Origin of the sequence: Williamsia sp. DF01-3 (assembly GCF_023051145.1) — a bacterium.
Classification (GTDB): Bacteria; Actinomycetota; Actinomycetes; order Mycobacteriales; family Mycobacteriaceae; genus Williamsia.
This window is the reverse complement of record NZ_JALKFS010000005.1, coordinates 4,999,356-5,114,698: the sequence shown is the minus strand read 5'-3', so window position 1 is coordinate 5,114,698 and position 115,343 is coordinate 4,999,356. Positions and strand designations below refer to the sequence as shown.

The following is a 115,343-nucleotide window of genomic DNA, read 5'->3' as shown; positions in this document are numbered from 1 at the left end:
TCCGTCACAGCGGCGCGTGTGGCGGCGACCACGGCCGGGTCGTCGGCACCAATGGACCCGGAGCGGATCGCCAGGGCCAACTCGGCCTCGGTGTCGAAGCCGAGGTCGGAGAGGCGACTTCGCCGGCGTTGCTGCTGGACGCCCCCGTAGGTCAATTCACGCTCGACGATGTCGAGCACATTGGCGGCGACGCGGGCCTGGAATGCGAGAGCCGGGTCGGAGGCGGTCATCACGGACGCGCGGAGGAACTCGGTGACCGCACCGAGGAGTTCCGGGGTGGTCGGTCTGCCGTGTAACTCGGTCCACGGCAGTTCGGTCAACTCGGTCGGAGCGGGGTCGGCCGGGTGACCGAGGGCGAGCAACAGGTCGTGCTCCTGCTCGCAGACCCGCCGACCGATGGCAGCGAGTTCCACCGACCGGACCTCGCCCGACAGGTGTCGCTGCGCCATCTGGGCGCAACCGATTCCCCACCATGCCGTGCGGTAGATCTGCCACCAGCGAACCGCGTCGGTGTCGGGCCGCGACCCGCTGATCTCGGCATAACCGTCCAGCAGCTCGTCGATCGAACCGAAACCACCGACCTCGGGTTCGGTACCGAAGCGCCAGCACTTGACCAGAAGCCAGCCCAGGTCTTCCCTGGGATCGCCGATGTGGGTGAGTTCCCAGTCCAGGACGGCGGCCAGCCCTCCTTCGTCGACGATCAGGTTGCCGTTGCGGAAGTCGCCGTGCACCACCGCTTCCCCGACCGGTTCGGGTTGGTGAGCGGCCAGCCACGCCAACGCGATCTCGGTGACGGCCGACGGTGTGTCCAGGTCGAGGTAGAGGGTGCGCAGATGGTCGAGATCCGCAGTCGGGGCACTGCGCAAGGCCGGCACCGAGCCAAGCGGGATGGAATGGATCCCGGCCAGCGTCCGACCGAGCTCCGATGCCATCGAGGTGCGGGCGTCGGCATAGCGGTTGTCGCGCAGGATCTTCCGCGGAATGGTCTCGCCGTCGATGTGGTCGGCGATCAGGTACGGTGCGCCCAGTGCTTCACCGTCATCGGCGTAGTCCACCACCCGAGGTACCGGGACGCCGGCAGCGTGCGCGGCTGCGATGGCCTCGGCCTCCCTCGTCATACCCATCGGGCCGTGGCCACCACCGGGTTGACGACGCAGCACCATTCGCTCCACATCCGCGCCGCGGTGTGCCTCGAACGACCACGTCTCACTGTTCGCCCCGGCTGTCAGCCGCTGCAGCTGCTCGATCCGGACCGGTTGGCCGAGAACAGTTGTCAGTCGTTCGGTGAGGCGTAACCCGATGTCGTCGGTGCCGGGTTCCATCGGATTCACGCCTGCTTGTCGGTCTTGATCTTGTCGGGTCCGGCGAATCCGAACAGGTAGCCGGCCACCTTGCGGATCTGAACCTCTTCGGAGCCTTCGGTGATCCGGTACCGACGGTGGTGCCGATAGATGTGTTCGAACGGCATGTGGCGGGTGTATCCCATTCCGCCGTGCACCTGGATGGCGCGATCGGCGGCGTCGCAGACCAGCCTGTTGGCCCGGTAATTGCACATCGACACCTTGTCGCTGATCTGCATGTGCGGCAATCGGTCCAACTCCCAGGCAGTCTTGCGGACGAGGCCGCGAACCATCTCGGCCTCGGTGTGCAGTTCGACGAGTGGGAACTGGATGGCCTGCCTGCTCGACAGCGGAGCGCCGAACGTGATCCGCTTGCGCGCGTACTCTACGCTGCGGTCGATGCAGTACTGAGCCGCACCGACTCCGGAGGCGGCCTGCCGGATCCGATTCTCGTGGACAAACGTCTGCGCGACCGCAAGGCCTTCGCCTTCGGCACCGAAGATCGCCGAATTCGGCACCCGCACATCACTGATGGTGACCTCGGCGTGGTCTGTGGGCATGTTGAACGTCCACCACTGGAAATCGACGGAGAAGCCGGGCAGGTCGGTGGGAACGAAGAATGCCGTGATGCCGCGGGCATCCCCGTCCTTGCCCGAGGTGCGCGCGAACACCACATCGTGGGTGGCGTTGTGCATGCCGGAGTTGAATCGCTTGCCGCCGTTGATTACCCAGTCGTCACCATCGCGCCGGGCGGTGGTCTCCATCCACGTGGCGTCGCTCCCGTGGTCGGGTTCGGTGAGACCGAAGCCGATGCGGGCCTCCCCGCGGATCATGGGTTCGAGGAACTCCTCACGCTGCTCAGGGGTGCCGAACTGCATCAACATGTGGGCGAACGGGAAGTTCCCGACGATGGACGACTCGTTCTGCAGGTCGTTGTGCAGACCCAAACCCTTGTGTGCCAGATGTTCCCGGATGACGGCCATGTCGAAGTTCGAGCCGTCACGACCACCGACCTCGGCGGGCAGCGCATACCGCAGCCAGCCGGCGTCATCGGCGAGCCGATGCATCTGGCCGAGGAGCTCTTCCCACTCCCGGCGCGGCACCCCACCGCCCTCGAAATCCGTGCGTGCGTACTCGCGCCGATGGTCGAAGAACCTCATGTTGTCTTCGGCCTCTTGCAGAGGCTTGAGCTCCGCCTCGATGAACTCGTCGATCTCCCTGAGTGTCTGCGTGATCGATTCGGGCAGGTCGAAATCCACTGAATTGTCCTTGCTGATCGGTGAGTGGGCGGTTACAGGATCGCGATGGGGTTCAACGGCGAGCCGACGGCATTGGTGACGTTCAGCGGCGGGGCGGACAAGAAGAACTCGTAGCGGCCCTCGGCTGCACATACCTCGGCGAGGTCGTCGAGCCACCACACCTCACCCAAGGTGAGTCCGAGGTCGCGGATCAACCGGATGTGCAGTGGATACAGTCGGTCGCTCGGGTCCTCGGCGGGCTCGACCTCGGTGGCGATGTTGTCCAGTGCCACGGCGGCGATCTCCTTGCGGTGGATCCACTCCACGCAGTCGCGTCCGAGCCCGGGCGATCCGGCCGTCCAGAACTCGGATTTGTCTGCAAGCGAATAGAACCAGGGAACATGCCCGGTGCGTAGCAGCAAGATGTCGCCGGTGCCCACCGTGACCCCTTGCTCGGCGGCACAGGCGTCGAGGTCGCGGGGGGTGATCGCGACCCCGGGTTCCAGCCGGTCGGCGCCCTGCCACCGGGCGAGGTCGAGCAGGACACCGCGGCCGGCGAGGGAGGTCTTCAGCTGATGGATGGAGTTGCGGCCCGCACCGCCGCCGGACTCGGTGTTCCCGATCCAGTAGCCGTTGTACATGACGTCGTCAGAACAGATGTGCGCCAGGCTGTCCCACTGCGTGCTGCCCTGCAGTGGCATGAAGATGTAGTCGTCGGCACCCTGGATGCGGGGCGCGATCAGCTGGAGCTGTGAGCCGACCGTGAAGTCGGCGCCGGTGTAGCCGAACAGGTGCACCACCCCAGGCCGACTCGGGTGGACCGGGCCGGAAGCGTCCAGCGGAATCGCGCAACTGACCGTCTGTCCCGTACGAACCAGCGCCGCAGCGGCTTTGACCATGTCCGGGGTGATGAAGTTGGCGGTTCCGCGCTGATCGTCCTCGCCCCAGCGGCCCCAGTTGTTGGGCTGTGAGGTGTTGACGTAACCAACGCGCTTGCCCTTCTCGTCGACGGTGTAGTCCGGCGGGGTCCAGGCCAGTGACCAGTTGCCGCCGTCTTGTGTGCGTCCCATGGTTCTCCTGTCGGGTCGTGAAATGTCTAGGGTTGCGCCAGCTGATCGCGCAGTTTGAACTTCTGCACCTTGCCCACGGCGTTGCGGGGCAGGGCATCGACCACCAGGATCTCCGTCGGCTTCTTGTACGACGCGATCAGCGACTTGCAGTGCTCGGAGATCTCTTCCAGGGTGGGCGGGTCTGCGGGGTCCGAGGGAACGATGACTGCCACAGGGGTCTCGACCCATCGGGGGTGAGGTTTGGCCACCACAGCGACCTCGGAGACCTTGCTGTGCGAGTCGATGGCGTCCTCGACCTCGGCGCAGTAGATGTTCTCCCCGCCGGAATTGACCATGTCCTTGGTCCGGTCGACCACCTTGATGTAGCCCTCGTCATCCATCACGCACAGGTCACCGGAATGAAACCAGCCGCCCCGCATGGCATCTGCGGTGGCATCGGGGTTACGCCAGTATTCCTTCATGACGGTGGGGCCGCGGTAGACGATCTCACCGACCTGGCCGACCGGCACGTCGTTCATATCGGGGTCCACCAGACGTACTTCGACATTCATCAGGGGCTTACCCACCGAGCCGTTCTTCCGGAGTGCATCCTCTCCGCGCAGAATACAAGTGGCAGAACTCATCTCGGTCTGGCCGAAGACGTTGAAGACCGGCACGTCGCCGAACGCGTCGGACATGGCCTTCAACACCGACGGAGGAGCGGCCGAGGCACCCCAGGCGATGCGTTCGAGCGAGTAGTCGAGCTTTCTGGCCAGTGCGGCCTCGCAGATGGCTTTCCACTGTGTGGGGACGAAGTACCCGGCGACCACCCCTCGCTCCGACATGGTCTCGAGCGCCTTGACGGGGTCGAAGTTCAGGACATCGATGAGAATCGATGTGCCACCGACGAAGACGTAGGCGAGCATCCCCGACAATCCGCCGATGTGGAACAACGGCAAGCCGGACAACCCGACTTCGCCGTCACCGCTCACCCCCTGCTCGAGGCAGACGTTGATGGTGTTCATCAGCAGGTTCATGTGGGTGAGTACCGCGCCCTTGGGCTTCCCGGTTGTTCCCGAGGTGTACATGATGAAAGCGGGCTCGTTCTCGTCGACGTCGATGTCGAGCGAGCCGTCATCGGTCTCCAGGAGGGTGTCGTAATCGATTGCCTGCTCGACATCCTCGTGGTCACCGCCGCTGACGACAAGGGTGCGCGATCCTGTTGCCTGCGCGGCCCTGGGCGCCAGCAGATGGTCGGCGAACAACACCGTGGCGTCCGAATCGTCGAGAACATAGACGATCTCGGCCACCGACAGCCTGAAATTGACCGGCACGACGATCGCACCGAGCTTCAGTACGGCGAAGTAGGTCTCGATCAGCTCGAGCCGGTTGAGCATCAGCACGGCGACCCGGTCGCCGCGTTCGACTCCGAGGGACTGCAATCCCCGGGCCAGCCGGTTGGTGCGGGCATCGAGTTCGCGGTAGCTCAGAGAATGGCCGTTGTACTCGAAGGCTACGCGGTCGGGAACTTTCCTTGCGTTGCGAGCGAGCTGATCTCCGTGGGACATACGCCGTCCGGGTGCCGCCGCCACCGTCGTGGTCTCGAAAGTGCTCATGCTGCTCCTCGACGTCAAGCTGGTGAACAAGTGTTCAGCGGCACCGTAGCCGATGTCGGGACGGGCGCGCAGCGCTTTGCCGGTCTGGCGCTGATCTGCTGCTTCGAGGGCTTTTTCGCACGTGATGGTTGCTAGTCTTGCGTTTGCCGGGTTGTTGTCGCCGCCAACTGGGCACTGACTGACCGTTCACCGGCGGCCGTGTTGTCATCGGTGCCCGGCCCGGGGCGGTGTACGAGAGATCGCCTGTGAAGGGAGCCTGATGACCGAGCGTCCGAGGGGAACCGACCCGCAATTCACCACTGCTGCGGTCCGGCAGGGTGATGATCCCACTGCGCAGGCGATCCTCAGCGCCGCGGTGCAGATGATCGCTGCGCGCGGCTACCACGGGACGTCGGTCCGGGACATCGCAGGATTCGCCGGTCTCAGCGCAGGGAGCATCTACAACCATTTCGGATCGAAACACGATCTGCTGGTCACCATTTTGGTCCGCGGTGGTGAGGCGCTGGTGGAGAGCACCGAGAAGGCACTGCTCGATGCCCCCGCGAATCCGGCGGACCGGCTCGATGCGATCGTCCGCACGCATGTGGGCGTGCATGCCGAGAATCCACTCGAGAGTTACATCGGAAATTCCGAGCTGCGCAGCCTCGACGCCGTGGCACTGGAGCGTGTCATCGCCAATCGCGATGCGCAGCAACGGATTTTCGACAGAGTGGTGGCGGACGGCGTGAAGCGCGGAGTCTTCCTCACCACCAACCCGATCGAGGCGTCCCGGTTTGTCGTCACCGCCTGCACGGCGGTCGCGATGTGGTTCCGGCCCACGGGGCCGGCAAGCGAGGAGCAGGTCATCAAGCGGTACCAAGCGGTGGCCCGCGATGCGGTGGCCTACCGCCCGCCCACCGAGAACTGAAGGCCGCCTGGTTCAGCTGTACTTGGCCGTCAGGTACTGGGAGAACGTTTCGAGCCCGAAAGGTGTTCCGGGAACCAGGTTCTCGCCATTCCGAAATGCCGTGAAGGTCTTGCCCGGAAGCCGCACCGGGAGGTCGGGGCGGCGGCGACCCGTCACTTGTTTCCACTCGGCCAGCAGGTCGCGCACCGCCCGCTGCTCCGGCCCGCCGATGTCGTCGACGCGTCCCATCGGATCGCCGGCCGCCAGGTCGACCAGCCGGGCGGCGACCTCATCGGTTGCGATGGGCTGAAAACTGATCGACGGGGACAGTAGAACCGGCGAGAAACGCTGGGCCAGGAACATCTGCTCGACGAACGGATGGAACTGGGTGGCCCGCTGGATTGTCAGTGGGACCGGACCGGCGGCGGCGATCGCCTCGATCTCGAGTCGCTGACGGTAGAAGCCGAAGGGGATCTTGTCGATGCCGACGATCGACAGCAGGACGATGTGTTCGACGTGGGCCTCGGCCGCCGCACTCACGAGATTCCGCGCGACCTCGATGTCGCCGGCCCCGTTGGTGGTGGCCAGGTGGATGACGGTGTCGACCCCGCCCATGGCCTCGGCGATGCCGACGCCGGTCCTGAGATCTCCGGTGACCATGCCGTCGCCCGCGCGCCTGCTGAGCGCTTTCACGTCGTGCCCCGCTTGCCGCAGGCGGTTGGTGGTGGGGACACCGATCCGGCCGGTTGCTCCGGTGACCAGATAAGTCGTCATGCTCAAGCCCTTCGTCGTGGTGATCCTCTCGCAGTCAAAGACCGGCAGCCACGGGCGAATGTGACAAGCTCAAGCGGGCAGATGTACCTCGAGCGTTCACCAGCCGAGGAACGGCCTGGCACGAAAGGGTGACGTCATATGGCGCAGGAAGCGGGACTGGCCGAGTTCGAGCAGGTCAGACCTCGTTTGTTCGGGATCGCCTACCGGATGATGGGTACAGCATCGGACGCCGATGATGTGGTGCAAGACACATGGCTGCGGTGGTCTCGAACCGATCGATCGGCCGTTCGCGATCCGGGGGCATTCCTGACGACCACAGCGACCCGATTGGCCATCAACGCGCTGACGTCCGCGAGGGCGACCCGGGAGACCTACATCGGACCGTGGTTGCCCGAACCCGTATCGACCACCGACGATCCGGCACTGGGCGCCGAACGAGCGGAGGCGCTCGAGTTGGCCGTGGTGCGGTTACTCGAACGTCTGGCTCCCAAGGAGCGCGCGGCGTACGTCCTGCGTGAAGCCTTCGACTACCCGTACCGCGACATCGCCGAGCTGCTGGTCACCAGCGAGGCCAACGCCCGACAACTCGTGCGCCGGGCCCGGGACCACATCGCTGTCGAGAGGGCGATACCGGCGGACCCGGACCAGCAGGCGCAGATCCTGGGCGCGTTCCTCACCGCCGCGCAGTCGGGGGATCTGGCCGCACTCGAGTCGGTGCTCACCGCGCAGGTGACGGCGGTCAGCGACGGCGGCGGTGTGGTCAGCGCCGCGCGGGTGCCCATCATCGGTCGCGCCAAGGTGGCGAGGTTCGTTCTCGGGACACTCGAGAAGTTCGCCGCCGGCGCCTATTCGACGCTGGTGGAGGTCAACGGATCACCGGCTGTGATCACCATTCGGGATGGCGGCCCGACACCGTGTTGTCGTTCGACATCGGGGCCGACGGGATCAACACGCTGCTGTTCGTCAGGAACCCCGACAAGCTGCACGCGGTCGCTGCGTTGTCGTCGTCGATATCCCCTGACGAGGCCGTCAGGTGGTGACCGTCTGGCGACGTCGGGAGAGCACCATGCGTGCCGCGCGCCAGCCGAGCAGGAAGACACCGAGCACGATGGTTGCCACGATGATGAAGCTGAGCGCCACACCCTGATGAAATTGCTGGCGCAGGATCATGCCGATGGCCACGGCGCCGATCCACACCAGGACTCCGTCAGGGAACACGCGCTCGGGGTGGAACGGGTAATCGAAGCCGTGATCGGCGCGCATGTGCGCGTACAGGTAGGCGAGCGACCATCCGATCGCTGCGCCCAGGGCAAAGGGCCAGGTGGTGCTGAACAGTCCGTGAAGCGACAGGCCTTCGGCATGGTTCATCCGGCCGATGAAAGCGAAGACCAGCACCGCGAAGAAGTCTGCTGAGGCGGTGAACAATCGGCGCATAGAGGCCACCGTAGCGTTTTGCCGAGCGGCTCAGCGAACCGAATCGGGGGAATCGGGCTTGTCGTCGGACGGATGGACGACAGGCGGGTCGGGGTCAGAAGTGCCCAGGTTGTGGTCCGTTGACGTGCTGTCCTGGAGCTGGGCGTCGACCTCTTTCTCCATGAAGTCGACGTTCTCTTCGTCGCGATAGGTGCCCCGGAACATAACGAAGATCACCACCCAGCCGATCAGTGCGACCAGCAGGTAGCTGACCATCCGGTAGACCAGCACGGCGGTCACCGACTCAGCGGCGCCCATGCCGGCGGAGGTCAGCGCCGGAACCAGCACGCCGTCCACCACCCCGAGCCCACCCGGGAGAAGGGGGATGGCGGTCCCGACCGCCTTGCTCGCCGCGTAGGCGACCATCAGACCGGCGATGCTCGGCTGTCCGCCGACGGCGTAACAGGCGAATGCCAGACACGCGACGTCGGCGACCCAGTTGAACAGCGACCAGCCGAAGGCGATGGACGTGTCCCTGGGTTTGAGTTGCACCGCGCGCAGCTGCACCAGGATTTCGCGCCACCGGACCACTCCGTGGTCTGCGGCTTTGTCGCGCAGATGATTGATCCACCGCAGGATCGAGACACCGATTCCCTCGATCGACTCCGGATGCCGGGCGATGTACTGGGCCACGAGAGCGAACGCGATGAAACCGCTGATCGAGAAGATGATGGAGAACGGGCTCGTCTTGGCGCCGGCAAGCAGGGCGCCGCCCAGCCCGAGAACCGCCAGGCCGACCCCCATGAGCAGTCCCGACATCACAACCTGCCAGGAGGCCACGACAGGCGTGGCGCCCCACTTGCGGGTCTGGCGGTACGTGAAGGCCGGCGCCATCACCTGGCCGCCGGGCATGGTCTGACTCAACGAGTTGGCGGCAAGGATCACTGAAAGCGATTGCCACTGCTTGATCTTGAGGCCTGCGGACCGCAGGAGTGCACGTTGGACCTGCGCGAAGCTGTCCATCGACAACATGGAGGCAAGGATGCAGAGCACCACCCATTCCCACTCGATGTCATCGATGTGGACCCAGGTTTCCTTCAGTTTCGGCCACACCAGGTAGGCCTCAACGGCCAGTACCACCAGGACGAGGGCGAGAACCACCCAACGCACCCACCAGAACCGGCGGCGGGCCCCGCGCGTCGCCGTCATGTCCAGCACCTTATCGGGCGGGTGCGCCACGGTTCGGAAATGGTCGGCCAGACGGTGTACTGCCGACGACTTCAGTTGCCCGCGTAGACGGTGTTTCGGGTCTAGTGTTGCCCGGGTGAGCGATGGAAAGACCCAGGACAGCGGTGTAGTCGATCGACTTCAGGTACATCCGGTCGTGCGGGCTGCCGCGGAATGGGCATGGCGCCTGTTGGTCATCGGTGCCGCCCTCTACGCCTTGATGCGGGTGATCCAGTCTTTCGAAGAGGTCGTCGTCCCGATCGGGCTCGCGGTCCTGGGTACCGCGCTGCTTGTTCCGGTGGTGGACTGGCTCAACCGGCGGGGGATACCGCGGTCCCTGGCGGTGGTGGGAACTCTCATCGTCGGGATCGGCGCCATCGCCGGGATTCTGACCTTTGTCGTGCAGCAGTTCATCGACGGTGTGCCCCAATTGACCGACGAGGTCACCAAAACGATTGACGACAGCCGGGGTTGGCTCGTCGACGGGCCACTGAACCTCAGTCAGGACCAGATCGACCACCTCGGCGACGACGCGATCAAGGTGCTGCAGGACAACGAGGACAAGGTCACCTCAGGCGCGCTGGCCACCGCCACCACGGTGAGCGAGATCGTCACCGGCGCATTGCTGATGCTGTTCCTGATCATCTTCTTCCTCTACGGCGGCGGCCAGATATGGCGGTTTCTCACCCTCGCCATTCCGCAGGCATCACGGGAAAAGGTCTGGGAGGCAGGGCAACGCGGGTTCGGCTCACTGGTCGGTTATGTGCGGGCGACCGTGGTGGTGGCGGCGGTCGACGCGATCGGGATCGGCGTCGGTCTGGCTATCCTGCAGGTCCCCTTGGCATTACCGCTGGCGTCGTTGGTCTTCATCGGTGCGTTCATTCCCATCGTCGGCGCGCTCGTGACCGGCAGTCTGGCGGTGCTGGTCGCGCTGGTCACCCAGGGCTGGGTCGCCGCTGCGATCTCGCTCGCGATCGTCGTTGCGGTCATGCAGGTGGAAAGTCATGTGCTGCAACCGTTCCTGCTCGGACGATCGGTTCGCCTGCACCCCGTCGCCGTGGTGCTCGGTATCGCGGCCGGGCTGGTGACGGCAGGGATCATCGGCGGGCTCCTCGCCGTGCCGATCATCGCCTTCCTCAACACGGCGGTACGGACGTTGCAGGAGCGGACGGCAGAGGCGCATGGTGTTGCTGCGGCGCGGGAGGCCGCCTTGCGAAAACACGGCGATGCCGAGCGCATGTACGAGGCCGAGCCCGATGGCCCACTGTGGGACCAGAAGGATGCTCCCGGTGTCCGCGGCGATGTGGTCGACGAGTCGCCGGTGCCCGGCACGTCCGGTGCTCGTGGCGAGCCCGAAACCGGTGGGACAGCGGGCAGTACCGCCGATTCGAGCTGAGTTCGGTGATGACGTACCGTCCTGGGCGGCTCGGGTCCCTCACCCGGCGTGACGCCACCACCGACGACGCCGACCCGGTGGCGCCGATGTGGCGGGCGGCGCAGGTCTTTCGCCTCCTGAGCTACATCTACGCCTTGGGTTTCCAGCTCGCCGTTTTCGGCGACTACGACCGCGTTGCCTGGAGCTGGTTCCTCTTCGCGATCCTGACCTTCTGGACCGGTGTGAGCACCATCCTCTATCTCAAGGGCACCGGCCGCCGATGGCTCTGGGTGGGGATCGAGCTGGTGGTGGTGTGTGCGCTGATCGTCGCCACCAGGTTCATCGCCTCTCCCGACTGGGCTGCGTCGAACCAGTCGTTTCCGACCACGCTGTGGGCGACCAACGCGGTGGTGTCCGCGGCCATCCTCGGCGGCCCGTTGATCGGTGCAGCTTTCGGGCTGGCGGTGCGGGTCGCCAGCGCGGTGGCCAAAGGGGGCTACGACCTCAACGTCGGGCGGGACGCGACCGTGGTCGTCTTGCTGGCCGTGGGAGTGGGGGTGGGTCTGGCCTCGGTGACCGCTCGCCGCAATCACGTCCGGATCGAACAGGCCATGCGCGTGGCAGCCGCCGCCGACGAGCGCGCCAGGCTGAGCCGCCAGGTACACGACGGCGTACTCCAGGTGCTCGCGCTGATCAGTCGGCGCGGGTCCGAGATCGGCGGCGAGACAGCTCAATTGGCTGAGCTCGCCGGCCAGCAGGAGCGATCGCTGCGCCGCCTGATCGCCGACATCGAACCGGCCTTGGTTCCCGGTGAGCCTGCGGAGATCGATCTACGTATGCTGCTCCGGCCCCACGCGGGCGACCTCGTCACCATCAGCGAGCCGGGTGAGCCGGTACCGGTGGATCACCGGCTTGCCGTGGAGTTGGAGGCCGCCGTGGTCAACGCCCTCGAGAATGTTCGCCTGCACGCAGGCCCCGGTGTGCGCGCCTACGTGCTCATCGAAGATCTCGGTGAACAGGTGGTGGTGAGTATCCGCGACGACGGACGAGGCATCGCCGAGGGCCGGCTGTCACAGGCTGTGGCGGAGGGGCGGATGGGTGTGTCGGAGTCGATCGTGGCGCGGATCGAGGCGCTCGGGGGCACGGCCCGGCTCGACACAGCACCGGGGGAGGGAACCGAATGGGAGCTCGAGGTGTCCAAACGGATGGCAGGCGGGAACGCGAGCCGGTCCGCAGACGATCAACGGAGGGGTTCTGCTCATGCCTGATGTGTTGCGGGTGATGGTGGTCGACGACCACCCGATGTGGCGAGACGGGGTGGCGCGTGACCTCTCCGACGCGGGGTTCGAGGTGGTCGCCACCGCGGACAGCGTGGATTCGGCTGCCCGGCGCGGGGAGGCCGTTCGCCCGGATGTGGTGCTGATGGACATGCAGCTGCCCGACGGCAACGGCGCTCAGGCGACGGTGCGTCTCCTCGAGGCGTCACCTGCCACGCGGGTTCTTGTGCTGTCGGCGTCCGATGAACGCGACGATGTTCTCGAAGCGGTCAAGGCCGGGGCCAGCGGATATCTGGTCAAGAGCGCGTCGAAAGAAGAGCTGTTGTCGGCCGTTCGGGCGACAGCTGCCGGCCAGGCAGTCTTCACCCCTGGGCTGGCCGGCCTGGTCCTGGGCGAGTACCGGCGAATTGCACGAGACCCAGACCGCGGCGTTGACGCACCTGCTCTCACCGACCGTGAGACAGAGGTGCTCCGATACGTCGCGAAGGGTCTCAGCGCCAAGCAGATTGCGTCGAAACTGTCGCTCAGCCACCGCACGGTGGAGAACCATGTGCAGGCGACGCTACGCAAACTGCAGTTGGGCAACCGGGTCGAGCTCACGCGCTACGCCATCGAGAACGGTCTGGACACAGAACCCGGCTGACCTCAGTGTTGATGTGTCCGAGCTGTCACCGTTTGACCCGGTAGCGCAGGTGGGCCACTCCGGGAGCCTCCAGGACCCGCTCGAGTTCGAGCTGTGGGGTCCCGGCGTCGAAACCGTCGAACAGCCGCTCACCCGAACCCAGGATGACGGGGCTCACCTGTAGGTCGATCTCGTCGACGAGGCCCGCCTGAATCGCCTGCCGGGCGCACGAAGCACCGCCCGCGATGCTGATGGGGCGTCCATCGGCGACCGCCACCGCCTGCTCGTACGCGGACTCGATGCCGTCGGTGACAAAGTGGAACGTTGTGCCCTCGAGGGCGATCGGCTCATGGGCATGGTGGGTGAGGACGAAGACCGGGCAGTGGTAGGGCGGCTCATCGCCCCACCATCCGGTCCAGTCCGAGCCGCCCCAGTCGCCTCGAACCGGCCCAAACATGTTGCGTCCCATGATGGTGGCGCCCATCCCGTCCATCATCTCGGAAACCACCTGCTTGTTCACGGGATGGTCGCTGGCGGGCCCGATGTGCCAGCCGTGCAGCAGCTGACCGCCGACACCCAACGGATGTTCTTCGCTCTGATCCGGGCCGGCGACATAGCCGTCCGCCGACATGGACATGGAGAGGTTGGTGCGCGGCATGAGTGTCCTTCTGGTTCAGTGGGCTGACGTGAAGTCAGACTCGTGTGGGCGACAGAACTCATCGGCAAGGTACCGCGACACCCTCGCAGGCCGGTACCTTCTCGGGCCGCGACTTCTGGGTCGGGGTGGGTCGCCGGTCGTGGTAAGTCCCTATGAGTAATGAGTAGAGTTACTCATCCGCCGCGGCGGCGCGTTCGCGACCATCGGTACATGACCGAACCGAATCAGGCCGTCATCAGCCGGCTCTCCGCTGACTTCAACTCGTTGTCGAGTCAATTCGCGAAGGTATCAAGCGAATTACTCGAGCTGGGCACCGTTCTGGCCCGTTCGTCGCAGGCCGAGTCCACTCACCGTCCAGCCGCAGAGGCCGCTGCTGCACCTGAGGCCGTTGCCTCGGAGGCTGCTGCACCTGAGGCAGCTGCCCAGTCGCAACCCCAGCCCTCACCCAACCCGCAACCACCCCTTGGCGCCCAGGCGCCTCGACCACCCCAGTACCCACGGCCGGGCATGCCGGCCGGCTCATACGTACCCGGCCGGGCACAGCAGGTTCCGCCACAGCAGGTTCCGCCGCAGTATCCGTCTTGGATGATGCCGCAACCCCCGACAACCCTGGTGCAGCCCACCGCGCAGTTCCAGAATCCCGGAGGACCTCGCCCGGCAGCGCAAGGTCCGGCGCCCCAAGGTCCCGCAGCCCAAGGTCCCGCAGCCCAGCATCCCGGAGGCCAGAACCTCGCGGCTGCGACGGCCGCGCACTATCGAAGCGCGCTACAGAGCCCCGCCGGTCCGCCTCCGCCGGCGACGCCGTCGCTCTGGCAACGCATGACCGCTGACCCGGGCGGGGGGCTGATCGGGAAGATCCTTGCCGTTGCCGGTGTCGCGGTCACGTTGATCGGTGTGGTGATGATGCTGGTGCTCGCCGCTCAGGCGGGAATCCTGCGTCCGGAGATCCGGGTGGGTGCCGGTGCCGGGCTCGCTGTCGCTCTGGTGGTCATCGCGATGAGGATGTCTTCCCGGCCCGGCGGCCGTGTCGGTGCCATCGCGTTGTCGGCAACAGGTATCGCGGCGGCCTACCTCAACGTGGTGGCGGTGACACGTTTCTACGACTGGCTCCCGGACTACGGGGGACTGTTGCTGGCCGCCGCGGTCACATTCGGTGGGCTGCTGCTGGCCCGGCGCTGGGATTCGCAACATCTGGGACTGCTGGTGCTCATCCCGGTGTTCATCCTCGCCCCGGTGCTCACCGATGGCGCATCACTTCTGCTCATCGGTTTCATGCTCGCCATGTCGATCGCTGCCTTCCCCATCCAGCTCGGCAAGGACTGGCCGTTGCTGCACGCGGTACGGGTTGTCGCGAGCACATCGGTTCTCACCCTTTGGATCTGCACGATCGCCTGGGATGGTGGAAGTCATCTGGCCCTCACCGCCGTGGCGATCGCCGTGAACGCGGTGTTCGGCGTCGCGTCATCAGCAGTGTTGTTGCGCACCGCTGCCCTTCCCCATCTGGGTGCTCTCCTGGGCTGCGTCACGGTGATCCCCGTGCTGCTGTCCCCGGTTGCCTTGAGCAGGCCCCTTTCTGCGGGTCTCATCGCCGGGGCGTCGTTGGCGCTGCTGGCCCTGGCGGCGCTCGACCGTTCGTTGCCTGCGGTGTCGCGGCACATCTACGCAAGCACGTCGGCTGCCGCAGCGGTCATCGCCGTCGTGGTCGCGTTCGAGGGGGCGGTGGTTGCCCCTGTGCTGCTGGCGATGTCGACGGTCGTTGCCGTCGGCGCACGCCGAGACCCCGTGGCGCGGTTGATCGCTGTGGTGATCGGGTTGATCGGCGGTATGGCCTTCCTCGTGATCTGCTCACCGGCCGATGTGGTGGAGGCGCCGACAATTGATGGTGGACAGGCCATCTCGGTGATCGTGGGCAGCGTGCTCCTGATCGCCGCCGTGTGGACCAACTTCTGGGCCTGGTACCGGTCGAGCAGTGCCCGCCCGTCTGCGGACAACGTTCAGGCCTTCGGCATTCTGTCGGCGCTCATCTCCCTGTATGCGCTCACTGCGCTGACCGTCACCGCAGGCGTCGCGCTCGGCGGACCCGACGGCGGGTTCCTCGGTGGCCACGTCGCCGCGACGATCTGCTGGATGGTGGTTGCGGCCACCTTGTTGATCGTCTCGATCTCGATTGCCCGGGGACACAAGAGTTTCGGTGGACTCAGCCGGAACATGGCCGTCGGCGCGGGGCTCGGCTTGACCGCCGCCGCCGTGGCGAAGCTGTTCCTGTTCGATCTGGCAACCCTGGACGGGATCTTCCGGGTGACCGTGTTCATCGTGGTCGGATTGATCCTGCTCGCAGTGGGTGCCGGCTATGCCCGGGCGCTGGGGCAGGGAGCCGCTGAACCCGGCCGCCCCAACGGCGAACCCGCGCCCGCCCGGCACTGATCAGAAGCCGGGCGCAGCAACGCGCACAAAAGGTGACCGCCACCGAATCGGTGGCGGTCACCTTCGTACGGGCAGGTCAGTTGTCGGACTCGGACCCGGGGCCATCGGTGCGGCGGCGCAACAGATCTCGCACGCTGATCTGGCCGTCGCCGGCACCGCGGACGCGTCGGCGCCCGCTCGACGAGTCGTCCTCATCCGGCGCCGGCGCCGGTTCCGGTGCCGGTGGCGTCGGCCGTGGCGACGGAGGTGTCGGTGCCGGCCCGGAATTCTGCGGGCGCTGCGGCGACTGCTCTGGGTTGAGCGAGGCGATCAACGGCTGGCCTGCCGGGGTTGCCGGACCCAGGTCGGGCCGTCGGCGCAGTGGGCTGCTCGGGTCGCCGTCGGATCGGCCCGCGCCGTCCTGCCGGCCCGCGGGCACGCCGCGCGGACTCGACACCGGTGGACCACTGGGCCGCGGTTCGGCCGGGCGAGGGTCCTGCTGCGGTCCGATGCGATCGGAACGGATCGGCTGAGGACGCGGTGGTCGGCCGGGTTGGCGATGCTGCTCAGAGCCGTTCTCGGACGGCCCGGGGGTGCCGTTCGCCGGAACGGGGTCACCCAGGCGGATCCCGCCGGCGCCGAGACTCCAACCGCCGGTGTCCGGACGGTTGCGGCGGGCGTTCTCGCGATTGGGTGTGCGCGGCGCAACCGGGTCCGAATCAGGGGCGGGCCTGCTCGGTGCCCGGCGGACGACGCCGCCCACCGGAGGTTCGCTGGGTCGACCGGCCTGTTGGGACTGCCCTGGTCGGGTCGGGTCGGGCCTGCGGACCTGGCCGATCCGTCCGTTGGTGTCGGCCGGCCGGGAACCGGCATCGGACGTGCTGTCGGTCCACGACGACGGCTTGCGGACGCCACCCATCGCGGGAACCGGTGTGGCGCGTGGCTGCGGTTCGGAATTCTGCTGTGGCACAGCCCGATTCGGCGTCGGACGGGAGATGGGGCCGGAAGGCCTCGGAGCCGGGGGCCGTCCGATCGGACCGGAGGGACGCGCTGCGGGGGCACCAGCCGGAACCGGTCGACGACCGTCCGTGGCAGGTTGCATCCGCATCGCCGACGTGGGTGCCTCGGCGACCACGGTGCCGGCGCTGCGGGCCCCGCGTACAGCTCGCGCCGCACGACCCGGGTCGTTCTCGTCGTCGAGGATGGTCTCGCCCAGACCGATCTTCTCCTGGATCGCCTTCATCCACTGCGGGGCCCACCAGCAGTCGTCGCCGAGCAGCTTCATGATGGCCGGCACCAGCAGCATGCGGATGATGGTGGCGTCGAGGATCAGCGCGGCGATCATGCCGTACGCGATGTACTTCATCATCACGATCTCGGACAGCCCGAACGCGCCGGTGACCACCACCAGGATGGCCGCGGCCGCGGTGATGATCCGGCCGGTGTGCGCGGTGCCGCGACGGATTGCGTCGGTGGTGCTCGCGCCCTTCTGCCGTTCCTCGACCATCCGGGAGAGAAGGAACACCTCGTAGTCGGTGGACAGGCCGTAGATGATGGCGATGATCAGGACCAGGACCGCAGACATCAGCGGGCCCGGCGTGAAGTTGGCGATCGACGACCCGTGACCGTCGATGAAGATCCAGGTCAAGATGCCCAGGGTCGACCCGAGTCCCAGCGCCGAGACGAGTGCCGCCTTGATGGGCAACACCACAGAGCCGAACGCCAGGAACATGAGCAGGCTCGTCACCAGGATCAGCAGCGCGACCATCAGGGGTAGGTCGTCGAGGAGCGCGTTGATCGAATCCTGCGTCAGGGCAGGGGTTCCCGCGACGTACATGTTGAGGCCCTGCGTGTCTATGTCACGCAATTCCTTGACCGCTTCACCTGCGGTGTTCTGGTCGATGAGACCGGCAGCCAACTCGACGACGTTGCCCTCGGCCTGTGCGCCGTCGAGGGTGAATTCCTTGGTGAAACCGGGGATCTTGTTGGCCTCGTCGGCGATGGTCTGCAGCTTGGCCGCGTCGTCGCTGCTCTCCGGGTTGTACTCGATGACGAGCTTGATCTCTTCGGTGCGCTCGGTCGGGAAGAACTTGTCGAAGTTCTGCTGCGCGATGCGGTTGTCGTTGTTCGGCGGCAGGTACTTCTCGGTGATGCCACCGAACTGGATGTTGGCGAACGGGATGACCAACGCGAGAAGCAAGAGCACGACCGGGATCGCTGTCTTGAGCGGGTGGCGCATCACCCATCCGGCAAGGCGGCCCCAGAAACTGTCCTCGACCTCTTTCTTGGTCTTGGTGCGGCGCAGGAACGAGAAGCCCCACATGTCGATGCGTGGGCCGAGGATGGCCAGGATCGCCGCGAGCACGGTGATCGAGCAGATGGCCGCGAGACTGACCGACGCGATCGCGCCGTAAGCCACCGATTTGAGGAAGCCCTGCGGGAACAGCAGCAGGCACGCAAGCGCGGCGACGATGATGGTCGCGGAGAACACCACGGTCTGACCGGCCGTCATGACGGTCCGGCGCACCGCGTCCTTGGTGGTGTATCCCTCGGCCAGCTCCTCGCGGAACCGGCTGACGATGAACAATCCGTAGTCGATGGCGATACCCAGCCCGATGAGTGTCACCACCGATTGGGCGAAGATGTTGAGTTCGGTGACGTGGGTGAGCAGCTTCATGATGCCCAGCGAGCCTGCGATGGTCAGGCCACCGATCACCACGGGCAGACAGGCGGCGATGACACCGCCGAAGATGAAGAACAACATGACGGCGACCAGCGGCAGCGCGATGATCTCGGCGCGCTTGATGTCTTCGTCCATCCCCGCCGACATCGCGCCGGCCACGGGCTGCAGCCCGGCCATCTCGATGGTGGTGCCGGGTAGGTCGTACTTCTCGGGGAGGTCGTCGAAGAAGGACTCGATCTTCTTGTAGTTGTTCAAGATGGTGGTGTCGTCGTCACCTCGGACACCGATGCTAACGAACCCGTGTTCGCGGGAGGCATCGAAGAGTCGTGCCTGCACCTGCGCCTGGGTGGCCTTGTCGAAGTCGTTCGCGGCCGGTTTGAACGGGTCCACGATGCCGGGGTCGGTGCGGTCCACGACGTCACCGTGCTGTGCGATCAGGTCTTCGACGATTCGCTCGACCTTGGTGGCGAACGCGGGGTCGTCGACCTTGGTGCCCGCCGGCGGCGTCACCAGCATGATGACGTCCGACTTGTGGTCGCGGCCGAGTACCTCGTCGCGCAGCTGCGAGCCCTCGACCGAGGGGGAGCCCGGGTCGAACCATCCGGACTGACTCAGATGCTTGTTGAGGTCGAGCCCGTAGAGGCCGAGCCCGGCCATCAGGGCAACCATGACCGCGATGACCACAAAGCGCAGCCGGTACACGAAGTTGCCTATGGCACCAAACACCGCAGGTTCCTTTCCGTACTTGCTAGTTCGTCACTCGCTGGTTGAGAGTGGTCGCGCGGGGGACGTCCGTGACGTCGCCGACCGTGCGTCGATGTCACAGCTCGCTCGTCACTCTCAGGTGGGGCGGCCGGACAGCAGTGCCGACAACGGCCGGAACGGAGCCAGCCACGCGCCTTCTTCGGGCAACGAGTCCAGACTGATCCGGGGCAGAGGCTCCCGGAACACACCTGGAATGTCTTCTAGATCTACAAACTCCAAACTCTCCGACGTCAGTGCCCACGCTGCGTGCTCGCGGAATCCGAGCACCTGCACCGGAACCCCATCGGCGGCGACGTCCTCGAGAAGCTCGCGGAAGGCCTGCCCGTCCGCCGAGGCGACGATCAGACCCGCCAGCCCCACAGTGTGCCTGCGCATCTCGATGTGGTCGAGCATGTCCGAATCCACGTCACTGTCTTCGTCCACTTTGGGCTTGGCGAAAACAGCGAAACCAACATTACGCAACGCCTCGACCCAGGGGCGCACGACTTCGGCCGTACCAGGGGCGATGTTGGTGAAGACGGTTGCCTCGGGGACCGCGGCGAAGCTCCTGCGGCCACCTGCGGCGCCGTCGGCCGACGGCGTGGTGGACGCGGAGATGTCGGCTGTACGACCCAGCAGCCAGCGTCCCAGGGCGTCGAACCTGGGCCGGTGAGCTGCGGTGGGCCTGCCACCGAGGATCGACCCGAGACCCATGTCGAGGTTCGGCGCGTCCCAGATCAGCAGCACCCGGGCTTCCTGGCTGGCCCCCGAAATGGTGTGGGCGACCGAGTTGTCGGGTGTGCCGGCGGGCTCGTCCGAATAGGATGCAGGACTCATCGTGGGATCCTTGTGAGAACGAACTCAGTGACCGGGCGGCCTTCGCGTTCGGCGCGGCCCTCGAACTTCGTGACCGGCCGGGCCGTGGAGAAGGGCACGGCGGTCTCGGCCGGCACCAGCAGGGACTGACTGCCGAGTACCTCCGCGATCGAGTGGGCGTAGTCGGCATGGTCGGTGGCGATGTGCAGCGCACCGTTGTCACGCAGCACCTCGGCGATCAGCTCGATGGTGCCCGGCTGCAGCAGACGCCGCTTGTGATGCCGCGCTTTGGGCCACGGATCGGGGAAGAACACCCGGACGCCGGTCAGCGAGGCGGGCGCGATCATGTGCCCCAGCACGATCACGGCGTCACCTCGGATGACCCGGATGTTGGTGAGGTTCTCCCGGCCGATCATCCCGAGGAGTTGTGCGATCCCTGGCCGGTAAACGTCGACGGCGATCACGTTGATGTCGGGCTCTTCGGCCGCCATCGCGGCGGTCGAGGTGCCCGTTCCGCAGCCGATCTCGAGGATCAGGGGTGCTTTACGCCCGAACCAGGCCTCGGCATCGATTCGGTCGTTCTCGCTGACCTCTCGACCCACCGAAGGCCACAGCCGCTCCCAGTTGTCCTGCTGAGCGGGCGTGAGACTGCCGCGGCGCGACCGGAAGCTGGTCACCCGAGGGTAGAGACGCGCGCGTTCACGGCGGGCCGCGTCGATCTCGGCCTTGTCGTCCGGAGCCGACCGCTCGTCCGGCGCCGGCAACACACTGCGTTGGGCCTTCGGGTTTGGGCTAGTCACCCGGCCATAGTCCCGCATTACTCACCGATGTGACAGCAGGGGTTTACCAAACCGCGATCAAGCCGTGTCGCGCCGAGGCGGAACCGGGCACGGCGAATGCGCGTCCGACCAGGTGGCAAGGCTCTTCGGGGGAGGAATCGCATGTATCGGCACGAAGATGGGGTCGCGGAATCTCGGATCGGCGAATTGATGGACCGGCTGCACGCTCTATGCGACCACTTGCCGGGGGCTGTCGCGTTGCGCCGCGCGGTCGACGATCTCCAGGGTCCGCTGCGGGTGGCCGTGGTGGGCCGATTCGGTACCGGCCGCGACACCGTGGCCCGTGCGCTGAGGCAGTCCTACGATGTCAGCCCGATCGGACCCGGCGACGACGCGGACGATGCCGACGCATGGCTTCACGTGCTCTCGGGCTGGCCCCGGCCGGACGACGTCGCCGCGATCGCCGACCTCGATCCCCGTCGAAGCCTGGTGGTTCTCGGAAAAGCGGACTCGCTGGGGTCGTGGCCGGCGGCTCGTGACCGCGCAGCGCAATGCACTGCATCGTTGGGCCGGGCGGTGGTGCCGGTGATGCCGTTGCTGGCGGTACCGGATCTGCGGATGGACGACATCGACTTCATGGCCGCCATGGCCGCGGCAGGTGAGCAGGTGCCGCCGATGCAGGCCGAGTTCCTCGACGCGGGCGGGCCGCACCAGCGCCTGCAACGGCTGTCGTTGCTGCGCAGGCTCGATGCGTACGGCATCGCCAGTGCGCTGGCCCTGCTGAGAGGCGGGCCCCTGACCGCAGAGGAACTCGCCGCCCGGCTCCACCAGCGCAGTGGACTCGACGCCCTGGCCGATCCGTTGACGGAGTTCGCGTCCCTTGCCGAGCAAAGACGTGTCGGACGGGTGGTCGATGAACTCGAGATCATCGCGGCCCAGGGAATCCTGCGGGACGAGATCGAACACATCCTGTCCGGGTCCATGCTGTCCGGAGCGCTCACATGACCACGACCGCGGACTTGCGTGAGATGCGGGCCGTGGTGGCCGGTGTCTCGGAGCTGACCGTTCGTCTATCGGCCAGGTCGATTCCGATGTGGTGATGGTCGCAGGGCTCGGCCGCGTCGGGGTCACCTCGATCGCCGCGGCGTTGGATGCCGCAGGCATCAAGGCCTCCGAGTGGTCCGGGCCGGATCAGGTGGATCGGCTGGACGGTGATGTCCACAGAAAAGGCGGCGCGGCCATCGCCCTGCTGATCGTGGATCCCTCTTCAGGGGTGGGGGAACCGGAGGTCAAGCTGCTGCGAGCCCTGACCGCCACCGCACCGATCGTCGCGCTGGTCTGCAACAAGATCGATGCCTTCTGGGATTGGCCCACGTTGCTCAAGGCCAATCGACAGCTACTCGACCCGCACGGACGACTGCCGATCTTCGCCGTGTCGGCCGCGGCCGCGGTGGCCGGTCATCACACCGGCTCAGGGTTCGAGGCGCTGACGGGCTGGCTGCACGAGCAACTTCACCCCACTGATCGCCGCGAACGGTTGGCGACTGTGGCCGCTGATCGCACTCTCGAAGCGTTTGTCGACGACCTGGCCACTGTCGACCATGGCTCGGACCCGGCCGCCGCATTGTTGGACGAACGGGCAGTGCTCGCCGGGACCCGCGACCGCGGCCGGATGGACCGGTTGGCTGCTTTGCGCGCCGGTGCCGGCCAGATCCGCGGTGACGTGACGAGCGCACTCAATTCGACGACGCGAGCCGTCGACGCGGGGGCGACAGCAGCTGCCGCGCGCCTCAACCGTTCCGGGGAAACGTCGTTCGTGCAGTGGCTCGAGGCAGAGCTGACAGAGGTCCGCACCGGCATCCTCCACCGGCTCGACGACGAGATCGACGGCTTGCAGGCGCGCACGATGCTCGGGCTGGAGGACGCGGCCCCCGCCGCGCCGGCCCGTTCCTACGAGACGGTGACCGTTCCCGCCCTGCCGGTGCCGCGCCGGGGAGCCGAAGAGGCGTTGCTCGTGGTGTTCGGGGCCTCGGCAGGTCTGGGTCTCGGCCGTCTGGTGGTCACCCCGATGGCGTCGGTCGACACCTTGCAGTGGATCTCGATGCCGCTGACGCTTGTCCTCGGGGTCGTGATCGCGGTGGGGATGGTCCGCATACGCCGGCTGTCGACCCGACGGGCGGCGATGGCGACATGGGCGCACGACGCGGTGGGTGATGTGCGGTCACAGATCGAGCAGGAGATCATGCGGCAGGTCTCGAGTGCCGAGTCGGTCATCGGCGGCAGACTCACCCGCCACTACGAGAGGCGGTCGCAGGCAGCGGTCTCCCGGATCGCCGAAGTTGACCGCGAGATCAGGCGGGTGCGGCAGGCGGCGGTCGGCCGTCGCAACGGCGACCTCGCGAAACTTGCAGCTGCGGCCGACGCCCGGGACCGACTCGACCCCCTCCTCGAGGCGATCGGACACTGATCTGACTCGACCTCTCGCTCGACCCTCGGTGGGCGGGAACCGTGCCGACGTGTTCCGCGTCCAACCCACCGGGACACTTCTTCTTCGACGGGCGGGTGGGTGCACGGTATGGACAACGACTTCCTTGCCGGATGCGGCGACGACCAGAATGAGCCGGTGTTTGTTCATCCGGCCTCGGCGCCGCCCATCGACGGTATCTACGACAACCTCTGGATCGTCGAGAACGACAGGGTCTGGGATCTCGGGCCCGCCGACATCGACACCGACGCCGACGGGATCGCGGATTCGCTCACGAGGCCAGGACCAGCTGGTTTGACCGTGTACACCGATAGTGATCGTGACGGTCAGGTGGATCTGATCACAGAGGTGCGTGGCGACGGCGGTTACAGCTCGCATCGGCTGGACCCCGCGACGGGGGAATGGACGGCCACCGACGTCGGTCGTCTCAGATAGTTCGGCTGGTCAGCGCGTTGTGGGGCCGACTACAATGTTCGTCACTCACACGGTGAGATGTGCCCTGATACACGCCCCGATTGATGCCAGCGGGTACGCCCGAAGTAATCTGAATAAAAGGCCGCCACGGAGGGGCTGACCGGCGCAGACGATGAGCCCATGCGGTTCCTGCGCCCGTCGGTCACCGGTAGGAGAGATGACACATGACTTCAGCAACCATTCCCGGTTTGGATCCCGACAGCGCGCCGACGTCGCACGCCGAACTGTTGGCCTGGGTGCGAGAAGTCGCAGAACTCACCGAACCGGAGCGGGTTGTCTGGTCTGACGGCTCTGACGACGAGTGGGATCGCCTCACCACCCAGCTCGTCGCCGCCGGGACCATGACCAAGCTGGACGAGAAGAGGAAGCCCAACTCGTTCCTGGCCAACTCCGACCCCGCTGATGTCGCACGCGTGGAATCACGCACCTACATCTGCTCGAAGAACGAGATCGACGCCGGTCCCACGAACAACTGGGTCGATCCGACCGAGATGCGCGCGACGATGACCGAGCTCTACCGCGGCAGCATGCGCGGCCGCACCATGTATGTCATCCCGTTCTGCATGGGACCGATCGGCTCCGACGACCCCAAGCTGGGCGTCGAGATCACCGACTCCGAATACGTCGTGCTGTCGATGCGTGTGATGACCCGGGTCGGCCCCGAGGTCGTCGCGGCGCTGGGCGAGGACCGCTTCTTCGTCAAGGCGTTGCACTCACTGGGCGCCCCACTCGAGGCCGGCCAGGAAGACGTGCCGTGGCCGTGCAACGAGACCAAGTACATTACCCACTTCCCGGAAGACCGCGAGATCTGGTCGTACGGTTCGGGTTACGGCGGTAACGCGCTCCTGGGCAAGAAGTGCTACTCGCTGCGCATCGCGTCGGCCATGGCCCACGACGAGGGCTGGCTCGCAGAGCACATGCTCATCCTCAAGCTGATCAGCCCGGAGGACAAGGCGTACTACATCGCCGCGGCGTTCCCGAGCGCCTGTGGCAAGACCAACCTCGCGATGATCCAGCCCACCATCCCCGGGTGGCGTGCCGAGACCCTCGGTGACGACATCGCCTGGATGCGGTTCGGCGAAGACGGCCGTCTGTACGCGGTCAACCCGGAGTTCGGCTTCTTCGGTGTCGCGCCCGGTACCAACTACAGCTCCAACCCCAACGCCATGAAGACCATGGAGGCGGGTAACACCATCTACACCAACGTCGCGCTCACCGACGACAAGGATGTCTGGTGGGAGGGCCTCGAAGGCGACCCCCAGCACCTCATCGACTGGCGCGGGAACGACTGGACCCCGGACTCGGATACACAGGCAGCGCACCCGAACTCGCGGTACTGCACCCCGATGAGCCAGTGCCCGATCATGGCGCCCGAGTGGGATGACCCGCAGGGTGTGCCGATCTCGGCGATCCTGTTCGGCGGCCGGCGCAAGACCACCATCCCGTTGGTGACCGAGGCCCGCAGCTGGCAGCACGGCGTGTTCATGGGCGCCACCGTCGGCTCGGAGCAGACCGCAGCAGCCGAGGGCACCGTCGGTGCCATCCGCCGCGACCCCATGGCGATGCTGCCGTTCCTCGGCTACAACGTCGGCGACTACCTCAACCACTGGATCGACCTCGGCAAGAACGCCGACGAGTCCAAGTTGCCGAAGGTGTTCTACGTCAACTGGTTCCGTCGCGGCGACGACAAGCGCTTCCTGTGGCCAGGATTCGGTGAGAACAGCCGCGTGCTGAAGTGGATCGTCGAACGCATCGAGGGCAAGACCAGCGGTGTCGAGACCCCCATCGGAATCGTGGCGACGCCCGAAGCGCTGGACCTCGACGGCTTGGACGTCTCCGAAGCCGACGTCGCCGAAGCGCTCGCGGTGAACCCCGATGAGTGGCGCGGTGAAATCCCGTCCATCGAGGAATGGTTCGACTTCGTCGGCGAGAAGCTGCCGTCGGGCATCCGGGACGAGTTCGAGGCGCTCAAGCACCGGCTCGGCGCCGATTCTTGATCCTTCAAGTCACTTCTGAACGCGCGCAGGCGAGGCCGCACCGGTAGCGTCCCGCTCATGAGGCGAGCGAAGCTGCGCGGTGTATTGGCAACGGCCACAGGAGTTGTCGCGGCCACGCTGGCAGCGGGTCTGATTGCACCCGTGAACGCTGCGGCAGCACCTGTGGTGTCCGCGAAGTTCCTGTCGACGACAAACCTGCCGTTCGACTGGATCCCGGCGCCCGCCCGCTTCGGGGGCATCTCCGGCATCGACGGTGACGGTCGTGGCAACTACTCGGTGATCACCGACGACACCGGCGCCAATGGACCCACCCGTTACTACGACGTCAGCGTTCCACTCAACCGCGACGGCATGTCGGTCGGCGCCCCCGCGCTGGTCGGCGGTGGTGTGGTGCTGGGGCCGAACAACATCCCGATGCTGCCCGGCTCCGGCTACGAGTTCGAGGCCATCAGGCACTACGGCGACTCGTTGATCGTCGCCAGTGATGGGCCCGAGCCGTTCATCCGGATGGTCTCGGCCCCAGGGCTCCATCAGCGGGACTTCGCGCTCCCCGCCGCGTATGTCCCCAAGAAGGGCAGTGGGCTGCGGGGGCACCTGGGTCTGGAATCCCTGGCGGTGAGCGAGGGCGGCCTCATCAGCACCATCACCGAGAACTCACTCGCCCAGGACGGCCCACGGCCCAGCCTGTCCGCAGGCACCAGCTCGCGGCTGCTGCAACTACGTGGCAACGGCAGTGTGAGCGGCGAGTTCGTCTATCGCACCGACCCGCTTGCCCCGGGTTCGTCGGGCCGGGCGTTCAAGGGTGTCTCGGAGGTGTTGGCCGTCAACAAGACCGACTTCCTGGTGCTCGAACGCGGTTACGATCCCGCTCGCAACTCCTACGACATCAAGATCTTCTGGACGACCACCAACGGCGCCGACCGGGTCACGGGTAAAGCCGCCCTGGCGGGGAGCGAGAAGGCAATGCCGAAGCACTTGGTCTACAACCTGAGCAGCTTGACGAATCTGAGGCCGGGCAACGTCGAAGGTCTGGCGTGGGGGCCGAGACTGTCGAACAATCGGCGCGCTCTTCTCGCCGTGTCCGACAACGGCTTCAACTCGCCTGCCGTACCCAACAAGCTGCACGTGATGGCCGTGCAATTCCCTCGCTGACCTGTATTCGCTGGACCGCGACCTCACTCTGCGGTACTACTGCGAGGGGGCCAAATCATCCTCACGGCCGATTCGTCGGCGGGATGTAGGGGAAAGATCAGGGTGGTCCCCGATGATTCGGCGATGGCATGGCAGTCAGTATTTGTACTGCCGGTAGCCAGGCATCGTGCATTAACTGACCGAGAATGAGAAAGGCCAGACATGACCGCCCCACCCACCGCAGTTGCGGCCCGCGCGACCGATCTGAAGAAGATCTACGGATCCGGAGACACCCAGGTGCATGCATTGGCGGGTGTCACCGCGGAGTTCGTCCGAGGTGAGTTCACGGCCATCATGGGCCCGTCCGGGTCCGGCAAGTCCACGTTGATGCACTGCCTCGCCGGACTCGACACCGCGACCAGCGGAACGGTGAGCATCGGCGACACCAATCTGACCGATCTCTCCGACAAGCAGATGACGCTCCTGCGCCGTGACCGGATCGGCTTCGTGTTCCAGTCCTTCAACCTGGTGCCGACCCTGACGGCTCGGGAGAACATCACGCTGCCGCTCGACATCGCCGGCCGCAAACCCGATCAGCAATGGTTCGACACCGTGATCGGGCGTCTCGGTATCGCCGATCGCCTGGGCCATCGTCCCAGCGAGCTGTCCGGTGGCCAGCAGCAGCGAGTGGCGTGTGCGCGGGCGCTGGTCGGGCAACCCGAGATCATCTTCGGTGACGAGCCGACCGGCAACCTCGACTCCCGGTCTTCGGGCGAGGTGCTCAGCATTCTTCGCGCCGCGGTCGACGAGTTCGGCCAGACCGTTGTGATCGTCACCCACGACCCCCGTGCGGCGAGCTATGCCGACCGGGTGGTCTTCCTCGCCGACGGTCAGATCGTGCAGGAACTCCGCAATCCCGATGCAGACGAGATCTTCGAGTACATGAAGAACCTCGACGAGACCCCGTCGACCGGAGGCTTCTCGCGCGCTCCCAAGGAACTGTGATGGCGTCGAATGCGATGCGCAGGGTCTCACTGAGAAACCTTGGCGCGCATAAGCTTCGCCTTGTCCTGACTGTTCTGTCGGTCGTGTTGGGTACCGCTTTTGTCGCCGGTTCGATGATCTTCACCGCGACCGTGTCCAGCGCCTTCGACGGGATCTTCGACAAGGTCGCACTCGGTGTGGACACCCAGATCTCACCGGAGGACTCCAATTCGTCGGGTGTGCCCGATTCGGTCCTCACCCAGATCGAGGACAACAAGGCCGAGCTCGGAGTGGCGAAGGTGTTGCCGCAGTACAGCGGTCCGGCCACCATCGCCAAGGCCGACGGCAAGGCGTTGCAGACGGGCGGCGCGCCCAGTGTGGGCAGTGCCTTCCAGTCGCCGGACCAACGGCTGTCCGACACCGAGAGCAATCTCATCGACGGCCGTGCTCCGGCTGCCCCCAACGAGATCGCTCTCAACGATTCGTCCGCCGACGAGGCCGACCTGAAGCTCGGGTCGACCACCAAGGTGGCGGTGGGCCGTGGCAGCGGGGCGCCGATGGAGGTGACGGTGGTCGGCATCCTCGACGTGCCGGGCGCCACCAGCGGATTCACCAGTATCCAGTTCCAGGAGGAGACTGCCAAAGACCTGTTCACCGACGGCTCGCATTCGCAGGCGATCGACCTGCAGGCGGTGCCGGGTGTCAGTCCCGAGCAGTTGAAGGAACGTGTCGCAGGTCTGATCGGCGACGACTACAAGCTGCGCACCGGCGACCAGGTGCGTCAGGACGAGAAGGACTCGATCAACCAGTTCCTCGACGTCTTCAACTACATCCTGCTGGCGTTCGCCGCGATCGGGCTCATCGTCGGCACGTTCATCATCTACAACACCTTCTCGATGATCGTGGCCCAGCGGGTGCGAGAGTTGGCCCTGCTCAGGGCGATCGGGGCCAGTCGCAAACAGGTCACCCGTTCGGTGCTCCTCGAGGCGTTTGTCGTCGGCCTGATCGGCGCGCTGGTCGGACTGGTCACCGGCATCGGGATCGCGGCGGTGCTACGCGCCGTGACGTCCTCGACGGGACTGCCCACCGCGTCGCTCCAGGTCGGTCCGTCGGCGATCATCGCCTGTCTGTTGGTGGGCATCGTGGTGACGATGGTCAGTGCGTATGCGCCGCCAGGCGGGCGTCGAAGGTGTCGCCCGTGGAGGCGATGCGCGAGAGCCTCACCGATGGTCAGGCGTCACTCAAGGTGCGCACCATCGCAGGCATCGTGCTGGCGGTCATCGCATTGGCGCTGCTGGCGATCGGTACCTCCGGTGAGGGGTCCGGAGCTGCGAGCATCGTCGGACTCGGTGCCCTGGTGATGATCTTCGCGGTGGTGTTCGCCGCGCCTGCGTTGTCGCGTCCGGCGGTCACCGCGCTCGGCGCGGTGCTGGCTAGGCCCTTCGGCAAGATCGGTCAGCTTGCGCGTACCAACGCTGTCCGCAATCCGAGGCGTACTGCCGCAACAGCTTTCGCGTTGACACTCGGTTTGATGCTGGTTGCGGTGATCGGCACTCTCGGTTCGACATTCAAGGGCACGATCGACGATGCGATCGACACCGGACTGACGGCGAATCTGCTGGTGTCCGGCGATCAGGGCAGCGGGTTCTCGCCCCTGGTGGTGGAGGCCATCGCCGAGATCGACGGTGTCGAATCGGTTGTCGGCTTCGGGGGCATCCAGGCCGAGGTCGATGGTCAGGGTGTCTTCGGGTACTCGCCCGACGGTGACATGTACTCGGTCACCCCGTACGAGATGGTCGAAGGACCGCGAACGATCGAACCGGACGGCATGATCGTCGGCGAACGCACGTCGAAGGAGAAGGGCTGGGACGTCGGCGAGACGATCGAGTTCACGAACTACGACGGCACGGTGGTCCCGGTGAGGGTGACCGGCATCTTCAAGGACAACCCGCTGATCGATCCGTGGGCGATGGGCTCGGATGCCTACGAGAAGCTGATCCCGTCACCGCTGCGGCAAGAGGTCTTCGCCGCCATCAAGACGGTGCCGGGCGCCAACGTCGACGAGGTGAGCGACCGGGTCGAAGATGTCACCGCCGACTACCTGACGGTGAAGATCCGCACGCCTGCCGAGTTCAAGGGCGAGCAGTCATCGCAAATCGACCAGATGCTGAGCGTCCTCTACGGAATGCTCGGACTGGCGTTGGTGATCGCAGTCCTGGGCATCGTCAACACGCTCGCCCTGTCGGTGATCGAACGTAAACGTGAGATCGGGATGTTGCGGGCGATCGGGATGGCCCGCGCTCAACTACGGCGGACAATCTACGTCGAGTCGCTGTTGATCGCGATCTTCGGTGCGCTGCTCGGTGTGGTGCTGGGCGTGGCATTCGGCTGGGCTTTGGTACGCACCCTGAAGTACTGGGGTCTGGGTGCTCCGGTGTTGCCGTGGAGTCTGATCGTCGTCACGCTGGTCGGTGCGGCCGTTGTCGGAGTGCTGGCGGCCCTATGGCCGGCCTCACGGGCGGCGAAGACCAAACCGCTGGATGCGATCGACAACTAGTCCGCGACACCGCATACGCAAAACCCCCGCGCCGATCACGGCGCGGGGGTTTTGTCCGTTTTCCGGTCGGCGCGAGCGGGTAAGCGGGGCGCGAGGAGGACATCATGAGTACACATGGTCTGGTTTTCGCCCCGACACCTTTGCTGACGGTCACCATCGAGGCCGACGCCAGCGACGCTGCGGAGCTGCACGTCCACGCCGGAGGGCAGGGCTTCTGGATCGCCCGGATGATGGAGACGCTCGGCCTGAACACCACGCTGTGTGGGGTGTTCGGCGGCGAGGCCGGAAAGATACTGCGCCCGCTCATCGAAGGTGAGGGCGTCGCGGTGCGAGGCGTCGCGATGGGCGGCGAGAACGGCTCGTACGTCCACGACCGGCGCAGCGGCAACCGCCTCGAAGTGGTGAGTGTGCGTCCGCAAGTGCTCACCCGGCACGAGGTGGACGACCTCTTCAGCAACTGCCTTGCCGAGGGTCTCACCTCGGGCGTCGCGGCACTCGGCGGCCCCCATGAGGACGGAGTGATCCCGGACGAGACCTACGGACGCCTGGCTGCAGATCTGACGGCCAACGGGATCCCGGTGGTGGCCGACCTGTCCGGCCCGACCTTGCAGAGCGCGCTCGAAGGTGGCCTCGACATCCTCAAGGTGAGTCACGAAGATCTCGTCGAGGACGGGTTCGCGAAGTCGGAGAAGCCTGCGGATCTCGCCACCGCGATGGAGGAACTCGGAGAAAAGGGCGCCAGGGTGGTGGTGATCTCCCGAGGTGAGGAATCCACGTTGGCCTGGGAGGACGGCCAGTTCTGGGAGGCCATCGCGCCGCCCGCCCAATCGGTCGATCATCGGGGTGCCGGCGACTCGATGACCGCTGCGCTGGCCGTGTCGACCGCGCAGGGTGAGTCCCTCGAGTCGGGACTGCGGCTGGCGGTCGCGGCGGGTGCGGCAACGGTGACCCGGCGAGGGCTGGCGACGGGCCACGGCGAGGTGGTCCGGAAGTTGGCCGAACGAGCCGAGGTCCGCAAGGTGGACCGCCCCGGAAAGGGCACCTCGTGAAGGTGCTGATCACCAACGACGACGGTATCGACCGCGCCGGGATTCACGTGCTCGCGCGGGTTGCGACTGACCTGGGTCTCGACGTGGTGGTCGCCGCGCCCGACCGGGAACGCAGCGGCGCGAGCGCGTCGCTCAGTGCCATCGAAGACGGCGGTCGCTTGCGGATGCGAGCCACCGACCTGACCGAGTTGCCCGACGTGACGGCTTACGCCGTGGACGCGTCGCCTGCCCTCATCGCTTTTGTCGCGTGCGATGGAGCTTTCGGGTCACCTCCGGATCTGGTGTTCTCCGGGATCAATCACGGGCCCAACACCGGACACGCGATCTTGCACTCGGGGACGGTCGGTGCGGCGTTCACCGCTGCCGCCCACGGCGCTGCGACGTTGGCGGTGTCGGTGGACGCCACCGAGCCCCGCGATTGGGACTGCGCGGCCGAGGTCGCGCGTGTCGCAGCAGCGTGGGTGGTCGACAAGGCCCAGCCCGGTTCGGTGCTCAACGTCAACATCCCCGATCTGGCCAGAGCGGATCTGAAGGGGCTGCGGCGGGCATCGCTTGCACCGTTCGGGGCCGTGCAGGCCCGGATCGGGGAACGAGATGAGGAGTCGGTGGCGGTGACCTTCGATGAGATCCGTGCCCAGGAGCAGGACGACAGCCCGCCGGGTTCAGATGCCGCCCTCATCGCGGACGGGTGGGCGACGGTGACCGCCCTCCGGGTCCCGCCGATCGAGGCCCCGGACACCGACCTCGACGGGCTTGTCCTATAGCGGATTGGTCGGGTCGGCCTTACGGAGCAGGAGCACCAAGTTGGTGCCCAGTACTTCCCGGATCAGTGGCACCTTCATCACCCACCACAGCCGCCCCGGGAGATATCGCGGAAAGGCGGCCACCAGTGTCGCCTCGCTCGGCGGCACCGAACGTGCCCACCGCAGCCCGTCGGCGGCGGTGACCTTGAACAACGATGTGCCGTAGAGGTTCTTGGGCCGGTGGCCGTGCTTTCTGGTGTACCAGCGGGCCGCCCGGGCACCGCCGAAGTAATGGGTCAGACCCATCTCGTGGCCGCCGAACGGTCCGTACCAGAGGGTGTAGCTGAGCAGGACGAGGCCGCCGGGGCGAGTGACCCGCAGCATCTCGCGGGCCATGGACCAGGGCTCGGCGACGTGTTCGGCGACGTTGGACGAGTAGCAGATGTCCACCACGGCGTCGGCGATCGGCAGTGCAGTCCCCGACCCGCGGACACCGGCCTGCTGGGGGAGACCGGCGGCATGCATCTCGTCGGGGTCAGGTTCGACCGACACGTAGTGGGCTCCGCGACGCCGGAACACCTCGGCGAAGTAGCCGGGACCGCCTCCCACATCAAGGACAACCTTGCGGTCGAGGCCGGCCGGGCCGCCGGGGTCGAGGCCAGTGACGCCGCGGTGCAGCGCCTCGATCAACTCCACCGAGTCATCGGCAAGGGCGCCGTAGAAGCGGTCGGGGTCGGACTGCTCGTACCGGAAGTGGTTCAGCAAGGTGGCCGAACGGACCACCGTGGCGCGCTGACGGGCACGGCGGGTGGTGTCTTTCACCAGCGAAACGATACGGGTCGGACGTCGGTGGTGATCCGGCCGCTACCCTGGCCAGCAGTGAAAAACGAACAACCTGACAACGTCGCCCACGGTGAGTCCACCGCGCCCGTCCGCGAGGTGCTGTTGCTGTGCTGGCGCGACTCCGACCACCCGCAGGGTGGCGGCAGCGAACGCTACCTCGAGCGCATCGGGGCCGAACTCGTCCGCGACGGGGTGCGCGTGACCCTGCGGACGGCCGGCTACCCGGGGGCGGCGCGCACGGAGATCCGTGATGGCATCCGGGTCTCGCGCGGCGGTGGCCGGCTCAGCGTGTACCCGCGGGCGCTTGCGGCGATCGTTGCCGGCCGGCTCGGCCGTGGACCGATGGCCGGGCTTGATCCCGACGTGGTGATCGACACCCAGAACGGCATTCCCTTCTTTGCCCGCTGGGTGATGCGCGCGCCGGTGGTGGTTCTGGTGCATCACTGCCATCGCCGCCAATGGCCGGTCGCAGGCGCCGCGATGGGCCGGATCGGATGGTTCATCGAATCCCGCCTGTCACCGTGGGTGCATCGAGATTCGCAGTATCTGACCGTGTCGTTGCCGTCGGCCGAAGATCTCGTCTCGCTCGGTGTGGACGCCGGGCGGGTGTCGGTGGTGCGCGCAGGCACCGACCCGTCACCTCACGTCGATGTCGAACCGGATCCTCGCCGGCTGGTGGTGCTCTCGCGGCTGGTGCCGCACAAACAGATCGAACACGCGCTCGAGGTGATGGCCCAGCTCGCGACCACCCATCCGGACGTGACGTTGGACGTGGTGGGCGACGGCTGGTGGTCGACCCGTCTTCGTGAACGCGCGACCGAACTCGGTGTCGACCGGCGCGTGAGTTTTCACGGGCATGTCAGCGAGTCCGACAAGCACCGCATCCTTGCCGGGTCGGCGCTACATCTGATGCCGTCGCAGACCGAGGGGTGGGGACTTGCCGTTGTCGAGGCCGCGGGCCATGGTGTGCCGACCATCGGGTATCGATCTTCTCGAGGTCTCACCGACTCCGTGGTCGACGGCGTGACCGGACTGCTCGTCGACGACCTCGACGAGTTGGTCTCGGCCACAGCGGAATTGCTTGATGAGCCGGCGCGGTGCCGGGAACTCGGCGACAAGGCGCGTGAACGGGCCGGGGACTATTCGTGGTCGGCGGCGGCCGCCCGGGTGAAATATGTTCTGGCCGAAACGGTCTCAGGGCGACGTGTGTCGGGGCTCGTCAGAGATCGAGTGCCGCACCGGGTTTCACCTTGAAGCTCGGCATGTCTTCGAGTGACACCGTGGCCTCGTAGGTGCGGTCGTAGCCGGTCGCGCTGATCTTCCATCCGTCTGCCGTCCGGATGTAGCGGTCGTTGTAGAACGCCGCCCCGAAGAGCATGAAGTTGAAGTCCGCGACGATGACCCGGTCCTGCAGGTACCACCGGCCCGTGGCCTCGTTGCCGTCGACGGTGATCTCTGGGTGGTCGACTCGATGCTCGGTCAACACCGCGGCCCCGAGCGACGACTTCATGAAGTCGACGAGCTGGGCGCGGGTGGTGAACGACAGGCTGTCGCCGTAGTCGCCGGTGACGTCTTCGGCCAGGGTGGTCTCGAACTCCTCCCACGCCTTGGTGTCCAAGGCACGGAGATATCGGTATTTGAGCTGTTTGATCGCTTCGATCTGTGTGAATGTTTCGAGCTCGTCCACTGCCTAGAGCCTCTTTCGGTGCGCCGTTCGGTGGGGCCATTTCAGCACAGCTGCGAGTAATCCATTGGCGATCAGCACAATCCACACCAGATGGGCAACCCACAGCGAGCCCCGCTCGACTGTTGAGGGCTCGCCGATTGCACTGTGCAAACGATCGACGTCCACCCGATAGACGCGCAGATCGGCACCGTCGAAGACGAGGTCGAGCTGGGCCAGGGTGCGCGGGGCCGCGTCGATGGCGGAATCGCCCTCGACGAGAACCCATCCGACGCCCAGTGCTGCGAGCGCCTGCGGTGACGATCCGGCGAGGAGTGCTTCCTCGGCTCGGGTGGCCCGTGAATCGGGTCGGTCGACACTGAGGCCATCGACGATCAGCTCACCCGATTGCAGGACGTCGGCGCGCAGGAGTCTCGGGGCAGGATCCAGGGACACCGAATCGGCGAAGGCGTACTGGCGGTTGGTCCCCACCGGGAGCACCAGCACATCGCCATGCCCGGACGTGATGGTGTCGGCAACTGCGTGCCAGTCGCCGGGGTAGCGGATCGGGGTGAGCGAGTTGCCCACACCCCACGCGAGGTCGGGCAGTGGGGCGACGATCAGGGCGGAGGCGACGACGGCGGCAAACCCCTTGGGCACGTGTCGGCCGGCCGATTGGACGGCTGACGCGGCAGCCAGCGCGTATGCCGGAACCGCGAGGGCGATCCATTTCTGGGTGTCGCGCAGCAGGCCGGTGCCGGGCACCGTATCGACCAGCCATTCCAGGATCGCCATGCCGAACGGCGTGGCCGCGAGGGCGACCAGGACAACCGAACCGGCCGCAAGGCCGCCCGCTGCCCTGATCACCGGGTTGCGACGGCGGTGCCACAGTCCCGGGAGCCCGGCGAGGACAACAACCAGGAGGGCGGCGGTGGCCACCAGCGCCCACGGCGAGGTCCGGCTCTCGGGTACGGCGTCGGCGTTCCACACGCCACCGAGGCCCAGCAGCGAACCGGCCGTTCCGAGCCACGGCTCCGCGCGGGCCGCGAACAGCGCGACGGATCCTGGATCAGCCGTGCCGGTGCCCGCACCCAGGAACGATGCGGTCAGCCACGGGAGGGACGCCGCCGCCCAGAGCACGGACGCGGTCAGCGCCATCCGCCAGTCGCGCCGGGCAAGCGCCGGGATGACCAGACCGGCGAGCAGCACAAGTCCGGCGAGTAGCGAACCGGTCGGCGTGATCCCGGCGACGGCGAGCCAGCCCGTCAGCACCGACCAGCGAGCCCAGCCGCCACCGCGGCGGACGTCGACCGCGGCGACCAGGATCCATCCGAGCGCTGCGTAGCCGACGAGAAGACTCCACTGGCCCTGCAGAAGGCGTTCGGCCACATAGGGATTCCAGACGGCGGTGACCGTGGCCGCCAGCATGCCGGGTGTCCCCGCCGCGGGCAGGACGCGCCGAGCCAATCGGCCGTACCCGACGCCGGCCAGCACGATGGCCGCGAAAGTCAGTGCCTTGACCACGATTCCACCGTCGATCACGCCGGAGGCGACGGCGATCAGCCAGTCCTGCGGCACGGCCCGCGGCGCAGAATCGGACAAGCCGAGTGCCGAGTCGGTGACGAACGAGCGGGGAGTACTGACCATGTCACGGATCAGCAGGTATCCCGGACCGAAGACGGGCCCGAGGATCGCCATCGACAGGGCGATGCTGGTCAGCCACAGGCTGAGCCAATGCCTGCGGGTCATGCATGGACCCTAACAAGCGCTAACGGAACACCTTCGCCAGTCGGGAGACGGCCTCACCGATGACGGGCACCGGCGTCTCCCCGAACGTCAGGCGCAGGTGAGAGTGGTCGGATTCGGCGGGAAACCACGGCGTTCCCTCGCCGACCATGACGCCTTCGGCGTGAGCGGCCGCCGCCACGTCCCGATCGTCGAGCCCGTCCGGGAGTCGCACCCACAGATGCATGCCGCCACGGGGCACCGCGGCGACCTCGATCTGTGGGATCAACCGCCCCAGGGATCCCAGGAGGGCATCCCTGCGCTCTCCGAGTGCCCGGCGCACCTGCCGGTTGTGCCGGGGCCACGCGGGGGAGTTGAGGAACTCGACGGCGGCCTCCTGGACGGGGCCGGCCACGTAGAAGTCGTCGAGCATCTTGGCCGCCCGCAGCCGCGCCAGTGCGGGTCCCCGAGCGCACAGGGCGGCGACCCGCATCCCGGGCCCGACGGGCTTGGTGAGCGAACGGATGTGCACCACATGGCCATTGGGATCCTGTGCCGTCAACGGCGGGGGTGGGTCACCGTCGATGCCGAGGTACCGCGCGTAATCGTCTTCGATCACGAACAGTGAATGCTGTTCGGCCAGTTCGATGATCTGCCTGCGGCGATGTCCGGCCAGCGTCACCCCGCTCGGATTGGCGAACGCCGGCTGCACCACGAGCAGCCGGCTGCCGGTGCGGGCGATCGCGTCGGCCAGCAGGTCGGTCCGGATACCTTCGGAGTCCATGGGCACGGGAATGACCTCGGCGCCATGACTGCGGACGATCGCGATGAGCCCCGTGTACGTGGGGCTCTCGACGATCACGGACTCTCCTGGCCGGATCAGCGCGCGGACCGCCACCGACAGCGCGGTCTGTCCGCCGGCGGTCACGATCACCTCCGACGCGTGGATGGCGTCGATCTCGGATGCGAACCAGCGGCGCAGTTCCGGACTGCCCTCGATGGGGTAGCGGCCCCAGCTCCGGGAACGTTTGATCGCCCGGGTCATGGCGGCGTCGAGTGCGGCGTGAGGCAGCAGTTCGTCGTCGAGATACCCGCCTTTGAGCCGGACGACCTCGGACCCGGGGACACGCCACAGGTCGAGCGTGCGGGAGAGCTCGGGCGGCATCCGGGCGCCCAGTACCGATTCCTGCCACGAGGTGTCGGCCGGCGAGCGCGGTGGCGCCGCGGCTGCGACAAAGGATCCGGCACCCGGTCTGACGTCGACGAGACCTTCGGTGGCGAGATCGCGCAGAACCCGCTGCACGGAGTTGGGCGAGACGCGATGCTGCTCCTGCAGCGACCGTACCGACGGGAGCCGGGTACCCGGCGTGCTCTGAGTGATCAGGGCACGCAGACTTTCGGTCAGGACCGATACTCCGCTATCGTTGTACATGAAGATCAACGATAACAGTTCGCGGTTTTCGGCGATAGCAGATAACGGACGTCGAAAGTCGTCCGCTCATGCCGGCGTGCTGCTGGGTGGTCTCGGTGTTCTGGCTTTCAGTTTCTCGCTGCCCGCCAACAAACTCGCCGTCGCCGGAATCGATGCGGTGGGGGTCACGGTCTGGCGGGCGGCGCTGGCCGGGCTGCTCGCGCTGGCGTATGTGCGGATCGTCGGGGCGCAGCGTCCGGCCCCGCACGACCTCGCCGCCTTGCTGTGTTCCGGTCTGGGTGTGGTCGTCGGTTTCCCGCTGTTCTCCTCGCTGGCGCTGGAGAGGATCGACTCGGCGACCGGTGCGGTGATCCTGGGACTGCTGCCGGCCATGACCGCCACATTCGCGGCGTTGCTGGGCGGAGAGCGACTGCCATGGCTCTTCTGGGTCGCGACCGGCGCCGGCGTGCTCGTCCTCTGTGCGTTCCTGGTCTCGACGAGTCCTGATGCGCTGTCCGGGTTCGCGCTGAGCTGGGGTCACCTGTGGATGGTGCTCGCGACGGTCAGTGCCGGGTTCGGATACGCGGTCGGCGGAACCCAGGCAAAACGGATCGGCGGAGCGCAGAGCATCTCGTGGTCGCTGGTGCTGCTGCTGCCGATATCGGTTCCGTTGTGCGCGCTCACCGCCGCGACGGGCTCGTTCTCGCTGACCGGCCCGGTGGTGATCGGGATGTTCTACATCACCGTCATCTCCCAGTTCCTCGGGTTCTTCGCCTGGTACGGAGGGCTGGCACGCGGTGGTATCGCCCGCGTGGGGCAGATCCAGCAGGTGCAGCCGCTGCTCACCATCGCGTGGTCGGCGCTGCTGCTGGGCGAACACCTCGACCGGTGGATCTACCCGGTGGGTGTGGTGCTGGGCCTGCTCGTGTGGATCGCGCAGCGTGCGCGGTTCCGCGAAGCCGCACGCACCGCCCCACCTGTGCCGGCGCCCGCCGCATCTGTTGCGAACGAGCCTGTCTCCCTGCGCCGCTGATCGCTCCTGCGAGACTGAACCCATGGCGATGGGTGCGATGGCGGGAGTGGGTGGCGTGGCCGCCGGCACGATGGTCGCCAACATCTGCGCCTACCTCATCCACCTACCGGCCACCCGGTGGTTGTCGCCCGCAGAGTACGGCGAGTTCGCAGTGCTGCTGCAGGCGATGCTGGTGCTGGGTGTCCCGGCGCTGGCTCTGCAGGTCGTGATCGCCCGGGAGGTGGTGCGAAGGCGTGCTGTTGCCGACCTGATCTCGATCACCCTGCGGACCACTGCGGCGGTGCTGGTGGCCGCGGCCGTCGCCGTACCGGTGGTGATGGCGGTGGCCGATACCGGCCTGGCGGCCACGATCGCAGCTTTCTCAACCGCACCCCTGCTGGTTCTGATCGCTGCCGGTCAGGGCATATTGCAGGGCGGACAACGGTTTTCGGTGCTGTCGTGGGTGCTGGCGGGTGTGGGTGTGGCCCGCACCGTGCCCGGTGTGGTCGCGTTGGCGGTCGGCGCGGGCGCGGCCGGTGCCCTCACCGCAACCGCGGTCGGCGCAGCCATCGCCGCTGCCGTCATCTGGCTGATCGTGTTGGCGGACAAGCCTGCCGACAGCGCGATGTCCGACGGTTTGGCGCTGCGGCTCGTGCTGCACGCCTCGCAGGTCCAGCTTGTGTTGATCGCACTGTCGTCAGTGGATCTGCTCGCCGCCCGGCCGATCCTCGGCGAATACGACGCGGGGGTGTACGCACTCGGGACCATCGCCACCAAGGCGGCGTTCTGGTTGCCGCAGGCGATCGGCGTGGTGCTGTACCCACAACTCGCAGACGTCGCGAAGACGGCCGGCGCCCTGCGTACCGCGGTCGGGTGGCTCACGGCCATCGCCGCGACCGTGGTGGTCGGTGCGGCGATCTGTGGGCCACTGGTTCCGGTGATCGCCGGTGAGGACTACCGGCCTGTCGCCCCGATCCTCTGGTTGTTCGCTCTCACCGGGAGCGCGCTGTCGGTGCTGCAGGTGGGCCTTCTGGCGGCCATCGCGCGCGACCGCACCTGGATCGGCCTGCTGAGCTGGACGGTGCTCGCCATCGAGGTGGTGCTGGTGGTCACCGTCGCACACAGCATCGTCACGCTCGCCGTGATCGCTGCGAGCTGCGCGGTGGTCGGAACGGTGTCGACGCTGGTTGCGCTGAGCGCCACCCGGACGCAAGACCGCGGTCGTACTGTGGATGCATGAGCATCCGCCTCGGCTATCAGATCCCCAATTTCTCCTACCCCGGCACCACCGCAGAGCTGTTCCCCACAGTCATCGCGCAAGCGCAAGAAGCCGAAAGATCCGGTTTCGACACCGTTTTGGTGATGGATCACTTCTATCAACTGCCCGGCATCGGAGCCCCCGACGAGCCGATGCTCGAGGCCTACACCGCTCTGGGTGCCCTCGCCACGGCCACCTCGACGATCAACCTGTCGACGCTGGTCACCGGCAACACCTACCGCAATCCCGCGATGCTGGCCAAGACCATCACCACGCTCGATGTGGTCAGCGGGGGCCGGGCGATCCTCGGACTCGGTGCCGGATGGTTCGAACTCGAACACCACGAGATGGGTTACGAGTTCGGCACATTCACCGAACGCTTCGAACGACTCGAGGAAGCGTTGCAGATCATCGAACCGATGCTGCGCGGAGGCAAACCCGAGCTGGATGGCAAGTGGTACCAGGCGCACGGCACCCGCACCTCACCGCTGTTGCGCACCGACATCCCGATCATGCTCGGCGGAGGCGGCGAGAAGAAGACGTTCGGCCTCGCCGCCCGGTACGCCCAGCACCTCAACATCATCGCGGGAGTCGACGAGTTGCCTCGCAAGCTCGAGGCACTCGCGAAGCGATGCGAGGAAGCCGGCCGCGACCGCTCGACGATCCAGACCAGTTTCCTGGCGTTTGTCATCCTCGACCCCGATGGCGACAAGGCCCGCGCTCAGGCGGCAGATCTGCTGAAGGCCAGGGGAATCGACCGCGCCACCGCGACGGACGAGGAATGGGCGCAGGCAAACAGCAGGTTCTTCGTCGGTGCGCCCGACGAGGTCGCGGCACAGATCAAAGAACGCGTGATCGATGCCGGAGTGGACGGCGTCACCATCAACATGGTCACGAACGGTCACGTCCCCGGGATGGTGGAACTCGCCGGAAAAGCGTTGTCCCCGTTGTTCGCCTAGGCGGTGAGGCCGGCCCGCCGGACTATTCGCCGGGCCGGCGCCAGGGCTCGTCGCGATTGCGGCGCAGCGGATCATCCTGGGACTGGGGCACATCGGACTGGGGCACATCGGACTGGGGCACATCGGACTGGGGCACGTCGGATTGCTGCGGCGTGACCCAGCCCGGGTCGCCTGTCTGCGGTTGCTGCGCCGAACCGCCATCACCGATCCGTTGCTGATCCATGTACGGATAGTGGTCGCCGACCTCGGCGAAACCGTCCCCGCGGTCGTCGCGCACAGCGGGGATCTGACGGGTCTGATCGGGATCGTAGGGCTGTTGCTCGTGCGAACCCATCGGTGCGCCGGCGGGATAGACGTTGCCACGGTCGTCGCCCCGATACTGCCCGATCAGATCGGTGCGCTGCTGCTCGTTCGGGTCGTACGGCGAATCCGAAGCCGGTGCAGGGGTTTTCGGTCCTCCGCGCAGGAGCAACCACACGCCCGCAGCCAGCAGCAGGAGGCCGAGGATTCCGATCACGATGGGGATCCAGCGACCCCAGAGCTTGATCGGATCGTCGAGACTCTTGGCGTCACTGGCCAATTGCTCCTGGGTGCTCTGGTTGTACGAGAAGACGACGTCCAGTGCGGTCAATTTGTAATCGAGCATCTCCTGCGGGGAGTCCTCGCTGACGTTCAGCTTGAAGTACTGCTGGACGTGCTCACGTTCGTTGATGATCGTTCCGCTGACCGGATCGACGTACAGGTCGCGAGTGGTCTTCTGGATCAGCGAGGCAGGCAGCCGGTCGTTGTTCCGGGATCCCGGGAATCCGCCGTACCAGCCGGCAGGCTGGTCGATCGAGGTTCCGGCGAGCTGCTGATCGTTGGCATCGGTCAGGGTGCTCAGATCCATCTCGGGGACCTCTTGGGTGAAGTGATAGGTCTTCACGCCCTGGATTTCCTGCTCGTCGACAAAGGTCAACGGGTTGGTGGTGCGAGTCGGCAGATCGAAATAGAGGTAGCTGTCGTTCTTCTCGACGCCGAACGGGAACCGGTACTGCAGGCCCTTGCGGTCGGGGAGGCTGACGCTGTTCTCACCGGCGTCGACCTGCACCTCGCTCTGTCCGCCCCCACTGATCTGCGGTTCGGCAGTCTTGCGGTTGGTGGTGATGCGGTCACGGGTGGCGGTGAGCAGCGAGCTCATGCAACCGGAGTCGGCCCCGTCGGCGGGCGGGGTGACGGTCTCGTCGCCATCGGTGTACGAGTCGATGCGGACGGAGTTACCTGCTTGGAAGGTGACCTTGTCGGCATCGGCCGGGTCCACCACGAGCACGCGTTGCTGGTCGGTCAGGTGTGCGTCGGACACCTCGGCGCGGGGGCCTTCCAATGAGCAGCGGTTGAAGATCTTCGCCGGCAGCGCATCGCTGTTCGAGACACCCTGTTGCGCTTGACTGTCCGACACGCTGGTGATGTCGAGGTCCATCGGCGTCTTCTTCAACGTACCCACGTAGTAAAGGGGTAGCGCGATGGCGGCCACCAGCAGCAGAGCCCCCAGGAAGATCGCGACTGGTCCGGCAAGGTCTCTGGCAGACATCCGAGGCCCTGTAGCCATACGTCGGTTCTCCTTCAGGTCTTCGATCGGTGCAGCTGGAGGTTTCTTGCGAGACTAACAGCCGAGGTCGGCTGGAACGGGCACGTCAGGACAGGCGCAACGCGATCGGCCACCGGTACATTGGCTGATCATGCGTCCGGATCAGCAGGCCAAGGGCTTCGTCCCCGCGCTCGAGGGAATGCGGGCGCTGGCGGCCATCGGTGTGCTGACCACTCACGTCGCCTTCCAGACGGGTTCGGTGGGCGACGACGTACTCGGCTCGGTCTGGGGTCGCTTCGACATGGCGGTGGCCCTGTTCTTCGCGCTCTCCGGCTTCCTGCTGTGGCGGCCGCATGCCGCGGCAGCCCATGATCCGACCGCCAGGGTGCCCGGCCTGGCGCGGTACCTGCGTCACCGGGTTCTCCGGATCTGGCCTGCATACGTGGTGGTCGTGGTGGTGGTGCTCAGCCTGCTGCCGGACGCGCGCCCCGCAAGCGCGACGGTGTGGCTGGCCAATCTCACCCTCACCCAGGTCTACGTCCCGCTGACGCTGACGGCCGGATTGACGCAGATGTGGAGTCTGTCGGTCGAGGTCAGTTTCTATCTGCTGCTGCCGTTGTTCGCGTGGCTTCTGGTGTGGTTGCGTGGTCCGCGGGCACGGTGGCGGGTACCCGTCCTGCTGTCGGTCGCGGTGATCTGTCTGGCCTGGGCGTGGGTGGCCGAACAGCTCCCGCTGGCACAGGGCGTCGAGGCCAAGAACTGGCTTCCGGGTCACATGCCGTGGTTCATCGCCGGACTGGTGCTCGCCGAACTGGTGGTCGCACCGGCAGGCGGGGTGCTGAGCCGGGTCGGGTCGCGCCCGGTCGTCATGGCCGTGGTCGCAGCCGGGGCCTTTGCGCTCTCGTGCACCGAGCTCGCCGGGCCCACCGGTCTGGCCCCCCTTGCCCCGTGGCAGTTCGCCGTCAAGATCGTCCTCGGCGCGGTGCTGGGGTTCGCGCTGCTCGGCCCGTTGGTGCTCGGTGAGCCGCGACCGCACCGCATCCTCGATTCCGGGCCGATGCAGGCCCTCGGACGGTGGTCCTACTCGATCTTCATCTGGCATCTGGTGGTGCTGTCGGCGGTGTTCCCTCTGGCAGGTGTCCTCCCGTTCTCCGGATCGATGCCTGCCGTGTGGGCCCTGACCGTCCTCCTCACGATCGGCATCTCGGCCGCCAGCTACGCGTGGGTCGAAGATCCCGCGCGGCGGTGGCTGCGTCGGTGGGAAGCCAGATCAGGTAGGACGGCGGCGGCGCACTCGGAGCCGAATCAGCCACCGCGGCACGGCGATGGCGTTCCACGCCAGGATCACCAAGGCCAGCAAAGCCGGTAGCTGAACCCACCAGTCCCAGCCGTTGTACCCCAGCGACGACCGCCAAGGTCCTGCGGCGAGGCCGAACGTCGCGGCCATCATCAGCGCGGCCACCCATGCCGGTGCACTCCACCGTATGCGCAGCCGTGGGCGGGTGATGAGCACCGCGGTCTGTGCGGTCGCGACCGCGGCGGCGATCACGAACCCGATCGGCCCGGTCAGCAGGAACACAGCGGCGCCCAAGAACAACGGGCCAGCCAGAGTTGCCCGCAAGGGGCGTGAAACCGGAAGCGAGAGAGGTGTTGTGGTTCGGCGGGGCCAGAACGTCATCGCGAACAACAGCACGACCAGGCCGAGTCCGACACCGATCGACCACCGGTACGGACGATCGAGAGGAAAGGTGAGGTCGATCGTGCCGGCGTACCCGGCGGGGATGATCCAGCCCTGCTGCCAACCACCCACGACGACGGGCGTCAGTTCGCGTCCGTCCGCATGTGCCTGCCTGCCGACGTTCTCACTCTCGGGCACGATGAGCACCCGTTCCTCGGCTGACGATTCGACGGTGACGCTGCGATCGATCGCCTCCCACTCCTCGACGGAAACCGGTGTCGGGATCGCGCGTGGTGTGGGACCGGCGGTGAGGCTCACACCGGTGACTCTGAACGCATCGCCGGGGTTGACCATCAGTTCCTGCTCGCCCGCAGGTAGCGCGATCCGGTCAGAGCCGCACGGGGTGGCCCGAATGGGCTCGCCGGAACGCAGCTGCTGAACCGTTGCCGACAGCGAGAAGCGCTGCGCCACACCGGCGATCGTGAGGCCCGGACCCTGGTCACAACTCACGTCGATCCGTCGGTCCGGGTCGGCCACCGGTGGCGCATCCCCGAGGACGCCGATCTCCGAGATGCCGGTGGGCGACACCTCGGCGAACCCGAGACTGTTCACGTCGAGCACCTCGTCCTTCTCCAGCACGGTGATCGTGATCGTGGAGGTGACATGGGGATCGAGTTCAATGGTGCCATCGGCGGGGATGTCACGGACCTGCCTGCCGTTGCCCAGGTCGATGGCCAGTCGTTGCGGGCGTGCCGGGAACTGGCCCGGTGGCACAGTGATCCGCAACCCATCGACCTCGCGTGGGGTCGGGAGGGTGAGTCGCAGGGTGGGGCGCTCGGCCGTCGGGCCGTTGTCCCTGGCGATCCAGGTGGTCGTCGGGTCACCGTCGACCGCGGCCGTGGCGTTGCCCCGCGGATCGGTCACGGCCGATTCCGCGGAGGCGCCGATCGAGCCGAGCCCGGACAGCAAGGCGTTGAGTGCGTCCGACGGATTGGCGGTGACCGTGACCGAGGTGTCCACCGACGTCGTGGTCGGTACCGAGAGCACCCGGCCGAACACCCCTGGTTCCTCGGCGGCCAGACCCATCCCCGCCGAGCAGCGGGTGGCGTCGGGTCCGGGAACACAGGCCGCGCGAGCGGGCAATTCCGGTCCGAGAACCCAGCCCGAGACCTGTTGTCCGGCGACCAACTGCGGCAACACAACCCGGTGCCGGATGGGGAGATCGCGGGCAGCAGCCGCGTCGCGCAGCGTCACCTCGGAGATCGCGAACTGATTGCCGCCGGTGTTGTCCTGGGTCGCGATGGCCCGGATCTGAACCCACCGGGTGGGTCCGCTCGGCGGCACCACCGTGGCAGGTGTGCCGGCCTTGACCCCGGTGGCGACCGTACTGCCGGCCTCGGTGGTGATGAGCAGGGTGTCCACCTCGGGGCCGAGTGCCTTGCCGACGGTGATGTCGAGGGCCAGGCGCTCGCGGGGGCGGGTGAAGTCGAGCTGCAGATACTGCCCCACCGCTGAGTCGAGACCACGGCTGACCCAGGCGGTGTTGGTGTCGCCGTCGAATGCCGCGGCAGGAGAGCTGCCCGGAGCGCTCTGTCCCAGTTGCGTTGCATCCGAAGCTGATCCGGACGCGCTGACGTTGAGTTCGCCAGGCTGCCCGTCGAGTAGCCACTCGCCCTGCACCAAGGGTTGGCCGGGGACCGGGTAATCGGGGACGGCGTTCTGGGTCAGACGCCGGTCCTGTGGGGTCCGGATAGCCGAGCTGTGGTTGTCCACGCGCCCGAAGTCGACTTCGCGATCGGTGGGGGTGTCGGTGACCACCACGGGTCCTTCGGCGAGCCCCGCTCGGCGGGCATCGGATTCGAGCAGGGCCGGACCGAGAGGCGGTTGCCCGGCGAGCGCGGCGTTGTCCTGCAGTGTTGCAAGGGCTTCGGGACCGCCGGCCACCCGAGGCATCGACGACAGTGGAACCGTCGCGGGTCGGGTTCCCGGAAAAGACACCGTCGATTCGACCGCAAAGATCTGCACCGCAGGCATTTTCGGACGCAGACCGTCGTCTGCGACCACATCCTCGATGGTGTTCGGTCCGACGTCCGGCCCGAACCGGGCAACCGGCACCATTCCCGGCGATGCCGCGACAGCGTGTTGTGCGAGCAGCGGCCGTGCCGAACGGGAGGTGGACGGATCGAGGTCGGCCCGCACCACCACGTAGGCGATGCCCTGCCCGGCAAGGGTCGCGGCCAGTCCGGGCGACGGCCTGCCGTCGGCGATGGCCCGCTGCACCGAGTCCAGGGCGCGGATGGCGCCGGGAGGGGTGAGCGGGATGGCATCACGAACGGCCCACGGTTGTTCAGTGAGTACCTGTAGAGGTTCGTCACGCGTCAGGCCCCAGGTCTGATTCGCAAACGGCGACCCCGGAACCACCAGTGCGCGCCGATCCTCATCGGCGCCGTGGTCATCGAGCCACGTCGCCGCATCTTTCCAGTACGACGGGATCGCGCGATAGCTCGCGGGCGCCGCCAGCCCAGCGGTCCACACCATCGATCCCGCGGCCAGCAAGGCAACCGCCACGACCACTGCGGCCGCCACCGGTCGCGACCGTTCCGGGTGGGCGAACACCCGACCGGTCTCGCGCCAGCCGACGACGTCCGGCGTCGGCACCCGGGCCAGCAGATGGGCGATACCCAGGGCCAGCGGGATACGGATCAGCGGGTCCCACTTGTGCACGTTGCGCAGTGGCGCGCCGGCACCGTCGAGGAACACCCTCACCGACTCGGAGATCGGTGAACCGAGCTGTCCGGGATAGCCGAGGCAGATGGCGAGCAGGCCGACGAATGCGATGGTGATCAACCGACCGCGACCCGGCATCGACCGCATCGCGAGCCCGGCCAATCCGGCGGCGGCGAGCAGGCCGGTGGCGAGGACCGCGTACGGCTGCGTCGCCAGGCCGGCGCCCGCGACCCGCTCCGGCGAGACAAATGGTGTCCATGCGCTGGTGCCCCGGAGGACTTCGGTGAGCGACACCCATTCGGTTGTCACCCTTGATGATTCGATGAAGTCGAGGAACGGGGGGCTGACGCGCGACAGGATCAGCAGTGGCACCAGCCACCACAGGCAGGCAAGGACGGAACCCAGCAGCCACCAGCCGCCGAACCGGAGCCAACGGGCAGCCGGACCACGCAGGGGTGCGTGCAGTAGCCACCACAACACGGCGACGGATGCCGCGGCCAGCGTGGCGACGGCGTTCACCGCACCCATCAATGCCAGTGCGCATGCCGATTGAAAGGCGAGGCGCCGCAAGGAGTTCGTCGGCTGTGCTCGGTTCAATGCGATGACCACCGGCGCGAGCACCCAGGGTGCCAACATCACCGGCAGTGTCTCCGACGAGATGGATCCGATGGTGGTCATCACCCGTGGGCTCAGGACGAACACCAGGGCCGCGCAGATGCGCGACCACCGCGATCCCACCCCGAGGGCGTCGGCGAGACGCATGAAGCCGACGAACCCGACCCACAAGAGCAGCGCCCACCAGAGGCGCTGGATCACCCAGGGCGGTATCGCGAGGAGATCGCCCAGCGCGAAGAATGCACCGTGCGGGAAGAAGTACCCGTACGCCTGGTTCTGCACCTGGCCGAGCGGGGCGATCGACGACCACAGGTGGGCCGCGCGCGCGAGAAAGGCGAGGGGGTCGCCGGTCAGGTCGAGCTTGGTGTCGGCAGCGATCAGGCCGGGAGATTGAACGAATGACGCCAGCAGCGCCCACAGAGCTGCAAAAAGCAGTCCCCGTTTGGTCAGTTTGTGACTCCGGCGTTGTCCCTGGTGCCGTAGTCCACCGAGCCCTTCACGAATCCGCTGTCGGCGTTGAAGCTGTTGACGTCGGTGGCGGGCTTGTCATCGGACGTCAGTACTCCACCCAGAAATACCGCCGCGATGGCCACGACCACGCCCAGGAGTCCAGCAACGGCGCCGGCGATCAGGCGGTTGTTCATCATGGCAGCGAAGTTACCACCCGTGCTCTGGTGCGCAGGTCGGCGCGGGTATCCACGCGGCGCTTGGCGCACCCCGCCGGCACCACCAGCACGGGTCGGTGGCAGTGCTTGAGGACGTGCTCGGACACGCTGCTGTGGAGCAGCGCACGCAGGCCGGACGACCCGCGGGTGCCTGTCACCAGTATGTCGACGTCGAGGGTGTCCGCGGCGTCCACCAGCGCACCCCAGACGGTGGAATCGACCTCGGCGAGTCGTCCTTCGGCGCGCAGGCCGGCGGCGATCGCGCGTTCGACTCCCCGGGCGTTGCGGGTGCGGGCATCCTCGTGGAGGGCATCGTCGATGTCCTGGTCCACCACCGAGTGCAGCACGGGCTGCATGCCTCCGGAGAGTGCGGACAGGCGTGCGCTCTGGTGCACACCCGATTCCCATGCGGTGACCACAAACGCTCGGTGGGCGGCGAGGAAACGTCCGGCGTAGTCGATGGCGCGGTCGGCGTTCTCGGTGCCGTCGTAGGCGATCATGATGGTGTCTTGCTTGCCGGTGCCGGACTGATTGGACATGGCGTTTTCCTCCCGTACGGGCTTGTAAGCCTCAGAATAGCGCTCAATGTAACCCACGTCACACCATGGCGGCGTGCAACACTCGTGCCATGTTCGCTCGCCCCCGGCCCAGCCCGACCCGACCTCGCGCAAGGCTTGAAATAGCCGATCGACCTGCGTCGACGCGCCGCGGACGGCATCGCCCCGGCCGCACTCTCGCGGTACTTGCGGTCAGCGTGTCGATGCTCGCCGCATGCAGTGGCAGCGACGGGGGCAGCGGCCTCAGTTCCACGACGGCGTACGCCCCGTCCTCGTCCACGGTGGCTCCTTCGTCGTCGGCGTCCGCCGCGCCGCGTGTGGAGCCGGCAGCGTGCGGTGCACAGGAATTGGCGGAGATGTCGCCTCGGCGCAAGCTGGCCCAGCTGCTGGTCGTCGGGGTGACCGGCACCGAGGATGCAGTGGACATCGTGCGCCGGGAACAGATCGGTGGCGTCTTCATCGGCAGTTGGACCGATCTCGGGATGCTGTCCGACGGCGGGGTGGCTTCTGTGCAGAAGGTGGCCGAGACGCCGGTCATGGTGACGGTCGATCAGGAAGGTGGCCGCGTATCGCGGTTGTCCGGCCTCGGTATCGACAGTCCGTCGGCGCGCGAACTGGCCGCGACGATGACGGTGGAGCAGGTGCGTGCCCTGGCCAAAGAGCAGGGCCTGCAGATGAAAGAGCTCGGCATCACCGTCGACTACGCGCCCGTTGCCGATGTGAGCGACGAATCCGACGACGAGGTGATCGGGGACCGTTCGTTCAGCGACGACCCCGCCGTGGTGACCCGTTACGCCAACGCCTACGCGCACGGTCTGCAGGACGCGGGGATCATGCCGGTGTTCAAGCACTTCCCCGGTCACGGACACGGGTCCGGTGACTCCCACACGGGAACCGTGGCCACCCCGGATCTCGACGAACTGCAGAACAGTGACCTGGTTCCTTACCGGACGTTGATCCAGCCCGGGGTGGCGGTGATGGTCGGGCATCTGATCGTGCCGGGCCTGACCGGTCCGGACACCCCCGCCAGCATCAGCGAACCCGCGATGTCCCTGCTGCGCGACGGCACGGGATATGGCGGCAAGCCCTTCGATGGTCCGATCTTCACCGACGATCTGTCAGGCATGGCAGCCATCAGTGCCAAGTACGGCATCGAGAAGGCGGCCACCCTGGCGATCAGCGCCGGCGCCGACATCGCCCTGTGGCTCTCGACCGACAAGGTGCCCGCGGTGCTCGACGCACTGACTGCGGCGATGGGTTCCGGCACTCTGCCGGCCCAGCAGGTCGATGAATCTGTGGTCCGGGTGCTGCGTGCCAAGGGTGAGCTCGACTGCTGACCAGAACTCGACTGCTGATCAGGCGCCGTAGCCACTTGACGGGCCGCGGCGAACTTACCGGCTGGTAAGGTGACATTCGTCTGAATTCAAAGGGGGTGTGGTCGTCGTGGCCGGAGGAACGAAGCGTTTGCCACGCGCCGTACGAGAGCAGCAGATGCTCGACGCCGCTGTGCAAGTGTTCGCCGCCAACGGTTTTCGGGAGACGTCGATGGACGCGATCGCTGCGCAGGCCAGTATCAGCAAGCCGATGCTCTACCTCTATTACGGCTCCAAGGACGAACTCTTCGGCGCGTGCATCAGCCGTGAAGGCGCTCGGTTCATCGAGGCGATGAGCGCAGGATTCGACCCCAATCTGCGCCAGCACGACCAGGCCCGCACGGTGATCTTCAGCTTTCTGCGTTATGTGCACGACAACCGCGAATCATGGCGAGTGCTCTACCGCCTCGCCAGCGGTCAGGCCAAGTTCGCCGGCCTGGTGGCCGCGAGCCGTGCCCGGCTGATCGAGATGGTCGCCGATCTGCTGCGTCGGGGCACCACCGTTCCGCATCCCAGCGACACCGACTTCGAATTGATGGCCGTAGCGCTCGTCGGGGCCGGAGAGGCTGTGGCCGACCGGATCTCGGAGGGCGACATCGACCTCGACGTCGCCGCCGACCTCATGGTCTCGATGGGTTGGAAAGGCCTGGCGGGCGACCGCCCCTGAACCGACTGCCCCTGACCAAAGATGGTGGGTTCGGGCGAGCCCCACCAGGGGAAATGCTCGCCCGAACCCACCAATTCGGGGTCAGCGGATGGTCGCCGTGAGGTGCGGGTATCCCTTCTTGGGATGCAGCGCCGAGAGGTCGAATCCGTCGCCGGTGCGGGTGGTGTAGAGATTCACCTTGGCGGGCAACACGATCGGCTTGCCGAACCGCACGTTGTAGGTGACCTTGTCGTCCAGCTGTCCTTCGACATTCGCCACCACGCGCGCAGCGGTCCACATCCCGTGGGCGATCGCCCGCGGGAACCCGAATGCCTTGGCGCCCAGATCACTCATGTGGATCGGGTTGCGGTCGCCGCTCGCGGATGCGTACTTACGAATCAGTCCGAGGTTGGCGACCAGCGTTGCGTCCGGGGGCGCGGGGCGACGGTCCTTGGGGGCTTCGCCGCGTTCACCACCGGACAAACTGGTGCGCTGCTGACTGAGGAACGTCGCGGTCTGACGGGTGACCAGCTCGTTGCCCACCGAGAACTCAGAGATCGCATCGACGAGCATCCCCTTGCGGTGTTCGCGCAGATTCTCCGTGTGTGTACGGATGCTCAGCGGCTCGGTCACCGCGACCGGGCGGATACGTTCGATGGTGTTCTCCACGTGCACCGAACCCACCGCCGAGAACGGGAAGTCGCGGGCGACAAGCAGTTCCATCACGAGCGGGAACTGCATCACGAACGGGAAGGTCAGCGGCAGGGTGTCGCCGAACCGCTGACCGGTGCTGGCGCAGTACGCGCGTAGCTGGTCGAGGTCGACCTTGACGTCGGACAGGGCGAGTTCGGTGTCTGGGAGGTGCGCGTCGGCCTTGATGGGACCGGACTTGCCGATACCGGGCAACATTCCGACCACCGCGCGACGATAGATGTCGGAGGTGGCCGGAAACCCTTTCAGCTCAATGGTTTTTGGCACGTCACGCTCCCAGCATGCTCTGACCGCACACGCGCACCACGTTGCCGGTCACCGAGCTCGAGGCCGGATTCGCAAAGTATGCAACGGTTTCGGCGACATCGACGGTCTGGCCGCCCTGCTGCAGTGAGCTGATCCGACGGCCGACCTCGCGGGTGGCCAGTGGGATGGCCGCCGTCATCGCGGTCTCGATGAAGCCGGGCGCAACAGCGTTGATGGTGATCTTCTTCTCGGCCAGAACCGGCGCGTAGGCGTCGACGAGCCCGATCACGCCGGCCTTCGACGTCCCGTAGTTGGTCTGGCCGCGGTTGCCCGCGATACCGGCGATGGACGACACGTCGATCACGGCGCCACCTTCGCGCAGTGCGCCGGCCTCGAGCAGGTCGTCGACCAGCTGTTGCGGGGCGATCAGGTTCACGCCGATGACCGCGTTCCAGCGGGCGTCGTCCATGTTGGCGAGCAGCTTGTCGCGGGTGATGCCGGCGTTGTTGACGATGATGTCGATGCCACCGTGGCGCTCGAGTGCGTGCTCGGCGAGCTTGGCGCCGGCATCGGGAGCGGTGACGTCGATCGGCAACGCGGTGCCGCCGACCTTGTTGGCGGTGGCCGACAGCGCTTCACCGGCCGCTGGGATGTCAGCGGCGATGACGTGGGCGCCGTCGCGCGCGAGTACCTCGGCAATGGTGGCGCCGATACCGCGGGCGGCACCGGTGACCACGGCAACCTTGCCGGTCAGTGGCTTGTCCCAGCTGGCAGGGGCGACCGCATCTTTCTCGTCGACGCGGATGACCTGGGCGTCCACGAACGCCGACTTAGCCGACAGCAGGAATCGCAGGGTCGACTCCAGTCCGCTCAAACCGGTCTTGGCATCGGGGGAGACGTAGACGAGCTGGGCGGTTGCGCCGTTGCGCAGTTCCTTGCCCAGCGAGCGGGTGAAGCCCTCGAGCGCGCGCTGTGCGACATGCTCGCTCGGGTTCTTGATCAGCTCCGGCGTGGTGCCGATGACCACGAACCGCGCACTGTTGCCTGCCGACCGGATGGTGGGGGCGAAGAACTCGAACAGCTGCGACAGCTCGGACGACTTGGTGATGCCGGTGGCATCGAGCACCGCGGCGCCCAGCTTGTCTGCCCCACGACCACTCGTGTTGTTCACGATCAGCTCATAGTCCTCTCCGAGGACCTCGCGAAGGGGTTCGATCAGCCGACCGTTGCCGCCGATCAGGACGGGGCCTGCCAACGGGGGCTCGCCGGCCTTGTAGCGGCGCAGCGTGGGCGGCTGCGGCAAGCCGACCTTGCTCGCGATGAACGCGCCCGGTCCTGAGCTGACGATGGTCGAGTAAAGGTCGGTGGTTCCTGTGGCAGACACGTGCACTCCCTTTTCTTTGCTTTTGAACGCCTCGCGTACGGCATGTGTGTTGTGTGCACCACCCGAGTCGGGCATATCCCGGGGGCGGCTCGACAACGAACTTACTCGGGAGTAAGAATACGCCATAAGAGCCATCCACAACTTGGGAGATCCACAGTGGTATCGAATAACCAGACCCGTACCGTGCGACCTGTCGCGATCGTCGGCGGCAACCGGATCCCGTTCGCCAAGCAAGACGGGGCCTACGCCAAGGCCAGCAACCAGGACATGTTCACCGCCACCCTTGACGGCCTGATCAGCAGGTTCAGCCTTCAGGGCGAGCGGCTGGGGATGGTGGCCGGTGGCGCCGTGCTCAAGCACGCGCGTGACTTCAACCTCATCCGCGAGTCGGTCCTCGGCTCGGCGTTGTCGCCCTACACCCCCGCCTTCGACCTCCAGCAGGCCTGCGGCACAGGTCTCCAGGCGATCTCGGCTGTGGCCGACGGCATCGCGACGGGCAAGTTCGACGCAGGCATCGGCGGCGGCGTCGACACCACCTCCGATGCCCCGATCGCGGTGTCCGAGGACCTGCGGCAGTCGCTGCTGGCGGTGAACCGGGCCCGTAGCACTGTCGACCGCCTCAAGGCCATCGCCAAACTCCCGACGTCGCTGGGCATCGAGATCCCACGCAACGGGGAGCCCCGCACCGGTATGTCCATGGGTGAGCACGCCGCGATCACCGCCAAAGAGTTCGGTATCAAGCGGTCCGATCAGGACGAACTCGCCGCAGCCAGCCACAAGAACATGGCGGCCGCCTACGACCGCGGCTTCTTCGACGACCTGATCACCCCGTTCCTCGGGCTCACCCGCGACCAGAACCTGCGGCCGGGAAGCACTGTCGAGAAGTTGTCGACCCTCAAGCCGGTCTTCGGGGCGTCCCTCGGCGACGCCACCATGACTGCGGGCAACTCGACTCCGCTGACCGACGGCGCTTCCGCTGTGTTGCTGAGCACCGACGAGTGGGCTGCGGAGAAGAAGCTGCCGGTGCTCGCACACCTCGTGGATGTCGAGACCGCCGCGGTCGATTACGTCAACGGGCCCGACGGCCTGCTCATGGCCCCCACCTACGCGATTCCGCGTCTACTCGAGCGCAATGGCCTGACGTTGCAGGACTTCGACTACTACGAGATCCACGAGGCCTTCGCCTCGGTTGTCCTGTGCACGCTGGCGGCGTTCGAGTCCGATGCGTACTGCAAGGAGCGGTTGGGCCTCGATTCGGCACTGGGCAGCATCGACCGCAGCAAGCTCAACGTGAACGGGTCCTCACTGGCGGCCGGCCACCCGTTTGCTGCCACCGGCGGCCGGATCGTCGCCCAGACGGCCAAGCAGATCAAGGAGAACGGCGGCGGACGTGCGCTGATCTCCATCTGCGCTGCCGGCGGACAGGGCGTCACCGCGATCGTCGAGGCGTGATCGGACGCCGGGTATTGCACATCTGAAAAAACTTTTGAAGGTGTGTAACGCCCGGCGCCCCTACGGCGAAGTACTTGATAACTCCGGTTGAGCTGCACGACCCCCGACCCTGTAGCTCAACCGGAGCCCTATTTTCCCCGGTGTGACACTCCGCCGGTTCCTCTGGTCGCTCGTCGACCCGGCCCGTACCGCTCTCGAAGCGAGGCTCGCGGCCTCCCGATGTGGTGTCGACTACATCCGTCCGCTGGACGCAATAAACAGCTGTCTCTTGACGTTTGGAATCTCGCTGTGTGAGTCAGCCGCCCCTGTCGGGCGGCAGATATCAGGAGGTGGATCATGAGTTCCTACTCGCCGCCGGCGACATGGACGTCACCGACGTTCCGTGCCCACACTCGTCCGATCGGCGACGAACCCGGGCCGGGCTGGTCGGGTTATCTGGTGGTCGCGGCAGTGCTCGGACTGCTGGCGTTGATGTTGATCGGCGCCACCCCGAGCTGAGGTTCGCATTACGGTCTGGCCCGTCGCGGGTGCCGGCGGGCTCGGCCGTACCGCTTTCCACCAGCGCTGACCGTTGGTCTGGGCCTGCGTGCGACGTGGTGGCCGAACTCCCACTGGTGATGGGCTCAAACCCGATCGGCGGGGTTTGAAGTGGTCCCGTTGTGGGCATACATCGCCGAGCGCGACGCGCTGTGTGCCCGCATTCCCGCGGGCGCGCCGGGGTGACTTATCGAGGTGGACTGTCTGATGCGTGGGGATTCGACATCGATCCTGTGCCTGTGGTGCGGCTTCGAGCTCGCGGCATCAAGATTTGCTGGTCGGGCTGCCGCTGCTGCCGTGGCGACCATGAACGGCTGGTCGGTGAGCGACCACCACACGCTGTGTCCGTCATGCGCCACGGCCTCCGCAGCGATCCAGCTCAACGTCTTGGATGAAGATCGCGACTGCCCAACTACAGTTGGTTAGGGTAACCTTCCCCGCATGGGATTTTCGTTTGCGCGGGTGGTCGAGAACACCGAGCTGAATCCGCGGTTGCGCCGGATCGTTTTCGCTGTACCTGATCTGGCCGTCCTCGAACTGCCTGACCTGGCGGACGAAGTGGTCGGCATCTACTTTCCGACTGCTGGTGGCGGCCGGCTCCCGGCGATGGAGAACCGGGACGGTGTCTGGGGCTACTACGACCAGGAGACCCCGCCGGAGGGCCGCAATTACACGGTTCGCTCTGTCGATCGGACTGCCAACACGATGGTGGTCGACTTCGTGGTCCACGACCACGGCGTCGCGACCCTGTGGGCACAGGGTGCCCGGGTCGGAGACGAGGTGGGTATGTCGCACGCTCGAGGCTGGTACCGCCCTGAGGTGACCACCGAGTGGCAACTGCTGGTCGCCGACCTCGCGGGTCTGCCCGCGCTCGCCCGGATCATCGAAGGACTGTCTGCGCAGGCCCGGGTCACCGCCATCGTCGAGGTTGTCGACGAGTCCGACCTGGACTATCTGCCCCGGCGCGACAACGTGGACCTGATCAGTCTGGTCGGCAGCGGAAACGGTTACGGCGACAGCCGACTCTGCGAGGCAGTCGAGCGGTTCGGTCACCCCGAGGGCCGCGGGTACTGCTGGTTCGCCGCTGAGGCGAAGGCATCGCGGGCTGTTCGCAAGCACTTCCGCAAGCAGTTCGGCTGGAAAGCCGATCAGTGCGACATCATCGGCTACTGGCGATTCGACGGGGAAGCCTGGGCCAAGAGGTTCGAGCAGGTCGGTGGCGAGCTGTACGCGGTGTACGCGGCAGCGCTCGCCGAGGGCAAGAGCGAAAAGATGGCGTCGGAGATCTTCGATGACGCACTCGAACGCGCTGGGCTCTGACCTCGTCGCGCTTCATTCCGCGGTGAACATAGGCCGCCCGGACACCGGGTCGCGGCTGATCCGGGCGCGTACGTCGAACACCGTGTGCAGCAGGTCGGCGGTCAGCACGTCGTCCGGATGACCGTCGGCGATGACCGTGCCGTCGCGCATCGCGACGATCCGATCGCAGTACCGCGCGGCCTGGTTGACGTCGTGGAGCACCATCACAACCGTTTTGCCATGTGCGCGAACGAGTTCGACGATCAGTTCCATCAGATCGATCTGATGCCGGATGTCGAGATACGTGGTCGGCTCGTCGAGTAGCAGCACGCCCGTGTCCTGGGCGAGTGCCATCGCGATCCAGGCCCGTTGACGTTCACCGCCCGACAACGAATCGAGGCGCCGTTCGGCCATCGACGTCACCCCCGCCATCGACATCGCCCTGGCCATCACCTCGTCGTCGCGGCGACTGAGCATGGCAAGGGGACCCAGACGCGGGTACCGGCCCTGTTCCACCAGCTCACGAACTCGCAACCCTGCCGGGATCGTGGAGGTCTGCGGAAGGATCGCGAGCCTGCGTGCAACGTCGACCGTCTTGCGCGAGGCGATGGGTTCACCGTCCAGTCGAACCTCGCCATGGCGGGGGTGAGTACGCGGGCCAGAGCCATCAGCAGCGTGGACTTGCCCGAGCCGTTGGGACCCACCAGGGCTGTTGCGGTACCGGACTCGATTCGCAGGTTCAGGCCGTCGACGACGGCACGTCCGCGATAGCCGAGTTCGAGGTCGAATCCCTCGAGCAGCGGCGGACTTTGATTCATCTGCGTTCCCTTCGGACGAGCCAGATCAGGTACGGCGCACCCAGTGACGCGGTGACGGCGCCGACCGGGAGGCCGGTGACCGCCGGGCCACTCCCGGGCAGGTCGAGTGTGATGCTGAAGGCCAGGAGATCGGCGGCCGACAGACCGATTGCCCCGAGCACCATGCTGACGGGTATCAGATCCCGATAGTCGCCGCCGACCAGGATGCGCGCCAGATGTGGTGCCATCAAACCGATGAACGCCACCGCACCGGCTGCCGTGACGGCTGCTGCGGCCGCGAGCACCGCGACCATAAGCAGCACGAAACGGGTTCGCGCCGTGCGCAATCCCAGACCCGTGGCGGTGATGTCGCCGAGTGAGAGGACATTGACCCGTGAGGATACGAGCAGAGCAGACGCTCCGAGTGCGAGCACCCAGGGCCACAGAGCATTCCAATCGGACTGCGTACGCGCATTGAGTGACCCGATGAGCCATCGGAGCACCACACCCATCGGCTGCGCGTCGACGACGAGCAACAACGAGGTGACTGCGCCGAGGATGGCGCCCAACAGGATTCCCGCCACCGCGAGCGATCGTCGTCCGACCAGGTACAGCAAGACGCCGGCGGCGACTGCGCCGACCAACGACGCGATGGCTGCCATGTCCTGTTGTGGGAACGCGAGTATGGCCACGACGACACCGAGTGCCGCGCCCGCCCCGACTCCGGTGGTCCCCGGTTCGGCGAGTGGATTGCCGATCACGGCTTGTAGAAGTGCGCCCGAGAGAGCAAGCAGGACACCGGCGCCCATACCGACGAGTACCCGGGGGAGGCGGTACTTGAGGACGATGACCTCGTGTGCGCGGATCTCCGACGTGCCCGTCAGAACCCGAAAGGTGTCGGCGGCGCCGAGGTCGGAACGCCCGATCATCAGATGCGCCATCACGAGTGCGACGAGCACCACTGCGCCGCCGGCCAGGAGGGGAAGGGGACGCAGCAGGTTCGGTTCCCTCATGCCGCCGAGTCCTGGCGGCGTAGTGCGATGAGCAGCGTCGGGACGCCGATCAGGGTGGTGGTGATACCCACCGGGATCTCTATGGGATACAGCGCAATTCGGGACAAGAGATCAGCTGCGGTGAGCAATACTGCGCCCGCGACCGGTGTCAGCCAGAAGACCCGGCGGGCGCTGGTCGTGCGCAGCGCCCACCTGCACAGGTGCGGCGCCAGGAGGGCCACATACGCCACCGGGCCGCACACGCAGGCGACAACCGCGGCCAGCACACCGGCGCACCCGAGCGCCGACAACCGTGCACGAAACACATTGATGCCCAGGCCCGCCGCAACATCGTCGCCGAGGGACAGAGCTGCCACGCGGTGCCGCAGGAACAGGGCTGCCGGCACGGCGACGGCGAGCCAGGGAGCGACCACTGCGACGTGTGGCCAGCCGCGATCGCTGAGGCTTCCCAGCAGGTAGCGGAACAGCAATGGCAGGTTGCCCTCGGTGCCCAGGCTCACGAGCGCGATCACGAGTCCGGACGCCAACGCGGTGACCGCCGAGCCGATCAGCAGCATCGAGGTGGGGTCGTGGGTTTTTCCCACTGCTACGAGCACCGTCGAGCCGGCCACTGCGGCCCCGAGCAGTGCGACGTACGGCAACTGGTGCAGTCCCACCGGCAGCGCGAGCACGGTCACCGCGGTCAACACCACGGCAGCGCCCGAGGACACGCCCAGGAGTTCGGGACCGGCGATGCGGTTCTGCATCGCGTCCTGCATCAAGATGCCCGCCAGGCCGAGGGCGGCCCCGCACATCACGCCGAGCAGTGCTCGTGGCAAGCGGGAATCCGCCACGTAAGGGTGAAGGGGATCGGAAGCGTCGGTGAGTGCGGCGAAAGCCTCGAATGGAAGCACCACCGGGTCCCCTGCGCACAGGGCGGCCACCACCACGACTGCGATTGCGGCCGTACCCAGCAGCAACGAGCCGATGAGCCGACGGTTGGGCCGCCTCTGGGCAGTCGTATTGACAATGGTTATCATTTCGCTCAACATCATCTGCAAGGGAGATCGAATGCGCAAGTCCATCGCTCTGTCCACCACTCGCGGCCTCGTCGCGGCCGCCTCGGCATTGGCGTTACTGGGGGTGGCAGCCTGCGGCACCGACAGTGACGAGTCGGCCGCCGAGTCGATCGTCGTGACCGACGCAACCGGCACCACGGTCACTCTGGGGGGCCCGGCCGACCGAATCGCCTGTCTGACAATGATCTGCGTCGACGCTCTCAAGGAAGTGGGGATCACCCCCGTTGCCTACCGGGAGGATCTGGCCCTCGATGAGCGGTTCTTCGGACCCGACGCGGACATGCGAAAGATCACCGGCGGCTTCGGTGAGGAGAACGTAGAAGACATCGCCATGTCCGAGCCCGACCTGGTCATCGGGCTCGGTGGGGTACAAGACGGGCTGCGAGCAGCTGTCGAGGAGTCCGCGCCGTTGTATCTGGTCGATCCGTCCTCGTGGCAGGACTCGGTCGAGTTCTTGCGCACCGTAGGCCAATTGACGGGCAAGCAGGCAGAGGCTGACGCTGCGGCGCAATCGTTTGTCGAGCGCGTCGAAACCGCGCGCCAGAACCGCAGTGACCTCACCACGTTGTCGATGTACGGGGAGCCGGGCAGTCTCGGTGTCGACTCCGTCGAAACGCCGGTCGGCTCGCTTCTTGCCGAGGTCAGTGAGTACCCCTGGCCGGCGGGTACCGACGCCTTCGCAACCGTGTCGGTTGAGCAGATCGCCGGCGTCAACCCCGATGTCATCTTCGCGCAGGCATTTTCGTCCGGCGATGACGCGGAACCGCTGTCGGCGAGACTGGCGACGAATCCGATCTGGCCCTCGATCGCGGCAGCGCAGAACAACCGCGTGGTCGAGGTCGAGGCGAGCCTGTGGGCCACCGGCCGCGGGACCGTGTCGTTGGGCATTGTTCTCGATGAGGTGACGGACGAATTGGCAAAGTCCTGACGGATGGTGACCACGCTATTGAAAATGATTGTCAAATAGCCTAGCGTGAGTCCTGGTCGTTCGATAGGCGACCGATTCGGTTGCGATGCAGCCGAATTCACTACAAGCGAAGGAGATTCATGAACGACAATGAGTTCTTCCGTTCCATCCAGGCGCCGGTGAGCCTGGCGACCCATTCCGCGGGCCACAGCAATGCGCTCGTCGAGAACCCGTTCGACGACGCACAGGATTCCGAGGACTGATAGGTCCCCGCATCACCTGATGTGTCAAGAGCCCGCGTGCCATTCGAGTGACGTCCCGGGTGGCACGCGGGACCGGATGAGAAGCGAGACCCGTGCAGCTGTCCCCGAATACCGCCATATACCAAGCACATCAGGGCTTTGTCCTGCGCACCGCCGACGACGAGCACTTCGAACTCACTCTGGATGGTGACGAGGTGCACGAGCTCCTGTCGGTGCTGTCCGGCGATGCGTCACATGCCTCGGGCAGGGTCCGTGCCGCCCTGAGTGCGTTGGTCGACGCAGGTCACGTGGTCACCACGGTCGCGGGGCCGACCGTGGCAGTGCGTGGGCAGGGCAAGATCGCGGCTGCGACCTCGAAGAGGCTGGGAGCGCGCGTGTCCGGTGAAAGCGTGAGCGCTGGCGTCGTCTGTCACGTCAGCGACGATCCCGTTGATCCGGCCGAGATCGGCGCCGTGGACCTGGCCAGCTATCGCGACGGGATCATCCAGGTGATCACGCCGCAGGCGGTCGTTGTCGCGGACGTGGTCGGCCGGCGTCGTGCCTGCGCCATCCATCGTGACCGGATGCAGTCGCATCACCGACCGGTTGACGGCGGGCTGCGGCTGGAGTCGACCCTGCATCCGGTGTCTGATCGGGCAGCTGATGTGATCGCAGACCTCATCGTCACCGAGATCGACGAGCGACAGGGTCGGTCGATCACCGAGTCGCCGACGAGCCGTTCACAGCATCTGCTGACCACTGTCGACCTACGCACCCTGCGGATTGTCCGGCGACCTGTGTTGCCCATTCCCGCTGTGCCGCAATGACTTGTTCGCTGACCGATACCCAGGTCGACGGACTTCACACAAATGTCTTCCTGCCGGAGACCGCGCCGAGGTCCGTCCTCATCATCCGCACGCCCTACGATGCCGCAGCCCATCGGGCAGAAGCGCACGCGTGGGCCCGTCGGGGAATCGCAGTGGTCACCCAGGATGTCCGGGGACGTCACCGGTCCCGCGGCCGCTTCCGGCCGTTCGAGAACGAGGGGGCCGATGGGCTCGCGACCCTGCAGTGGGTTGCCAGCCGATCCTGGGCCGGCGCACCGGTGATCCTGTACGGCACGTCGTACTCCGCGCACTGCGCGGTGGAGACGGCGATCGCCGCAGCAGAGGCGGGGGTCGACGTCGGCGGGGTGTCGGTGGCCGTTCCCGCGCTCGGTCTCGGTGAGACGGCACGCAACATCGACGGTTGCTTCTATCTGCAGTCGCGGGTGGGCTGGTGGCTCGAACACGGAGAAGGACCCGAATCGCCCGGCGCCGCAATCCCTGACGACCTGCTCGACACGCTGCCGGTGGCCGACATCGGTCGCCGCGCCACACCGCCGATCTCGGCGTGGGAGAGAGTGATCCGAGCCGAGCGTCGAGATCGTGAACGCGGTGCCGAGGTTTCGCGGCTGCGCTGTCCGTTGCTTGCCGTCGGTGGCATGGCGGATTGGTTTGCGCAGGACACTGCCGACCTCTGGACGTCCTGGGGTGGCCCTGCGGCGCTGGTCATGGGCCCCTGGGACCACAGCCTGCGTGGTTCCGACCGAGCCCGCCGCATGGAGTCGTGGATTGATGACGTGTGTGCCGGCACCCCCACAACCGGCGCGCAGGTGCTCGGCCTACCTGGAGGAACGGTGGACCTGGCCCGGTGGCCGAGCACCGAGGAGTCCACTGTTCTGCCAGGCGGGCGATTTCCCGCCGACCCCACCGATCCCTTCCCTTCGATGGCTCACGGGGCAGACGTCAGCGAGGCGGCCGCGCGGCCGGATTGCCTTGTTCTCGACCTGCCTAGCCGCTCTGCCGCACTCATCGGAACACCCACTGTGCGAGTGCATTCGACTCACGGTGCCGGTCACTGGGGCGCTCTGCTCGCCACCCGGCGCCGCGACGGTCGACTCGAACAGACGGCGCACGGTATGTCCACGCACACGACGATCCACCTCACCCCGGTGGCTGCCCACCTCGACACAGGAGAATCGATGGTCCTCATCCTCTCGGCGCATTCCTTCCCTCGCCACGCGCGGGATCTCCAGTCGCGCAGCGACCACCTCGCCGGTACCGAAACGCGTGCAGTCCTACGCGAGGTGGAGTCCGTGACGTTGGACATGCCGGCATGAACCCGACTGCGGCAGAACCGAACACATCGACCGTCCTGTCGGCCGAGGACCTGATCGATCCGTACGCCGGCGTCATCCGGGCCCTGCACCCCGTGGATCGGCTCGACGCGATGCCCGAGCGGTATGTGGGACTGACCGCTGAGATCGCCGACACCAGAACGCATGGGAACTGGCCGAGTGACCTGGTCTCCCTCGGAACCACCTTCGCCGACGAGGCGGGTGCCCGTATCGCGGCGATCGGCGAGGCCGTCGAGCGGTACTGCGGCAACTACGTGCCGAAAGACCTGCTTCGGACGACATCTCGGGAGTTACGCAGCGCGGGCGTGCGCCATCTCGGGCCCGATGAACTGAATTTCTTCGCTGAGTGGCAACTCGAGACGCCGCGGTTCCCGTTCGAGCTCTTCACCCATGACACCGTGATCGCCTGGTGTGAGGGCCGCGGTGATGACGGAGAACCGACGCTGGTACCCGCGTCGTATGTCTATCTCAACTGGCGAACCGGTACCCGTAAGCGCGACCCGTGGCTGCACCATCTGAACTACGCGGGCATCGCCACCGGAGCGGGCCTGGACGATGCCGCCGCCCGAGGGTTGCTCGAACTCGTCGAACGGGACTCACTGTCGTTGTGGTGGCATCTGAACCTGCCCGCCCGCGGTATCGACATCGGTAGTGTGCCAGGCCTGGCCGACGACCTCGGTGACACCCGATTACGTTGTCACCTGCTCGAATTGCCCGCATACTTCGGTGTCCCGGTGGTCGCTGCGGTGATCCACGACCCGGAGCTGGGCATCGTGGCCGGGGGTTTCTCCGCCAAGCTCGACCCGGCCGAGACCGCCCGGAAGGCGGTACTCGAGGCCATTCACAGCTGGGTGTTCACGCGGGGCCTGCTCGAGCCCGACGGGTGGGTGTTCGGCTCGATGGAGGCCGGGGTGCTGTCCCGCGGGTTGTATCTGGACCATCGGGCGGATCGCAGTTACCTCGACGCCGCCGGTGTGCGGAGTGAGCATGTCCGCGACCTCGGGGCGGAGGCACAGGTGTGGCTGGATCCACTGACGCAGGAAGCGTTGCTGCCGCGCTTCACCGAACCGGCCACCACTGTGGGTATCGACGAACTGCCCACCGGCGACCTCTCGGATCTCGAGCACCGACTGCGAGCGGCCGGCCACCAGATCGTTGTCTGCGACATCACCACACCCGACATCGCACTGACGCCGCTGCGGGTGGCGCGGGTGTGCGCCGTCGGTCTGATCCCGAACGCCCCGGCGGGGTTCCCCTACTTCGGTCTGCCGCGGTGGCGGGAGGTGGCGCGCGCAGAGGCGACGGGCTGCGACCCGGACGACCCGAACTCGTTGCTGCTGGTGGCCCCTCCGAGCTTATGAACCCGTTTCGCACATTCGTGGTCGCGCGCGCGATCTGCTGGGCGGGCAACGCCGTCACGCTGGTGGCACTGCCGCTTCTCGTCTACCAGCAGAGCGGCTCGGCACTGCTGTCCGGTGTGACGTTTGCCGTCGAGTCGCTGCCCTATCTGCTGTTCGGGCTCTTCGCCGGGGCGGTGGCGGACCGATTCGACCGCAAGTCCATCCTGGTTGTCGCCCAGATGCTGAGTGCGGTTGCGCTGGCGTCGATTCCGCTGGCGAACGTTGCTGGGGACGTCCTCATCGTGCACGCCCTCACCGTTGCCTTCCTCGTGTCGACGGTGTTCGTGTTCTACGATGCGGCGTCGTTCGGGGTGGTGCCCGCTCTGGTCGGGCGGGACCGGATAGCCGACGCCACAGGAACATTGGTGTCCGTAGGTACCGTCATCGGGATTGCCGGACCGTTGCTGGGTGGTGTGGCGGCCACTGCGCTCAGCCCCGCCGCTGCGATCGCGATCGATGCGTGCTGCTATCTATTGGCGGCGGCACTCACCGCCACCATCGCGATTCCCCCGAACGCCGTCGAGGCCGTTCCGGGCCGGCGTATCTCGGACCAGATAGGTGAGGGGTTGCGATACATCTGGCAGCAGCCGGTGGTGCGCGCACTGACTCTGGTGGGAATCGGTGTGAGCCTCGCCAACGGGGTGGTGGTCGGACTGATGGTGGTGGTGGGTGTCCGGCGACTGGGCTTGGGCGACGGTGATGCCCGGCTGGGTGCGCTGTATGCGGCCACCGCGCTCGGGGCGTTCCTCATCAGCCTCGTCAGCGCAAAGATCCAGCGCGTCGTGGACACCGGGAAGATCACCCTCGCCGGGATCGCCGTGTCCGCCGGGGCGATGCTGCTGTGGGCTCAGACGCCCTGGTTTGTCGTCTCGCTGGTGATCCTGGTTGTGTACCAGGCGGCCAACACGATGATCATCGTCAACGGAATCGTTGTGCGGCAATCGATCACGCCCGACGAGTTGCAGTCGCGGGTGAACACGACGGCGCGGATGATCGCCATGGGCGGTACACCGTTCGGCGCTGCCACGGGTGGGGCGGTGGCGCAGGTCTGTGGTGTCGGTGTGGCGGTGTCCGCCGGCGCGGTGGCGCTGCTCTGTTCAGCCTTCGTGGGCTGGCGGATGGGGGTCGCCCGGCTGCCGCTGCTCGCCGACCTCACAGCGACTGCCCACGGCAAAGGCGAGTAGTGGGACCTGGCTGCGCTGCAACGAGAGCATCTCGCTGATCCGGTTGTCATAGAACCCGGAGATCGCACAGCAGGCGAGGTCGAGTGCGGTGGCGATGAGGTACAGGTGTGCTGCAGCCAGGCCGGCATCGACATGCACGGTCCGATAGTGGCGCTCAGAGTATTTCGCCATCGTCAGTTCGAGTTCGCCGACGAGAATGACGACAACCGGAGCGCGTCGGGCGAACTGCGGTTGCACGAGACCCTCTGCGAGTGCGCCGCGGACGTCGCCTGTCCTGCGCCGGAGCAACCGGTGGTGGCCGCGGTCGAACTGGTACACACCCACGGGGATCTCGTCGAACGCTTGCAGCACAATCACATAGGCGGTGGTCGACGGCAGGCCCCCTGCGCTGGGGTGGAAAGTCAAGGCGCGCTCTTCGCCGTCGCCGGTCCGAACGGTGCGCTGTGGACCGAGCGCCCACCGCAGCAACGCCGACAGGTCTGGCTGGCCGAGCGGGCCGTAGCTGTACCGCGAGCGTCGGTCGCGAAAGACGTGGTCGATGGGAGTCGATGGCGCGTCGGACGGTTCGCTCAGCGTGATCACCCCGTTGTCGTCAGACAGCCGGATCGGCGACACCGGCGGGCCTGACTCGGTGAGGACGTTGTGGACTGCGCGTGCGCGCTCGACTCTCGTACCCACCAGACCATCCATGACATGTATTCTAATGACAATCATTGTCGATACGCGCGGTGATGCTCGGGCTTTGACGTCCGAAGGGTGCGTGATCGGCACACCGATCACATATAGTCGGACATGCATGTGTGGGGCGACGGTCGCGCTCGCGGCGAACAGAGGAGAAGTAGATGGTGCTAGGGGCAGTGCTCGCGAAGGCGGCGTCGACGGTGGTGACCGGTGCGGTTGGTGTCGCGGCGTACAACGGGGCCAGGGAACTGGTGAAGCGCGCTCCGCTCCGGGAAGCAGCCGTCACCGCCACGGCGTGGTCGTTGCGAGGGGCACGTAAGGCCGAGGAGCAGGCCGAATCGGCACGTCTGGCGGCTGCGGACGTGATCGCAGAAGCGAAGGAGAAGATCGGCGAGCAGGTGACTCCGCCGGTCCACACTCCGGTGCACGACCACGACCACTGATGACCGCAGCTGTTGACACCGCGGACATCGGGTATCCGGCCGCGACACTGAGTCCTGTCTCCTTGGCCGATCACTCCGACCGGGTGGTGGTGCGTTCCGACGCCGCCGGCCGCATCCGTCTGACGGTGCCCTGGCTCGTGGGCAGTGCGGCGAGAGCCGTGGCCGTCGAGGATGCGATCGGTGCACTTGCCGGAGTTCGCGCGGTGCATGCCTACCCCCGCACCGGGAGTGTTGTGGTCTGGTACGCACCCGGTCGGGTCCCGCGCGCCGGCGTGTTCGAGGCGCTGGAGTCGGGGTCGCAGGTGCCGGCGACCGCCGCGGTGGAACGCACCCCTCATTCGGCGGAGGTGAACAACGGCGACATCCTGCGGATGACTGTCGGCGGCGCAGCACTGGTTCTCCTGGGTGTCCGGCGATATGGCTTCCGGCGACCGCCGATGTTGGGTCCCACCAGTCGTCTGGTGGCCGGCGGTGTCACCATCTTCACCGGGTATCCCTTCCTGAAAGGCGCGCTGCGATCTCTCAGCGGGCGCAAGGCCGCGGGCACCGACGCGTTGGTATCCGCTGCCACCGTCGCCAGCCTGTTGTTGCGTGAGAACGTTGTCGCGCTGACCGTGTTGTGGCTCCTGAACATCGGCGAGTACCTCCAAGACCTCACGCTCCGCCGTACCCGCAGGGCGATCTCGGCCCTGCTGGCCGGTAGCCAGGACACCGCCTGGGTTCGGATCTCCGACGGTACCGAGGTCTCGGTGGACATCGGCTCGCTGCAGATCGGCGACGAAGTGGTGGTCCACGAACAGGTTGCGATTCCTGTCGACGGCACCATCTGCGACGGCGAAGCGGTGATCGACCAGTCTGCCATCACCGGCGAGAATCTTCCGGTGAACCTGAGCGCAGGAGATCGGGTCTACGCCGGGTCGGTGGTGATGCGGGGGCGGGTCGTGGTTCGCGCCGCTGCGGTCGGCCACGAGACCGCCTTGGGCCGAATCATCGCGAGAGTTGAACAGGCTCAAGAGGATCGGGGCCAGATCCAGACCGTCGGCGAGAACTTCTCACGTAGGTTCGTGCCCGCCTCCTTCGCCCTGGCCGGCGTCACACTTCTTCTGACACGCGATGTCCGCAGGGCCATGACGATGTTGCTGGTCGCCTGTCCGTGTGCGGTCGGTCTGTCCACCCCGACCGCCATCAGCGCTGCGATCGGCAACGGCGCTCGGCGCGGGATGCTCATCAAGGGCGGATCCCACCTGGAAGAGGCAGGCCGGGTGGACGCCATCGTCTTCGACAAGACCGGCACGCTCACGGTCGGACGGCCTGTGGTCACCAATGTCGTTTCTTTCCAGGATGATTGGATGCCGGAGCAGGTTCTGGCGTTTGCGGCCAGCTCGGAGATCCACTCCAGGCACCCGCTTGCCGAGGCGCTGATCCGCAGTACCGAGGAACGCCACATCGAGATTCCCGCCCATGAGCAGTGCGAGGTGGTCGTGGGAATGGGCATGCGTACGTTCGCGGGAGATCGCACCCTGTTGCTCGGTAACCAGCCATTGCTGGAAACGGAGAACGTGGACTTATCTGACGACGCGCTCGCCTGGATCGACCGACTCCAGCGGCAAGCCGAGACACCTCTGCTTCTCGCCGTGGACGGGGTGCTGGTCGGTTTGGTCAGCCTGCGTGACGAGGTGCGGCCGGAAGCTGTCGAAGTGGTTGCGCGACTCCGCGACTCGGGAGTCCGGCGAATCGTGATGCTCACCGGTGACCATCCTCAGACTGCGGCCGCCGTCGCGAGTGAGCTGGGTATCGACGAATGGCGTGCCCAGGTACTGCCTGAGGACAAGATGACCGCTGTCCGTTCGTTGCAGGAGCAGGGTTACACCGTTGCGATGGTCGGGGACGGCACAAATGATGCGCCGGCGCTGGCGGCTGCCGACATCGGTATCGCGATGGGTATGGCGGGAACCGATGTCGCCGTCGAGACCGCGGACGTCGCGTTGTCCGGCGACGAACTGGGCCGCCTCCTCGACCTGCGTGACCTCGGCGGGCACGCGTTGGACGTGATCAGGCAGAACTACGCAATGTCCATCGCTGTCAACGCAATCGGGCTGATCGTGGGTGCCGGTGGCGCGTTGTCCCCGGTGCTGGCAGCGGTGCTGCACAACGCGTCCTCGGTGGCGGTTGTCGGCAACAGTTCGCGGCTGATCCGCTACCAGCTCGATCAGCCTGGCCCGGTGCGGAAACGCTGATCCGCGACGGCCCTTCACCTAATGATAATGATTGTCATTAGCTCGTCGAGCCGGTAGTGTCCTGAATGCGCCGAAAGCCGGTCGCGTATGAAGGCACGCAGCAGGACACTCTGCCGCGCTTGGACATTGGAGCATCGTGAAGGTTCGTGCATCACTCAAGTCGTTGAAGAACCAGCCCGGCTCGCAGGTCGTGCGCCGCCGCGGCAAGATCTATGTGATCAACAAGGGGAACCCGCGGTTCAAGGCCCGGCAGGGGTAGCCGACGTAGGGGGTTCAGTGGTCGCCAGGCCAGTCGACGTCGGCGGGCGACTTGTCGTCGCGCAGTCCTTTCCAGCTGGGATGTCGGAGTTTGCCGGTGAATTCGCGGTACTCGACATCTCCGACGTACTTCGGCGTCACCCAGTGAGCGTCTTTTGCGATGGCCCGAGGGGGAGTCTGAGCGAACGGCGGAGTCGATGTCTCGATCTCGGTGAGCATTTCGAGTAGTTCCCGGCGCATCGCAGAAGAGAATCCTGTACCCACGTGGCCGATGTAGACGAGTTCGCCGTCCGCGTTGTGAGCGCCCAGGAGCAGCGAGCCGATTCCACCCGAAGCGGCGCCAGACCCTGGAACCCACCCGCCGACAACCACTTCGGTGTTGCTGCGCAGCGGGGTCTTGATCCAGGCGGGTGACCTGCGGCCTGGTCTGTACACCGAATCGGTCTTCTTGGCCACCACGCCCTCCAGTCCGTTCTGCCGGGCGATGTCGAGCATCGTCTCGCCGTCGACCTCGGTCCAGATGGGTGGAACGCGAACCCGTTTCGATTCCAGCCCGAGGTCGTCAAGTAGTCGGCGCCGCGTGAGGTAGGGCAGGCGTGTTACATCGTCGCCGTCGAGCTCGAGGACGTCGAACACGTAGAAGGTCGTGGGCACGTCCTTGCGGAGCTGTGTGCTCGGTTTGAGTACGTGCATACGTTGCTGAAGGCGCGCGAACGAAGGCCGGCCTGTGTCATCCAACGCAACGATCTCGCCGTCGAGCACAACCGGGTGGCCGGCCAGGGCTTCGGGCAGTGCGTCGACGAGTTCGGGAAAACTGCCGGAGACGTTGTTGCCATTGCGGCTGACGAGGCTCACCGAGGCCGAGTCGACAACCGCGATTGCCCTCTGCCCGTCCCACTTCATCTCGTATGCCCAGCCGGAACCAGCGGGTGGTGTGCCGAGGGTGGCAAGCATCGGAAGCGGTGCGTCTGTCATACCGTTCGAGTCTGCCGTGAGGCGAGGGACGGCACCACCCACCCAGCGGAGTCGAGGTCTGGAAATGAACGCGTAGCGCTGCAGGTCATCAAGGGTTGACCCGGTCAGGGTTCGGTCGAGTAGCGTTCGGCGTATGGCTCTCGATCACGGTGACCCCGGCGACGCTCCCTCTGTGCCACCTCCGCTGGCGGACATCGCCGACACCACGCGGCCGTCCGCGGCAGAGGAAGCACGAACGCTCGTGGCGTCGACGAACATCGGCACACTCGCCAGCCTCACCGCAGACGGCGACCCGTGGGCGTCGTTCATCACCTACGGTCTGCTCGACGGGTCGCCGGTTCTATGTGTCTCGCACATGGCCGAACACGGACGCAATCTCGCGGGCAATCCCCGGGCCAGCATCGCGGTGGTGACGCCCAACGCCGAGGCAGACCCGTTGGCCAGCGCCCGCATCACGCTGGCCGGTCATGTGGAGAAGCCGAGCGAGGCCGAGTACGCGGCAGCCCGCCAGGCGCACCTGGACGGGGTGCCCGCTGCGAAGTACTACGTCGACTACAGCGATTTCTCCCTCTGGGTGTTGCGCGTCGAGCGCGTGCGGTGGGTAGGCGGGTACGGCCGTATGGACTCGGCATCCGCCGAGGCCTATGCCGCAGCGTCACCCGACCCGGTGATCCCCCACGCGGCCGGCGCGATCGACCACCTCAACAACGACCACCGCGACTCCCTGCTCGCCATGGCCCAGACACTCGGTGGTTTCCCCGACACCACCGAGGTGACCTGCACCGGCGCCGACCGCTACGGACTCGATCTACGCGTCACCACGCCGCGAGGCGTGGCCTACACCCGCGCGGGGTACGCATCGCCGATCAACTCGGTCGACGAATTACGTTCGGCCACGGTGGAACTCGCACGCCGCGCGCGTGCTGCTCACTAGTTGGCGAGCTGCGGATAAAGCGTCTCGATGCCGGCCGACAGGCCGGCCTTGACGTTCGCGCTGATCTCGTCGGCGATCACCTCGTAATCGCCGGCCGCGAGCCCGTCGTAGGCGAGCCGGACGATGTCGGCGGGATCGTTCTTCTCCGCGTCCACCGCGGCGGTCATCGGGGTGTCGGTGTAACCGAGGTGCAGCCCCATCACGTGCGTTCCCTGCGCCGCGAGTTCGATCCGGAACGAGTTGGTCGCCGACCAGAACGCGGCCTTGGACGCGCTGTAGTCCGCGGCGAGCCCGATCCAGCTCAGTACCGAGTGCACGTCGAGGAATGCTCCTCCGCCGTTCGCGGCCAGAACCGGCGCGAATGTTCGCACCACCTGGATGGCGCCGAAGAAGTTGACCTCAAAGGTCGCGCGGATGGTCTCGATCGATGTGGTGCTCAGGTTGTCGCCACCCAGGATTCCGGCGTTGTTGATCACGATCGTGGTGTCGCTCGCGAGTTCGGCGGCAGCTCGGATGGAGCGGTCGTCGGTGACGTCGAGTGTGATGGGGACGATGCGGTTGTCGGGCCAGTCACGCGGACTGCGGGCAGAGGCATAGACCTTCGCGGCTCCGCGGTCGAGTGCCTGCTCCACGAACTCGCGGCCCAGGCCGCCGTTGGCTCCGGTCACCAGGACCACTGCACCTTCGAAGTCGACGGACATGTTTGTACTCTTTTCTGCTGTCGGGATCTGGCTTTGGTAATCCAAAGCCAGGGGTGATGTGTTTTATTCCGCCGAAGCAGTGATGGACCCTCGTGTGAGAAAGGTTCAGTCCCCTCTTACCTTCGTGGACCACACTGGGATCGTGATCGTCAGTCCGTTGCGTCGCCTCGCGCGTCGAACCGCCGTGCGTCGTCGCGGCGCCGGGCGTGCGCCGCGACGTTCGTTGCGATGGCAGATAACCGTGCTGGCAGGGGCGGTTGTGGCGGTGGCCGCCGCGGTGATGGCCCTGGCCGCTTACCTGGTGGTCAGCGACGGGCTGAACGAACGTGTCGACGACAACCTGAAGTCGCGGGCTCTGTCGGTGACGACCTGGGTGAACCAGGGGATCGAGGTCGAGGACCAGGCATCACTGGAGATGGTCGCGCAGACGATCCGCTACGGCGACAGCGGCATCTACTTCGGACTCGTGCTGCAGAACGGGCTGACCGTTCGCACCGGTCCCATTCCGATCGGGCCCGGTCAACGCGATGTGATCGAGGGCAAGCGGGAATCGTCGCTGTCGAATGTCGACGGTCATCGCGTTCTTGCCCAGAGGCTCACCGATGGGGTCACGCTGGTCCTCTCCAAAGACCTGACCTCCACGCATGCAGTGCTGACCCGGCTCGCCTGGGTGTTCGGCATCATCGGCGGGTGCGGCGCCATCCTGGCCGGGGTGGCGGGCACAACGGTCGCACAGGCAGGCCTTCGGCCGGTCGACCGATTGATACGAGCATCTGAACGGGTCGCCCGAACCGATGATCTCCGCCCGATCCAGGTGGCCGGAAACGATGAGCTGGCCGGGCTCGCCTCCACGTTCAACACGATGCTGGCCGCGTTGTCGGATTCGCGTGATCGGCAGTCGCAGCTGATCGCCGACGCCGGCCACGAGCTCCGGACCCCGCTCACCTCGTTGCGGACAAACCTCGAGTTGCTGATCGCCGCGAGCAAGCCCGGTGCGTCGGCGATGTCCGAAGAAGACATGGCGGAACTGCGGTCGGATGTGATCGATCAGATCGAGGAGTTCTCTGCGCTGGTCGCCAACCTGGTGGACGTGGCACGGCCGCCGACGATGGGGCGTTCCTAGGGTGCTCGCGGCTACTTAGGGCGACCTAACATTCTCGACAGGGGAGTCGCTCGGGCGCCCGAAGGTAGGATAGCCTAATCATGTGTTGAACTCTGGGCGGTCCGATCGGCTCACGATCGACACCGGCTCGCGGCTCCCGGTGTTCTTCGTGCCGCCCGCAGAGCCGGTGCGCAGCAAGCAGATCCGGGTCGATGCCTACACCACACCGAAATCCTTGGTCATCCGCACCATCTTCGGAGCCGGAAAGTACACGCTGCCGGGCATGATCCTGATGGTCGGGCACTTCGTCGGGGAAGCGCTGGTACCGGTGGTCATGGGAATGGCGATCGACCGCGCGGTGTCCACCGGCGATGTCGGGTCGCTCATCGCCTGGGTTGTCGCACTGGCCGCTGTCTTCCTCCTGCTGTCGCACACCTGGCGGTTCGGTGAGCGTCTGACGATGTACGCGCACGGTCTGGTGGAGCACCAGTTCCGGATGCGGGTCACCGATCGTCTTCTCGACCCTCGGGGGATGGCCGGCCCGGCACGACTGCCGGGCGTCTCCCTCAACATCGCCACCTCCGACGTGATGCGACTGTCGAGCGCCGTGTTCATCGCCGTCTTCCCCGTCGGGGAACTCGCCGCGGTCATCGTGGCGGGCGCCGTCCTGCTGTTCATCTCGTGGCCGCTCGGGCTGGCGATCCTTCTCGGGGCGCCGACGCTCCTGTGGATTCTCGACCTGGCGGGTGGACCACTGCGGGCGCGGACCGAGCACGAACAAGAACTCGCCGGCGACGCAGCGGGCACGGCCGCAGATCTGGTCGCCGGATTGCGGATCGTCAAGGGACTGGGTGCCGAACCCGAGGCCGGCCGGCGATACCGGATGGCCAGCAGTCGGGCGCGCGTCGGTGCAATCCGCGCTGCCGGATCGCAGGGCACCTACATCGGCGTGATGCAGATGGTCTCCGCGTTGTTTGTTGTGGGAGTGGGAATCGCGGCGGGTCTGATGGCAGTCGAAGGGCAGATCAGCTTCGGCGAATTGATCACGGTCGTCGGACTCACCCAATTCGTGATGGGGCCACTGAACGCACTGGGTACCAACTTCGGCGCTCTCTGGAACAGTGCGGTTCCCTGTGCCAAACGTGTGCTGTCGGTGTTGCAGGCCGAATCGGCGATCGAGTCCGGGTCCGTCCGGAACGCCGAAGGTCCGTTGTCCTTCGACGACATGACGGCCGGGCCGGTCGCCGGATTGACCCTCGAACTGCCCCCGGCGGGATTGGTCGCGATTGTCTGCGCCCCCGAGGAAACCGAAGCGCTCGTCGCCGTTCTCGCGCGCAAGAAGGCACCCGAGTCCGGCGTCGTGAGGCTCGGTGATGTGGACCTGTTCGACCTCGGCCACGACGTCGTACATCAGCTGGTGCGAGCAGTGCCGCACTCTGCGGATCTCTTCGAGGGTTCGGTGCTCGACAACATCGAGGCCGGTGTGGACGACGATGCCGCTGACCGTGATTCCCGCGTCACCCGCGCGATCTTCGCGGCCGCCTGCGACGACGTCGTCGAGGTGTTGCCCGCGGGCCTCGACACACCGGTGGGCGAGGCCGGCCGCATGCTCTCGGGCGGGCAGCGCCAACGTGTTGGTCTTGCCCGCGCGCTGGCTGCAGAGTCGAAGGTACTGATCCTCAACGACCCCACCACAGCAGTGGATTCGGTCACCGAGGCCACCGTCGCGCGGCGGCTCCACCTCACCCGTGAGGGTCTGAGCACGGTGGTGTTCACCAACTCACCGGCGTTCCTCGAAGCGGCCGAACACGTGGTGATCATCTCCGGCGGGTCACTGGTCTACCAGGGCGATCTGGCCGGCGCGGGCCTGCTGCCCGCCGGATCGACCGGGGCCGGCCGATGAGCGCCAAGACCGGGGATGCCACACCAGAGGTCTCGACGGAGAAACTCGCGATTGCGAACTTTCGCACCACGATGGGCTACCTGGGCGTCGAGGTGCGTAAACAGATCTGGCCCCTCGTGCTGCTCGCCGGAATCATGACGGCTGCAGCAGCACTGGGGCTCGTCACGCCGAGAGCCCTCGGGGAGATCGTCGACATCGCCGACGAAGGTGGCGCCACCGGCGAGATATGGCGCCTGGCCGGGGTCATGGCCGCTTCGGCGGTGGGTGCCGCGGTGCTCGCCGGACTCGGAGTCCGATTGTCCGCGAAGATCTTCGAGACGATTCTGGCGCATCTGCGAGAGACCATGCTGGCCGCCTCGCTGCGGCTGCCGCTTGCGCGCGTGGAGGCCGCCGGCAGTGGTGACCTGGTGTCGAGGGCCACCGACGATGTCAGCACCGTGAGCCAGGCCATCGGATCGGTGGTACCCGCCCTTCTCGCAGCCACTTTCACCATCGCCGTGACGTTTGTCGGCTTGGCGCTGCTGGATTGGCGTTTCCTGTTGGTTCTCGTGGTGGTCATGCCGGTCTATGTGAACGGTGTGCGGATGTTCCTGAAGAAGGCACCCGCGATGTTTGCCGCGGAACGGGCTGCCACCGCCGAGCGGGCCCATCACGTACTCGGCTCGATCCGCGGGTTGGACACCGTGCACGCATTCGAGTTGTCGCAGTCGCTGAACGGCCGGATCGAGCGTCATTCCTGGTCGGTGGTCCGCTGGTTCATGCGTGCGATCGTGCTGCAGAACCGACTCGGCGCCCGCATCAACCTGGGCGAGTTCGTCGGCATGACAACCATTTTGATCATCGGGTTCGTGCTGGTCGGGTCGGACTCGCTCACCGTCGGCGCAGTGACCGCAGCCATGCTCTATTTCCTGTTGTTGTTCGACCCGATCGGACGGGTCATGTTGCTGGTGAACGACCTGCAGTCCGGCGCAGCCGCTCTCGGTCGCATCGTGGGCGTGATCGAGGAGGCGGACCGCGCGGCGACCACCACGACGGCCGTCGACACCAAGCCGGCCCGGCCTGCGCCGGGGGCGCCACTGGTCGAGATCCGCAACGTCAGCTATTCGTATTCGCCGGAGCACGAGGTGCTGCACGACATCTCGCTGTCGATCGCGGCGGGAGAACACATCGCCGTGGTGGGATCATCGGGCGCCGGGAAGACAACACTGGCCACCATCGTCGCCGGTATCCACATGCCGTCCGAGGGACGTGTGCTGTTGGGTGGCAGGGACATCACGTCCATCGACCGCACCGAACTGGCGCGTTCGACAGCGCTGGTCACCCAGGAGGTGCACGTCTTCAGCGGAACGCTGGCCTCGGACCTTCGAATCGCCGCGCCGGAGGCCGACGATGATCAGCTCTGGGCCGCGCTGGATCTCGTCGATGCAGGTCCGTGGGTACGTGCGCTGCCCGATGGCATCGAGACGGTTGTCGGCGAGCAAGGGCACCACCTCACACCGATGCAGTCGCAACAACTCGCCCTGGCCCGGATCGTTCTGCTCGACCCCGAGATGGCGATACTCGACGAGGCGACCGCCGACGCCGGCAGCGCAGGTGCGGGTGTCCTCGAGGCCTCGGCGGAAGCGGCCCTGCGTGGACGCTCGGCACTCATTGTGGCGCATCGCCTGAGCCAGGCGGCTCGCGCCGACCGCATCGTCTTCATGGAACGCGGACGGATCGTCGAAGTGGGTACACACGCCGAACTCGTCTCGCTCGGAGGCCGTTACGGCAACCTCTGGAGGGCTTGGTCTCGGGGCCGCGCGCAGAGCTGAGCTCGGCCCGCCTCACACTTCGCACGCTTCCATAACTCGCCAGATAAGTATAGGCTTAGTTGTAAGCGCGGCGGTACGATGTGTCGCCCCATCGTCGGAGTCGATTGCGACTTCTCGCGCCTGACATGGCGGCAATGCCGTTGTCCCGGTGGCGTTTCGCCCCGACATCGCGAGTGAGGAGCTGCAGTTGAGTCAGCAAGATGTGTCCACGAGTTTGTCGGAGGAGCAGATCGTTGCCGACATCGCGGGAGCTCTCGGCATGGCTCCCGCCGAGGTCACGCACGACCTGGATCTCCTTGACGCCGGCCTTGATTCGATTCGGCTGATGTCGTTGGTGGAGAAGTGGCGCAGCGCGGGCTCGGCCCACGTCGACTTTCCCGTGCTCGCCTCCGATCCGGTGGTCGGCACGTGGATCGAGGTCCTGCTGTCGGATCTCGTGCCGGCGGAAGCCGAGACGAGTGCTGACGACGCCGGCCAGGGCGGTGTCTCATGAAGATGTGCATGGCAACGGTGTCTCTCGGTGGCGGCCTGGAGGAGAAGATCGATGCGATTGCCGCCGCCGGGTTCGACGGTATCGAGCTGCTGGATGCCGACCTTCGAGAGTCGACGATGTCCCCGGGCGAATGTGCTCGCCGCTGTGCGGACCTCGGATTGACCATCGACCTGTATCAGCCGTTCCGGCGAGCCGAAGGCGTGTCGCACGACGAATTCGGTGCTGTGCAAGCTCGTTTTCGACGCGAGCTGGAGGTGATGCGGGAGATCGGTGCCGACTCCATACTCGTGGTCTCCAACACCGATGATGACGCCGACAGCAGTCGTGACCTGTCGGTGGCGCAGCTGTCGGCGCTGGGCGACGTGGCCGCCGAGCACGGCGTGACGGTGATGTTCGAAGCTCTGGCGTGGGGTACCCACATCAGCCGGGTCGCAGATGCGTGGGAAGTGCTGCAGCGCGCCGACCATCCGAACCTGACCCTGGTGGTCGACACGTTTCACCTGATCGCTCGGGGCGAGGACATCACCATCTTGTCCGAACTCCCAGCCGGCTCGGTGGGATTTCTCCAACTGGCCGATGCGCCTCTGCTTTCCATGGACCTCATGCATTGGAGCCGTGGACATCGCTGTTTTCCCGGCGAGGGGCAGATGGATCTCCTCGCCCCGATCGGCACCGTCCTGTCATCGGGGTATGACGGGCCTGTCTCGCTCGAGATCTTCAATCCTGGCTATCGCGAACGCGATACGCACGAGCTGGCCAGGGCCGGCGCGAAGGCGCTCGGCGAGTTCATCGATGAGCTGGGGACAAAGGCGAACACCCCGTCCTCCACGTGGACAGACGCTGGCGTGCAACGCCTTTCGGCGCAGGTGGGTTCGCTGTGAGCGGGCTGCGACCGTTGGAACTAGACGGGGTTGTCCCATATCCTGCCGACTTTGCCGCCCGGTACCGCGACGAGGGTTACTGGACCGACCAGACGCTGTCCGAGATGTTGTTCGAGACGATCGAACGGTCGCCCGATCAGATCGCGATCATCGCCGGAGACACCCGGATGACCTATCGCGCGCTCGGGGAGCGGACGCTGGCGTTCGCGGCGGGTTTCGAAGCTCTCGGTGTCGGTCGTGGCGACCGTGTGGTGGTGCACCTGCCGAACGTGCCCGACTACCTGCCGATCCTGTTCTCGCTGTTCGAGCTGGGGGCGGTTCCCGTCCTTGCGCTTGCCGCGCTGCGCAGGCATGAGATCGAGTACTTCGTGGGGTTCACCGAGGCGGTCGCCTATGTCACCGTCGACTCCCACGCCGGCAACGATTTCGGGTCACTGGCGAGGGAGCTGAGACAGTCGTCGGCGGGCCGGCTCCACACCGTTGTCTTGTCAGAGGATGGCGCGGGTGACGATGCGGATCAATTGCTCTCACGCGGCCTGTCGACACACCGACGCAGATCCCTGCCGTCGGACGTCGCCTTCTTGCAGTTGTCGGGCGGTACCACCGGTCAGCCCAAGGTGATTCCCCATACCCACGAGGACTACCTGGCTTCCGTCCGGGCCAGTGCAGACATCGGCGGGATCACCGATGGCACCGTCCAACTGGTGGTCCTGCCGATGTGCCACAGCTTTGCGATGCGTTCGCCGGGGTTTCTCGGAGTGCTCTACAAGGGCGGCACCGTGGTGCCCGCCCCGAACGGAAGTCCCGACGTCACGTTCCCTCTGATCGAGCAACACGGGGTGACCGACGTGTCGGTGGTCCCACCGCTCGCGCTCGTGTGGCTCAATTCGTCGCTCAAACACCGGTATGACCTGCGCACTCTGAAGGTCCTACGGGTGGGTGGGGCCAAGTTCAGTGCGGAGGCCGCACGCCGGGTGCGTTCGGAGCTCGGTGCGACCGTGCAGCAGAGCTTCGGGATGGCCGAAGGGCTCACCACATTCACCGGGCTCGATGAGGACGAAGAGACGATCACCACCCGGCAAGGCCGCCCGACGCTGGAGGCCGATGAGGTGCTGGTGGTGGACGATGAGGGACATGAGGTGCCCCTGGGCACCTCCGGCCATCTGCTGACGCGCGGACCGTCGACCATCCGCGGTTACTACCGCGCGCCCGAGCACAACGCCGCCAACTTCACCGCCGACGGGTTCTATCGAACGGGCGACATAGTCCGCGCGGACGAGCGCGGCTACCTCACGGTGGTGGGGCGGTCCAAGGACCAGATCAACCGGGGCGGAGAGAAGATCGCACCCGAGGAGGTCGAAAACGTCCTCCTGACATCGGAATCTGTTCACGATGTGTCGGTGGTCGGAGTGCCCGACGAGCTGCTGGGGGAGCGCACCAAAGCGTTTGTCATCCCCCGGGAGGGAAGTGACAGGTCGACGCTGTCGCTCCCGGCCATCAGGAGATTCCTCACCGACAAAGGTCTTGCCGCGTACAAGATCCCGGACGTCGTGGAACTGGTCGACGAGTTCGAACGAACCGCGGTGGGCAAGGTCAGCAAACGCCACCAACGCGCACGCTGACTTCACCTTCTACTTAAGTTAGCCTATACTTACCGAAGTGAGATGTGAGGTCGTGTTCCCAATGATCGTTCGAGTTGTCGGTTCCGCTGGGAGCCCGGCAGGAGGAGTCGCTTCATGACCACCGATGAGAGTGCTCCGTTCGATGTGGTGGGCGTCGGCTTCGGGCCGGCGAACCTCGCGCTGGCGATCGCGATCGAGGAGTACAACGACCGGGCCCGTCCGGCAGATTGCCTGACGGCGAAGTTCGTGGAGAAACAGCAGCGGTTCGGCTGGCACCGGGGCATGTTGATCCCCGGTACCACGATGCAGATCTCGTTCCTCAAAGACCTTGCCACCCAACGGGATGTCTGTAGTCCCTACTCATTCCTGAAGTACCTGTCCGAGCGTGGCAGGCTGACGGACTTCATCAACCAGCAGAGCTTCTTTCCCACCCGGCTCGAGTTCCACGACTACCTCGAGTGGGCGGCCGCCAAGGTGTCGCTGCCCATCGCCTACGGGACGGAGGTCAGCTCGGTGAACTGGACCGGCGACGTGTTCGAGGTCCAGGTGCCGGGTTCGGTTCCGGTGCGCGGGCACAACGTGGTTCTCGCCGGCGGCCTGCGTTCCAAGGTGCCCGCGGGTGTCACGCAGAGCGCGCGTGTGTTCCACAACCACCGCTTGCTCGAGCACCTCCGGGAACTGCCGCGCATGCGCCACCAGAGACTGATCGTGGTGGGTGCCGGACAGAGTGCTGCAGAGGTGGCCGCCTATCTCCACGAGACGTATCCGGAATCCGAGATCCACGCGGTCTTCGGCAAATACGGGTACACACCTGCCGACGACAGTCCCTACGCCAACCGGATCTTCGATCCGGACGCTGTTGTCGACTTCCATCAGTCGTCCGACGAACTCCGCGCGCAACTGCTCAGCTATCACCGTGGAACCAACTATTCGGCAGTGGATCCACCGTTGATCGAGGAGCTGTACCGCCGCGAGTACGGGGAGCGGGTGTCGGGGCGCCGGAGGTTGTTCGTACGTGGTGCGTCGGAGGTCAGCTCGCTGGTCGAGACGGATGACGGAGTCGCCGTGCAGATCCGCCATCGACCGTCGCAGGGCGTCGACGAGTTCAGCTGCGACGCAGTCATCTTCGCGACGGGTTTCGAACCGGTCAGTCTCGCCGAGCTGCTCGGCCCGCTGGCAGCGGCCTGCGATGTGGACGACAAGGGTCGCCCCGTCGTCGACCGTCAATACCGGGTGACCACCAGCGGGCGCATCAAGGGCGGGATCTACCTGCAAGGCAACACCGAGCACACCCACGGCCTCACGTCGACCCTGCTGTCGAACCTGGCAGTGCGTTCGGGGGAGCTGGTGGACTCGATCGTCGCCTCGGTCAGGCGAACCGAGGCGGAGGCCACCGTCCACATCACTTCTGAATCGAGCGAGCAGAGAGAAGGCGACTTTGTCTACCAACCCCTTTGATGATGACGAGGGCACGTTCTATGTGCTCGTGAACGATGAAGAACAGTACTCCCTGTGGCCGACGTTCGCGGAGGTACCGCAGGGCTGGCGGATCGTCCACGGAGCGAACGGTCACGCCGGCCGGCAGGAGTGCCTCGACTACGTCGACGAGCATTGGACGGACATACGGCCGAAGAGCCTGCGTGACGCCATGGACGCGGACGCCACGAATTCGGATGCCACGGATTCGCGGGCACGCCACAGCGTTTCTCCCTGAACAACTCACAGCATCTGACGAACCGAGGACAGAAACATGCTCCGCACTCTGGTGAACGGTAAGATCCACCGCGCCACAGTCACTCAGGCCGACCTGCATTACGTCGGCTCCATCACGGTCGACGAGACGTTGATGAAGGCCGCCGATCTCGTGGAAGGCGAAAAGGTTCAGGTCGTCGACGTCACGAACGGCGCGAGACTGGAGACCTACGTGATCACCGGCGCCGCCGGTTCAGGGGTCATCTGCATCAACGGGGCAGCGGCTCATCTGGTGAACCCGGGTGACCTGGTGATCATCATGTCGTTCCTGCAACTCGACGAGGCCGAGGTCATCGTGCACGAACCCAAGGTCGTCCACGTCGACTCGGACAACGCGATCGTGGCGCTGGGAAATGATCCGGCGCAACCGGTTCCGGGCGCGACCGATCAGCTGTCGAGCCGTTAGACACGATCGACGACCGTCTCGCATCGGCGAGCGCAAGGGAATGTGGTTTGGCGATGGGACGTGGCATGAGGCTCTCGGGTGCGCAATGGGGCGTGTGGTTCGCTCAGGAATTGGCGCCTCGGTCGCCGGTGTTCTCGATCGGGCAGCTCCTGTGGCTGCCCGCGGGGTGCGATAGCGAAGTCCTGGCTCGCGCAGTGGGCATCGCCGTTCACGACGCCGACGTCCTGTGGTGCCGTTTCGACACCGGGCCGCAGGGGCCGCTGCAGTCGATCCAGGTGCCGGCTACCCCGCCGTCGATCGAGGTGCGCAACCACGTGGGCACCGCCGATTCACTTCGGGCACAAGCGCGCACGCGGATGGCCGAGGCGCTACCCCTCGCTGAAGGTCCCTTGTTCGCCGCCACAGTGTGGTCGCTCGACGATGGGCAGATCGTCTGGGAGTTCAAGGCGCACCACATATTGCTCGACGCGTATGGGCTGTCGTTGATGACCCGTCGGGTGGCACAGGTGTACACCGCGCTGTCGCGGGGCGCGGCCGTACCGGAGTCGACGTTCGGCACCGTGGCCGAGATGATCACGGCCGAGGACGAATACGGGCGCAGCGATGTCGCCGAGCGTGATGGTGAGTACTGGAGTGCCTTCGCCGAAGCGCTGGCAGACTCCGCAGCGTCGCTGGTGCCGGCGTCGCCGAGCGAGAACATGCCCATCGGTGTGTCCGTGTCGATCGACCGGGAGGTCATCGACAGGGTCGACCAACTGGCTCGATCGGTCGGCGCCACCTGGGGTGAGGCGATGATCGCCCTCTGGGCCTGGTACGACTCGCATCGGTCGGGCGGTACCAAGGCGACCATCGGAATCCCGATGATGGCTCGGCGCGGGGTGGGCCTGCGTACCCCGATGATGCAGGTGAATGTTCTGCCCGTGTCGCTGGAGATCGATCCACACGGCAACGTGGGCGAGTGGATCACCCGTGCGGCGGCCGCACTCGGCGGCGTGCGCCGCCATCAGCGTTACCGGGGTGAGCGCCTCGCCCAGGTGTCCGACGGCGTCAAACCTGCTCTCTCGCAGATCAATCTACATGTGTTCGACTACCACGCCGATTTCGCGGGAACGGTCGCGGTCACCGAGGAACTCGGCACCGGACCGGCCGACGACCTCAATCTGTTCGTCTACAACGACAAGGTGAAGGGGTTCGCGCTCGAACTCAAGGCCGACCCCACCCGATACGACGAATCAGAACTGCGGGTGCATCTGCGACGGATCGAGAGCGCAGTCCGCAGGCTGTCGTCGCTGTCGGCCGACGATCGTCTGCGCGCGCTGGCTCCTGCCGACCCGGTCGACACCGACCTGTTGTCGGAGTGGGTGTCGGGGCAACCCGAGGTCAGTCGCGAGGTGACGATCGACGAGCTGTTGCAGACTGCAGCCAGGGAGCATCCGGGACGGGTCGCGGTGGCCGTCGACGATCGGCACCTCACGTATGCACAGTTCGATTCACGGGTGAACCGCATTGCCCGGCACCTTCTTTCATCGGGTGTGCGCACCGGCGACCGCATCGCGGTGATGGCCGCGCGTGACGAGTGGCTGCCTGTCATGCTCGCGGCAGTCATGCGCGCGGGCGCTGTGTACGTTCCGGTGGACCCGGATTATCCAGACGACCGGATCGAATTCCTGCTGCAGGACGCCGCACCGAGTGCAGTGCTGACCAACTGTGGAGATGCTCTCGACATCGGGCGGTTCGCCGGAGTCGTGGGGACGCCGATCATCGACGTCGCAGACCCTTCGGTGGTGCGGGACCTCGACACCGTGTCGCCGGAACCGGTCGGCGACGCCGACCGCACACGCAGACTGCTCCCCGGAGATGCGGCGTATCTGATCTACACCTCGGGCACGACCGGTCGTCCGAAGGGCGTCATGGTCACTCACGCCAATGTCATCGCATTGTTCGACGCCACCACACACTTCGACTTCCGCGCCGACGACGTATGGATCTTGCTGCACTCGTACGCCTTCGACTTCTCCGTCTGGGAACAGTGGGTGCCCCTGACCACCGGGGCTGCGCTTGTTGTGGTCGGCCAGGATGTCCTGCGCGATCCGGTCCTCATCGGAGATGCGATCCGGAGGCATCGGGTCACCGTCCTCAATCAGACACCGTCAGCGTTCTATGCGTTGATCGACACCGAACAGCACCGGACGGACGGCTCAGACCTCGCACTGCGAACGGTCGTGTTCGGCGGCGAGGCATTGAATGCGGCCAGGCTCGCGCCGTGGCTGGATCGTCACCCGACCACGCCGACGTTGATCAACATGTACGGGATCACCGAGACCACGGTGCACGTCACGCACACCGTGGTGTCGTCGCACGGCGATGTCGCAGGAGCGTCGGTCATCGGGCGGGCGCTGCCCGGCCTCCGTACCGATGTCCTCACCCCTCATCTGCAGACGACACCGATCGGCGTCGTCGGAGAACTGTATGTGGCCGGACCGCAGGTCGGTCTCGGATACCGCGGTCGTCCGTCGCTGACCGCAACAAGATTCGTCGCCGACCCGAACGGGTCCGGAACCCGTATGTACCGCACCGGTGATCTTGCGAGGTGGAACGTCGCGGGCGAGCTGGAGTATCTGGGCCGCATCGACGAACAGGTCGAGATCCGCGGATTCCGTATCGAACCGGGTGAGGTCGCCGCCGCCGTGCAATCGCATCCGGATGTGACGGCAGCTGCTGTCGTCGCCGTCGATCGGGGTGCCGAATCGAGTGGCGCCGCGAACCCACATGCCGCAGCAGGAACAGTTCTTGCTGCCTACTATTGCGCGGCGGTCGAGTCCGACTCCGAAGGACAGCCACTTGATGCCGCACTGCGCGTCTGGGCCGAGAGCACGCTGCCCGCCCACATGGTGCCGTCGGTGTTCGTCCGGGTGGACGCATTGCCGATGACCGCGAACGGCAAACTCGATTGCCGAGCGCTTCCCGCAATAGATCTCGGCGCGCGCAGCGGCCAGGGGCGCGAACTCAGCACTGCCGCAGAGCACATCATCGCGGCGGTCTTCCTCGACGTACTCGGCCTTGATCCGGCGGCCCAGCTGTCGGCCGACGATGACTTCTTTGCCCTCGGTGGCGACAGCATCGTCTCCATCCGGGTGGTGTCGCGGGCCAGGCGCGCAGGACTGGTGACCACAGCCAAGATGGTGTTCGAGCAACGCACGGTTGCGGCGATCGCGGCCTCGGCTGTTCCTGCGGTTGATGGCCGTGAGATCTTCGGACGGGACCAGGCGGCGAGAGGCGGCCACGGCGGCCTCGCTCCGTTGATGCCGATCGCCCATCGACTGATCGATGCGCCCGGATTCGATTCTTTCGCACAGACATTTGTGTTCGTGACTCCCGAAGATCTGACGTGGGAGCGGCTCCGCGACGCGCTCGACCGAGTGGTCGGACGACACGGGGCATTGCGCGCGCGGGTCGTCGGATCGGGAGAAGCACGCCAACTCGAGGTCGGCGCCGTCGGCGCGAATGCGGTAGACAGGCTCGATCGTGACGAGCGCATTGATGGACAGTTCAATCGGTGGAGCACCGAGAAGTGGCAGCAGCACCTGAGAGAAGTCGCGACCGACCTCGCGGGCGCGCTGGATCCGGCGGCAGGCGTCGTGTGGCGAGCGCGGTGGATCACCGATTCGGCGAGCGCCACAGGGCGCCTCGTCATGGTGATCCATCACCTCGTCGTGGACGGGGTCTCCTGGCGGATTCTCGCCGACGACCTGGCTGCCGCGTCGTCCTCCGATGTGCGCTCGCCTGATGTCGGCCTGCCCACCGCAGGCACCGGGCTGGTGGCGTGGGCTCAAGCGCTGACAAGCCGGGCCGCCGCAGGCGCTCCGATCATCAGAGACCGCTGTGGCTGGCGATGGCGGGGCAGACCGAGGGCGTTCTCGGGCACCGGCGTCTTGATCCGCAACGTGACACCTGTGCGCATGTGCGGCGCGTGAGTGTGATGATTCCCGCGCTCACCGCGTCCGCTGTTCTGACCGACGTCCCGCGGATCGCTGCGGGAACCGTCGACGACGTCTTGCTCGGCGCGCTGTCCGCGGCGCTGTCCCAGGTGTTCTCCGATCGTGATGAGTTGTCGCACGACGGGATGGTCATCGGGCTGGAAGGTCACGGCCGCGAAGAGGGAGTCGTCGACGGCGCGGATCTGTCGACGACAGTCGGCTGGTTCACATCGTGGTACCCGGTGCGGCTTCCGCTGCCTCGCAGCGAGTTCGGGCGATCCGAAGCCGATGGGTTGCACGGGAAGCGCGCGCTGGATGCAGTCCTGACCGTGAAAGAGACGCTTTCCTCGATACCCGACAAGGGCATCGGTTACGGAGTTCTTCGCCACCTCGCCACAGGACCGGCGACTGGTCTCATCGCCCTGGACCACCCGCAGATCGCGTTCAACTACCTCGGCCAGTTCCGAGGTGCCGGTGTTGGTGGCGTCAACAGCGAATTGCCATGGCAATCCGCCCCGGAGACAGCGGGATTGGGTCTGAATGCGGCCGACGAGATGCCGGCCCCGGCGGTCGTCGACATCACCGCCAGGGCAGTCGTCTCCGATTCCGGAGTCGAGCTGCACGCAGATTTCGCCTACGTCGAGTCGGTCATCGACGAAGCCGCAGTGCGTGCACTTGCCGACCGATGGACGGCGGCGCTGGCGGCTCTCGCGGAGTACGCCACCTCACCGCAAGCGGTTGTGGCACACTCGCCCAGCGACTTTCCCCTGGTCGACGTGTCGACGGACGACATCGCGACGTGGGAGCGCGATCACGGGGAACTTCTCGGGGTGCACCCACTGACGCCGGCCCAGCGCGGTGTCCTCTTCCACTCAGCCCTCAATGCGTCCGGCGGCGTCGATCTGTATACGGCGCAACACGTTCGCGACGTTGCCGGCGCGGTACAGCCGGACAGGCTCCACGCCGCATGGCGAGCGGTGTTGACGAAGTATCCGCAGCTGGCGATGGCTGTGCGGACCGCGCACGACGGCACCCCCGTCGCCGTCATCCCGGTGGCTGTGGATGAACCGTTGACGGTGATCGATCTGCGGGCGAGTGTGGATCCGGAACACGATGCCGCCACGTTCATCGAGGACGACCGGGCACGGGGCTTCGATGTTGAGCATGGCTCACCCATTCGTCTGACGCTGCTGCTCACCGTCGACGCAGCGGGTGTTCTGGTCCTCACATCGCACCACGCGGTACTCGACGGCTGGTCAACTCCGCTGCTCGTCCAGGAGCTGCTGCGGGCCTATAAAGCGCCCGAAGCCGTTGCCTCGCAGATGGACGACACGTTCTTCCGTTTCGTGCACCGGATGGCGGAGTCGGACGCGCAGCACGCCATCGACGTCTGGCAGGGTCCGCTGTCCGCGGTCACCGAGCCGACCCTGGTGGCCGGTGGCTGGCAACCGGACGAGACGTCTTTCCCCGACACTGCCGAGACGGTTCTCTCCGCGCCCGTGACCGCCGAACTCGCGAACCTTGCCAAGCGCAGATCGATCACACTGAACACCGTCGTCCAGGCTGCGTGGGCGCTGACGCTACAGATCCATACCCGCTTGGCGACAACGGTCTTCGGGTCTGTGGTCTCCGGGCGGTCCGTGGACGTCGACGGCATCGACACCGCCATCGGAATGTTCGTCAACACCGTTCCCACGGTCGTGACCGTGTCACCCGACATGACAATCCATGCAGTGCTCGACGCCGTGCATGCCTTCAACGTGGCGGTGCTCGAGGGTCATCAGGTCTCGCTCACCGACATCCACCGTCTCAGCGCGATGCCGGCATTGTTCGACACGCTCGTGGTGATGGAGAACTACGTCAGCGACGACACCGTGCTGGGTGACCTGCAACGCGCAACCGGACTCTCTCTTGAGCTACGGCAGTGGCGCGATTCGACGAACTATCCGCTCACGCTGCGCGTCGTTCCCGCCGCCGAATTGGCGGTCGAGTTGTCCTACCACCCGGCCGGCGTGGACGCAGATTCTGCCCGCAGAATCCTGGGCAGCTTCACCCGCGTTCTCGAGGCATTCGGAGCGGGGACAGACACACAGATCGCGCGACTGAACACCGTGGGTGCCTCGGAAGCTTCGGTGATCAAGCAGGTCTCGGCAGGACCCGCGTTGCAGGTACTGCCGGACACGACGGTCGATTCGCTGCTGGCCGCGTCTGCACAGTCCCATCCCGATCGGACCGCGGTGGTCCACCGGGCTCTGGAGATGACCTACGCGCAGTTCGACGCGCAGGTGAACCGGTTGGCCCGGTACATGCTCGTCTCCGGTGTCCAGGTCGGTGACCGAGTGGCCCTGATCGGTGGTCGCGATGAATGGCTACCCATCTGCGTTGCGGCCATCATCCGCGCGGGTGCGGTCTACGTCCCGGTGGATCCCGAGCATCCCCAGCGACGCCGGGACCACATCCTGGCCGAGTGCACACCCACCGCCATCCTGAGCACGGCGGGACCCGGCTCCCTGGGCCCCGACTTCCCGGGTGTCGAGGACGATCTGTTCGGCGACGGGCGACTCGTGAACCTCCGGGATGAGTTGACCCTCAACACGATCGCTGCGGTGTCCAGCGAACCGATCAGGGAGTCGGAACGTAACCGGCCGTTGCTGGCCGGTGACCTGGTGTACGTGATCTACACCTCGGGTACCACGGGTGCACCCAAGGGCGTGGAGGTGTCGCACCGCTCCCTGGTGAACCGCCTGTCCTGGGGCGCCCACCTCATCGGCGACAGCGACGACGTGGTCGGCGTTGCCAAATCCGGTCTCGGGTTCATCGACGCACTCACCGAGATGCTGCACATCGTTGTGGTCGGAGGCCGGCTGATCGTCGCGACCGCAGACGAGGCGAAAGACCCCGCACAACTGTCGAAGCTGTGCGCACGGGCGGGTGTCACCGATGTCTTGATGGTTCCGTCCCTGGCGCGCAACATGGCGGCGTCCGGCGCGTCACCGGACAGCTTGCGCCGAGTGACGGTGTCGGGGGAGCGACTCGATGTCCCGACAGTCGAGCAGCTCACGTCCGCGTGGCCGGATGCGGCGGTGACGAACTTCTACGGCTCCACCGAGGTCGCCGGTGACGTGACCACTCATTTGTTGTCGCCGAACGGGCAAGGTTCGGTGCCCATCGGCCTTCCCGTGGCCAATTCGTCTGTGCTGGTGCTTGATCCGATGTTGCGACCGACATCCATCGGTGTCGTCGGTGAATTGTACGTGTCGGGTGTCCAGGTGGCTCGCGGCTATCGTGGGCAATCCGGTCTGACGGCATCCCGGTTTGTCGCCGACCCCGCCGGCTCGGGCGAGAGGATCTATCGGACAGGCGATCTCGTCCGGTGGACCGCCACCGGTGTCCTGGAGTACTCGGGCCGTGCCGACGACCAGGTGAAGATCCGGGGCCAGCGTGTGGAACCCGGTGAGGTCGCTGCGGTACTCGGCTCGCACCCACGCATCTCGTCCGCGGCCGTGGTGGCGGTCGAACACCCGGTGTCGGGGACGGTACTCGCCGCCTACTACACAGAAGCCGGCACCGGGACGTCCGACGACCACGCTGCCGCGTCGGTGACCGACGGGTTCGACGACGAACTGCGCGAGTGGACAGCGTCGCGACTGCCCGCCCACATGGTGCCCTCGGCGTTTGTCCGGCTCGATGAGCTGCCGGTGACCGTGAACGGGAAGCTTGATCGAAGTGCGCTGCCGGCAATCGATCTGGGGGCAGGCGGTGGACGTGGCCGTCCACTGTCGACGGAAACCGAACACACCGTTGCCAGGCTGGTGGCCGACGTCCTCGGGCTCGGGGAAGTCCAGTTGTCGGCCGAGGACGACTTCTTCGTCCTGGGCGGGCACTCGCTGCTGGCGACCCGACTGATCGCGTTGCTCAACGCGCGATGCGACCGGGGATTGACGTTGCGCTCGGTGTTCGATCACCCCACCGTCGCCGGCCTGGCCGGGGCGGTGGATGCGGCGGGTGGCCCCGGTGATGCTTCGGCATTGCCTCGGCTCGTGGCCGTGAACCGTCCGGCGCACATACCGGCTTCCTCGGGCCAGCAGGCGCTCTGGGCCATCGAAGGCCTCTCGGAAGCGAGCGGCCGGTACGTCGTGCCGGTGAAGTGGTACGTGGAGGGGCATTTCGACCAGGCGACCTGGGAACGAGCCCTCGAAGTGGTCGTCCGCCGCCACGAGGCGCTGAGGACCCGGTTGGTGGAGGCCGGGGAACACGGTCTTGTCCAGATCGTGGAACCCGCAGACTCCGTGGGCCGGTGGTTGACCACCGACCATCTGCACCTGGACGGGTCCGATGACAGTGCCGACTGGGACACGGTGGAGAACTGGGTGCAGAGTCCGATCGCCCTCGATACGGACATGCCGATCCGCTCGCTCGTCGCACCGCGTGACAATGGCGGCTACATCCTCGCGGTTGCGATACATCATGCGTTTGTCGACGAGTGGTCGATGTCCACGGTCGCGAGCGAGCTCTGGGCAGCGTACGGCGCCCTGAGAGAGAATCGGGAACCGGCTCTGCCGCCGGTTGTGTTGCAGTATGCGGACTTCGCAGTGTGGCAGCAGCAGCTCGTCGACACCGTTGCCTTCGAGCGAGGCACTCAGTACTGGGCCGATACCCTGGCTGGGGCGCCCGAGTTGTCCACCCTTCCACCCGATCGGCCGCGACCGGCAACACCCACCTTCCAAGGCGGCCACACCGGACTTGTCATCGACGAGGCGACAACCGCTGCCCTGCAACAACTCTCTGCCGACACCGGTGCCTCGATGTTCGTGGTCGTCCACGCCGCGGTCGCTCTGACCTTGCACAGGCTGGGGGCCGATTCGGACATGGTGCTCAGCTCGCCGACCGCGGGACGTCCGGACGCGGCAGTCATGTCCACGGTCGGCTACCTCATCAACACCGTGGCCGTCCGGCACCGCCTGCAACCGATGTGGACGCCGCGAGAGTTCTTGAGCGCCACCCGGGAAACAGTGCTCGGAGCTGTCGACCACCAGTTGATCCCCTTCGACAGGGTTGTGGCGGCATCACGCGTCGGCCGGGTTCCGGGAGCGAACCCGCTGTGTCAGGTGCTGCTGAACTTCGTGACCGAGCACGAACAGATCAGAGACGACACCCTCCAGCCCGCCGGCCTGTCGCATTTCGAGAGGGTCGGCGGTGTCCTGAAGACCGTCAAGGCCGACCTCGAACTCGAGTTCCAAGTGGTGAACGGTGTTCTGACGACTGGTGTCTCGTACGCCGCCGAGCTGTACACACCGGCCTCCATCGACCGTTTCGTGGACGTGTTCACCGCCGTCCTCGACGTGATGGTCCACGCTCCGGACAAGCCGCTGAGCGCTGTCGAGTTCGGCCCCGTGCCGCTGCAGGATGCCGGACGCAGCGAGGTCCTGATGGCTGCCGAGCACCCGACCGTGGACGCCATGCTCCAGGCCGCCGCCAGTGAGCGTCCGTCGGAACCTGCGCTGGTCTTCGGAGGACAGACCTACACCTCGGTGCAGTTCGATCAGCGTGTCAACCGGCTGGCCCGCCACCTGATCCGATCCGGGGTCGAGGTCGGGGACCGTGTTGCGGTCCTGATCCACCGGCGCCCGGCGCTGCCCCTTGCACTGGCCGCGGTGGTGCGTGCCGGCGCCGCGTTTGTTCCCATCGACCCCGCCTACCCACTCGAACGAATCCGGTTCCTGATCGAAGACAGTGGCGCTGCGGTGTTGATCACCGCTGGTCCCGACGACGGTGGCTCGATGTACGGCCACACCAACACATTTGATCTGGCTGATCCAGCGGTGGCGTCGCGGATCGACATCATGGATCCGTCGCCCGTCGGCGATGACGAACGCTCGCGTCGATTGCATGCCGACGACTCGGTCTATGTGGTGTACACCTCGGGCACCACCGGGCGACCCAAAGGGGTCGACATCACGCACCGGGCGTTTGGTGAGCTGATCCGTCGTCGCCAGGAACTCTGCGAACTGGCTCCCGGTGATGTCGTGATGGCGAGAACCGCAATCGGTTTCGATCCGGCGGCGGCAGAGTTGTTCTGGCCGCTGGCCTTCGGTGGTGTTGTGCACTATCTGGATGACACCCAGTTCGCCGCCCCGGCGTACATCGCTGAGCTGTTGAACAACAATCACTTCGCCTGGATCGACTTCACCCCGTCGCTCATGGAGGAGGTGCTGCGGCAGGGCACCCTGACGGAGCTGGCGCCCAATGTTCTGTCGCTGGGTGGCGAAGCGGTGCCGGTGTCGCTTGCCCGTGACCTCCACACGAGATTCGGTGTGCGGGCATGGAACATCTACGGACCGGCCGAAGCGACGATCGAGGTCGTACTCGGCCAGTTCGACCCCGGCGCCGACTACTCGGACGGGACCCTTCCGATCGGGCGTCCGCTCACCAACACCACTGCCGTGGTGCTGGATTCGTGGTTGCGGAGAGTACCGGCAGGTGTCGTCGGCGAACTGTACGTGTCGGGCGTGCAATTGGCGCGCGGTTACCACCGCCGCCCCGGGTTGACGGCCGGGAGCTTTGTCGCCGACCCACGGGGGTCTGGTGGTCGCATGTACCGGACGGGCGATCTGGCCCGATGGAATGCCGATGGCCTTCTGGAGTATCTGGGACGCGTCGACGATCAGGTGAAGATTCGGGGCCAGCGGGTGGAACCCGGTGAGGTTGCCGCGGTGGTGGGCGGCCACCACTGGGTCGGATCCGCCGCAGTGGTGCCGGTCGAACATCCGGTCGCCGGAGTGACTTTGGCGGGGTACGTGACCGCACTCGGCGATGGTGCACATCTGTCCGACGACCTGTTCGCGGAACAACTACGCGAGTGGGTCGGCGCCAAGTTACCGGCACACATGGTCCCGTCGGTCTTCATGCGTCTGGACGTGCTACCGACGACTGCCAACGGCAAGGTGGACCGCAGGTCCCTTCCTGCCGTGGACGTGGGTGTCTCGAGCGGCCGGGGACGCGAGCTGGAAACCGATACAGAACGTGTGGTCGCGACAACGGTCGCCGGGGTTCTCGGGGTGGACGACGACGTCGTGATGGCCGCCGGCGACGACTTCTTCGCCCTCGGTGGGCACTCGCTGACGGCAACACGCTTGGTCGCGCTGCTCAACGACCGGTGTGGATCTGATCTGACGTTGCGGTCGGTGTTCGATCACCCGACCATTGCCGAGCTCAGCGCCGCCGTGGACGCAGCGATGAAGACCGCCGCACCGGCCGTGCATCCGCAGCCAGGCAAGATCGAACGGCCGTCGAATATCCCGGCTTCATATGGCCAGCAGGCGCTCTGGGCGATCGGCCAGGCAACCGGGCCGAGCAGCCAGTACGTCATCGGTGATGCGTTACAGGTCGACCCGGGTCTTGATGCAGAGACCCTGCGACGGGCGGTGGTGTCGGTTGTGCGGCGCCACGAAGCGCTGAGAACTCACTTCGACTGGCGTGCGGGAGATCTGGTCCAGGTCATTCGTGACGCACGCGACGCCGACGGTGTTCCGTACGACGTCGTCGACGTAGCGGAGGCTGACGTTGCGCGCACGGCCGGTGAGCGCCTCGGGCGGCCACGTGACGGCTCGGAGGAGTGGCTTGTCGAGTTCGTGCACCTGCGCAGTGCCGGTCGTCAGTGGCTGCTGGTGGCGGGGCACCACATCGTGTTCGACGAGACGTCGTTCGACGTCTTCCTGGCCGATCTCGACCTCGCTCTGCGGGCTGAGAGTGGCGATGGCCCTGCGCGACAACAGCTTGCCGACGGTCAGGGACGTCTGCGGCAGTTCGCCGACTGGGCGATCCAGGAACGGTCCGTGCTCGACTCGGCACCGGGCGGGCGCTCCGCCCTCCTCGAACGGATAACGACGCGGCTTGCGGACCACGTGGTGTACCCGTACCTGCCCTACGACCACGCGGGCCCTGGCCGGCCTGCGGCATCGGCGGCGGCGGAAGCCGAATGTGTTGTGCCGAAAAAACTCGTCGAACAGGTACAACAATTCGCCGCCCGGAGTCGTGTCACGCCGCTGATGCTCCTCAACGCCGCACTGTCTGCGGCGTTGGCATCGCACGGCGCCGCGAACAGGTCCGTCTTCGGCACGCCGGCGACCCTGCGCCAGGGGCCTGATGCCGACCAGTCGATCGGGTACTACCTCAACACCGTTCCGGTGCCGGTGTCGACCGAACCATCCGCGAGCTTTTCCGACAACGTCGCCGAATCGCGTCGACTCCTGCTCGAATCCCTCGACGCCCGAGACGTGCCGTTCGAGTTCGTGGCATCGTCACCCAGTCTGCGCGTGAGTGCCGAGAGCACATCGCCGGTCTTTCAGGTGTTGACCGCGTACCGCGCAGCGGCGCCTGATGAGTCCCACCGATATCTCAGTCGCGCGATCGATGTCCTCGATGCCGGGCGCTCCGAGTCGGTTGCGAAGTTCGATCTCACCGTTGCCATCATCGACAACGACGGCGCCTGGACTCTGTGGTTCAGCTACGCATCGGCCCTGTTCGAGCCCGCAACCATCGAGAACCTGATGGCGACCACCGCATTCCTGCTGATCGCCGGCAGTCAGTCGCCGACGGCGACAGTGCAGCAACTGTGCTCGGAGTACATCGCACCCGAGCGGTCGCGATCCGGCGGGATGCCAACCGGTGACCGAGCAGCGGAAGCTGTTCTCTCTGAGAGTGTCCGCCTGCCCGCCTCCCGGTTCAGCATTACCGACGTACGCGAGGCCGCGTTACGGGTCCTCGGGTGGGGCCTGACCGGGACCGGCGTGGTGCAGATGCCGCTCGCCATGGATCGGGACGGATCGCTACCGACAGCGACAACGCCGCTGATCGTGTGTTCGACCTCCGACGGCGTGCACGTCGACGATTTCGAGATCCGCGTGCCCGGTGACGGCCGCTTCGACCTCGAATCGGTCGGCGTGATCAAGACCCTTCTGTTTGCGGTACTGCAAGCCCCTGATGCGGATCGGTTGCAGATCGCTCTGCCAGCGGCCGACCTGATCGGAGCCGAGCGTGACGCCGCGGGCGACCGCGTCGACGACCACAGTGACCGATGGCTGGCCTTCGCAGATGATGTCGACATCGCCGATCCGATCACCCTGGCCGTGGCGGGCCGAGATCGGCGCATCGGACGCAGTGTCGTGAATGCTGATGCCGCAACCGGACCGGTTGCCCTGGCAGACCTGCGTGCGTCGGTGGTGTCGTCGACGGTGCGCGCCCTGACCGCCATCGATGTACTGACCCCTGCGGACCTCGTCTCCGATGGTGTCATCATCGACATCGAAGAACCGTCGCGCGAAGACATGCGGCAGTACATCATCGGGCGAGCGCGGCGGACGTTCCCCGTGTTGGTCAGGTGGGCTTCGGAAACAGGTGGCCTCGCCGACGAGACCCGCGACGCCCTGGCGATGACCGCCGCCGAGGCCGAGGGCTACGTGATTCTGCGCGACCACAGCCCTGCGACCGCCGGCGTCTTCGATGACCTTCCCGAGGCGCAGATCGCAATACGGCTCCATCACGCGGGTTCTCCTGTGGCGCCGGACATCACCGCGTCACCGGGCGACCACCCGCTGGTGCTCGATGTGGTCGTGGCCGGTACGGAGAGTTCCGGGGTGGCCGTGGCCGTGGACGTCGTGACAACGTTGGCGGTCGATGCGGTGGGCCTGGCAGAACGAGTTGCCGCCGCCCTGGCCGCAACCGGATCGGCGGCCGGCCTTCTGACCTCACCCGATCCGTGGGTCGACGGTGTTGTGTACGAACAGATCGCGGCCCCACAACTGGTGGAGGTCGGCGCGAACCTCGCCGGAGAACTGTCGGCCACGTTCGGCCAGGTCGCCGAGATCCTTCCGGTCAGTCCACTCCAGGAGGGTCTGCTCTTCCACCTGCTGACGGCGGAGGCTGCCGACTCGACGGACGTCTATTCGTCACAGTTCGTCATCGACTTCGCCGGCGCAGTCGATCCGGACCGGTTCCATGCCGCGGTCACGGCATTGCTGTACCGCTACCCGAACCTGCGGGCCGGATTCCATGTGCACGGTGAATCCACCTTCCAGGTCGTCCAGGCCAAGGTGGAGGTGCCCTGGACGTGGTATCGGCAGGCAGATACCGCCCGGCTCGGGCGCGACTCGATCCTGCAGCAAGAACGTCGTCGGCCGTTTGCCGCGGACGCTCCGCCTCTGATGCGGTTCGCCCTGTTGCAGAACGACTCCGAGAAGTGGACGTTGTCCGTCGTCTTCGAGCATCTGCTCATGGACGGCTGGTCGAGCGGCCTGATGTTGGAGGCGTTGTTCAGGCTGTACAACGAGATCGACGTCGCCGTCGATGTGGTGCCCGACAGGATCACCCCCGCAGAGCCGTCGTTCCGGGACTATCTGCAATGGCTCCAGACCCGTGACACTTCAACAGGTTACGCAGTGTGGGCCCGCGAACTGGGCGGCATCGAATCGCCGACCTTGATCCGTCCAGGGATCACCGAGCCCGCCCGCGCCTCGCATGCGCGGGACCACGAGATGGATCTCGACGAGACGCTGTCGGCTTCGATACGCGCCGTGGCAGCTGATGCGGGCGTCACCGTTGCGACACTGCTCTATACAGCGTGGGGTGTGCTGCTGAGCAAGCTCGTGGGCCAGAACGACGTGGTGTTCGGCACGGTGGCCTCAGGCCGCAGCCCGGATCTGCAGGACTCCGACCAGATCATCGGTCTGCTGTTCAACACTGTTCCGGTGCGCACCACGGTGCGGCCGGGAAACACGGTCCGTGAACACCTACGCGCTCAGCAGCACAGCCAGCTCGAGACGATCGAACACCCCTATGTGCAGCTGTCGCAACTGCACAGCACGGTGGGGGTGGACCAGCTGTTCGACACGCTGTTCGTGATGCAGAACCACCAGTGGATCGACACCGACGCGCAGTGGTCGCAGATCGGTCCGGACGGTTCGGTCTCGGTGGACGATGTGTCGCTGCAGGACGCGACGCACTACCCGGTGTCGATCGCTTGTCACCCCGGCCGAACCATCCATCTCCGATGTGCTTATCGCAGTGACCTTCTCACCCCAGACGAGGTCGTCACCCTGATGGCGCGGTTCGTGCGAGTGGTGCGCGGATTCGTCGACGATGTGGATGCGCCGATGGCCAGGATCTCGGTTCTGTCCGAGGACGAGTCTCTTGCCGGTGTCACCGCCGGCCTGGTGCGTCGGGACATCCCGACGGAGTCCATAGCGTCGCTGCTGGCCCGTCAGGTGCAGGCACATCCCGACCGGACTGCGCTGGTGTCGGGCCGGACACGCCTCACGTTCGAGGAGATGTCGGCGCACGTCCGCACGTTGGCGGCCGAATTGGTCCGACGGGGTATCGGTTTGGAGGACCGGGTGGCCCTGTACCTCGAGCGCGACCACAACATGGCCATCGCGATGTTCGCCGTCTTCGAGATCGGCGCTGCCTACGTGCCGATCGACCCCGAATTGCCTCCTGCCCGGGTGGGATACATCCTCGATGACTCGGAGTCCTCGATCGTGTGCACCTCGGCGATGCTGGCGTCATCCCTTCCCGAGACCGCGCCCGAACTGCTGCTCGTGGGTGAGACCTTGTCCGTGGCCGATACACCGGTGCCTGAGACGGTGAAGCGCGCTGTCGATCCAGCCGGCCTGGCGTACATCATCTACACGTCGGGTTCCACCGGTACGCCGAAAGGTGTTGCGGTCCCGTACGGCGGATTGATCAACATGTTCTACAACCACGTCGAGCGCATCTTCCGTCCGGCCACCGAAGGCCGGGGCGGCGCGCCGATGAAGATCGCGCACACCACGTCGTTCTCGTTCGATGCCTCGTGGGAGCAGTTGTTCTGGCTGCTGGACGGACATTCGGTGTACATCATCGGTGAGAGCATGCGCAAAGATCCTGCGTCGCTGCTGTCCTACTACGCGCAGAACCGCATCGACGGATTCGACGTCACGCCCTCCTACGGTGAACTGCTGGTCGAATCCGGCCTGTTCACCCATACCGAACCCGGTTACGACGGCATCTCGTTCTTCTCGCTCGGAGGAGAGGCGGTCCCGGAGACGTTGTGGGCGACGCTGCGTGAGCGACCCGGTCTGTGGTCGTACAACCTCTACGGCCCAACGGAATACACGATCAATGCTCTCGGCGCGAATCTCGCCGACAGTGACCGCCCGAATGTCGGCGAGCCGATCTTCAACACGATGGCACTGTTGCTCGACCGGTCGCTCACCCCGGTGCTGGACGGCGTGGCGGGCGAGTTGTATCTCAGCGGTGCCGGAATGGGCCGGGGCTACCAGGGAAGGCCTGATCTGACGGCCGCGTCGTTCATCGCCCACCCGTGGCGGTCGGGCGAACGGATGTACCGCACCGGCGACCTGATGAGGCGTCAGCCCGATGGGTCGCTGGAGTACCTGGGGCGCTCGGACGATCAGATCAAGATCCGCGGGTTCCGCATCGAACCGGCGGAGATCGCCAGTGCCCTCGTCGATCGTGAGGACGTGTCGCGCGCCACGGTTGTGGTCCGTAAGAGTTCGTCCGGTAAGGCGTTGCACGCCTACGTCGTTGCTGCGGGGGAGGCGACGATCGAGGTCTCCGACCTGCGTGATCATCTCGCGGCCCGGCTGCCCGACTACATGGTTCCCTCGGCGATCGGGGTGGTCGAGAACATCCCGCTGACGGTGAACGGCAAGGTCGACGTACGCGCTCTACCCGAGATCGAACTGGCAGAAGAGGTTGCGCGGGAGCCCCGGAGCGAGTTGGAGAAGACGATCGCCGCCGCCGTCGCAGACACCCTCGGAATCTCTCAGGTGTCGATTGATGCGGACTTCTTCAACATGGGTGGTCATTCGTTGCTCGCGATGCGTCTGGCCGGACGATTGAGCAACACACTGGGTCAACCGATCTCCGTGCGTGCGATCTTCGATCACCCGACAGTGGCGGAGATGGCGGCCGCCATCGACGGCGACGACAGTCCTGGCGACGTCAAGAAGGCACCCGGACTTCCACGGATCGGCGAGATCGAGCGGCCAGACCAGATCCCGGCTTCCTATGGGCAGCAGGCACTGTGGGTGATCGACGAGATGGCAGGTGCGGGGTCGACCTACACGGTGACAATCCTGTGGCACGTCTCCGGCCGCCTCGAACCCATCGCGTGGACCGCCGCCCTGCGTGACCTCGTCGTCCGCCACGAGCCGCTGCGGACCCGACTGTCAGAGGCCGACGACGGCTCGATCGTGCAGGTCATCACGCCTCCGGATTCGGTCGAGCGGTGGTTGCAGATCGACCACGTCGACGCGGTCGGATGCAGCGACGACGAGACTGTCTCGCTCATCGAGCAATGGGGCAGCAGGCCACTGTCCGTTGCTGCGGACTCGACCTTGCGAGGTGTGGTCATGCGCCGCAGCGACGACCAGTTCGTTGTGGGCATGGCGTTGCATCATGCTTTTGTCGACGAGGGATCCATCGGCTCGGTGTCCGGGGATCTCTGGAATGCCTACTGCGCACGTCGAAGCGGTGAGGCACCCGTCTTCGAGCCTCTCGCAGTGCAATTCGCCGACTATGCGGTGTGGCAGCGATCGCTGTTCGACCAGGGTCGATTCGACGAGTCGGTGCGCTACTGGAACGACCAGTTGGCCGGTGCACCGGAACTGTCCACCCTGCCTCCGGATCGCAGCCGGCCGAGCAGACAGAGCTTTAAGGGGATCGATCTCGAGATCTCGCTGGACGACGGACTGGTGTCGCGCGTCCGCGAGACGGCGGCCAGGCTGGACGTCTCGATGTTCATGACCCTGCACGCGGCGGTCGCCGTGGCGATGAACCGGCTGGGTTCGGGCACCGACCTCGTGCTGGGATCGCCGACGGGCGGCCGATCAGAGGAGACCGTCGCCGATACGGTCGGCTATCTCGTCAACACGGTGCCGATACGGCATCGCCTGCTTCCGCAGGACAGCTTCCGAACCGTGTTGCAGCGCACCCGGAATAATGTGCTGACCGCGTTCGAGCATCAACGGGTACCGTTCGACCAGATCGTCGCCGCGGGGAACGGCGCTCACGTCGCCGGCGCGAACCCATTGGTGCAGGTGCTGGTGAGCTATGTCGCCCAGTCCAGCGGATCGCACGAGCGTGACCTTCTTGCGAAAGCCGGCCTGGGCCTGCTCGATCCGCTGGGTGGCAGTCTCGGAGTGGTCAAGGCCGACCTCGACGTCTTCTTCGTCGACGACGGCGAGCGGATCGATGCGAACCTGGCGTACGCGGTCGACCTCTATGAGGAATCGACGATCAGGCGTTTCATCGAGACACTGGTGCAGGTACTCGAAGTGGTGGCCGAGGATCTCGACACCTCGCTCGCTGCTGCGCAGTTGGTTCCTGTCGAGTACGTCGACATCACCCGATCCGTTCAGGCCCCTGGGGCAACGACCGTGCACGAGGAGATCACGGTCGACGGGTTGTTGCGAAGCGCTGCTGCTGACTTCGCGTCGAGCGTCGCAGTTGTACATGGCGCGATCGAGTGGTCGTTCGCAGAGGTCGACGGCCGGGTGAACCGGTTGGCCCGCCATCTGATCGGAGCGGGCGTACACGTCGGTGACCACGTCGCCGTGGTCGCGCAACGGGACGAGTGGCTGCCGGTGATGATGGCTGCGGTGTTGCGCGCAGGCGGCGTCTACCTGCCTATCGATCCCTCCTATCCCGAAGAGCGGATCACCTATCTGCTCGAGGACTCTTCGCCGACTGTGGTGGTGACCAACTTGCCGGACGGGAACGGTTCGGCCGGTACCGGCGACATCCCGGTGATCGACGTCCTGGCAATCGGCAGCGGTGCCGGGGAATCGGATGCGCCGATCACGGACGACGACCGGAGCCGAGCTCTTTTCGCCGATGACGCCGCCTATCTGATCTACACCTCGGGGACAACCGGGCAGCCCAAAGGCGTTGTGGTCTCGCACAGGGCGCTGGCCAACCGGTTGCAATGGGGTCGCCGGCGGTACCCGTTGACCGGGCCGATTCTTGTCAAGACACCGATCGGGTTCGATGTGTCGCTGCCCGAACTGCTCTCGCCGTTGGTGGAGGGTCACGCCGTGGTGGTTCTCGCGGCAGGCGATCATCGCGATCCGTGGAAGATTGTCGACGCGGTGACCCGCCACGACATCGAACGCGTGAACTTCGTGCCGTCGATGGCCGACACCCTCGTGGAGAACGTCAACGCGGACTCCGGGGCCCAGGTGGCCGAGGTACTGCTCGCCGGTGAGGCACTTCGCTGGAGCCTGGCCGACTCGGTCGAGTCGTCGCTGGGCGCCAACGTCCTCAACATCTACGGGCCGACGGAATCGGGCGAGGTGATGTACTTCGACTGTGGAGCGGTACCCGGTGAACAACGTGAAGGATTTGTCCCGATCGGACGGCCGGTGGCCAATTGCGGTGTGCTGGTCCTCGATCCGTGGCTACGACGGGTCCCGGCAGGTGTGGTGGGCGAACTGTACTTGTCAGGCGCGCAGTTGGCCCGTGGTTACCACGATCGTTTCGGGCTGACTGCATCGCGGTTCATCGCAGATCCGGCAGGAAGCGGTGGACGCCTCTATCGCACAGGGGATCTGGTGCGAGCCGACGGCAATGGTGTGCTGGAGTATGTCGGACGCGTGGACGACCAGGTGAAGATCCGAGGCCAGCGTGTCGAACCCGGCGAGGTCGCTGCAGTCCTGGACGGCCACCCTCGGGTGTCGTCGGCCGCGGTGATCGCAGTCGACCACCCATCGTCGGGAAAGACTCTGGCCGCGTACTACACAACGGGCGAGGTCACTGACGACCCGGCTGCGTTCGACGATGATCTGCGCGACTGGTGCGGTTCTCGACTGCCGGCTCACATGGTGCCCACGGCGTTCACCGTGCTCGACGTGTTGCCGGTGACGGCCAACGGAAAGCTCGACCGGTCGGCTCTTCCCGCGGTGGAGGTGAGCGGACACGGCCGTGACGGGCGAGCTCTGTCACCCGGAACCGAAAGGGCCGTCGGCGAACTGGTGGCGCAGGTGCTGGGGCTCGGCGACGTCGAACTGTCGGCCGACGACAACTTCTTCGATCTCGGCGGGCATTCGTTCACCGCCGTGCGGCTGGCATCCCGAATAGCTGCGGAGTTCGGTGTGAAGGTGGGTGTTCGCAACATCTTCGAGAGCCCGGTGGTCTCGACGATAGCGAACCTGATCGACCGGTCCACCGATCACTCGGATACCGATCATCTGCGGGACTCTGTGCTGCTGAGGCTTTCTCCGACGGCCGAGGCCGCGTACACCGAGCACCTGTTCTGTGCCTATCCCGCGTCGGGGTCAGCCGTGATGTACGACCGCTTGGTGGCCCACGTACCGGACGGCGTGGCCGTGTATGGGCTGCAGAACGTCTCGCTGTTCGATCCCGAGATGGACATGGGCGATCTCGATGCGACGGCGCGCTGGTACTTCGACCTCATCGACCGTGTGGCAGATGGTGGCGACATCCATCTGCTCGGCTGGTCGTACGGCGCGCACTTGGCGTTTGCGCTCGCCAAACTGATCGAGAAGCAGAGCGACTCGAGACTGATCAGCCTGACGCTGCTCGACTCGGGCCCGACCCCGGAACCGGGTTACATCACGGGAGCGATGTCGCTCCAGGAGTCCATCGATGACTTCTGCTACGCATTCAGCATCGACCACCCTGGGGGTTTCTCGACGGTGGAAGAGCTCGTCGATCACGCCGTCGAGGTGGCGCCACTGTGGCCGGGGATCCAAAAGTCCGACGTACGAGGCATGTTGAAGTCGGGCGCGACCGCCACCGAGCATCTGGCGAGGCCGACGCAAGGACAGGTACACGCGGATGCTTTGCTGTTGCAGGCAGGGGTGGACGGCAATCTAGACACCTTTAACTGGCGTCATCACATCGTTGGAAAGGTGGAATATTCATCGACCATAAAGGGGCATCGCGAGATGCTTGACGACGACGTCGTTGCGGATTGGGGAGATCGGTTGCGCCGGTTCATCTCTGATACCCGAAGCTGAAAGACCTTTTGATGAACACTCCGGAACATCTCCGGAGCAAGATTGGAGAACTGACAATGAAGAAATCTCGAAGACTGCGGCTGTGGTCGTTGTTGGCCGCGCTGCCACTGCTTTTTGTGGTGCTGCTGACCGGATGCTCGGACGATTCCGACAAAGATTCGGCCTCGGGCGAGACCCGCACGGTGGAATCCGTCGACGGTCCTGTCGAGATCCCGACCGACCCTCAGCGCATCGTGGCGTTGCGTGGCTCGGCAGAAGCGCTGCTCAGCCTCGGTAGCGACAAGGTCGTCGGCGTACCGGATCTCTACACGGCCGACTACTTCGGCAACGACACGGCCGCTTGGGAGAAGTACCAGAGCCTGCCCAAGGTCGGCACCATCGCGCAACCGGACTATGAGGCGATTCTTGCGCTCGAGCCCGACCTCATCGTCGGCAATGTTCTCGAAAAGCATTGGGAAGCAATCGACAAGGAGAAGCTGAAGGCCATCGCGCCGGTCGTGAACCTCGAGGGCGGGTCATTGCTGGTCACCGACTGGTACGAGACCTTCGACGAGGCGGCCGACATCGCGGGCATGAAGACCGAGGCCGAGGAGCAGAAGCAGCAGTTCCACGCACGCGCCGACGAGATCCACCAGAAGTACGCCGACAAGATCGACGGCACCAAGTTCGTCGCGGTTGCGTCGTGGTCACCGGGCACTTTCTGGGATCAGAACGCCGGAACGTATGTGCCACACAAGCTCGAGGCGGCGGGTCTGACCTTCCCCACGGGCGAGGGACAGGAACGTTCGTATGAGCAGCTGGGAATGCTCGCCGACTACGACGTGATCGTCTACCCGACACGCGCAGACGGAACCACCACACCTGAGGTGCAGGCGATGCTCGACTCCGAGCTCTTCAAGAGTCTGCCCGCAGTACAGGCCGGACGGGTTCTGGCTGTGGCATACACGGATCCGTTCACCTACGCATCCGGAATGGCCAGCCTGGACAGCCTGGAAGCGCAGTTGGAAAAGCTCCCGCAGAAGTGAGTACCTGACTCAGATCGATGATGGCGCCGGCGTTTGCCGGCGCCATCATTGCGTAGCGGGCCTTGCCATCGTCGGAAACAGCGGTGCGGGAGACGGTCAGGCCCGGTAGGACGCGAACAGATCCCGGTACGCCGGGTAGTGGTCTTCCAGTACGCCGAGTTCCGTGGCCCGGACGAAGTTCGGATGGTCCCGGTACTTGCCGATGTCGGCGAGTTGCTTCATCCCGTAATAGCCTGCGGGAGCGCAGGAGTGATTCACAGAGGTCGGCACCGGACTTCGATCGAGGGAGTCGATGTTGTCGACGAAGATGTCGTGACAAGCCTGCGTCACCTCCATCGACAGTTCCTCCAGCGTCACGGACTCGGCGAGTGCGATAGCCCGTCTGTCGATGACGTCGCCGGTGTCGATCCCCGCGTCTACACGATGGAGGGTGACACCGAATTCGTTCTCACCGTTCAGGATTGCGAATACTGCGGCGGCAATGGGCAGGCCCCGATACTGCGGCAGCGGCCCGCCGTGAATGTTCACGATGGTCACGCCGAGTTCCAGGATCGGCTCACGAAAGATGAAGGGATTACCGGTCGAACACACCAGTCCGTCCGTACAGAACTCGTCGATGCCGTCAGCCAACTCGTTGACGTCGCCGGTGCCGGCGCATTCGAGATCGGACGCCCACGTGGGGACCGCTTCGCCTTCAGGGTGGATGACAACGTCGACCGGTGTGCCCACCGAGGCGGCATGGCCTGCGGCACGCCACAGCAGAGCTCCCGAGCCGACCAGAATCACGAGAACTTCCCTTCGCCCGCGGTCTTCGAACCGAGTCGAACCTAGGGTAGCCTAAACTTCATGACGACTTTCGGGCACCCCGGGGACTCGGCCACGATCCAGGTGGACATTTCGGAGCTGCACGAGCGATGGAATGACCGGACGACACCAACGACCACGGCAACCGTTCCGGAGTTGTTCGCTGCTGCAGCCCGATCGACGCCCGATGCCCTTGCTCTCGTCGATGGGCCTACCCGACTCACGTACCGCGAATTGTCGGTCAAGGTGGGCGAATTGGCGCAACGTCTACGTCAGTCGGGGCTACCCGCCGAAGGTGTGGTCGCCATCGGTATGTCTCGCTCGGCCGAGATGGTCGTTTCCGTACTGGCCACGATGGCAGCCGGCGGCGCGTTCGTTCCTGTCGACCCGCACTGGCCCGAGACCCGTCGGCGACAGGTGAGCGCCGACGCATCGGTGCACATCGCACTGACAGCTGCGGACGACCGCACTGACTGGGGCACCGAGACGATCTCGGTGAGCCTCGCCGACTGGCGGTTCGGTGATTGTGTGCCGGACGCGTCCCCGCTGCGCGTGCAGGGGAACCAGTTGGCCTACGTGATCTTCACCTCCGGGTCCACCGGGACTCCCAAGGGGGCGATGATCCGGCACGAGGCGATCTGCGAACGACTTGTGTGGCAACGTGATCAGATACTGATGTTCGGACGAGACGATGCCTCACTGTTCAAAGCGCCTCTGGCGTTCGACATCTCGATCAACGAGATACTGTTGCCCCTCGTCTCGGGTGGGTACGTGGTGGTGGCGGCTCCCGGAAGTGAGAAGGATCCTGACTACCTACTGGATCTGATTGCCTCGGAACGGGTCACCTACCTGTATCTGGTGTCCTCGATGCTCGACACCCTGCTGGCACTGGATCGCGATCGGTCGGCCAGGTCGGGGTCTGCGCTGGCGTCGGTCCGGCACATCTGGTGTGGCGGAGAGGTTCTGACACCTGATCTCTTCATGCGATTCCGGCAGCAGTTGTCCACCACGCTCTATCACGGCTACGGACCGGCTGAAGCGACGATCGGCGTATCGCACGTCATCTACCGCGACGAGGCCGAGAGAATCGCCACGTCGATCGGTCGTCCCAATCCGCACACCCAGTTGTACGTGCTGGACGAGCAGCTCGAGCCGGTTCCGGTGGGCGTGGGCGGTGAGCTCTATGCTGCCGGATTCCTGCTCGGCCGTGGATATGTCGGCAACGCCGCGATGACTGCGTCGAAGTTCGTATCCAATCCGTTCGACCCCGACGGCTCACGGATGTACCGCACGGGCGACCTCGCCCGCTGGTGCGACAACGGTTCGCTGGAGTTCCTCGGCCGGGCGGACAACCAGGTGAAGATCCGCGGGAGGCGGGTCGAACTCGAAGAGATCGAGGTGATCATCTCCGGCCACCCGCAGGTGCGACAAGCGGTGGTGACACTGACGGGCAATACCGCCGGCGCCGACAGTCTGTCGGCCTATGTGACCGAGAACCCGGGCGCCACGGTGGATGTGGAGAACCTACAGTCCTGGTGCGTCGACAATCTTCCCGACTACATGGTGCCGTCGAACCTGATGGTCCTGGACGCTTTCCCCATCACCGCCAACGGCAAGGTGGACCGCCGCGGGCTGCCTGCGATGACCCCCACCCGGCAAGGCGCGTTCATCGCGCCGCGTACACCGCACGAACAGCTTCTGTGCGACATCTTCGCGACGATTCTCGGGGTGGAGAAGGTCAGCGTCGACGACGACTTCTTCGCTCTGGGCGGAGACAGCATCGTGGCGGTCAAGGTTGCCCTGGCGCTGCGGCCGGAGGGATTCAGGCTCCGCTCACAGGACATCGTCTCTCACCGCACGCCCGAACATCTGGCCACGGCACTCGCAGCGTCGGGTCCGGCGACGACAGCCCCGACAACCGACGCGCCTCTTGTCGAACTCGAGGACGACGAGTCGGACGAGATACGTTCCCAGGTTGATGGTTTGCGTGAGGTGCTGCCACTGACAGCCGTCCAATCCGGCATCTATTTCCATTCGATCGCGGTGGATGACCACGACCCCTACATGGTTCAGCAGATCGTCGAGTTGTCCGGGCCACTCGATGTCGACAGGCTCGCCGAGGCCGCAGACGTGGTGATCCGCCGACATACGGCACTGGCGGCGGGTTTTCGCACCACGCGGTCGGGCCGGGTCGTCTCGACCGTCGGGTCGACGCCCGCACCAGAGTTCCGGACGTTGAGTTTTGTTGATGAATCGACGCTGGAGGCAGCGCAATTCGTGAACAGAGTTGCGTCTGAGGAACGCAGCCGCACGTTCGATCTCACTCGGCCGCCGCTGATGCGCTACACCCTGATCACCATCGGGGAGGAGCGGTACCGGCTCATCCAGACGGTGCACCATCTGATCGCCGACGGTTGGTCGGTGGCGCTGATCTGGAACGACATCATGGCTGCGTATCGCGGCGATCTGTTCGACTCCAGCGCACCGCAATTCAGCGACTTCCTGAGGTGGTGGACGCAGGGGCGAACGCCACAGAGCGAGGTGGAAGCGTGGAAGAACCACCTCGCCGACATCGGGGATCCGACACTGATCTCCGACCACCTGCCGCGCAGTGCGGGCAATGGCATCGGTCGGCGCCGTCGTACGCTGGGGACCGATCACCGGCAGGCCCTGACGGCGTACGCCCGATCGCGATCGGTCAGCGAGGGTGCCGTGATGACCGCGGCATGGGGTGTTCTGCTGGGCTGCGTCATGGGTCGGACCGATGTGGTGTTCGGTTCCACCACAGCGGGTCGTGGCGAGGATGTGGACGGCATCGACCGGATCGTCGGGATGCTGCTGAACACCGTGCCCACCAGGGTGAGCTGGACCCAGCGCGACACCATGGACGACGTGGTCCAGAACTTCGTCCGCGCGGAGACCGAAGTGCTCGACCACCAACATGTTCCGCTCCTGGATCTCCATTCGGCGTTGGGTGTTCGCGAGTTGTTCGACACCCTCTTCTCGATCGAGAACCTCGAACGTCCCGAAGATGTCGGCGATCTGCGACTCGGGGCCATCGAATACATCCAGGCCCCTCACTACCGGCTGACTGCGCTGGTCACACTGCACGAGTCGGTGTCGGTGGCGTTGACCAACGACCGGGCGGCAATCGACGACGCGGTGGCAGACCGGCTCGCGGATCTCTACCTCGGCGTCGTGGAGCTGATCGTCACCGGATCCGATCGGGGTACCAACGCCTTTCGCGCGATCACCGTGACGTCCCCGGTTGACCATCGCACCGTGGTGGACACCTGGAACCCGCCGTCGAAGACTGCGGAACTGCCCGACTCGGTGGCTGAGCTCATCGAACGTCGGATCGCCGAATCGACAGAGCTGGCGGCCCTGGTTCAGGGTGACGTCACCGTGACCTACGGTCAACTGGGAGAGCGGGTCAATCGATTGGCCCGCTTGCTGATCGAGTCGGGCGTCGGCCCGGAGGCCCGGGTGGCGTTGCTCCTCCCGCGCTCGCCCGATCTGGTCACCGCACTGCTCGCCGTGATCGTTGCCGGTGGCGCGTATGTCCCGATCGATCCACGTCATCCGACCGAGCGGATCAGCCACCACCTGTCCGACTCGTCCCCGACCGTGGTCCTGGCCACCGAGGCAATTGCGGTAACGCTCCGGAGGGCCGGCGTCGACGTCCCGGGCGAGCTGATCTGTCTGGACGATGCCGCGGTCAACGGCCGGATGTCAGCATTGCCGGCAGGGCCAGTCGGCGCCGCCGAGAGGCAGACCGAGCTGCGCGGGGATCACGCCGCCTACGTCATCTACACCTCGGGGTCGACCGGTAACGCCAAGGCAGTGGTGGGATCTCACACCGGGCTGGTCAATCGCCTCGAATGGTCCACTGCGAGTTGGGCCGACGGCAACAGTCCCCTCGGTGGTGTCCGGCTCGCCAAGAGTTCAATCGGCTTCATCGACGGGTCCACGGAGATCTTGGGTGCACTGTTGGCCGGATGTCGATTGGTGATCGCCGACGAATCCGAGTTGAACGACGCGGATCGTCTGGCGGACCTGGTGCAGAGTCACGGCATCACCCAACTCACCGGGGTGCCGACCCTGCTCCGCGCCGTCGCCGAAGTGGGAGCGGAACGGGTCGGTGTTGTCCGGCAATGGATCTGTAGTGGCGAGCCGCTGTCCTCGGCTGTCGTCGACGAGATAAACCGGGCATCACCGGGTGCAACGGTGATCAACTCCTACGGTTCCTCCGAGGTGGCCGGTGACGTCGCGTTCTCCTCGCGATCCGCTGCGGTCGCCGAACCCATCACCATCGGCGCACCTGTGCCTGGAAGCCAGATCTATCTGCTCGACCCCTGGCTACGTCCGGTGTCACCTGGAGTCGCCGGGGAGTTGTACGTCGGCGGGGCGCAGGTGGCCCGAGGCTATGCCGATCGGCGGGCCCTGACTGCTGCCACTTTCGTGGCAGACCCTTTCGGCCCGGCAGGCACCCGTCTGTACCGAACCGGCGATCTGGCCCGCTGGACCACAGACGGCTCGCTGCAGTATCTGGGCCGCCGGGACTTCCAGGTGAAGGTGAACGGCGTCCGCGTCGAACTCGAGGAGGTCGAGGCCGCGCTCGCCGCCGTACCCGGTGTGGCCGCGGCCGCTGCCACGGTTCACCGATCTGGCGGGTCCAGTCGGCTGGTGGGGTATGTGACGGCGTCAGAGGGCGCGCACCTGGACGGCCGGACGGTTCGCGACGCGGTGACCGCTGTTCTGCCCGTGCACGTTGTACCGATCGTGCTCGTCGTCGACGCCCTACCTCTCACGCCTACCGGGAAGGTCGACCGAAAGGCGCTGCCAAAACCCGATTTCAGTTCACTGACCACAGCATCGCGCGAGCCCCGTGGCGCCGCCGAGGAAATCTTGGTGTCGGCATTCGCAGAGGCGCTGGGGCTGCCCGCGGTCGGTGTCGACGACGACTTCTTCGACCTGGGAGGCGACAGCATCTCCTCGATCGCGGTGGTTCGGCGGGCTGGGCAGCACGGTCTGGACCTCACCATCCAGGACGTGTTCGCGCTGCGTGCGCCGGCGCGATTGGCAGAGGGTCGAACCGTGGCGCCCGACGATTCGACCGAGTCGTCCGCGGGACCAGAGCCCGTGCCGGTAATTCCCCCGGTTGAGCAACATCGGCTCCGTCAGTCCGGTCTCGACATCGAGCAGCATGTTTTCACCGAGGTCGTCGATCTGCCGCACCCTGTGGAGCCCGCGCAGTTGGCGTCGGCGGTCGATACGGTGCTCCGCGAGTTCGAGTGCCTGCGGTGGCGGGTGAACCCACGTCACCGATTGCTGTGGAACACCGACGTACTCCCGTACGCAGACCGTCTGGCATCGGAAAGCTATGTAACAGTGGATCAGTCCGATACGGATGCCGAAAGCGCTGTCAGAACAGCGCGTGACCAGGTGGTCGAACGGGTGGACATCACGGCAGGACGGCCACTGCATGTCGCCCTCCTCCGGTCCTCGCAGGGCATCCACCTCATCGTGGCCGTACACGGGGTGGTCGCAGACCGGTACACCGTCCACCAGGTGACGAAGCGCTTGACCGCACTGCTGGACGGATCCGACTCCGGTGCGCCGACCGTGGGGTCCACCGCGGACGCAACGGCCGCGTTGGCCGAACGTGCGCAGTCGGCCGATGCCGATGCCGCACTGGCTGATTCCATCGATCTGCTGCTCACCATGCCCTCGGCCGACGAGGCGGACGGACTCGAGGACGGCGACGCCGGACTCGTCGTACGTGTCGAGAAGCTGTCCGATCACATGGACAGGTCTGCCGAAGCAGTGGAGGCCGCCTTCGTCGCGGCCATCGCGCATGGATCGTCGGCCGTACGCACGGTTGACCTCGAGTGGAACATGCGAAACCAATTGTGCGTGAACGACGTTCATCCCGGAGCGCACGACGGCGTACCGGGTGCGTTCACCGCCGTGTACCCGGTGCGGCCGGGGGTCAACGGGTTCGAACGGCCACCGTATGCGCCCTGGTACGACTTGTGGCGCTTCCAGCACAGCGTCGGCCGCAAGAAGTTGCGGCGGGCACCCACTGCAGGAGTGCTGCTGACCCGAGTCTTCGGTCCGCTCGCCGATCCCGCTCGCCGGGAGGGTTTCGAGACGCTCTACGGGGTGGTCGGCCGGTATGCGATCCACGGGGATCGCGTGGAATTACATGTTCTGGGCCTGGACGCCGCCGCCATGGCGGACCGTTGGGCCGCCGCCCTGAACCCGTGAGTGTGGCACGACCGACGAAGGAGGAGCCGTGGCCGGTTCGGTGCGCGATCTGACAGTGAGCCCGATCTGTTTGCGCGAGTTCGATGTCCTGCGTGTGTGGGACGTGACGCCGGGGATGCGACGTGTGGTTCTCGGAGGTCCGGCCATCGGCGAGCACACACGTGACGGCGTTGTCCTGCCCCCGGTGCAGACCAGCGGATTCGACGACGACGTGAAGATCATGCCTCCCGATCCGGTCACCGGAGGGTTTCCCTTCGAGGTGCCCCGTAACACCGGTGCGGGCCTGATCGACTGGACGCCGGGCAGTTTCGAGTACACCCGTACCTACACGGTGCGTGCCTTCGACGCCGGTGCAGGCGAGTTGACCATCGACTTCGCCCTCCACGAGACGGGACTCGCCTCGACGTGGGCCCGTCGTGTGATGCCGGGGGAGAAGATCCTGGTGGCCGGCCCCAAGCACTCGGCCGGACTGCCGACAGCAGCCGGTTGGATGCTGATCGGAGGGGACGAGACGGCGTTGCCGGCGATCGGGCACTGCCTCGAGATGCTGCCGCCATCGCTACCGGCGACGGTGGTGATCGAAGTGGCCGACCCTTCACATCACCAGGAATTGCCCAGCGCCGCAGAGGTTCACATCACCTGGCTGTATCGCAGTGAGGCCGAGGGCAGGTCGCGGTTGGCCGAGACGCTCCAGTCGGTCCCGTGGCGTGACGGTCAGCCATACCTGTGGGTCGCGGGGGAAGCCATGGTGGTCAAGCCGCTCCGCAGATGGGCCAAGCGAGAGAAGGGGATACCGAAGGAGTTCACCGACATCGCCGGCTACTGGCGTGAGCGCGCGGTCGCCACCGTCGCGGGCGATCCCGAGGTCATCGACGTCGCCACGCAGGCGCCCGACCCCTTCGAACGCGTCCACGAGTATTCGGAGCTGTTGCCCGCGTGTGCGTTACGCGCAGCGGTGACGCTGGGGGTGTTCGCAGAAATCGACGCGGGTGCGGCCACTGTGCAGGAGATTGCCGCTGCATGCGGGGCACGCCCCGGCCCGCTGCACAAGCTGGTGCGTCACCTCGTGGTGATGGGTCTGCTGGTCCGGGAGGGAAACATCTACTCACTCAGCGAGGTGGGCGCGGTGCTGGCCGACCCCGACACCCCGTGGGTCGAGGGATTGCGGATGGACTCCGCCGAGACGCAGATGCAGCTGTCGTTCCTCCGACTCCTCGACGTGGTGCGAACCGGTGACCCGGTCGGAATCGGGGGTTTGTCGGTCGAGGATTGGACGGATGACGCCGACCGGGCCGATGGCTTTCACGGTGAGATGGTCGAATGGCCGACGTATCTCGCGCCGGCGTTGACCGAGGCCATCTCGCTCGACGGTGTGCGCACTGTCGCAGTCGTCGGCGAAGGCGGTGGACCCTACGTGGACGCGATGCTGCGCGCGTATCCGTCGCTCGAGATCAGTGTTGTGGGCATGCCGTCGCTCACCGAGCGCATGCTCGGGGATGTGACCGCCGAGAGGCGACCCCTGGTCGGGCGCGTTGCGGGCAGTCACGTCGCGCCGCTGCAGACGAAGGTCGACCTCCTCGTGGCGGCAGGCGTCGTGGAGACACTGCCCGACGGTGACGCGGCGGTTGCACTGACGGCGTACGCGGAGTCTGCCGGCCGGGTGGTGATCCCGACTCGGCTGATGGACCCGGAGACGACAAACGACTACGAGACGGAAGAAGATCTTCTCCGGATGTGTGTGTTCGGGTCGGGCTCTCGCACGGAGGCCGAAATGCGCGCCCTCATCAACTCGGTCGGCGTCGGCGCACTGCACGTCGGGCCACTGGGGTGGGGCGCGTACGTCGTCGAATACCGAGCGAATGGATAACCCGTCTAGACTTTTGAACTCTCCCAAGGCTAGCCTTACCTCAATTGGTGGGTGGAGGCCTACGGAAGCCGGGTGAATGCAGGCCATTTCTGCCTCGGCTTCGAATTGAGCTTTGCGAAGCTACTTGGAAGAGGGGTGTATCCAATGGGTGCGGCGCAGCTGAACACATTTCTCGACAACACCGTTGATCGCCATTTCGGCCGCCCGGCCGTGGCGTGCGGTGAACAGGAAACCGACTTCGAGCGTTTTGATGAATCAGTGCAGTGGCTCGGCGAAGACCTGGCGTCGCGGGGTATCGGCGCACGTCAAAGGGTTGGTGTCTGTGTAGGCGGCGGATGGGAGTTCCTGCTCGCATTCCACGCATTGGTGCGATTGAACGCCGTGGTGGTGCCGATCGATCCCTATGACGAAACGGCGGTGACCGCTGCTGCCGGACTGGACCTGCATTTTGTTCTCACGCATTGCGCCGAGGACTTTCTTCACGAGGAGAATGTCGGGCTCATGTGCGGGGACCGAATACCCCCGACATTTGATGTGGCAGAAGAGTTCCGTTTGATCGCAATTTCGCCGCGGTCGCCGCTGCAGGCCGAAGGCGGTCTGATCCTCAACAACCTGGGGTTCCGATTCTGGGATAACGGAGAAGTGGCTGAACGTATCGGGGGCCTGCAAACGGATCTCGACCTGGATGCGGACGCTCGTGCCGTGATCTGTGGCCCGTGGAGTTGCCCCTCCGCTGTGATGCTGGTGCTCGCCTGCGCAGCATCGGGTTCCTGCGTGCATGTTGTCGACCACGTGCATGACTCCGTGACGGTGCACGATGCGCTGGGTGAGGGTGACGTTTCGGTGGTCTTCGCCCCGCCGCTGGTCATGCACGACCTGATGCGTGCAGCAGACCCCTGGACCTGGGGTCCGGGGCGCCCGCGGATGGTCCTGCCCGACGGTGAGGTGCTTCCAGATGTGCTGCTGCGTCGCCGGGGTCTGACCCGCCAGACCTGCGATGACCCGCCGGTCTACCGGTTTGGTCTTGCCGACCGCCATCCTGCGGCTCATGCCGACTACGGCCGGAGATCAGCCGAATTGCGTCCGGTCTCCTGAAGACCCCGCCGAACCTCAACCCCGCCCGAATCGTCGACCCCGCGGAATCGTCAGCTGATAGCTGCGGTGACGAGTGCGGCCAGTTCGACCTCTTTGCGGTGCTCCAGTGTGGAGACGACGGTTGCCACATCCGAGTCGTCGGGCAGGAAGAGCGACGTGGCAATTGCCGCGATGAGGTCGTCGCGATCAGCCGGCGCAGGGTTCCGGTGGCCCAGCAGCGCAAAGATCTGATCGATCGGCTCAGCCGACTTGCTTACCGAGCGACGTGCGACGTCGAACCCATCCGGTGAGAACTCGAGGAAGATCTCGTCGCCCAGGGCCAGGCCCAGGTCGCTGACGAAGCGTTTGATGGTCCCCACTCGAGCCTGCACGGACACCCACATCAGCGACTGTGGTCCCAGTCGCGACGGCAGCTTCAACGGATTCCCCGGGCCTACACCGACCAGACCCGCGAGAGCTGACGGGATGTTGAACGCCGACCCTTTGAGGTGCGCACCGGACACCGTTGTGGCCCAACGGATGACGTCACCCTCGCAATAGAGACACCGGGTCTTTGCGGGCGACTTCCTGTGGACGTAGCGTTCGCTGCGCCGGGTCACCACATCATCTCGCGTCACGAACTCTCCGGCCCCCGCGTACGCGCGGATGCTCGATTCGGTGACGTCGTACTTCTCGCTGATCTGTGACACCAGATCCTCGATGCCGATACTGCCGCCCGCAGCGTCGAGGATGTGACCGATCTGCCGATGGACCGGCTGGTATTGATCACCTCCCCAACGCCGCAGCCCATAGGTGGTGCGATCGGTCTTGACGATCCGATCGTCGGTGACCAACGCATTGCGGACGCTCGATCGGGAGCGTGGCTTTCCGGCGAGCCCGGTCACGATCTCCTCGAATGTGCGGGGCGCTCCGGCGATCGACAAGACCGCGCACACCAGATCCGCAGTGGACGTCGAGCCTTTGATCACATGGTCGTCGAGCACGGTGAATCCGCTGCTGTTCAACCATCTCATCGCCTCGGACTCCGACAGGTTCAGTTTCGCGGCCACGATGCCGACCGGCACCAGCGCCTCCTCACCCGCGTGCGCATCGAGGACGTCTTCGACGAGGTCGGCGATCTGCGCGGGGGTGCGGCTGATGATCCATCCGTCTACGCCGGCAAGGTCGTTCGATCCGGCGATGAGCAGCTGTCCCACGGAGACCCCGAGCGCCGGTATCGCAGTGGCGAAGAGTGGCAGGGTCTCGGCCACCCGGGCAGAGTCCGCCACCGGATCGGCCAGTGCCACCGTTTCGGCGAGAAGCCGGCGCAGGTCCACCGAACTCTCCACGGTGTCCGACAGCTGCACCCGCAGAGTCCGGTCGAGCTGGTTCACCCGCTCGCGCGACAACCCGAGTTCCTTGGCCAGGTCGGCCTGTGTGCGGGGCTTGGCCGCGAATATGCGCTCGTGGAGGATCACCCGGTCGCGTTCATCGACAGACTCGATGAACGTGAGCAGGTGGGGATCCGCCAGTACCCGGCCGCCGCTCCGGTCGTCCTCGCCGTGCGGTGCCCGGGTCGCCTCGGCCACCAGGGCTGCGACGACGTCGATGACGGTGGCACGGCCGACCCCAGGCAAGTGCAACAGCCGGTCGGCCGAGT

The 115,343-nt window shown here is 66.0% G+C and carries 76 protein-coding genes and 3 pseudogenes (2 of these 79 cut by a window edge); 50 read left to right on the top strand and 29 right to left on the bottom strand.

Annotated features, from left to right (window positions below):
* The 4 genes in view from MVA47_RS25860 to MVA47_RS25845 are tightly spaced (at most 32 nt apart) and all read right to left on the bottom strand, a layout consistent with a single transcriptional unit that may run on beyond the window.
* Positions 1 to 1,322, bottom strand: partial view of a phosphotransferase family protein gene (locus MVA47_RS25860; protein ID WP_247210431.1) — the 5' portion only. Its footprint begins 40 nt before the window's first position; 1,322 of the gene's 1,362 nt are visible here — the first part of the coding sequence; the start codon lies at positions 1,320 to 1,322; its stop codon lies off the left edge, out of view.
* Positions 1,323 to 1,327: 5 nt separating this feature from the next.
* On the bottom strand, positions 1,328 to 2,599 hold the full coding sequence (locus MVA47_RS25855; RefSeq protein WP_247210430.1) for an acyl-CoA dehydrogenase family protein: 1,272 nt from the start codon (positions 2,597 to 2,599) through the stop codon (positions 1,328 to 1,330).
* A gap of 32 nt (positions 2,600 to 2,631) precedes the next feature.
* Complete coding sequence (locus MVA47_RS25850; RefSeq protein WP_247210429.1) at positions 2,632 to 3,648, bottom strand: cyclase family protein; 1,017 nt, start codon at positions 3,646 to 3,648, stop codon at positions 2,632 to 2,634.
* A gap of 26 nt (positions 3,649 to 3,674) precedes the next feature.
* Positions 3,675 to 5,243, bottom strand: coding sequence for a long-chain-fatty-acid--CoA ligase (locus MVA47_RS25845; protein ID WP_247210428.1), 1,569 nt, complete (start codon positions 5,241 to 5,243; stop codon positions 3,675 to 3,677).
* Between the two features lie 259 nt (positions 5,244 to 5,502).
* Here MVA47_RS25845 and MVA47_RS25840 point away from each other — a divergent pair, with 259 nt between their 5' ends.
* Complete coding sequence (locus MVA47_RS25840; protein WP_247210427.1) at positions 5,503 to 6,150, top strand: TetR/AcrR family transcriptional regulator; 648 nt, start codon at positions 5,503 to 5,505, stop codon at positions 6,148 to 6,150.
* Positions 6,151 to 6,162: 12 nt separating this feature from the next.
* Here the strand turns inward: MVA47_RS25840 and MVA47_RS25835 are convergent, their stop codons facing one another.
* Positions 6,163 to 6,903, bottom strand: coding sequence for an SDR family oxidoreductase (locus MVA47_RS25835; protein WP_247210426.1), 741 nt, complete (start codon positions 6,901 to 6,903; stop codon positions 6,163 to 6,165).
* A gap of 138 nt (positions 6,904 to 7,041) precedes the next feature.
* Between MVA47_RS25835 and MVA47_RS25830 the strand changes: the two are divergent.
* A pseudogene (locus MVA47_RS25830) lies at positions 7,042 to 7,746 on the top strand (sigma-70 family RNA polymerase sigma factor); the annotation flags it as partial.
* Between the two features lie 186 nt (positions 7,747 to 7,932).
* Here the strand turns inward: MVA47_RS25830 and MVA47_RS25825 are convergent.
* Positions 7,933 to 8,271, bottom strand: a complete 339-nt coding sequence (locus MVA47_RS25825) for a DUF3054 domain-containing protein (RefSeq protein WP_247211075.1) — start codon at positions 8,269 to 8,271, stop codon at positions 7,933 to 7,935.
* Positions 8,272 to 8,367: 96 nt separating this feature from the next.
* Positions 8,368 to 9,525, bottom strand: coding sequence for a YbhN family protein (locus tag MVA47_RS25820; RefSeq protein ID WP_247210425.1), 1,158 nt, complete (start codon positions 9,523 to 9,525; stop codon positions 8,368 to 8,370).
* 115 nt (positions 9,526 to 9,640) lie between these two features.
* Here MVA47_RS25820 and MVA47_RS25815 point away from each other — a divergent pair, with 115 nt between their 5' ends.
* From MVA47_RS25815 to MVA47_RS25805, 3 genes are read left to right on the top strand one after another with little or no spacing between them, the layout of a single operon-like run.
* Positions 9,641 to 10,939: an AI-2E family transporter gene (locus MVA47_RS25815; protein WP_247210424.1), complete on the top strand. Its 1,299-nt coding sequence runs from the start codon at positions 9,641 to 9,643 to the stop codon at positions 10,937 to 10,939.
* Between the two features lie 8 nt (positions 10,940 to 10,947).
* The gene (gene macS, locus MVA47_RS25810) at positions 10,948 to 12,186 is read left to right on the top strand and encodes a MacS family sensor histidine kinase (protein ID WP_247210423.1); all 1,239 of its coding nucleotides are present in this window, start codon (positions 10,948 to 10,950) and stop codon (positions 12,184 to 12,186) included.
* The gene (locus MVA47_RS25805; RefSeq protein ID WP_023955867.1) at positions 12,179 to 12,838 is read left to right on the top strand and encodes a response regulator transcription factor; all 660 of its coding nucleotides are present in this window, start codon (positions 12,179 to 12,181) and stop codon (positions 12,836 to 12,838) included. The genes macS and MVA47_RS25805 overlap by 8 nt, the downstream gene beginning before the upstream one ends.
* 25 nt (positions 12,839 to 12,863) lie before the next feature.
* Here MVA47_RS25805 and MVA47_RS25800 read toward each other — a convergent pair whose 3' ends face one another.
* A complete protein-coding gene (locus tag MVA47_RS25800) occupies positions 12,864 to 13,475 on the bottom strand; it encodes a dihydrofolate reductase family protein (protein ID WP_247210422.1) in 612 nt (203 codons plus the stop codon).
* 210 nt (positions 13,476 to 13,685) lie between these two features.
* Here MVA47_RS25800 and MVA47_RS25795 point away from each other — a divergent pair, with 210 nt between their 5' ends.
* Positions 13,686 to 15,899, top strand: a complete 2,214-nt coding sequence (locus MVA47_RS25795; protein WP_247210421.1) for a DUF2339 domain-containing protein — start codon at positions 13,686 to 13,688, stop codon at positions 15,897 to 15,899.
* 76 nt (positions 15,900 to 15,975) lie between these two features.
* On the opposite strand, the gene MVA47_RS25790 is transcribed toward MVA47_RS25795, so the two are convergent.
* From MVA47_RS25790 to trmB, 3 genes are all read right to left on the bottom strand, one after another.
* The gene (locus MVA47_RS25790; protein WP_247210420.1) at positions 15,976 to 19,287 is read right to left on the bottom strand and encodes an MMPL family transporter; all 3,312 of its coding nucleotides are present in this window, start codon (positions 19,285 to 19,287) and stop codon (positions 15,976 to 15,978) included.
* Between the two features lie 114 nt (positions 19,288 to 19,401).
* Positions 19,402 to 20,142 carry an NYN domain-containing protein gene (locus MVA47_RS25785; protein WP_247210419.1) on the bottom strand — a complete coding sequence of 247 codons (741 nt, stop codon included), beginning with the start codon at positions 20,140 to 20,142 and terminating at the stop codon, positions 19,402 to 19,404.
* Complete coding sequence (gene trmB, locus MVA47_RS25780) at positions 20,139 to 20,939, bottom strand: tRNA (guanosine(46)-N7)-methyltransferase TrmB (protein WP_247210418.1); 801 nt, start codon at positions 20,937 to 20,939, stop codon at positions 20,139 to 20,141. Before trmB ends, MVA47_RS25785 begins: the two co-directional genes overlap by 4 nt.
* 123 nt (positions 20,940 to 21,062) lie before the next feature.
* Between trmB and MVA47_RS25775 the strand changes: the two genes are divergently transcribed.
* The 9 genes and pseudogenes from MVA47_RS25775 (at position 21,063) to surE (ending at position 32,341) form a co-directional block, all read left to right on the top strand.
* On the top strand, positions 21,063 to 21,905 hold the full coding sequence (locus MVA47_RS25775; protein ID WP_247210417.1) for a hypothetical protein: 843 nt from the start codon (positions 21,063 to 21,065) through the stop codon (positions 21,903 to 21,905).
* A gap of 94 nt (positions 21,906 to 21,999) precedes the next feature.
* Positions 22,000 to 23,367, top strand: a complete 1,368-nt coding sequence (locus MVA47_RS25770; RefSeq protein ID WP_247210416.1) for a hypothetical protein — start codon at positions 22,000 to 22,002, stop codon at positions 23,365 to 23,367.
* A gap of 108 nt (positions 23,368 to 23,475) precedes the next feature.
* Positions 23,476 to 23,820 carry a DUF6802 family protein gene (locus MVA47_RS25765; RefSeq protein ID WP_247210415.1) on the top strand — a complete coding sequence of 115 codons (345 nt, stop codon included), beginning with the start codon at positions 23,476 to 23,478 and terminating at the stop codon, positions 23,818 to 23,820.
* Between the two features lie 203 nt (positions 23,821 to 24,023).
* Positions 24,024 to 25,856 (top strand): phosphoenolpyruvate carboxykinase (GTP), encoded by a 1,833-nt coding sequence (locus MVA47_RS25760; protein ID WP_247210414.1) that lies wholly within the window; start codon positions 24,024 to 24,026, stop codon positions 25,854 to 25,856.
* Positions 25,857 to 25,913: 57 nt separating this feature from the next.
* Positions 25,914 to 27,008, top strand: a complete 1,095-nt coding sequence (locus MVA47_RS25755; RefSeq protein WP_247210413.1) for an esterase-like activity of phytase family protein — start codon at positions 25,914 to 25,916, stop codon at positions 27,006 to 27,008.
* Between the two features lie 201 nt (positions 27,009 to 27,209).
* Positions 27,210 to 27,992 carry an ABC transporter ATP-binding protein gene (locus tag MVA47_RS25750; RefSeq protein ID WP_247210412.1) on the top strand — a complete coding sequence of 261 codons (783 nt, stop codon included), beginning with the start codon at positions 27,210 to 27,212 and terminating at the stop codon, positions 27,990 to 27,992.
* Positions 27,992 to 30,528: pseudogene (locus MVA47_RS25745) on the top strand (ABC transporter permease). Before MVA47_RS25750 ends, MVA47_RS25745 begins: the two are co-directional and overlap by 1 nt.
* 104 nt (positions 30,529 to 30,632) lie before the next feature.
* Positions 30,633 to 31,577 (top strand): PfkB family carbohydrate kinase, encoded by a 945-nt coding sequence (locus MVA47_RS25740; protein WP_247210411.1) that lies wholly within the window; start codon positions 30,633 to 30,635, stop codon positions 31,575 to 31,577.
* Positions 31,574 to 32,341: a 5'/3'-nucleotidase SurE gene (gene surE / locus MVA47_RS25735; protein ID WP_247210410.1), complete on the top strand. Its 768-nt coding sequence runs from the start codon at positions 31,574 to 31,576 to the stop codon at positions 32,339 to 32,341. The genes MVA47_RS25740 and surE overlap by 4 nt, the downstream gene beginning before the upstream one ends.
* Here surE and MVA47_RS25730 read toward each other — a convergent pair.
* On the bottom strand, positions 32,336 to 33,142 hold the full coding sequence (locus tag MVA47_RS25730) for a class I SAM-dependent methyltransferase (protein ID WP_247210409.1): 807 nt from the start codon (positions 33,140 to 33,142) through the stop codon (positions 32,336 to 32,338). The genes surE and MVA47_RS25730 overlap by 6 nt on opposite strands.
* A 57-nt stretch (positions 33,143 to 33,199) precedes the next feature.
* Here MVA47_RS25730 and MVA47_RS25725 point away from each other — a divergent pair, with 57 nt between their 5' ends.
* Positions 33,200 to 34,417, top strand: a complete 1,218-nt coding sequence (locus MVA47_RS25725) for a glycosyltransferase family 4 protein (RefSeq protein WP_247210408.1) — start codon at positions 33,200 to 33,202, stop codon at positions 34,415 to 34,417.
* On the opposite strand, the gene MVA47_RS25720 is transcribed toward MVA47_RS25725, so the two are convergent.
* Genes MVA47_RS25720 through MVA47_RS25710 form a run of 3 tightly spaced genes read right to left on the bottom strand, consistent with a single transcriptional unit; the run spans position 34,383 to position 37,983 of the window.
* On the bottom strand, positions 34,383 to 34,850 hold the full coding sequence (locus MVA47_RS25720; RefSeq protein WP_247210407.1) for a nuclear transport factor 2 family protein: 468 nt from the start codon (positions 34,848 to 34,850) through the stop codon (positions 34,383 to 34,385). The genes MVA47_RS25725 and MVA47_RS25720 overlap by 35 nt on opposite strands.
* Positions 34,851 to 34,853: 3 nt before the next feature.
* Positions 34,854 to 36,575, bottom strand: a complete 1,722-nt coding sequence (locus MVA47_RS25715) for a hypothetical protein (RefSeq protein WP_247210406.1) — start codon at positions 36,573 to 36,575, stop codon at positions 34,854 to 34,856.
* A gap of 19 nt (positions 36,576 to 36,594) precedes the next feature.
* Positions 36,595 to 37,983, bottom strand: coding sequence for a PLP-dependent aminotransferase family protein (locus MVA47_RS25710; protein WP_247210405.1), 1,389 nt, complete (start codon positions 37,981 to 37,983; stop codon positions 36,595 to 36,597).
* On the opposite strand from MVA47_RS25710, the gene MVA47_RS25705 reads away from it, so the two are divergent.
* Genes MVA47_RS25705 through MVA47_RS25695 form a run of 3 tightly spaced genes read left to right on the top strand, consistent with a single transcriptional unit; the run spans position 37,982 to position 41,191 of the window.
* Positions 37,982 to 38,995, top strand: coding sequence for a DMT family transporter (locus tag MVA47_RS25705; protein WP_247210404.1), 1,014 nt, complete (start codon positions 37,982 to 37,984; stop codon positions 38,993 to 38,995). The two genes, MVA47_RS25710 and MVA47_RS25705, sit on opposite strands and share 2 nt — an antisense overlap.
* 22 nt (positions 38,996 to 39,017) lie before the next feature.
* Positions 39,018 to 40,214, top strand: coding sequence for a polysaccharide biosynthesis protein (locus MVA47_RS25700; RefSeq protein ID WP_247210403.1), 1,197 nt, complete (start codon positions 39,018 to 39,020; stop codon positions 40,212 to 40,214).
* The gene (locus MVA47_RS25695; protein ID WP_247210402.1) at positions 40,211 to 41,191 is read left to right on the top strand and encodes an LLM class F420-dependent oxidoreductase; all 981 of its coding nucleotides are present in this window, start codon (positions 40,211 to 40,213) and stop codon (positions 41,189 to 41,191) included. Before MVA47_RS25700 ends, MVA47_RS25695 begins: the two co-directional genes overlap by 4 nt.
* Before the next feature lie 22 nt (positions 41,192 to 41,213).
* Here the strand turns inward: MVA47_RS25695 and MVA47_RS25690 are convergent, their stop codons facing one another.
* A complete protein-coding gene (locus MVA47_RS25690) occupies positions 41,214 to 42,761 on the bottom strand; it encodes a DUF3068 domain-containing protein (RefSeq protein WP_247210401.1) in 1,548 nt (515 codons plus the stop codon).
* Positions 42,762 to 42,909: 148 nt separating this feature from the next.
* Between MVA47_RS25690 and MVA47_RS25685 the strand changes: the two genes are divergently transcribed.
* A complete protein-coding gene (locus MVA47_RS25685; protein ID WP_247210400.1) occupies positions 42,910 to 44,127 on the top strand; it encodes an acyltransferase in 1,218 nt (405 codons plus the stop codon).
* Here MVA47_RS25685 and MVA47_RS25680 read toward each other — a convergent pair.
* The 3 genes from MVA47_RS25680 to MVA47_RS25670 all read right to left on the bottom strand — a co-directional run bounded on the left by MVA47_RS25680 (position 44,029) and on the right by MVA47_RS25670 (position 48,982).
* Positions 44,029 to 48,156 carry an alpha-(1->3)-arabinofuranosyltransferase family protein gene (locus MVA47_RS25680; protein ID WP_374474461.1) on the bottom strand — a complete coding sequence of 1,376 codons (4,128 nt, stop codon included), beginning with the start codon at positions 48,154 to 48,156 and terminating at the stop codon, positions 44,029 to 44,031. The genes MVA47_RS25685 and MVA47_RS25680 overlap by 99 nt on opposite strands.
* Before the next feature lie 68 nt (positions 48,157 to 48,224).
* Complete coding sequence (locus MVA47_RS25675) at positions 48,225 to 48,425, bottom strand: DUF2613 domain-containing protein (RefSeq protein ID WP_247210399.1); 201 nt, start codon at positions 48,423 to 48,425, stop codon at positions 48,225 to 48,227.
* Positions 48,422 to 48,982 (bottom strand): universal stress protein, encoded by a 561-nt coding sequence (locus MVA47_RS25670; protein WP_247210398.1) that lies wholly within the window; start codon positions 48,980 to 48,982, stop codon positions 48,422 to 48,424. The genes MVA47_RS25675 and MVA47_RS25670 overlap by 4 nt, the downstream gene beginning before the upstream one ends.
* A gap of 221 nt (positions 48,983 to 49,203) precedes the next feature.
* On the opposite strand from MVA47_RS25670, the gene MVA47_RS25665 reads away from it, so the two are divergent.
* Together MVA47_RS25665 and MVA47_RS25660 are read left to right on the top strand one after the other, a co-directional pair.
* Entirely contained in the window at positions 49,204 to 50,337 is a 1,134-nt protein-coding gene (locus tag MVA47_RS25665; RefSeq protein WP_247211073.1) for a glycoside hydrolase family 3 N-terminal domain-containing protein, read from the top strand.
* Positions 50,338 to 50,443: 106 nt separating this feature from the next.
* Positions 50,444 to 51,040, top strand: a complete 597-nt coding sequence (locus tag MVA47_RS25660; RefSeq protein ID WP_247210397.1) for a TetR/AcrR family transcriptional regulator — start codon at positions 50,444 to 50,446, stop codon at positions 51,038 to 51,040.
* Between the two features lie 81 nt (positions 51,041 to 51,121).
* Here the strand turns inward: MVA47_RS25660 and MVA47_RS25655 are convergent, their stop codons facing one another.
* Both MVA47_RS25655 and MVA47_RS25650 read right to left on the bottom strand, forming a co-directional pair.
* Positions 51,122 to 51,997, bottom strand: coding sequence for a MaoC/PaaZ C-terminal domain-containing protein (locus MVA47_RS25655; RefSeq protein ID WP_247210396.1), 876 nt, complete (start codon positions 51,995 to 51,997; stop codon positions 51,122 to 51,124).
* Between the two features lies 1 nt (position 51,998).
* On the bottom strand, positions 51,999 to 53,360 hold the full coding sequence (locus tag MVA47_RS25650; RefSeq protein WP_247210395.1) for a 3-oxoacyl-ACP reductase: 1,362 nt from the start codon (positions 53,358 to 53,360) through the stop codon (positions 51,999 to 52,001).
* Positions 53,361 to 53,516: 156 nt separating this feature from the next.
* Between MVA47_RS25650 and MVA47_RS25645 the strand changes: the two genes are divergently transcribed.
* From MVA47_RS25645 to MVA47_RS25635, 3 genes are all read left to right on the top strand, one after another.
* On the top strand, positions 53,517 to 54,812 hold the full coding sequence (locus MVA47_RS25645) for an acetyl-CoA C-acetyltransferase (protein ID WP_247210394.1): 1,296 nt from the start codon (positions 53,517 to 53,519) through the stop codon (positions 54,810 to 54,812).
* 336 nt (positions 54,813 to 55,148) lie between these two features.
* Positions 55,149 to 55,310 (top strand): hypothetical protein, encoded by a 162-nt coding sequence (locus MVA47_RS25640; protein ID WP_023960212.1) that lies wholly within the window; start codon positions 55,149 to 55,151, stop codon positions 55,308 to 55,310.
* A gap of 480 nt (positions 55,311 to 55,790) precedes the next feature.
* On the top strand, positions 55,791 to 56,669 hold the full coding sequence (locus MVA47_RS25635) for a siderophore-interacting protein (RefSeq protein ID WP_247210393.1): 879 nt from the start codon (positions 55,791 to 55,793) through the stop codon (positions 56,667 to 56,669).
* A 12-nt stretch (positions 56,670 to 56,681) separates the two neighbouring features.
* On the opposite strand, the pseudogene MVA47_RS25630 reads toward MVA47_RS25635, so the two are convergent.
* From MVA47_RS25630 to MVA47_RS25620, 3 genes and pseudogenes are all read right to left on the bottom strand, one after another.
* Positions 56,682 to 57,466: pseudogene (locus MVA47_RS25630) on the bottom strand (ABC transporter ATP-binding protein).
* Entirely contained in the window at positions 57,463 to 58,458 is a 996-nt protein-coding gene (locus MVA47_RS25625; RefSeq protein ID WP_247210392.1) for an iron ABC transporter permease, read from the bottom strand. The pseudogene MVA47_RS25630 and the gene MVA47_RS25625 overlap by 4 nt, the downstream one beginning before the upstream one ends.
* Entirely contained in the window at positions 58,455 to 59,477 is a 1,023-nt protein-coding gene (locus MVA47_RS25620) for an iron ABC transporter permease (protein ID WP_247210391.1), read from the bottom strand. The genes MVA47_RS25625 and MVA47_RS25620 overlap by 4 nt, the downstream gene beginning before the upstream one ends.
* 31 nt (positions 59,478 to 59,508) lie before the next feature.
* Here MVA47_RS25620 and MVA47_RS25615 point away from each other — a divergent pair, with 31 nt between their 5' ends.
* From MVA47_RS25615 to MVA47_RS25590, 6 genes are all read left to right on the top strand, one after another.
* Positions 59,509 to 60,444, top strand: coding sequence for an ABC transporter substrate-binding protein (locus tag MVA47_RS25615; protein ID WP_247210390.1), 936 nt, complete (start codon positions 59,509 to 59,511; stop codon positions 60,442 to 60,444).
* A 119-nt stretch (positions 60,445 to 60,563) separates the two neighbouring features.
* Positions 60,564 to 60,686, top strand: a complete 123-nt coding sequence (gene amiA / locus MVA47_RS25610) for a streptamidine family RiPP (RefSeq protein WP_023960198.1) — start codon at positions 60,564 to 60,566, stop codon at positions 60,684 to 60,686.
* Positions 60,687 to 60,778: 92 nt separating this feature from the next.
* Positions 60,779 to 61,492 (top strand): hypothetical protein, encoded by a 714-nt coding sequence (locus MVA47_RS25605; RefSeq protein WP_247210389.1) that lies wholly within the window; start codon positions 60,779 to 60,781, stop codon positions 61,490 to 61,492.
* Positions 61,489 to 62,826 carry a CocE/NonD family hydrolase gene (locus tag MVA47_RS25600; RefSeq protein ID WP_247210388.1) on the top strand — a complete coding sequence of 446 codons (1,338 nt, stop codon included), beginning with the start codon at positions 61,489 to 61,491 and terminating at the stop codon, positions 62,824 to 62,826. Before MVA47_RS25605 ends, MVA47_RS25600 begins: the two co-directional genes overlap by 4 nt.
* Positions 62,823 to 64,205, top strand: coding sequence for a YcaO-like family protein (locus MVA47_RS25595; RefSeq protein WP_247210387.1), 1,383 nt, complete (start codon positions 62,823 to 62,825; stop codon positions 64,203 to 64,205). Before MVA47_RS25600 ends, MVA47_RS25595 begins: the two co-directional genes overlap by 4 nt.
* Positions 64,202 to 65,428 carry an MFS transporter gene (locus tag MVA47_RS25590; RefSeq protein WP_247210386.1) on the top strand — a complete coding sequence of 409 codons (1,227 nt, stop codon included), beginning with the start codon at positions 64,202 to 64,204 and terminating at the stop codon, positions 65,426 to 65,428. Before MVA47_RS25595 ends, MVA47_RS25590 begins: the two co-directional genes overlap by 4 nt.
* On the opposite strand, the gene MVA47_RS25585 is transcribed toward MVA47_RS25590, so the two are convergent.
* The gene (locus MVA47_RS25585; RefSeq protein WP_247210385.1) at positions 65,342 to 66,118 is read right to left on the bottom strand and encodes a SagB family peptide dehydrogenase; all 777 of its coding nucleotides are present in this window, start codon (positions 66,116 to 66,118) and stop codon (positions 65,342 to 65,344) included. The genes MVA47_RS25590 and MVA47_RS25585 overlap by 87 nt on opposite strands.
* A gap of 152 nt (positions 66,119 to 66,270) precedes the next feature.
* Between MVA47_RS25585 and MVA47_RS25580 the strand changes: the two genes are divergently transcribed.
* From MVA47_RS25580 to ykgO, 3 genes are all read left to right on the top strand, one after another.
* A complete protein-coding gene (locus MVA47_RS25580) occupies positions 66,271 to 66,552 on the top strand; it encodes a DUF1490 family protein (protein WP_247210384.1) in 282 nt (93 codons plus the stop codon).
* On the top strand, positions 66,552 to 68,789 hold the full coding sequence (locus tag MVA47_RS25575; protein WP_247210383.1) for a cation-translocating P-type ATPase: 2,238 nt from the start codon (positions 66,552 to 66,554) through the stop codon (positions 68,787 to 68,789). The genes MVA47_RS25580 and MVA47_RS25575 overlap by 1 nt, the downstream gene beginning before the upstream one ends.
* A gap of 136 nt (positions 68,790 to 68,925) precedes the next feature.
* Complete coding sequence (gene ykgO, locus MVA47_RS25570; RefSeq protein ID WP_023960188.1) at positions 68,926 to 69,048, top strand: type B 50S ribosomal protein L36; 123 nt, start codon at positions 68,926 to 68,928, stop codon at positions 69,046 to 69,048.
* Positions 69,049 to 69,062: 14 nt separating this feature from the next.
* Here the strand turns inward: ykgO and ligD are convergent, their stop codons facing one another.
* A complete protein-coding gene (gene ligD, locus MVA47_RS25565) occupies positions 69,063 to 70,022 on the bottom strand; it encodes a non-homologous end-joining DNA ligase (protein ID WP_247210382.1) in 960 nt (319 codons plus the stop codon).
* A 133-nt stretch (positions 70,023 to 70,155) separates the two neighbouring features.
* Here ligD and MVA47_RS25560 point away from each other — a divergent pair, with 133 nt between their 5' ends.
* Entirely contained in the window at positions 70,156 to 70,956 is an 801-nt protein-coding gene (locus MVA47_RS25560; RefSeq protein WP_247210381.1) for a HugZ family protein, read from the top strand.
* On the opposite strand, the gene MVA47_RS25555 is transcribed toward MVA47_RS25560, so the two are convergent.
* A complete protein-coding gene (locus MVA47_RS25555) occupies positions 70,953 to 71,657 on the bottom strand; it encodes an SDR family oxidoreductase (RefSeq protein ID WP_247210380.1) in 705 nt (234 codons plus the stop codon). The genes MVA47_RS25560 and MVA47_RS25555 overlap by 4 nt on opposite strands.
* 142 nt (positions 71,658 to 71,799) lie before the next feature.
* On the opposite strand from MVA47_RS25555, the gene MVA47_RS25550 reads away from it, so the two are divergent.
* From MVA47_RS25550 to MVA47_RS25495, 12 genes are all read left to right on the top strand, one after another.
* On the top strand, positions 71,800 to 72,780 hold the full coding sequence (locus tag MVA47_RS25550; protein ID WP_247210379.1) for a histidine kinase dimerization/phospho-acceptor domain-containing protein: 981 nt from the start codon (positions 71,800 to 71,802) through the stop codon (positions 72,778 to 72,780).
* An 82-nt stretch (positions 72,781 to 72,862) separates the two neighbouring features.
* A complete protein-coding gene (locus tag MVA47_RS25545; protein WP_247210378.1) occupies positions 72,863 to 74,662 on the top strand; it encodes an ABC transporter ATP-binding protein in 1,800 nt (599 codons plus the stop codon).
* Complete coding sequence (locus MVA47_RS25540; protein ID WP_247210377.1) at positions 74,659 to 76,473, top strand: ABC transporter ATP-binding protein; 1,815 nt, start codon at positions 74,659 to 74,661, stop codon at positions 76,471 to 76,473. The genes MVA47_RS25545 and MVA47_RS25540 overlap by 4 nt, the downstream gene beginning before the upstream one ends.
* Positions 76,474 to 76,660: 187 nt before the next feature.
* On the top strand, positions 76,661 to 76,966 hold the full coding sequence (locus MVA47_RS25535; protein WP_247210376.1) for a phosphopantetheine-binding protein: 306 nt from the start codon (positions 76,661 to 76,663) through the stop codon (positions 76,964 to 76,966).
* Positions 76,967 to 76,974: 8 nt separating this feature from the next.
* Positions 76,975 to 77,847 (top strand): sugar phosphate isomerase/epimerase, encoded by an 873-nt coding sequence (locus MVA47_RS25530; protein WP_247210375.1) that lies wholly within the window; start codon positions 76,975 to 76,977, stop codon positions 77,845 to 77,847.
* On the top strand, positions 77,844 to 79,469 hold the full coding sequence (locus MVA47_RS25525; RefSeq protein ID WP_247210374.1) for a (2,3-dihydroxybenzoyl)adenylate synthase: 1,626 nt from the start codon (positions 77,844 to 77,846) through the stop codon (positions 79,467 to 79,469). Before MVA47_RS25530 ends, MVA47_RS25525 begins: the two co-directional genes overlap by 4 nt.
* Before the next feature lie 114 nt (positions 79,470 to 79,583).
* Positions 79,584 to 80,927, top strand: a complete 1,344-nt coding sequence (locus MVA47_RS25520) for a lysine N(6)-hydroxylase/L-ornithine N(5)-oxygenase family protein (RefSeq protein ID WP_247210373.1) — start codon at positions 79,584 to 79,586, stop codon at positions 80,925 to 80,927.
* On the top strand, positions 80,908 to 81,183 hold the full coding sequence (locus MVA47_RS25515; RefSeq protein ID WP_247210372.1) for an MbtH family protein: 276 nt from the start codon (positions 80,908 to 80,910) through the stop codon (positions 81,181 to 81,183). Before MVA47_RS25520 ends, MVA47_RS25515 begins: the two co-directional genes overlap by 20 nt.
* A gap of 36 nt (positions 81,184 to 81,219) precedes the next feature.
* Complete coding sequence (panD, locus tag MVA47_RS25510) at positions 81,220 to 81,627, top strand: aspartate 1-decarboxylase (RefSeq protein WP_023960166.1); 408 nt, start codon at positions 81,220 to 81,222, stop codon at positions 81,625 to 81,627.
* A gap of 65 nt (positions 81,628 to 81,692) precedes the next feature.
* Entirely contained in the window at positions 81,693 to 85,601 is a 3,909-nt protein-coding gene (locus MVA47_RS25505; protein WP_247210371.1) for an amino acid adenylation domain-containing protein, read from the top strand.
* A 5-nt stretch (positions 85,602 to 85,606) separates the two neighbouring features.
* On the top strand, positions 85,607 to 102,643 hold the full coding sequence (locus MVA47_RS25500) for a non-ribosomal peptide synthetase (RefSeq protein WP_247211072.1): 17,037 nt from the start codon (positions 85,607 to 85,609) through the stop codon (positions 102,641 to 102,643).
* A 56-nt stretch (positions 102,644 to 102,699) separates the two neighbouring features.
* Positions 102,700 to 103,668, top strand: a complete 969-nt coding sequence (locus tag MVA47_RS25495) for an ABC transporter substrate-binding protein (protein ID WP_247210370.1) — start codon at positions 102,700 to 102,702, stop codon at positions 103,666 to 103,668.
* 96 nt (positions 103,669 to 103,764) lie between these two features.
* Here the strand turns inward: MVA47_RS25495 and MVA47_RS25490 are convergent, their stop codons facing one another.
* Positions 103,765 to 104,454: a formyltransferase family protein gene (locus tag MVA47_RS25490; RefSeq protein WP_247210369.1), complete on the bottom strand. Its 690-nt coding sequence runs from the start codon at positions 104,452 to 104,454 to the stop codon at positions 103,765 to 103,767.
* Between the two features lie 60 nt (positions 104,455 to 104,514).
* Between MVA47_RS25490 and MVA47_RS25485 the strand changes: the two genes are divergently transcribed.
* The 3 genes from MVA47_RS25485 (at position 104,515) to MVA47_RS25475 (ending at position 113,704) form a co-directional block, all read left to right on the top strand.
* Positions 104,515 to 110,742, top strand: a complete 6,228-nt coding sequence (locus MVA47_RS25485) for a non-ribosomal peptide synthetase (protein ID WP_247210368.1) — start codon at positions 104,515 to 104,517, stop codon at positions 110,740 to 110,742.
* Positions 110,743 to 110,770: 28 nt separating this feature from the next.
* A complete protein-coding gene (locus MVA47_RS25480; RefSeq protein WP_247210367.1) occupies positions 110,771 to 112,609 on the top strand; it encodes a siderophore-interacting protein in 1,839 nt (612 codons plus the stop codon).
* A 144-nt stretch (positions 112,610 to 112,753) separates the two neighbouring features.
* Complete coding sequence (locus MVA47_RS25475; protein ID WP_247210366.1) at positions 112,754 to 113,704, top strand: AMP-binding protein; 951 nt, start codon at positions 112,754 to 112,756, stop codon at positions 113,702 to 113,704.
* Positions 113,705 to 113,754: 50 nt separating this feature from the next.
* Here the strand turns inward: MVA47_RS25475 and MVA47_RS25470 are convergent, their stop codons facing one another.
* Positions 113,755 to 115,343: the 3' portion of a sigma factor-like helix-turn-helix DNA-binding protein gene (locus MVA47_RS25470; RefSeq protein ID WP_247210365.1), read on the bottom strand. The gene runs 346 nt beyond the window's last position; the window shows 1,589 of its 1,935 coding nt (coding positions 347-1,935); the start codon falls outside the window, past its right edge — the gene reads right to left on this strand; the stop codon is at positions 113,755 to 113,757.

Excerpts from the sequence above, each read along its gene's own strand:
- MVA47_RS25825 (WP_247211075.1), bottom strand. The coding sequence starts at position 8,271 with ATGAACCATGCCGAAGGCCTGTCGCTTCACGGACTGTTCAGCACCACC.
- MVA47_RS25585 (WP_247210385.1), bottom strand. The coding sequence starts at position 66,118 with ATGGATGGTCTGGTGGGTACGAGAGTCGAGCGCGCACGCGCAGTCCAC.
- panD (WP_023960166.1), top strand. The coding sequence starts at position 81,220 with ATGCTCCGCACTCTGGTGAACGGTAAGATCCACCGCGCCACAGTCACT.
- MVA47_RS25635 (WP_247210393.1), top strand. The coding sequence starts at position 55,791 with ATGGGATTTTCGTTTGCGCGGGTGGTCGAGAACACCGAGCTGAATCCG.
- MVA47_RS25495 (WP_247210370.1), top strand. The coding sequence starts at position 102,700 with ATGAAGAAATCTCGAAGACTGCGGCTGTGGTCGTTGTTGGCCGCGCTG.
- MVA47_RS25620 (WP_247210391.1), bottom strand. The coding sequence starts at position 59,477 with ATGATAACCATTGTCAATACGACTGCCCAGAGGCGGCCCAACCGTCGG.
- MVA47_RS25835 (WP_247210426.1), bottom strand. The coding sequence starts at position 6,903 with ATGACGACTTATCTGGTCACCGGAGCAACCGGCCGGATCGGTGTCCCC.
- MVA47_RS25625 (WP_247210392.1), bottom strand. The coding sequence starts at position 58,458 with ATGAGGGAACCGAACCTGCTGCGTCCCCTTCCCCTCCTGGCCGGCGGC.
- trmB (WP_247210418.1), bottom strand. The coding sequence starts at position 20,939 with ATGCGGGACTATGGCCGGGTGACTAGCCCAAACCCGAAGGCCCAACGC.
- MVA47_RS25700 (WP_247210403.1), top strand. The coding sequence starts at position 39,018 with ATGGCGATGGGTGCGATGGCGGGAGTGGGTGGCGTGGCCGCCGGCACG.
- MVA47_RS25740 (WP_247210411.1), top strand. The coding sequence starts at position 30,633 with ATGAGTACACATGGTCTGGTTTTCGCCCCGACACCTTTGCTGACGGTC.
- amiA (WP_023960198.1), top strand. The coding sequence starts at position 60,564 with ATGAACGACAATGAGTTCTTCCGTTCCATCCAGGCGCCGGTGAGCCTG.
- MVA47_RS25575 (WP_247210383.1), top strand. The coding sequence starts at position 66,552 with ATGACCGCAGCTGTTGACACCGCGGACATCGGGTATCCGGCCGCGACA.
- MVA47_RS25500 (WP_247211072.1), top strand. The coding sequence starts at position 85,607 with ATGATTCCCGCGCTCACCGCGTCCGCTGTTCTGACCGACGTCCCGCGG.
- macS (WP_247210423.1), top strand. The coding sequence starts at position 10,948 with ATGACGTACCGTCCTGGGCGGCTCGGGTCCCTCACCCGGCGTGACGCC.
- MVA47_RS25595 (WP_247210387.1), top strand. The coding sequence starts at position 62,823 with ATGAACCCGACTGCGGCAGAACCGAACACATCGACCGTCCTGTCGGCC.
- MVA47_RS25530 (WP_247210375.1), top strand. The coding sequence starts at position 76,975 with ATGGCAACGGTGTCTCTCGGTGGCGGCCTGGAGGAGAAGATCGATGCG.
- MVA47_RS25785 (WP_247210419.1), bottom strand. The coding sequence starts at position 20,142 with ATGAGTCCTGCATCCTATTCGGACGAGCCCGCCGGCACACCCGACAAC.
- MVA47_RS25580 (WP_247210384.1), top strand. The coding sequence starts at position 66,271 with ATGGTGCTAGGGGCAGTGCTCGCGAAGGCGGCGTCGACGGTGGTGACC.
- MVA47_RS25705 (WP_247210404.1), top strand. The coding sequence starts at position 37,982 with ATGAAGATCAACGATAACAGTTCGCGGTTTTCGGCGATAGCAGATAAC.
- MVA47_RS25540 (WP_247210377.1), top strand. The coding sequence starts at position 74,659 with ATGAGCGCCAAGACCGGGGATGCCACACCAGAGGTCTCGACGGAGAAA.
- MVA47_RS25675 (WP_247210399.1), bottom strand. The coding sequence starts at position 48,425 with ATGATGAACAACCGCCTGATCGCCGGCGCCGTTGCTGGACTCCTGGGC.
- MVA47_RS25475 (WP_247210366.1), top strand. The coding sequence starts at position 112,754 with ATGGGTGCGGCGCAGCTGAACACATTTCTCGACAACACCGTTGATCGC.
- MVA47_RS25555 (WP_247210380.1), bottom strand. The coding sequence starts at position 71,657 with ATGTCCGTCGACTTCGAAGGTGCAGTGGTCCTGGTGACCGGAGCCAAC.
- MVA47_RS25800 (WP_247210422.1), bottom strand. The coding sequence starts at position 13,475 with ATGCCGCGCACCAACCTCTCCATGTCCATGTCGGCGGACGGCTATGTC.
- MVA47_RS25600 (WP_247210388.1), top strand. The coding sequence starts at position 61,489 with ATGACTTGTTCGCTGACCGATACCCAGGTCGACGGACTTCACACAAAT.
- MVA47_RS25685 (WP_247210400.1), top strand. The coding sequence starts at position 42,910 with ATGCGTCCGGATCAGCAGGCCAAGGGCTTCGTCCCCGCGCTCGAGGGA.
- MVA47_RS25505 (WP_247210371.1), top strand. The coding sequence starts at position 81,693 with ATGAGGCTCTCGGGTGCGCAATGGGGCGTGTGGTTCGCTCAGGAATTG.
- MVA47_RS25560 (WP_247210381.1), top strand. The coding sequence starts at position 70,156 with ATGGCTCTCGATCACGGTGACCCCGGCGACGCTCCCTCTGTGCCACCT.
- MVA47_RS25775 (WP_247210417.1), top strand. The coding sequence starts at position 21,063 with ATGTATCGGCACGAAGATGGGGTCGCGGAATCTCGGATCGGCGAATTG.
- MVA47_RS25695 (WP_247210402.1), top strand. The coding sequence starts at position 40,211 with ATGAGCATCCGCCTCGGCTATCAGATCCCCAATTTCTCCTACCCCGGC.
- MVA47_RS25485 (WP_247210368.1), top strand. The coding sequence starts at position 104,515 with ATGACGACTTTCGGGCACCCCGGGGACTCGGCCACGATCCAGGTGGAC.
- MVA47_RS25665 (WP_247211073.1), top strand. The coding sequence starts at position 49,204 with ATGCTCGCCGCATGCAGTGGCAGCGACGGGGGCAGCGGCCTCAGTTCC.
- MVA47_RS25710 (WP_247210405.1), bottom strand. The coding sequence starts at position 37,983 with ATGTACAACGATAGCGGAGTATCGGTCCTGACCGAAAGTCTGCGTGCC.
- MVA47_RS25590 (WP_247210386.1), top strand. The coding sequence starts at position 64,202 with ATGAACCCGTTTCGCACATTCGTGGTCGCGCGCGCGATCTGCTGGGCG.
- MVA47_RS25820 (WP_247210425.1), bottom strand. The coding sequence starts at position 9,525 with ATGACGGCGACGCGCGGGGCCCGCCGCCGGTTCTGGTGGGTGCGTTGG.
- MVA47_RS25615 (WP_247210390.1), top strand. The coding sequence starts at position 59,509 with ATGCGCAAGTCCATCGCTCTGTCCACCACTCGCGGCCTCGTCGCGGCC.
- MVA47_RS25520 (WP_247210373.1), top strand. The coding sequence starts at position 79,584 with ATGACCACCGATGAGAGTGCTCCGTTCGATGTGGTGGGCGTCGGCTTC.
- MVA47_RS25770 (WP_247210416.1), top strand. The coding sequence starts at position 22,000 with ATGGTCGCAGGGCTCGGCCGCGTCGGGGTCACCTCGATCGCCGCGGCG.
- MVA47_RS25640 (WP_023960212.1), top strand. The coding sequence starts at position 55,149 with ATGAGTTCCTACTCGCCGCCGGCGACATGGACGTCACCGACGTTCCGT.
- MVA47_RS25765 (WP_247210415.1), top strand. The coding sequence starts at position 23,476 with ATGGACAACGACTTCCTTGCCGGATGCGGCGACGACCAGAATGAGCCG.
- MVA47_RS25750 (WP_247210412.1), top strand. The coding sequence starts at position 27,210 with ATGACCGCCCCACCCACCGCAGTTGCGGCCCGCGCGACCGATCTGAAG.
- MVA47_RS25690 (WP_247210401.1), bottom strand. The coding sequence starts at position 42,761 with ATGTCTGCCAGAGACCTTGCCGGACCAGTCGCGATCTTCCTGGGGGCT.
- MVA47_RS25755 (WP_247210413.1), top strand. The coding sequence starts at position 25,914 with ATGAGGCGAGCGAAGCTGCGCGGTGTATTGGCAACGGCCACAGGAGTT.
- ligD (WP_247210382.1), bottom strand. The coding sequence starts at position 70,022 with ATGACAGACGCACCGCTTCCGATGCTTGCCACCCTCGGCACACCACCC.
- MVA47_RS25845 (WP_247210428.1), bottom strand. The coding sequence starts at position 5,243 with ATGAGCACTTTCGAGACCACGACGGTGGCGGCGGCACCCGGACGGCGT.
- MVA47_RS25795 (WP_247210421.1), top strand. The coding sequence starts at position 13,686 with ATGACCGAACCGAATCAGGCCGTCATCAGCCGGCTCTCCGCTGACTTC.
- MVA47_RS25715 (WP_247210406.1), bottom strand. The coding sequence starts at position 36,575 with ATGACCCGCAGGCATTGGCTCAGCCTGTGGCTGACCAGCATCGCCCTG.
- MVA47_RS25840 (WP_247210427.1), top strand. The coding sequence starts at position 5,503 with ATGACCGAGCGTCCGAGGGGAACCGACCCGCAATTCACCACTGCTGCG.
- MVA47_RS25805 (WP_023955867.1), top strand. The coding sequence starts at position 12,179 with ATGCCTGATGTGTTGCGGGTGATGGTGGTCGACGACCACCCGATGTGG.
- MVA47_RS25850 (WP_247210429.1), bottom strand. The coding sequence starts at position 3,648 with ATGGGACGCACACAAGACGGCGGCAACTGGTCACTGGCCTGGACCCCG.
- MVA47_RS25760 (WP_247210414.1), top strand. The coding sequence starts at position 24,024 with ATGACTTCAGCAACCATTCCCGGTTTGGATCCCGACAGCGCGCCGACG.
- MVA47_RS25670 (WP_247210398.1), bottom strand. The coding sequence starts at position 48,982 with ATGTCCAATCAGTCCGGCACCGGCAAGCAAGACACCATCATGATCGCC.